At 36.8% G+C, this 96528-nt stretch carries 67 protein-coding genes, 3 tRNA genes and 4 pseudogenes; 36 read left to right on the top strand and 38 right to left on the bottom strand.

What is annotated here, in order from left to right; translation table 11 throughout:
• From ACFIKU_RS05135 to ACFIKU_RS05110, 6 genes are all read right to left on the bottom strand, one after another.
• Nucleotides 1–371 (bottom strand): lysozyme (locus ACFIKU_RS05135; protein ID WP_375656886.1); only part of this gene is annotated, 371 nt, incomplete at its 3' end.
• 1462 nt (nt 372–1833) lie between these two features.
• Nucleotides 1834–1910: transfer RNA gene (locus ACFIKU_RS05130), tRNA-Arg, on the bottom strand.
• A 39-nt stretch (nt 1911–1949) separates the two neighbouring features.
• On the bottom strand, nt 1950–2255 hold the full coding sequence (locus ACFIKU_RS05125; RefSeq protein WP_375656882.1) for an ETC complex I subunit: 306 nt from the start codon (nt 2253–2255) through the stop codon (nt 1950–1952).
• Nucleotides 2256–2344: 89 nt separating this feature from the next.
• Nucleotides 2345–2421: transfer RNA gene (locus ACFIKU_RS05120), tRNA-Pro, on the bottom strand.
• Between the two features lie 697 nt (nt 2422–3118).
• Entirely contained in the window at nt 3119–3808 is a 690-nt protein-coding gene (gene hdaA, locus ACFIKU_RS05115; RefSeq protein WP_375642444.1) for a DnaA regulatory inactivator HdaA, read from the bottom strand.
• Complete coding sequence (locus tag ACFIKU_RS05110) at nt 3805–5016, bottom strand: AI-2E family transporter (RefSeq protein WP_375656881.1); 1212 nt, start codon at nt 5014–5016, stop codon at nt 3805–3807. The genes hdaA and ACFIKU_RS05110 overlap by 4 nt, the downstream gene beginning before the upstream one ends.
• 157 nt (nt 5017–5173) lie before the next feature.
• Here ACFIKU_RS05110 and purM point away from each other — a divergent pair, with 157 nt between their 5' ends.
• Both purM and purN read left to right on the top strand, forming a co-directional pair.
• Nucleotides 5174–6265 (top strand): phosphoribosylformylglycinamidine cyclo-ligase, encoded by a 1092-nt coding sequence (purM, locus tag ACFIKU_RS05105; RefSeq protein WP_375656880.1) that lies wholly within the window; start codon nt 5174–5176, stop codon nt 6263–6265.
• Complete coding sequence (gene purN / locus ACFIKU_RS05100) at nt 6262–6873, top strand: phosphoribosylglycinamide formyltransferase (protein ID WP_375656879.1); 612 nt, start codon at nt 6262–6264, stop codon at nt 6871–6873. The genes purM and purN overlap by 4 nt, the downstream gene beginning before the upstream one ends.
• A 285-nt stretch (nt 6874–7158) precedes the next feature.
• Here purN and ACFIKU_RS05095 read toward each other — a convergent pair whose 3' ends face one another.
• A complete protein-coding gene (locus ACFIKU_RS05095; RefSeq protein WP_375656878.1) occupies nt 7159–9693 on the bottom strand; it encodes a response regulator in 2535 nt (844 codons plus the stop codon).
• 211 nt (nt 9694–9904) lie between these two features.
• Between ACFIKU_RS05095 and ACFIKU_RS05090 the strand changes: the two genes are divergently transcribed.
• Complete coding sequence (locus ACFIKU_RS05090) at nt 9905–10381, top strand: flagellar biosynthetic protein FliO (protein WP_375656877.1); 477 nt, start codon at nt 9905–9907, stop codon at nt 10379–10381.
• A gap of 52 nt (nt 10382–10433) precedes the next feature.
• On the opposite strand, the gene dksA is transcribed toward ACFIKU_RS05090, so the two are convergent.
• Both dksA and ACFIKU_RS05080 read right to left on the bottom strand, forming a co-directional pair.
• On the bottom strand, nt 10434–10850 hold the full coding sequence (dksA, locus tag ACFIKU_RS05085) for an RNA polymerase-binding protein DksA (protein WP_375642450.1): 417 nt from the start codon (nt 10848–10850) through the stop codon (nt 10434–10436).
• A 313-nt stretch (nt 10851–11163) separates the two neighbouring features.
• Nucleotides 11164–11703, bottom strand: a complete 540-nt coding sequence (locus ACFIKU_RS05080; RefSeq protein WP_375656876.1) for a flavin reductase — start codon at nt 11701–11703, stop codon at nt 11164–11166.
• A 145-nt stretch (nt 11704–11848) separates the two neighbouring features.
• On the opposite strand from ACFIKU_RS05080, the gene rpe reads away from it, so the two are divergent.
• From rpe to ACFIKU_RS05030, 10 genes are all read left to right on the top strand, one after another.
• On the top strand, nt 11849–12535 hold the full coding sequence (gene rpe / locus ACFIKU_RS05075; RefSeq protein WP_375642452.1) for a ribulose-phosphate 3-epimerase: 687 nt from the start codon (nt 11849–11851) through the stop codon (nt 12533–12535).
• On the top strand, nt 12535–13842 hold the full coding sequence (gene purB / locus ACFIKU_RS05070; protein WP_375656885.1) for an adenylosuccinate lyase: 1308 nt from the start codon (nt 12535–12537) through the stop codon (nt 13840–13842). Before rpe ends, purB begins: the two co-directional genes overlap by 1 nt.
• A gap of 68 nt (nt 13843–13910) precedes the next feature.
• Nucleotides 13911–14459 (top strand): RBBP9/YdeN family alpha/beta hydrolase, encoded by a 549-nt coding sequence (locus tag ACFIKU_RS05065; protein WP_375656875.1) that lies wholly within the window; start codon nt 13911–13913, stop codon nt 14457–14459.
• A 174-nt stretch (nt 14460–14633) separates the two neighbouring features.
• Nucleotides 14634–15398, top strand: a complete 765-nt coding sequence (purC, locus tag ACFIKU_RS05060) for a phosphoribosylaminoimidazolesuccinocarboxamide synthase (protein WP_273724109.1) — start codon at nt 14634–14636, stop codon at nt 15396–15398.
• A gap of 93 nt (nt 15399–15491) precedes the next feature.
• Entirely contained in the window at nt 15492–15731 is a 240-nt protein-coding gene (gene purS, locus ACFIKU_RS05055; RefSeq protein WP_375642454.1) for a phosphoribosylformylglycinamidine synthase subunit PurS, read from the top strand.
• 11 nt (nt 15732–15742) lie between these two features.
• Entirely contained in the window at nt 15743–16414 is a 672-nt protein-coding gene (purQ, locus tag ACFIKU_RS05050; RefSeq protein WP_375656874.1) for a phosphoribosylformylglycinamidine synthase subunit PurQ, read from the top strand.
• Between the two features lie 292 nt (nt 16415–16706).
• Nucleotides 16707–18917 carry a phosphoribosylformylglycinamidine synthase subunit PurL gene (purL, locus tag ACFIKU_RS05045; protein ID WP_375656873.1) on the top strand — a complete coding sequence of 737 codons (2211 nt, stop codon included), beginning with the start codon at nt 16707–16709 and terminating at the stop codon, nt 18915–18917.
• A 58-nt stretch (nt 18918–18975) separates the two neighbouring features.
• Nucleotides 18976–19209 (top strand): BolA/IbaG family iron-sulfur metabolism protein, encoded by a 234-nt coding sequence (locus ACFIKU_RS05040; RefSeq protein ID WP_005773427.1) that lies wholly within the window; start codon nt 18976–18978, stop codon nt 19207–19209.
• Nucleotides 19210–19307: 98 nt separating this feature from the next.
• On the top strand, nt 19308–19640 hold the full coding sequence (gene grxD / locus ACFIKU_RS05035) for a Grx4 family monothiol glutaredoxin (protein WP_375656872.1): 333 nt from the start codon (nt 19308–19310) through the stop codon (nt 19638–19640).
• A 70-nt stretch (nt 19641–19710) separates the two neighbouring features.
• A complete protein-coding gene (locus ACFIKU_RS05030) occupies nt 19711–20967 on the top strand; it encodes a multidrug effflux MFS transporter (RefSeq protein WP_375656871.1) in 1257 nt (418 codons plus the stop codon).
• 466 nt (nt 20968–21433) lie between these two features.
• Here ACFIKU_RS05030 and parC read toward each other — a convergent pair whose 3' ends face one another.
• Together parC and aspS are read right to left on the bottom strand one after the other, a co-directional pair.
• Entirely contained in the window at nt 21434–23683 is a 2250-nt protein-coding gene (gene parC, locus ACFIKU_RS05025) for a DNA topoisomerase IV subunit A (RefSeq protein WP_375656870.1), read from the bottom strand.
• Between the two features lie 771 nt (nt 23684–24454).
• Nucleotides 24455–26248: an aspartate--tRNA ligase gene (gene aspS, locus ACFIKU_RS05020; protein ID WP_375656869.1), complete on the bottom strand. Its 1794-nt coding sequence runs from the start codon at nt 26246–26248 to the stop codon at nt 24455–24457.
• A gap of 133 nt (nt 26249–26381) precedes the next feature.
• On the opposite strand from aspS, the gene rnd reads away from it, so the two are divergent.
• The 3 genes and pseudogenes from rnd to ACFIKU_RS05005 all read left to right on the top strand — a co-directional run bounded on the left by rnd (nt 26382) and on the right by ACFIKU_RS05005 (nt 29788).
• On the top strand, nt 26382–27536 hold the full coding sequence (rnd, locus tag ACFIKU_RS05015) for a ribonuclease D (RefSeq protein ID WP_375656868.1): 1155 nt from the start codon (nt 26382–26384) through the stop codon (nt 27534–27536).
• 827 nt (nt 27537–28363) lie between these two features.
• Nucleotides 28364–29382: pseudogene (locus ACFIKU_RS05010) on the top strand (tyrosine-type recombinase/integrase).
• Between the two features lie 205 nt (nt 29383–29587).
• The gene (locus ACFIKU_RS05005) at nt 29588–29788 is read left to right on the top strand and encodes a helix-turn-helix transcriptional regulator (RefSeq protein ID WP_375656867.1); all 201 of its coding nucleotides are present in this window, start codon (nt 29588–29590) and stop codon (nt 29786–29788) included.
• Nucleotides 29789–30059: 271 nt separating this feature from the next.
• Here the strand turns inward: ACFIKU_RS05005 and ppx are convergent, their stop codons facing one another.
• Together ppx and ACFIKU_RS04995 are read right to left on the bottom strand one after the other, a co-directional pair.
• Nucleotides 30060–31577, bottom strand: coding sequence for an exopolyphosphatase (gene ppx, locus ACFIKU_RS05000; RefSeq protein ID WP_375656866.1), 1518 nt, complete (start codon nt 31575–31577; stop codon nt 30060–30062).
• A gap of 6 nt (nt 31578–31583) precedes the next feature.
• Nucleotides 31584–33764 (bottom strand): RNA degradosome polyphosphate kinase, encoded by a 2181-nt coding sequence (locus ACFIKU_RS04995; protein WP_375656865.1) that lies wholly within the window; start codon nt 33762–33764, stop codon nt 31584–31586.
• A 325-nt stretch (nt 33765–34089) separates the two neighbouring features.
• Between ACFIKU_RS04995 and ACFIKU_RS04990 the strand changes: the two genes are divergently transcribed.
• Together ACFIKU_RS04990 and ACFIKU_RS04985 are read left to right on the top strand one after the other, a co-directional pair.
• A complete protein-coding gene (locus tag ACFIKU_RS04990; RefSeq protein WP_273722745.1) occupies nt 34090–34338 on the top strand; it encodes a zinc-finger domain-containing protein in 249 nt (82 codons plus the stop codon).
• A gap of 49 nt (nt 34339–34387) precedes the next feature.
• Entirely contained in the window at nt 34388–35635 is a 1248-nt protein-coding gene (locus ACFIKU_RS04985; RefSeq protein ID WP_375642428.1) for an FAD-binding protein, read from the top strand.
• A 192-nt stretch (nt 35636–35827) separates the two neighbouring features.
• Here the strand turns inward: ACFIKU_RS04985 and dnaE are convergent, their stop codons facing one another.
• Complete coding sequence (dnaE, locus tag ACFIKU_RS04980; protein ID WP_375656884.1) at nt 35828–39295, bottom strand: DNA polymerase III subunit alpha; 3468 nt, start codon at nt 39293–39295, stop codon at nt 35828–35830.
• A 401-nt stretch (nt 39296–39696) separates the two neighbouring features.
• On the opposite strand from dnaE, the gene recG reads away from it, so the two are divergent.
• The gene (recG, locus tag ACFIKU_RS04975; protein WP_375656864.1) at nt 39697–41805 is read left to right on the top strand and encodes an ATP-dependent DNA helicase RecG; all 2109 of its coding nucleotides are present in this window, start codon (nt 39697–39699) and stop codon (nt 41803–41805) included.
• A 387-nt stretch (nt 41806–42192) separates the two neighbouring features.
• Here recG and glmS read toward each other — a convergent pair whose 3' ends face one another.
• The 5 genes from glmS to ACFIKU_RS04950 form a co-directional block, all read right to left on the bottom strand.
• Nucleotides 42193–44016, bottom strand: a complete 1824-nt coding sequence (gene glmS, locus ACFIKU_RS04970; RefSeq protein ID WP_375656863.1) for a glutamine--fructose-6-phosphate transaminase (isomerizing) — start codon at nt 44014–44016, stop codon at nt 42193–42195.
• Between the two features lie 173 nt (nt 44017–44189).
• Nucleotides 44190–45539, bottom strand: coding sequence for a bifunctional UDP-N-acetylglucosamine diphosphorylase/glucosamine-1-phosphate N-acetyltransferase GlmU (gene glmU / locus ACFIKU_RS04965; protein WP_375656862.1), 1350 nt, complete (start codon nt 45537–45539; stop codon nt 44190–44192).
• Between the two features lie 14 nt (nt 45540–45553).
• Nucleotides 45554–46339 carry a cytochrome c biogenesis CcdA family protein gene (locus tag ACFIKU_RS04960; protein ID WP_375642432.1) on the bottom strand — a complete coding sequence of 262 codons (786 nt, stop codon included), beginning with the start codon at nt 46337–46339 and terminating at the stop codon, nt 45554–45556.
• A gap of 46 nt (nt 46340–46385) precedes the next feature.
• Nucleotides 46386–47375: a carboxypeptidase regulatory-like domain-containing protein gene (locus ACFIKU_RS04955; RefSeq protein WP_375656883.1), complete on the bottom strand. Its 990-nt coding sequence runs from the start codon at nt 47373–47375 to the stop codon at nt 46386–46388.
• Nucleotides 47376–47414: 39 nt separating this feature from the next.
• Nucleotides 47415–47738 carry a HesB/IscA family protein gene (locus tag ACFIKU_RS04950; protein WP_375642433.1) on the bottom strand — a complete coding sequence of 108 codons (324 nt, stop codon included), beginning with the start codon at nt 47736–47738 and terminating at the stop codon, nt 47415–47417.
• Nucleotides 47739–47846: 108 nt separating this feature from the next.
• On the opposite strand from ACFIKU_RS04950, the gene ACFIKU_RS04945 reads away from it, so the two are divergent.
• The 3 genes from ACFIKU_RS04945 to ACFIKU_RS04935 all read left to right on the top strand — a co-directional run bounded on the left by ACFIKU_RS04945 (nt 47847) and on the right by ACFIKU_RS04935 (nt 53505).
• Nucleotides 47847–49049, top strand: coding sequence for a deoxyguanosinetriphosphate triphosphohydrolase (locus ACFIKU_RS04945; protein WP_375642434.1), 1203 nt, complete (start codon nt 47847–47849; stop codon nt 49047–49049).
• Between the two features lie 30 nt (nt 49050–49079).
• A complete protein-coding gene (gene argS, locus ACFIKU_RS04940) occupies nt 49080–50837 on the top strand; it encodes an arginine--tRNA ligase (RefSeq protein ID WP_375642435.1) in 1758 nt (585 codons plus the stop codon).
• A 151-nt stretch (nt 50838–50988) separates the two neighbouring features.
• Nucleotides 50989–53505 (top strand): SPOR domain-containing protein, encoded by a 2517-nt coding sequence (locus ACFIKU_RS04935; protein ID WP_375656861.1) that lies wholly within the window; start codon nt 50989–50991, stop codon nt 53503–53505.
• Nucleotides 53506–53686: 181 nt separating this feature from the next.
• Here ACFIKU_RS04935 and ACFIKU_RS04930 read toward each other — a convergent pair whose 3' ends face one another.
• Complete coding sequence (locus tag ACFIKU_RS04930; protein ID WP_273722765.1) at nt 53687–53962, bottom strand: hypothetical protein; 276 nt, start codon at nt 53960–53962, stop codon at nt 53687–53689.
• A 333-nt stretch (nt 53963–54295) separates the two neighbouring features.
• Here ACFIKU_RS04930 and ACFIKU_RS04925 point away from each other — a divergent pair, with 333 nt between their 5' ends.
• Entirely contained in the window at nt 54296–55402 is a 1107-nt protein-coding gene (locus ACFIKU_RS04925) for a branched-chain amino acid aminotransferase (protein WP_375656860.1), read from the top strand.
• Between the two features lie 103 nt (nt 55403–55505).
• Here the strand turns inward: ACFIKU_RS04925 and glpX are convergent, their stop codons facing one another.
• Nucleotides 55506–56492, bottom strand: coding sequence for a class II fructose-bisphosphatase (glpX, locus tag ACFIKU_RS04920; protein ID WP_375642439.1), 987 nt, complete (start codon nt 56490–56492; stop codon nt 55506–55508).
• Nucleotides 56493–56635: 143 nt separating this feature from the next.
• Nucleotides 56636–57952: a homoserine dehydrogenase gene (locus ACFIKU_RS04915; RefSeq protein WP_375656859.1), complete on the bottom strand. Its 1317-nt coding sequence runs from the start codon at nt 57950–57952 to the stop codon at nt 56636–56638.
• Between the two features lie 1251 nt (nt 57953–59203).
• On the opposite strand from ACFIKU_RS04915, the gene ACFIKU_RS04910 reads away from it, so the two are divergent.
• The 3 genes from ACFIKU_RS04910 to ACFIKU_RS04900 all read left to right on the top strand — a co-directional run bounded on the left by ACFIKU_RS04910 (nt 59204) and on the right by ACFIKU_RS04900 (nt 62827).
• A tRNA-Glu gene (locus ACFIKU_RS04910) sits at nt 59204–59278 on the top strand.
• Nucleotides 59279–60065: 787 nt separating this feature from the next.
• A complete protein-coding gene (locus ACFIKU_RS04905; protein ID WP_375656858.1) occupies nt 60066–61280 on the top strand; it encodes an NADP-dependent isocitrate dehydrogenase in 1215 nt (404 codons plus the stop codon).
• Between the two features lie 119 nt (nt 61281–61399).
• Nucleotides 61400–62827 carry an MFS transporter gene (locus tag ACFIKU_RS04900; RefSeq protein ID WP_375656857.1) on the top strand — a complete coding sequence of 476 codons (1428 nt, stop codon included), beginning with the start codon at nt 61400–61402 and terminating at the stop codon, nt 62825–62827.
• Between the two features lie 40 nt (nt 62828–62867).
• On the opposite strand, the gene ACFIKU_RS04895 is transcribed toward ACFIKU_RS04900, so the two are convergent.
• Both ACFIKU_RS04895 and tgt read right to left on the bottom strand, forming a co-directional pair.
• Nucleotides 62868–64067, bottom strand: a complete 1200-nt coding sequence (locus ACFIKU_RS04895) for an MFS transporter (RefSeq protein WP_375656856.1) — start codon at nt 64065–64067, stop codon at nt 62868–62870.
• Nucleotides 64068–65368: 1301 nt separating this feature from the next.
• On the bottom strand, nt 65369–66487 hold the full coding sequence (tgt, locus tag ACFIKU_RS04890; RefSeq protein WP_375656855.1) for a tRNA guanosine(34) transglycosylase Tgt: 1119 nt from the start codon (nt 66485–66487) through the stop codon (nt 65369–65371).
• Between the two features lie 979 nt (nt 66488–67466).
• Here tgt and ACFIKU_RS04885 point away from each other — a divergent pair.
• A complete protein-coding gene (locus tag ACFIKU_RS04885; protein ID WP_375656854.1) occupies nt 67467–67613 on the top strand; it encodes a hypothetical protein in 147 nt (48 codons plus the stop codon).
• A 305-nt stretch (nt 67614–67918) separates the two neighbouring features.
• On the opposite strand, the gene ACFIKU_RS04880 is transcribed toward ACFIKU_RS04885, so the two are convergent.
• From ACFIKU_RS04880 to ssb, 5 genes and pseudogenes are all read right to left on the bottom strand, one after another.
• Complete coding sequence (locus ACFIKU_RS04880) at nt 67919–68431, bottom strand: peptidylprolyl isomerase (RefSeq protein WP_375642419.1); 513 nt, start codon at nt 68429–68431, stop codon at nt 67919–67921.
• An 18-nt stretch (nt 68432–68449) separates the two neighbouring features.
• Entirely contained in the window at nt 68450–69043 is a 594-nt protein-coding gene (locus ACFIKU_RS04875) for a peptidylprolyl isomerase (RefSeq protein WP_375656853.1), read from the bottom strand.
• Nucleotides 69033–69552: pseudogene (coaD, locus tag ACFIKU_RS04870) on the bottom strand (pantetheine-phosphate adenylyltransferase). Before coaD ends, ACFIKU_RS04875 begins: the two are co-directional and overlap by 11 nt.
• Before the next feature lie 24 nt (nt 69553–69576).
• The gene (gyrA, locus tag ACFIKU_RS04865) at nt 69577–72360 is read right to left on the bottom strand and encodes a DNA gyrase subunit A (protein WP_375656852.1); all 2784 of its coding nucleotides are present in this window, start codon (nt 72358–72360) and stop codon (nt 69577–69579) included.
• Between the two features lie 229 nt (nt 72361–72589).
• Nucleotides 72590–73096, bottom strand: a complete 507-nt coding sequence (ssb, locus tag ACFIKU_RS04860) for a single-stranded DNA-binding protein (RefSeq protein ID WP_273723946.1) — start codon at nt 73094–73096, stop codon at nt 72590–72592.
• A 330-nt stretch (nt 73097–73426) separates the two neighbouring features.
• Here ssb and uvrA point away from each other — a divergent pair, with 330 nt between their 5' ends.
• Entirely contained in the window at nt 73427–76342 is a 2916-nt protein-coding gene (uvrA, locus tag ACFIKU_RS04855; RefSeq protein WP_375656851.1) for an excinuclease ABC subunit UvrA, read from the top strand.
• Between the two features lie 412 nt (nt 76343–76754).
• Here uvrA and ACFIKU_RS04850 read toward each other — a convergent pair whose 3' ends face one another.
• Nucleotides 76755–76934 (bottom strand): hypothetical protein, encoded by a 180-nt coding sequence (locus ACFIKU_RS04850; RefSeq protein WP_375656850.1) that lies wholly within the window; start codon nt 76932–76934, stop codon nt 76755–76757.
• A 479-nt stretch (nt 76935–77413) separates the two neighbouring features.
• Here ACFIKU_RS04850 and ACFIKU_RS04845 point away from each other — a divergent pair, with 479 nt between their 5' ends.
• The 3 genes from ACFIKU_RS04845 (at nt 77414) to ACFIKU_RS04835 (ending at nt 79922) form a co-directional block, all read left to right on the top strand.
• Complete coding sequence (locus ACFIKU_RS04845) at nt 77414–77752, top strand: P-II family nitrogen regulator (protein WP_273723943.1); 339 nt, start codon at nt 77414–77416, stop codon at nt 77750–77752.
• Between the two features lie 59 nt (nt 77753–77811).
• Nucleotides 77812–79221 (top strand): type I glutamate--ammonia ligase, encoded by a 1410-nt coding sequence (glnA, locus tag ACFIKU_RS04840; RefSeq protein ID WP_375656849.1) that lies wholly within the window; start codon nt 77812–77814, stop codon nt 79219–79221.
• 155 nt (nt 79222–79376) lie between these two features.
• Nucleotides 79377–79922, top strand: a complete 546-nt coding sequence (locus ACFIKU_RS04835) for a hypothetical protein (RefSeq protein ID WP_375656848.1) — start codon at nt 79377–79379, stop codon at nt 79920–79922.
• Nucleotides 79923–79956: 34 nt separating this feature from the next.
• On the opposite strand, the gene ACFIKU_RS04830 is transcribed toward ACFIKU_RS04835, so the two are convergent.
• Nucleotides 79957–80745 carry an ATP12 family chaperone protein gene (locus tag ACFIKU_RS04830; protein ID WP_375656847.1) on the bottom strand — a complete coding sequence of 263 codons (789 nt, stop codon included), beginning with the start codon at nt 80743–80745 and terminating at the stop codon, nt 79957–79959.
• 680 nt (nt 80746–81425) lie between these two features.
• Between ACFIKU_RS04830 and ACFIKU_RS04825 the strand changes: the two genes are divergently transcribed.
• Genes ACFIKU_RS04825 through ACFIKU_RS04810 form a run of 4 tightly spaced genes read left to right on the top strand, consistent with a single transcriptional unit; the run spans nt 81426 to nt 85384 of the window.
• Nucleotides 81426–81986: a prephenate dehydratase domain-containing protein gene (locus tag ACFIKU_RS04825; RefSeq protein ID WP_375656846.1), complete on the top strand. Its 561-nt coding sequence runs from the start codon at nt 81426–81428 to the stop codon at nt 81984–81986.
• Complete coding sequence (locus tag ACFIKU_RS04820; protein WP_375656845.1) at nt 81973–83178, top strand: DUF6421 family protein; 1206 nt, start codon at nt 81973–81975, stop codon at nt 83176–83178. The genes ACFIKU_RS04825 and ACFIKU_RS04820 overlap by 14 nt, the downstream gene beginning before the upstream one ends.
• Nucleotides 83175–84122, top strand: a complete 948-nt coding sequence (locus tag ACFIKU_RS04815; RefSeq protein ID WP_375656844.1) for a DMT family transporter — start codon at nt 83175–83177, stop codon at nt 84120–84122. Before ACFIKU_RS04820 ends, ACFIKU_RS04815 begins: the two co-directional genes overlap by 4 nt.
• Nucleotides 84119–85384, top strand: a complete 1266-nt coding sequence (locus ACFIKU_RS04810) for an acetyl-CoA carboxylase biotin carboxylase subunit family protein (protein WP_375656843.1) — start codon at nt 84119–84121, stop codon at nt 85382–85384. Before ACFIKU_RS04815 ends, ACFIKU_RS04810 begins: the two co-directional genes overlap by 4 nt.
• 974 nt (nt 85385–86358) lie before the next feature.
• On the opposite strand, the gene ACFIKU_RS04805 is transcribed toward ACFIKU_RS04810, so the two are convergent.
• The 7 genes and pseudogenes from ACFIKU_RS04805 to ACFIKU_RS04775 form a co-directional block, all read right to left on the bottom strand.
• Complete coding sequence (locus ACFIKU_RS04805; protein ID WP_375656842.1) at nt 86359–89112, bottom strand: autotransporter outer membrane beta-barrel domain-containing protein; 2754 nt, start codon at nt 89110–89112, stop codon at nt 86359–86361.
• Between the two features lie 862 nt (nt 89113–89974).
• Nucleotides 89975–90424 (bottom strand): hypothetical protein, encoded by a 450-nt coding sequence (locus ACFIKU_RS04800; protein ID WP_375656841.1) that lies wholly within the window; start codon nt 90422–90424, stop codon nt 89975–89977.
• Nucleotides 90425–90580: 156 nt separating this feature from the next.
• Complete coding sequence (locus ACFIKU_RS04795; protein WP_375656840.1) at nt 90581–90982, bottom strand: hypothetical protein; 402 nt, start codon at nt 90980–90982, stop codon at nt 90581–90583.
• A gap of 363 nt (nt 90983–91345) precedes the next feature.
• Nucleotides 91346–91748, bottom strand: a pseudogene (locus tag ACFIKU_RS04790) (hypothetical protein).
• Nucleotides 91749–92095: 347 nt separating this feature from the next.
• Nucleotides 92096–92368: a hypothetical protein gene (locus tag ACFIKU_RS04785; protein ID WP_375656839.1), complete on the bottom strand. Its 273-nt coding sequence runs from the start codon at nt 92366–92368 to the stop codon at nt 92096–92098.
• A 295-nt stretch (nt 92369–92663) separates the two neighbouring features.
• Nucleotides 92664–93062 (bottom strand): hemagglutinin repeat-containing protein, encoded by a 399-nt coding sequence (locus ACFIKU_RS04780; RefSeq protein ID WP_375656838.1) that lies wholly within the window; start codon nt 93060–93062, stop codon nt 92664–92666.
• Nucleotides 93063–93755: 693 nt separating this feature from the next.
• On the bottom strand, nt 93756–95132 hold the full coding sequence (locus ACFIKU_RS04775; RefSeq protein WP_375656837.1) for an amino acid permease: 1377 nt from the start codon (nt 95130–95132) through the stop codon (nt 93756–93758).
• A gap of 613 nt (nt 95133–95745) precedes the next feature.
• Here ACFIKU_RS04775 and ACFIKU_RS04770 point away from each other — a divergent pair.
• Nucleotides 95746–96528: pseudogene (locus ACFIKU_RS04770) on the top strand (tyrosine-type recombinase/integrase); the annotation flags it as partial.

The following is a 96528-nucleotide window of genomic DNA, read 5'->3' as shown; positions in this document are numbered from 1 at the left end:
TAATTTGAAGAAACATAAGACCCTTTTACCCATAATCCCGCTTCTGCTGCTCGACGGTTGGCTAAACCCGCAAGAGGCTTCCCACCGACCTTATTCCATTTCTGTAATTCTAAGGGTACGGCTTCATAATCACCTTGATTAAGCTTCTTCAACAATGTTGACTTGCAAAAAGCAGCGGTTCCTACATTATAGCAAAACAAGACCAATGCCGCGAATTGGAAATCCGTTAATGAAACCGTAACCGATTCCTCTACTGTCTGCTCAAATTGCTTTAAGTCTTTACAAAGGATTTCTTCTGCTTGCTCTTGGCTAATACACATGCCTTTTTTGACAAGGGGGTGACCCGCATTGCTGGTGTGACCATAACCAATCGTCCAAACACATGCCGTGTCTCTGTAAGCCTATACAAGACATTGATTTATAATCATAATTCACTGTTTTCATATTGAATGAGAGTCTCAAATAACGTAGGATTCTCTCATTTCAAATCTGTTGATCTTGAATCAATCAAAATCATTCCCTTGCACGGCAAGGGCGGGATGAGCGTGTGGATAAAATTTGTATAAAAAAGGAATAAAAATGGCTTTTATGAACTGTCTTAAGTGCCAAGAACTGTCGCAACATTGGAGGCTGGCAAATAGGCAAAGTATATGATAGTGCCGATTTTCTCCTTCATAAGCATCAAGATGAAGTGCACAATGGATTTATCATTGTACCACCCACGAGCGCCAGCGTGAAGTGGGCTTTTGTGAGCTTAAAGAGACATCTCTTAAAACAAGCGCGTAAAATGGCATTCTCCTCACACTGTATTCCTATTGAAATAATGATCACCTTGAACCGTATAAGTTTAGATCTTCAGATCTCATTTGCATAACATTTTAATATAATTGTATATCCAATACTAAAATACCTCTAACATAAGGTAGAAACTATATAGAAATAAGAAAAAACATTTGAAAATGTAAATGTGAAATCTAAAAACTTAACTCTGAGATGCAATCTATCTTCATTCATAATTCAAACAAAATATGTACAAGATAGCCTATAAATACACAGTATACATCCTTAAAACCTATAAGACTAAGAAAACCTAAACATTGATGAAATCTATAGCCCTACCTGAGAAACAGTGATAATCCCGTTAAATCAAATTGGCTGCAAATGTCTCTCATTGAAAAAAACAATATCTTATCTGGACGGCACACATCACACCCTTTTATACTAAAAAACTATAAAAAGTAATTCGATATGAATCACAGCTTCCAAGACAAGAAGATATTCTCCGCTTCTTGCGTTGTCTGTAAATTTTCATCATAAACAGATATCGTTTTTATTCTTCAATATTTCATAAACGATTCTAAATCGAATCCATCATGCCTTGTATCTAATCAAAATCGATCTTACCAAAGATCATACTGAAAAACGTAATGACATTATTCATAAAAAATAAAAAAATTATAATAGATGTTTTTTTGCAATTTTACCAGCATTAGCCGTAATGTTTAAATCTAATCTAAGAAACAAAATATCATTTTCAGAAAGATGAAAAGAAACTCGTAAAAAAGAATTTTTGCAATCTGTTTCCTAAAGCATGTAATATAGTAGCAATACGTGGCAAGAAAATGCAGATGCTACAGTTTCAGAAATCGAAAGAATTTTTTTCTGAAAAAAAGATAAAACAGAATCATTTTATACTAAAACAGTCAACAGAAAACGTTTAGTAACAAAATCACCCAAAAACATCAAAAGGTTCGGAATTATACATAGAAATAAGCTAATAGAATAAAAGGAGAACTCTCAAACCCTTTATAGCCTACTAATATCATTTAAACATGGTGATCCCGACAGGATTCGAACCTGTGACCCACGGCTTAGAAGGCCGTTGCTCTATCCAGCTGAGCTACGGGACCCAATTGATTATTTTCTCAATTCAAAATAGCATCTTTAATTCAATGTGTCCAAGAATGCTGCCGATCACTACGAAAATTATCAGAATAAGAAATAGCACGTCGAATCGACATATGTTTCTTTTCTACACGGTAAGAGATAGCATTCTTACGCGCAAAAGCAATTGCTTCTTCCTTCCTATTAAATCGGATCCTTACTTGATTATTCATATCAGACGTCGCCGTGTACCCCATAAGAGGTTCAAGCATTTTTGCTTTCACCGGCTCATACTCTAAAATCCAAAAATCTGTATTCCCCTTACCTGACTGCATAGCTGTCTTAGCAGGACTGTAAATACGTGCGATCATGCTTTTTTCCTTCAGATTACACAACGCTTGAATGATAGTTTCTCACCACACGTACCCAATTGGGTCATTCTCAAACACTCAACCAAATATGGTCGGAGCGATAGGATTCGAACCTACGACCCCCTGATCCCAAATCAGGTGCGCTACCAGGCTGCGCTACGCTCCGCCATTTACATTTACTTGATGCACATTTCCTAAAATTTTCACAACAGAAGTGCAAGAGAAAAACACACTTTTTTTTAATTTTGTTGCATTTCTTTACAAAAAAGCACATTTCTGAATTTTTTTGCCTACTCAATAACAGAGTTATTGAAAAATAATAGAAAATAATCTATGTAGTAAGATTCGATCTATATTAAAAAATAATAAATTAGGATTTCATAGTTTTTATTCTGCTTTAAGCAAGCTTTCGCTGTATGAAAACGCATTCTACAGATACAATTTTAGAAAACAACGACTTAAATATCATAGGAAAACTTTCCAAAAGAGAACATAAGCCAGAAAATTCAGCTGTATTAAGCTTTTTCTATCTTCTCAATGACTCTTTATATTAAAAATTCTAGAATCTTCTACAATCCAAATCCATAAACAACAAACATTTTTTCAAAGCACAAAGATTTTATTATAAATAAAATTAAGGCGCTCTTTTAGAAACATTTTCAAATGCGAAGATGGAAAGAATTTTCAACATCATACAATAAAATCTCAAAGCTATTTAAAATAAACACATGACAAAAGTAAAAAATACTATTTTTCACTCTTAATAGATATCCAAAACGGAGAAAATTTAAATGACTTGTTTTTCCACATATTGAAACAATAATAGAAGAACAGAATAAGTAAGCCATGATAAGGAGGAGTGTTCACGGATTTCTTCCATTCAAGACTTCAGCAATAACAGCACGTGTTATTTTTCTTTTTCTTTGTAATGCCAACTGATCAACAGAATCAATAACACGCTTCAATGAAAATAAAGAACGTTCACAACGACTTACAAGATAATAAACCGTATCTGGATGTACAATAAGTTGCCTATCGGAAAAAAGCTTAAATGCAACAGCTGTTAACAATGCATCATCAGGCTGATTAATTTCAACGAACATCACCGAATTAAGACGACTTTTTAGATCATTTAACGTTAAATTCCAAGCGGAAGGAAGTGTTCGTGCCGTCATCAATAAAGTAGCTTGTCGTGCATCAAGATTTGCTTGCTTAATACTGTTAATTAAATGAAAAAGTCCTGTCTCATTGATTTCACTTGCACCAATATCCTCTATCAAAAATGATCTGCCTAAAGAAGCCATAGTAACAGCCTGATCAATTTCATTGTGCTGAATCCTGAAAGCATCTGCTTTTTGGAGCCATATATTAGAAAAGTGCGTTTTTCCAGATCCTTCTTTGCCAACCAAAACTGCAATAGGTAAGCTCCAATTTGGCCAGTGATCAATAAGCTGAAAAGCCATACGATTGCTTTCCGTTACCACTAAATCCTCAAATTGAAAAATCGGATCATAAGGAAAATTTAAAGATAATTGCGTTTCACGCCCATTCATTTTAGCGGCTCCGAATTTCCCCTTCGCGAATACATCTGAGAACTAAGATAAGTATGAAGAGCAAAACGAACTAAAACGCCAACAGCTGCTGCCGCAGGAATAGCAACAAGCATACCAGTAAAACCGAAGAGTGAAGAAAAAGCAAAAAGTGAAAACATCAACCATACGGGATGTAATCCCACTGATGAACCTACAAGCTTGGGTTGAAGAATATACCCTTCAATAAATTGACCAATTAAAAAAAGTGCCATCACAACGATGATCCCCCCCCAATTGTTGGGATAAAACTGGACCCATGCAATACCAACAGAAAGGATAAAACCACTCATTGTGCCGATATAAGGAACAAAGCTAATAAGACCAATAAACATACCAATCAAAAGACCAAAATTCAGTCCTGCAATCGTTAAACCAATAGCATAATAGCCTCCCAATATAAGACAAACAGTTCCTTGTCCACGAACAAAGCCTGCAATAGCTCTATCCATTTCATGAAAAATACTACGAACGGTTTCAAGATGATCACGCGGTATTAACGAATCAATTGCTGTTACCATACGTGGCCAATCTAATAACATATAAAATGCCACCACAGGTGCCACAACAAATAGGCTAACGATATTAACGATAGATTTTCCTGACTTTAAAAGTGAATTCAAAAGAGACGTAATAAAATCTGAACCTTCTCCCAAAAATCCTTTAATATTATTCCGTAATTCATTTGGATCACTTCCAAAATAGCGCCTTATCCAATCAAAATCATGCTCAACAAAAAAGGTTTGAATACGATTAATATAAACAGGTAAACCATCACTCATAAATTGCTGTATTTGCCAACTAATAACAGGAATCAAAATAACCAAAGAAGCAACAAAGGTAATAACAATAAATAAGGTAATGAGGACAGTCCCAAATACACGACGAATACCAAATTTTTCAAGTAATTGAACAATGGGATTGAGAAAATAAGCTAACACAATCCCTGCCACAAAAGGAAGCAAAATCGATCCAAAAACAAACATAAAAAGAATAAAAAAAATCAGCGTACCAAGCCAAAAAAAGATTTGCCTTTTCATATTATTCGGCAACGGCAATTGAGTATACGCTGGCACATAAGTCTTATAACGATCACGAGATGCATTTTCACTCGCTTTCTTTCTCATAAGCTGCCAAGAAGACTGTCCGTGATTATCTGATATCTTGCTCATAGAATATCCTAAAAATTCTTCACAAAAAATTATAAACATCTTCACAATAAGGTACAAGCAAAGTTGCTTATTTTCTTATCAATATCTCTTGCAGAGAGAACTCTATCATGGCATTGCATAATATCAAAACCTGATTTTCCATTAAAGGAAGGCTCCAATGAGCAATCAAGATCTTACAAATAATAAATCCAAAGTTGGTCTTACCTACGCAAAAGCCGGTGTAAACATCGATATGGGTAATGCCATGGTAGAAAAAATTAAACCCTTTATACGCGCGACAAAACGAACCGGAGCAGATGCAGAAATTGGCGGGTTTGGTGGCCTTTTTGATTTAAAAGCAGCTGGCTTTACGGATCCTATCCTCGTAGCAGCCAATGATGGTGTGGGAACAAAATTAAAAATTGCCATTGAAGTAGGTCACCATAACACTGTCGGTATTGATCTTGTAGCTATGTGTGTCAATGATTTACTCGTACAAGGGGCTGAACCTCTTTTTTTTCTAGATTATTTTGCAACTGGAAAACTTGACCCTGAACAAGGTGCTGTAATTGTTTCTGGTATTGCTGAAGGATGTAAACAAGCCGGTGCTGCTCTTATTGGAGGAGAAACTGCAGAAATGCCAGGAATGTATGCAGAGGGAGATTATGATCTAGCCGGTTTTGCTGTAGGAGCATGCGAACGCAGCAAGCTACTCCCTTCAAAAGATTTGACAGAAGGTGATATTATATTAGGTCTAAGCGCCTCTGGAATTCATTCCAACGGCTTTTCGCTTGTTCGACGAATCGTCCAGCAAAATTATCTCAAATGGAATGACCCTGCCCCTTTTGCCCCTGAAAACAGCCTTGGTATAGCACTTCTTACACCAACACGCATTTATGTAAAATCGCTTCTTCCGATCATGCGAAAATACGAAGGAATTAAAGCTCTTGCTCATATTACGGGTGGAGGATTTCCTGAAAATATTCCACGTGTCATTCCATCTTCTCTCTGCGCTGAAATTAATCTTTCTACCATCAATGTTCCAGCAGTATTTTCATGGATTGCCAAACAAGGTAAAATAGAAGAAATAGAGATGTTAAGAACATTCAATTGTGGTATTGGCATGATCATTATCGTAGCACAGCATGCAGCTGAAACAATTACGCAAGCTCTTGAAAGAAAAGGAGAGACTGTAACTCCCCTTGGCATCTTAACAAAACACCAAGATCAAAATAAAGGAATACTTTATAAAGGGGTACTGCATTTATGAAAAAACAAGTCATTGTTTTCATTTCTGGTAATGGATCCAATATGGTCGCCCTTGCTCAAGCTAGTCAACAAAAGGAATATCCTGCTGAAATCGTCGCAGTTATTTGCGATAATCCGCGTGCAAACGGTATTAAAAAGGCGCAAAGCCATAACTTACCTATTCATATTGTTGATCGCAAAATTTACAAAACAAAAGAAGAGCATGAAGAAAGTATTTTTACGATTTTAGATCAATATAAACCGGATTTTCTCTGCTTTGCAGGGTATATGCGCCTTATCTCACCACGTTTTGTAAAACTTTACGAAGGACGAATTTTAAACATTCATCCTTCTCTTTTGCCTTTATTTAAAGGCTTAAACACACATGAAAAAGCTTTACAAGCAGGCGTAAAAATCACGGGTTGCACTGTTCACCTTGTTACAGAAGACATGGATGCAGGAAAAATCCTTGCCCAAGCAGCCGTTCCAGTCTATCCTCATGATACTGCTGAGTGCTTAGCACAAAGAGTTCTGAAAGCAGAACATAAACTCTACCCCGAAGCCTTAAAAGCATTTATTGAAGGGAAGAGTAAAATGGTCGATACGCAACAACAGCTTTTATCTTTTTGAGTGTATTAACAATCTATTAATCAGCATTTTTCAATGTTTTATACATAGCTTGTGCTCAGTATCTATAATTGAAAATCTCTATGAAATGATGGCATAATAGAGTTTATCTCTTCATAAATTTTTGTGCAGAATGTGTGATTTTTTTGAATTTTATTTCAATTTCAAAATTCTTCTTCTTTATTCAGTTCTATGACATTATCACAAGCTCTATTCATCAAAATACGCTCGTATTTCGCCTAAAAAATCTTAAAATACACAATTTTTCTATTGCATGAATTTTTTGTCTTATGACAAAAGTGTTTCTTTAACTGTTAGAGCTAACTGTTTGAGTGTAAAAGGTTTAGATAAAAAACCAAAAACAGCATCTTGTGGAAGATTCTTAGCAAAAGCATCTTTTGCATATCCAGAAACGAAAAGAAATTTGATATCAGGATAGTGTTTACGGACTTCCTTCAATAAAGTGGGCCCATCCATTTCTGGCATCACCACATCGGAAACAATAATATCGACAGCTCCTTTTTGTTCCTCAAGAATAGAGAGTGCTTCCACCCCACTCGCTGCCTCTAAAACCGTATATCCCCTCATTTGAAGAGCTCTTACCCCCCCCATTCTGACGGCATCTTCATCTTCAACCAATAAAACAGTTGCAGATCCTGTTAAGTCTATATTTTTATCTTTCTCTTCATCTTTTTCAATCTTTTGAGAAATTTTTCCTTTTATATTGGGGATATAACGGGGAAGAAAAATATGAAATGTTGCTCCTTCACCTTCTTTACTTTCACAATGAATGTACCCACTGCTCTGCTTGATAATTCCATAAACCATTGATAAACCAAGTCCTGTTCCTTTTCCAACTTCTTTTGTTGTAAAAAATGGCTCAAACATTTTTTCTTGTATAGCAGCGGATATACCAGCCCCTGTATCTGAAATAGTCAATTGTACATACTCACCAATTGCTAAACCAAGATGATTAAATTCAGCACTTTGTTGCTTTGTAATATTGTTTGTCGCAATCGTAACAATACCTCCATCTAACATGGCATCACGCGCATTAATAACCAAATTCATAATAACACGCTGAAAAGATGCTTGATCAACTTCAACGCTCCACAAATCTCTTCCATGGATAATTTTTAACTGAATATTATTCCCCAAAAGTGGTAAAATAAGATTGCGAATATCTGATAAAAATTCAGTAAAATCAACTTCTTCAGGTCGAAGTGTTTGCTTTCTAGAAAAAGCTAATAATTGCTGTACAAGAGCAGCTGCACGATTAGCATTATTTTTTATATTGATTAGATCAGCATGTGCAGGATCAGAACTACGATGCGTATTTAAAAGAAGATCACATGACATTAAAATTGCTGTTAAAACATTATTAAAATCATGAGCAATGCCGCCAGCCAATTGTCCCACAGCTTGCATCTTCTGACTTTGCATCATTTTATCTTCAAGCGTTTTTTGTTCGGTTGTTTCAATCACAGAGATAATAAGCAAATCTTGCAATGCATCACCGTGATAGGGCGGTACAGACATAATATGAAGCCGTAAATGGCATTCTTCATTTTTTTCTAAAACAGTTTCTAGAGAAACAAAATAATTTTTATTTGATGCAATTCTCTGAAAAGAACGCTCTAACTGCACACTATCTCGATGAGAAATAACATCATAAAAATTGACAGCTTTGTCCATACATCCCGTGAGTGATGAAAAAGCTTTATTCATATGAACCAATTGCCCTGTATGATTCACAACGGCTATTGCAAAAGGACTCGCATCAAAATATTCTCCTAGTACACTAGGTAATTTTAATTGATCCTCCTCTTCTTTTTGTATTTGTTGTGGAATGATCACAATACGATAAATGGCTTCTTCTTCTAAGAGAGAAGAAACAGATATAAGACAATGGAATATTTTCTCACAAGTCGTCTGTGAATTTAAACATAAAGAAATCCCATAAGGTAAAGAGTAACCTGAACTTTGATATCTATTGGTTTGCAAACAGATATCACTCCATGAGCTCTTAGCACCAACGCTATCAAATAACGAATCAAAATTATATTGACCAATCGAGAAATTCGCTAAATCAATTGAAAACCATTCGGCAAAAACCGCATTGGCATAAAGAATAGTTCCTTGTGTATTAACTGATACAAAACCAATAGGAGCTTGATCTAAGTGATTGATAGCCTCTTGAAGGTTCGAGAAAAAAACTTCTCGCGTTTGTTGTAAATGCGAAATATCAGCAATACGCCAAAATAAAAGCTTTTTTTTCTGTTTTATGATAGGTTGAACGGAAATATTATACCAAACAGATTTTTTTGGTGTAGCATCGATAAAAATTGATTGTTCTACTCTTAACTCCTCTTGCGCTGCAAGGTTGTTACAGGCTGCAACCTTTAAGCGATACGAAAGGGCACCAGCTCCTGGAAGGTCAGCAATAACCGTATAACAAGACACTTCAGGCTTATAGGTCAGAATTTTTCGATAGTTTTGATTAGAATAATAAACAAAACCAGAAAGATCAGAGATTACAATTGCATCATCGCTCTCATTAAAGATGCTAAAATCAAAATCCTCATGCGACCATACATGGTATCTTAAAATTCCCATTCCACACAAAACGAGTGTTGCAACGCCGATAATTGCTAGAATCAAAAAAGATATCAATATCGCCTTTTGCAAATAGCTTTGTGGATAAAAAAAACCTAAAACACCCACAATGAAAAGAGAAACTAATATAAAAACAACACTAAAAATCACAACTCTTCTATGAACAAAAGACGCTGATCTTTTATTATTATCAAAACCTTTATCCATCTCTCATTGCCTTAGATTTAGCCATTTCTTATATCACAAAACTTCCTTTATATTCATTGTTATAAAGTACATACTATGATATTATCTTTCTAAGAAAGCTCACTTAAATGTTAAAAATTTTATTTCTTGTATTTAAGTGAACTTTTTAAGGGTGTATTTATAATTCGTCTCGATAAAAACGATATTTTCACACAAAAATGGGAGAAAATCTATGGTTATCTGGTTATCAGAGCAAATAGGTGTATCTGCTGCGAAGATAATAATAAGCTTTTTGTTTTTTATAATAACAATCGTGGCTATTACCGTAATTATCTTGTTTTTACGTCGTTTAAGTACGGGAAGATTCAGTAATAATAGAAAAAAAAGTCTATCACGACTAGCATTATGTGAAGTAATTTCTATAGATCGAGCACGCCGCCTTGTTTTAGTCCGATGCGATAATAAAGAACATTTGCTCCTTATTGGCGGATTAACAGATGTGGTTGTAGAATCCGATATTAGCAGTATATCGAAAATACAAAAGAGAGAAACACACACACATCCAAATTCCGCTCCTGCAGAAAGAAACGATACAACGAATAAAAGTCCCTCTCCTTTTACGAATCAAGCGGTAAAAGATTCAGCAATCACCGCCGAAATTGAGGGGCGGCAAGAACCATCTTTATTCATTCCTACTCCTCAAAAATAAAAATATACAATTTTATCACCACGAGTTTTGTTTATTTATCATTTCAATGACCTCAATCATCGCGATAAACTTTTTCACGTCGTTCGTGACGTTCTTGCGCTTCCAATGACAAAACGGCTATCGGCCGAGCCTCAAGGCGCTTGATACTAATGGGCTCGCCGGTTTCTTCACAAAAACCATATGTCCCATTATCAATGCGCTCTAAAGCAGCATCTATTTTTAAAATAAGTTTCCTCTGACGATCACGAGCACGTAATTCGATTGTACGATCAGTTTCACAAGAAGCCCTATCAGTCAAGTCGGGTTGACCAACATTCTCTTCCTGCAAATTTTCCAAAGTCTCACGAGCTTCTTTTAATATATCATTCTTCCAAGAAACCAACTTAGCACGAAAATACGCCTTTTGCCGCTCATTCATAAAAGGCTCATCTTCACTAGGGCGATATTGACCATCAATCTCTTCGCTCATGAAATAAAAAACCTCCACATATCCTATGTGCGGTCTATATATTGTGCAATATCCATCAACACAAGAGTAAAATATTTTTTCATAACAATCTACAAATATGTCTCAATGCACTGTTTAGGTTTGATCGCTTTTTATGTAGGTTGGATTCTTGATCAAATCTCATTCAGAATCATTTTGCTCGCTTATTGAGAAACTTCAAAAAGAAGGAAATCTAATATCAGATATTAGAGCCACCCCTCCCCTACTTTCTTATTGTTTAAAATCTAAATGAAGCAACAATAAATCATTTCATCAATGCAAAAAAATAAAATCTTTATAAAGGCAAAGTGTGATATTCACGTTGCAAATACATCAAAGCATCTTTTTCTTTATTACAGTTGATTGCAACCACTTCACCAATCAAAACACAATGGGTTGCGTGCTCGTGCCAACAAGTCAAGCGACAATCAAACGACGCTAAAGCATCTGAAAGACTAGGCGCCCCCGTCTGCAAAGCCCCCCATTGAGCAGCATCAAAACGCTCATTTTGTGCAGAAGTGCAACATCTCGAAAAAACATCCGCTAATGGACGATGTTTTCCTGCCAAGCTATTAACACAAAAATTTCCATTCTCCATAAACACCTGATTCTTTAAATTATGGCGCATGAGACAAACAAGAAGGGTTGGAGGATTATCAGATAAAGAACAACACGCCGAAACAGTCACCCCACGTCTTCCCTTAATACCATTTGTTGTCACAATATGCACAGCTCCTGCAAAAAGACTCATGGCATCTCGATATTCTTGGGACGAAACCGCAATAGTATGTTGATGTTGAAGTTCAGGCATCAAATATGTTCTATGATTCGACATATCTTTCACTTATAAAGCTTTAAAATTTCAAGCGATCTTTCCATAAAAAGACCTATAATACATATTTTTTCTTTTCCGTCATAACACAAAAGATATTTGTGTATACACTGCGATATGATAAAAACAGCCAATCAAGGAGATTTTAATGCCCCATTCTCATCTCATTTCGCCTTCACTCTTGGCTGCTGATTTTTCTAAACTTGGACAAGAAATGTTAGATGTTGTTGATGCTGGTGCAGATTGGCTTCATCTTGATATCATGGATGGACACTTTGTTCCTAATATCACCTTTGGTCCTGAAATCGTCAAAGCTCTGCGCCCATTAACCAAAGCAATATTTGATGTCCACCTGATGATCGCACCAGTAGACCCTTATTTGGAAGCTTTTGCAAAAGTGGGTTCAGATATTATAACCATTCATGCTGAAGCAAGTCCACATCTTCATCGTTCATTACAAACAATCAAAAAAATGGGGAAAAAAGCAGGAATTGCACTCAATCCAAGCACCCCTGAACATGTACTTGAATATTTGCTTGATCAATTAGATCTCATTCTCATCATGACGGTCAATCCCGGTTTTGGTGGACAGAGTTTTATTCCAGAAATAAAAGATAAAATTAAGCGCGTTAAAAGCATGATTGCAAACCGCCCTATTGATCTTGAAGTTGATGGTGGTATTACCGTTGATACAATTGGGATAGCTGCAAAAGCTGGTGCAAATGTATTTGTCGCAGGCTCTGCAATTTATAAAAATGGAAATAAAGAGCTTTACAAAACACGCATGAGTGCATTGCGCCAAGCTGCAATCCTCTCACAACAAGGAAAAAAATGATGATCGCACGTTATTCCCGCCCTGAAATGGTAGACATTTGGTCTCCCGAAACAAAATATCGTATTTGGTTTGAAATTGAAGCCCATGCCTGTGATGCACTCGCTCAATTAGGTGTTATTCCGAAAGAAGCCGCCAAAGTCATTTGGGAAAGAGGGAAAGCTGCGGAATTTGATGTCAATCGCATTGATGAAATTGAAGCAATTACCAAACATGATGTGATCGCATTTCTGACCCACCTAGCTGAATTCATTGGGCCCGAGGCACGTTTTATCCACCAAGGTATGACGTCATCTGATGTTCTCGATACAACGCTAAACATTCAATTGATGCGTGCTAGTGATATTTTGCTAGAGGATATAGATCAACTTCTTGAGGCATTAAAAAGACGTGCTTTTGAGCATAAAGAGACAATCACCATTGGGCGGAGTCATGGCATTCATGCTGAACCAACAACATTTGGAATCAAGTTTGCTCTTGCATATGCTGAATTTTCCCGTTGTCGCACACGTCTTCTTGCAGCACGAGAAGAAATTTCTACTTGCGCGATTTCAGGAGCTGTAGGAACTTTTGCAAATATCGATCCACGCGTTGAAGAACATGTAGCAAAAGCCTTGAGGATGCGTGCAGAACCAGTTTCCACCCAAGTAATACCAAGAGATCGTCATGCCATGTTTTTTGCAACACTTGGTGTTATTGCTTCCTCTATTGAAAGGTTAGCGATAGAAATACGCCATTTACAACGAACAGAAGTTCTTGAAGCAGAGGAACATTTCTCACCTGGGCAAAAAGGTTCATCGGCGATGCCTCATAAACGTAATCCAGTTTTAACAGAAAATTTAACTGGATTAGCCCGCATAGTACGTGCATTTGCACTCCCAGCCATGGAAAATGTTGCACTTTGGCATGAACGTGATATTTCCCATTCATCTGTTGAGCGTTATATTGCTCCAGATGCGACTATTACACTGGATTTTGCTCTTTCTCGCCTCACATCTGTCATTGAGAATCTCATTGTCTATCCAGAAAATATGCAAAAAAACCTTAATAAATTCCGCGGTCTTGTCCACTCACAACGGGTGCTTTTAGCACTCACGCAAGCAGGAATCAGTCGTGAAGATTCTTATCGGATTGTACAACGAAACGCGATGAAAGTTTGGGAACAAGGAAAAGATTTTTTAGAAGAACTCCTCAACGACAAAGATGTTACCAAAGCTTTAAGTGAAGAAGAACTTCGCGAAAAATTTGATCTTTCTTACCACACCAAACATATCAATACGATTTTTAAACGTGTTTTTGAAGGACAATAAAGCGACATAGAAACCTCAAATCTATTGCACCGATGATCAAAAATCTGTTGTAACAAAGAAAACAATTCATGAAAGCAAATCAACTCGATATTCTTATTGTTCCTGGCTACAAAGGATCTGGTCCAGATCATTGGCAAACACGCTGGGAAAAAAAATTGTCGACAGCCCGCCGCATTGAACAACTCCATTGGTCAAAACCTGTTTGTGAAGAGTGGGTTAACAAAGTTAAAACCGCTATCGCAAAAGCTCAAAGGCCTGTTATGCTTATTGCTCATTCATTAGGAGTTCCCAGCGCTATTCACGCAACTATAGAAAATACAGAAAAAATTTGTGGCGCTTTCTTTGTTGCACCTCCAGATGTCGCCAATGAGAAAATACGTCCCAAACATTTAATGACATTTGGCCCCTATCATCGCCAAAAGCTGCCTTTTCCTTCTATTGTCATAGCCAGTCGTAACGATGAGTTTTGTCAATTTTCAGTAGCAGAAAAAATTGCCAATGATTGGGGATCTCTCTTTGTTGATGCTGGGTATTCTGGCCATATTAATGCAGAATCCGGACACGGACCTTGGCCCGAAGGGCTAATGGTCCTCTCTCACTTTCTTGCAAAAATTTGATCCCAAAGAGGTAATCTTCTTTCTCATCACTTATGTATTTTCACCTTTGGGTAGACGTGTAACGACAAAAATTATATAAAGTGTCATAGTAATATCATTGAGAAATTCTATCAATTAGGATAGTATCATTTTTCAATGTTATTAAAAACCTCTCAAGATAAATAGAGAATCATGATGAATCGTCGCCACCGTATTTATGAAGGCAAGGCTAAAATTTTATATGAAGGACCTGAACCAGGAACTTATATTCAATTTTTTAAAGATGATGCAACTGCCTTTAATGCAAAAAAACATGAAATTATCGACGGAAAAGGGGTTTTAAACAACCGAATTTCGGAACATATTTTTAGCCATCTTGGACGTTTGGGCATCCCAACACATTTTATCAAACGTATAAACATGCGTGAACAGCTTATTAAAGCAGTGGAAATCATTCCGTTGGAAGTTGTTGTTCGCAATGTTGCTGCCGGCTCTCTTGCTAAGCGTTTAGGTCTAGAAGAAGGAACCCCGCTTCCGCAATCCATCATTGAGTTCTACTATAAAAATGATTCTCTCGATGACCCTATGGTAACGGAAGAACATATCACAGCGTTTGGGTGGGCTGTCCCACAAGAGATAGAAGATATCATGCAACTTTCAATTCGTATTAATGATTTTCTTTCGGGACTTTTTGCCGGTGTTAACATCCAATTAATTGATTTTAAAATGGAATTTGGTCGCCTGTGGGAAGATGAAACAATGCGCATTGTTCTTGCTGATGAAATCTCACCTGATTCTGCACGACTATGGGATATGCAAACACAAGAAAAAATGGATAAAGACCGTTTTCGTCGTGATATGGGTGGGCTTATTAATGCCTATCAAGAAGTTGCCAAACGCCTTGGTATTATGAATGAAAATGAACCAACACGACCAAGTGGTCCCGTTCTCGTAAAGTAAAAACCTCGTAAAGTAAAAACAAGGTAAAAACATCACCTTATATAAGTACCCCTCTTCAAAGGAGAGGTTTTTTTAACAAGCAGGAAGCAAAAAATGAAAGCACGCATTACAGTTACTTTAAGAGAAAGCGTTCTTGATCCACAAGGAGAAGCGATTGCCGGTGCTTTAAAAAGTTTAGCTTTCGAAGGCATTCAATCCATTCGTCAAGGAAAGGTTTTTGATATCGTTCTTGATGATCAACCTGCTGAAACCGCAAAGAAAAAACTTGAACAAATGTGTGAAGAGTTACTCGCAAATACTGTCATTGAAAATTATACAATCGAACTTCTTTAAGTGGAACGCTCATGAAAACTGCCATCATTCAACTTCCTGGATTAAATCGTGATCGAGATATGGTTGCAGCATTACATCATATAACGGGAGTTGAGCCACTAAAAATTTGGCAAACAGAAACAACAATTCCAGATGTAGATATTATTATTATTCCTGGTGGTTTTTCCTATGGCGACTACTTAAGATGTGGTGCTATTGGAGCGCGAACTCCCGTCTTAAAAGCTATTCGTGAAAAAGCACAAGAAGGTACGACAATAATAGGTATCTGTAATGGATTTCAAATTTTGTTGGAAGCAGGATTATTACCTGGGACTTTAATGCGTAATGCTTCTTTAAAATTTGTTTGTCGTGAAATTAAACTTGAAGTCGTCAACGCCAAAACAAAATTTTCTCGATATTATTCTAAAGGACAAATTATTCATTGTCCTGTTGCCCATCACGATGGAAATTATTTTGTTGATAGTGAAACATTGAAACAAATGGAAGACAATGAACAAATTGTTTTTCGCTATGCAGAAAACACAAACCCGAACGGCTCAATGAAAGATATTGCTGGTATTGTTAATAAAGCTGGTAATATTCTTGGTATGATGCCCCATCCTGAAAACTTTATTGAACCCGCCCACGGAGGTATTGACGGTCGTTTACTGTTTCAAAGTGCTTTAGAGTTAGTAAATGGATGATGCTGAAAAAATACTCGCGCTCCATAATTTTTAAAAAACAAGGATTTATACTATTTGTCGCATCGTAAATCTATGAACAAAGCTCTTCACAAACAACAATGGATATTATTTTCTAAACACATAATTATTTAAGACCATTTTTAGTCTTAAATTCCACCAAACAAACGAACAAAATCTTCAGCTTACTGTCTATAAATATATATTATGAAACAATATTATTGCTTATAATATAAGCTGCTAGATTAAAAAAATAAAAATGCTAAATTTCGATTAATTGGACGGATAAATACTCATGAAGCCTTGCAATAACATCACTATTACACCAGAGCTCATTGCACAACACGGGCTAAAAGAGGATGAATATCAACGTATCCTGACGTTAATCGGTAGAGAACCAACATTTACTGAACTAGGAATTTTTTCTGCAATGTGGAACGAACATTGTTCCTATAAATCATCTAAAAAATGGCTAAAGACTCTTCCGACAGAAGGAAAATGTGTCATCCAAGGACCTGGTGAAAATGCTGGTGTTGTCGATATTGGCGAAGGGCAATGTGTTGTTTTCAAAATGGAAAGCCATAACCACCCTTCTTATATTGAACCTTATCAAGGTGCAGCAACAGGTGTTGGTGGTATTTTACGCGATGTCTTTACAATGGGAGCCCGTCCTGTTGCTGCTATGAATGCATTACGATTTGGTGCTCCTGATCACCCACGAACACGCCATCTTGTTTCTGGTGTTGTTTCTGGAATTGGTAGTTACAGCAATGCTTTTGGCGTTCCAACTGTTGGTGGAGAAGTAAATTTTGATGAGCGTTATAATGGCAATATCCTTGTTAACGCTTTTGTCGCCGGTATTGCAAAGACAGACGCCCTTTTTTATTCTAAAGCGCAAGGTATTGGACTCCCTGTTGTTTATCTTGGTGCAAAAACAGGACGTGATGGTGTCGGTGGAGCAACAATGGCTTCTGCTGAATTTGATGATTCAATCAGTGAAAAACGCCCAACTGTTCAAGTAGGTGATCCTTTTACAGAAAAATGTCTCCTTGAAGCATGTTTAGAGCTCATGGAACTTGGAGCTGTGGTTGCTATTCAAGATATGGGAGCAGCAGGACTCACCTCTTCTGCCGTTGAAATGGGTGCAAAAGGAAATTTAGGGATACAGCTTAATCTCGATACAGTTCCTGTTCGAGAAGAAAACATGACAGCCTATGAAATGATGCTTTCTGAAAGTCAAGAGCGTATGCTCATGGTCCTTAAACCAGAACTAGAAAAGCAAGCAGAAGCAATTTTTCATAAGTGGGGGCTACATTTTTCTATCATTGGAAGAACAACCGATGATTTACGTTTTCGTGTATTTCATCAAGGGGAAGAAGTTGTCAATCTTCCCATCAAAGAGCTTGGTGATGAAGCGCCTGTTTATGATCGCCCTTGGAGTGAGCCGGCAAAAAAAACATTCTTGAAAGCAGAAGACGTCAAAAAAGTTGAAAATCTTGGTGATGCGCTTCTGTCCTTATTGAATTCTGCTGATCAAAGTTCACGGCGATGGGTTTATGAACAATATGATACCCTTATCCAAGGAAATAGTCTTATTTGTCCAGGAGGTGATGCAGGCGTTATCCGTATAGGAAACAACAGCAAACGTGCTCTTGCTTTTTCTTCTGATGTAACACCTCGCTATTGTGAAGCAGACCCTTATGAAGGAGGAAAACAAGCTGTCGCAGAATGCTGGCGAAATATTAGTACGACAGGTGCAACACCACTGGCTGCTACAGATAATCTCAATTTTGGTAACCCTGAAAAACCTGAAATTATGGGACAGCTGGTTTTTGCTATTAAAGGTATAGGAGAAGCTTGTAAAATCCTCGATTTTCCTATCGTTTCAGGCAATGTTTCTCTTTACAACGAAACAAATGGGGAAGCCATTCTTCCAACCCCTACAATTGCTGGCGTAGGCCTTCTTAATGATTGGTCTAAAATGGTAACAATAAGTGGTATGCAAAATGGAGATATTCTTGTTTTAGTAGGAAATTGCGGCTCTCATTTAGGACAATCAATCTATGCACGTAACATTTTAAATATTGATGCAGGTGCCCCCCCCCCTGTAGATTTACAACTTGAAAAAAAACATGGTCAATTTGTTCGAGATGCCATTAATAGCGGTTTTATTCATGCTGCTCATGACATTTCTGACGGAGGATTAGCGATAGCACTCGCCGAAATGGTGATTAAAGCAGGTAAAGGAATCAAAGTAACGTTAAGTAATAAATCACCCCATCATGCAGAACTTTTTGGAGAAGACCAAGGGCGTTATCTTTTAGCCGTCAAACCTCACTCTCTCAGTAGTCTTAAAGAGCGTGCACAAATCAATACAGTTTCTTTAACAGAGCTAGGTCAAGTTGAGGGAACTTCTCTCAATATAGATGGGATATTAACACTTTCAGTAGACAAACTCACAAAAGCCTATGAAAACTGGTTTCCACAATTTATGGGTGAGGAGTAAATTTTGTTTTTTCTCTTAAACAGCCTTTATAAAAAATGAATAACATAGGAGAATAATGATGGCAATGAGTGCCCATGCAATTGAAACGCTTATTCGTGAAGGCATTCCTGATGCTACTGTAACAATTCGTGATCTTGCTGGAGATGGGGAACATTATGCTGCAGAAGTTATTTCTGAAAGTTTTCGTGGTAAAACCCGTGTTCAACAACATAAAATGGTCTATGATGCCCTTAAAGGCAATATGGGAAATGACCTTCACGCCTTAATGTTGCAAACAAATATCCCAAAATAATCTAAAATTTCTTCTTGCATTCACACATTTAATACGATTAAAAACAGTATGAATGTAAATTACCCACTTATAAAAATCTGAAATATCGAGGGATAAAAATGACCACTGTTCATGATTTTATTGACAACGAGATTAAAACAAACGACGTCATTTTATTCATGAAAGGAACACCTGATGCTCCGCAATGCGGATTTTCAGGACAAGTTGTTCAAATCCTTGAATATTTAGGATTGAATTATAAAGGAATTAATATCTTAACTTCTAACGAATTGCGTCAAGGAATTAAAGATTACTCAAATTGGCCAACAATTCCACAGCTTTATATCAAAGGTGAATTTATCGGAGGCTGTGATATTGTTAAAGAGATGTTTCAAAACAATGAGTTACAGGAACTTTTGAAAGAAAAAAATATTCCTTGTAATCAATCATAGGTATCTTTCATTTTATTCAGACTCTTAAAAGAGCTGTTTTCAGACGAAATTTTTATTTCAAGGGTGCCATATGTCATATTCAGTCGATGAACAAACGCACCGTGATGCGATTAGAAACAAAATTGGCTATAAAGAATTTGTTATTCTTATTGCTTCGCTCATGGCTATTAACGCTATAGCTGTTGATATTATGCTACCAGCTATGCCCAATATTTTAGACGGCTTAAATGTTCTCAATGAAAATGATCAACATTATATCATTTCGAGTTATCTTATTAGCTATGGTATTGCTCAAATATTTTTCGGTCCAATAAGCGATAGGTACGGACGACGTAAACTTATTCTTCTCGGTCTTGCTTTTTATTCATTTACGGCGATTGGCTGTGCCTTTGTAACTGATTTTTCTCTCTTACTTATTTTACGTATCTTGCAAGGTATTGGAGGGGCTGCTATGCGGGTTCTTACAGTTTCCGTCGTACGTGATCTTTACAGTGGTCGAAAAATGGCAGAAGTTATGTCTATAGTTATGATGGTTTTTCTTGTTGCACCAATGGTTGGTCCCGCAACAGGACAGATCATTTTACTGCTCGGACATTGGCAATATATTTTTATTTTCATGGCAACGATTGGTTTAGGACTGATGATTTGGATTCAATTCCGCTTGCCTGAAACTCTTTATGCGCAACGCTCTCTTTCCTTTTCTTCAGTTAAACATAATTTATGGATTGTAATAACCAATCGCACAACACTTTGCTATACACTAGCAACTTCCATTATTTTAGGCTGTATCTTTACCGCCGTTAATACATCACAACAAACGTATGAAGGGATCTATAATCTAGGGCTTTGGTTCCCTATTGCCTTTGCAGTTGGTGCTGCATTTCAGGCTTTCGCATCATTCATGAACTCTCAACTCGTTGGACGCCTTGGAATGCGTCGTATTGCTCATACAATGCTGTTGCTCTTTTGTATCACTTCATGTGTATGGTTTATTGGCTCTATCTTAACAGATGGTATTCTGCCTTTTGCTTTTTACATGCTGTTATTCTGTATACTGATGTTTGCCTGCGGTGGTATTATGGCCAATTTCAATACACTCGCTCTCGAATCTGTGGGAGAAATTGCTGGAACAGCTTCTTCTGTATCCGGCTTTCTTCAAACATCTATCGGTGCAGGACTCAGCTTTTTTATTGCCCAACAATTTGATGAAACAACCATCCCAAACTCAGCAGGATTTTTCTTTTTGAGTCTCGCTGCCATATTTCTCGTCTTATGGGCTGAACGTGGTCATCTTTTTAGGCAATATCATAGTAATCCTAACGAATAAATATTACGACGAAAGATTAATAACATCTCTTTTGAACAATAAGGAGATAAACCTATCAGACAAATAAAACATCTCCAAATAGAACACTCTTATGTTAAACATTCACACTGTTTGTTTAAAGGTACAGCTCTCAAAATATAAAATCATTTCACGACAGCACCTATAAGCGGTATAATGTAAAAAAACAAACATACCTATTGTTGTAACAACTTCTACATGTAAAACGGTTTATAGAAAAATATTTTTATTCTTTTCCTCAATAGTGTTTATGCAAACGGCTTGGTCTCTCTCATCTCATGACAAGCAAACAAACAATTTTGATTGATTTAACCTAAACAAGATCGAAATAAGAAAAAACTCACGCTTTAGGTCTTTTTTTCAATATAAAAATAATAAATTATCCTTATAAATTAATATCTTACACAATCATAAAACCATAGGGAATTTTCTCATTTATAAAGTACATTTAATTAATAAATTTTCCTGATTTTGGAAATCCTTTTGGAACCAAACGCCCGACTCCCGCACGCATTCCCATCCATTCAATGAGATTGTCCGCCTGACGATTAAAGATTCGTTCAGCTGTATCTTGCCAACTTAAGCCTTCTGATAAATTAAAAGTCTTAGCATCAACAACACCACCTTCTTTATAACGCTGTAAACGAACACCTTTACCGCGATTCATTTCTGGTATTTGTTCAATAGAAAAAATAAGCATTTTACGGTTTTCACCAACCACCGCAACATGATCACCATTTACTTGAACACAAAGCTTTACCTTATCAGGAGCTTTCACATTCATCACTTGCTTTCCTTTTCGTGTATTGGCAATCACTTCTGCAGAAGAAACAATAAAACCATTACCGTGAGATGAAACCAAGAGCAATTTTTCCTCTGCGTGATGCACAAAAGCTGTAAGAACATCGTGCTCATCATCCATATCAACTAAAAGACGAATAGGTTCACCATGTCCCCGCCCTCCAGGTAAACTATTTGCACCAAGTGAAAAAAACTTTCCCCCCGTACTTATCAGCACAATCTTGTCGGTCGTAAACGCTGGAAATGCTAACTTTAAACTGTCTCCTTCTTTAAAAGAAAGTGCTTTATAATCGTTCAAATGTCCCTTCAAAGCACGCATCCACCCCTTTTCAGAAATAACAATAGTAATCGGTTCTTTTTCGATCATTGCTTGTTGAATATCATCAAGATCATGTCTGGGTGCCTCTTCAAATGTCGTACGTCTTTTCCCTAAGAGGGTTTCAGGACCAAAAGTATTTCGAACTTTTTTGATTTCTTCTGAAATTATTTTCCATTGTTTTATAGGAGAAGCTAACAAATTCTGTAGCTTTTCTTTTTCAGCTTTCAAACTTTCAAATTCTTTACGAATTTCAAATTCCTCAAGCTTACGCAAAGAACGCAAGCGCATATTAAGAATAGCTTCAGCTTGATTTTCTGTTAATTCAAAACGACTGATCAGCTGCTTTTTAGGTTCATCCTCTTCACGAATAATCTGAATAACCTCATCGAGATTTAAATAGGCAATAAGGTATCCATGAAGAATTTCTAATCGACAATCAATTTGATTAAGCCGATAATGAGAGCGGCGAATAAGGACTTCTTTACGATGTTCGAGCCATTGCTGTAAACTCTCGCGCAAAGAGAGAACATTGGGTATTTTTCCCAAAGACAAAACATTCAGATTAAGGGGAAATCTTACTTCAAAATCAGTCAATTTAAAAAGAGACTCCATAAGGAGCTCCGGATCAACCGACCGATTTTTAGGAACCAGCACGATTCTGATATCTTCTGCTGATTCATCTTGGATATCCTCAAGCATTGGCAATCGCCGAGCAAGCAATAACTCTGCTGTTTTTTCAATAAGACGTGACTTTTGAATCTGATAGGGAATTTCAGTCACAACAATCACATAAGAACCACGGCTGCCCGATTCCTGATGCCAACGTGAACGCAAGCGAAAGAATCCACGCCCAACACGATAGGATTCCTCAATACTTTTTTTAGGCTCAACTAAAATTCCCCCTGTCGGAAAATCAGGACCAAGAACGAATTGATTTAATGCCTCATCACTTACATCGGGATGTGCAATCAAATGGAGCGCTGCATCACAAAGCTCAGCAACATTATGGGGTGGAATAGATGTTGCCATACCAACAGCAATACCAGAAGAACCATTTGCTAAAAGATTAGGGAAAGCTCCTGGTAAAACAACAGGCTCTTCATCTTCCTCATTATAGGTTAAACGAAAATCAATAGCATTCTCATTAATTCCTTCAAGTAACAATGCAGCCACTTCAGTCATACGTGCTTCCGTATAACGCATAGCAGCAGCATTATCACCATCAATATTACCAAAATTGCCTTGCCCATCAACCAACGGATAACGAACAGCAAAACTTTGAGCCAAGCGCACCAAGGCATCATAAATAGACGCATCCCCATGAGGATGAAATTTTCCCATGACATCACCAACAATCCGCGCACATTTCGCATAAGACTGTCCAGGATTTAGTTTGAGAAGACGCATCGCATGAACAATCCGCCGGTGGACCGGCTTCAATCCATCACGTACATCAGGCAATGCACGGTGTGTAATCGTAGAAAGTGCATAAGCCAAATAACGTTCCTGTAAAGCAGAACGTAATTCTATTGGTTCAATATGTTCTTTATCAAAAGGTAAATTCATTTTATCAGACATAGTATTAAAACAACAATTCCCACAATAATAAGAAATTATTTTATAGGATTTATTTAATGAAATCTTCTATGAGTCGGCTTTTTTATTAAAAGTCAATTACATAAAAACAAACGCTGCAATTAGAACATGAACAGAAAATTATATCAATTTGAAAAATCGATACATGTCCTTCCCCCTTGTCCTAAGTGATTTATTGAAAGCTTTGTCAAATACGACGATAATTTAACTGCCCACAAAGATTTATTTTATCCTTTTTGGAATGACAAGAGCACCTTTCAAACATCATCTTTTATTATAAAGATAAATTGTATAACAACCCCATTCAGTTTTTCTATGAAAAACTAAAAAATATTCAAAGCTTATAAAATTTAAACTTTTCAGAGTAAGCCCATAGAATGGAAAACCACATTATTCTCATAAAAACGAAGAGACACAATGCTCTGCTACAACGTTGTAAAAAATTCAATAAAAAATAAATAATATATTGACTTATAAAGATAATTTATTTTTTCAACTAAAATGAGACTCCTAAATATTATAGAATTCTCTCATTTCTAATTTATTCATGATCAAGCAATCATAATCATTTCTTCACCTATCACAAAGGGAAGAGCCCCTATAGAAACAAGGAATTAAAATGCCTCATAAAGAATCAATACAATGGCGTTTTTGTCTATCTAAATTTCACAAACAGCACACAAACATGACACTCTTGAGAAGCATCAACACTTCACTCTGCATAAGAAAGATGAAAACAATCCATAATCAACTTTATGAGCTATTTTTGTGAGTAGGAGCCATACGGATTCCTAAATCACGTAATTGTGTAGGAGAAACATCAGAAGGAGCACTCATCAAAAGATCAAGCGCCTGTTGATTCATAGGAAATAAAGCAACTTCACGCAAATTTTTAACACCTTGCAACAGCATAATGATGCGGTCAATTCCCGCAGCCATCCCACCATGTGGCGGAGCCCCATAATGGAATGCACGATAAAGACCACCGAAACGATCTTTCACAACTTCCTTAGAAAGACCTACAAGTTCAAAAACTTTAAGCATCATTTCTGGTAAGTGATTACGAATTCCTCCTGATGCAATTTCATAACCATTGCAAACAAGATCATATTGAAAAGCTTTAAGAGTAAGAGGATCTTGGGTCTCAAGAGCATTTTCGCCCCCTTGAGGCATAGAAAAAGGATTATGTGCAAAATCAATCTTTTTTTCATCTTCATTCCATTCAAAAAATGGAAAATCAACAATCCACGCCAAAGAGAAACTATCTCTATCGAGAAGATCTAATTCTTCCCCTACCCTTGTGCGAGCTGCTCCGGCAAAAGATGCAAACTTTTTTGGATCGCCAGCTACAAAAAAACAGGCATCACCACTTTCAAGTCCAAGCTGTATACGGATTGCTTCAGTCCTCTGTTCACCAATATTTTTGGCGATAGGCCCTGCTCCTTCAAATTTTCCTTCTTCTTCACGCCAAAAAATATAACCGAGCCCTGGTTGCCCCTCACCTTGTGCCCATACATTCATACGATCACAAAAAGCACGACTTCCACCCGTTTTAGCTGGAATAGCCCACACTTGTGCATTCTCATCATTCGCTAAAATTTGAGCAAAGACTTTGAAACCAGAATTATAAAAATGCTGAGAAACATCTTCCATAATGATCGGATTACGCAGATCTGGCTTATCAGAACCATATTTTTGCATTGCTTCATTATAGGAAATGCGAGGAAAGCTTTGTGTCACAGTCTTTCCATCTGCAAATTCTTCAAAAATAGAACGCATAATAGGTTCCATAGTTGCTAAAACATCTTCTTGCTCAACAAAACTCATTTCAACATCTAATTGATAAAATTCACCAGGAAGACGGTCAGCCCTTGGATCTTCATCTCTAAAACATGGAGCAATCTGAAAATAACGATCAAAACCTGACATCATTAACAATTGTTTATATTGCTGTGGCGCTTGCGGTAACGCATAAAATTTTCCCTGATGAACACGACTTGGAACCAAAAAATCACGTGCTCCTTCCGGCGATGAAGCTGTCAAAAGTGGCGTCGTAAATTCCGTAAAACCATTATTTTGCATAGCCCGTCTCATAGCCGCAATAATTTCAGTCCGACGCATGATATTTTTGTGCATAGTCTCCCGACGCAAATCAAGAAAACGATATTTTAATCGAATATCTTCTGGATAATCAGGCTCACCAAAAACCGGTAAAGGAAGCTCATCAGATTTTGAAAGAATTTCTACCTCTTGTGCAAAAATTTCAATCTCACCTGTTGGAAGCGTTGCATTAATAACTTCATCGGAACGTGCACATACCTCTCCATCCACACAAATAACCCATTCAGAACGCACTTTTTCAATAACTTTAAAAGCCGGCGAAGCAGGGTCAACAACAATTTGTGTGATTCCAAAATGATCACGTAAATCCACAAAAAGAATCCCTCCATGATCACGAACACGATGAACCCACCCCGAAAGACGGACTTGTGCTCCTACATCACATTTACGAAGAGCCGCACAATGATGACTGCGATAACGGTGCATGTTTTTTTGCCTTTGATTATAATATTCATATGCGCTACAAACGCTTTTTAATAACCATTTGTCAAGATATGAGAATAAAAACTCAAAAATAAAGTCAATAAAGGACAAATTCAATTTATCGAATTATAATAAAATGCTGAATCTTATTACACAAACAACCGATCTTGAAATTGCACTTAATGCTCTACGTACCTCTGATTTTGTAACAGTCGATACTGAGTTTATCCGCGAAACAACTTTTTGGCCTCAACTGTGTTTAATCCAGCTCGCATCACCAGATGTCACAGTTTTGATTGATCCCATAGCGCCAGATATTGATTTACAACCTTTTTTTGACCTTATGATCGATAAAAAAGTTGTAAAAGTTTTTCATGCTGCACGCCAAGATATTGAAACAATTTATCATCTTGGAGGTGTTATTCCTTCCCCTCTCTTTGATACGCAAATAGCAGGATCAATTTGTGGATTTGGTGATTCTATCTCTTATGATCAAATTGTACAACGCTGCACGGGGCATCATCTTGATAAATCCTCCCGATTTACAGACTGGAGTTGCCGACCGTTGTCTGAAAAACAACTGCTCTATGCACTTGCCGATGTAACTTACTTAAGAGATGTTTATCTGTTATTGAAAAAAAGGTTAGAAAAAAATCAACGTGCTCACTGGATGGATGATGAAATAACAATCCTTTTAAATCCTAAGACCTATGATATGCCAGAAGATGAAGCATGGAAAAAAGTGAAAGGAAAAATTAAAAAGCCACGTGAACTTGCTGTATTACAAAAGATAGCAGCTTGGCGGGAACGTGAAGCACGAAAATACAATATGCCACGTCGTCATATCATAAAAGATGAGTGTCTTATAGAAATAGCAACCCAACAACCAAAAGATGAATCTGCATTAAAACGATTACGCAGTCTTAATAAGAAGTGGGATAAACTCTCAATTGCTCAATCATTAATCAAAGCTGTCCACGAAGGCTTAGAGGTGGATCTTTCTACTTTACCCCCCATTCCTAAACATAATCCACTCAACGATACGACGGCCGCTGTTATCGATCTGCTCAAAGTGTTATTAAAAATTGTTGCAAACGAAAACAGCATTGCCCCTAAAATTATTGCAACATCTAGTGATTTAGAAAAAATTGCCAATGGAGGAATAAAGAAAAATATTCCCGCTATGAATGGCTGGCGCTATGAGATATTTGGTCAAAAAGCCGAACAACTGCTAAAGGGACAGATAGGGTTTTACTTTAACGATGGAAAAATAAGCACAAAACAGCTTTAATTTACATTTCCCCCACATTCTAAGATTTTCACAAGATCTTCTTATTTTATATCAAAATGGGTGGAAAACCAAAAGAGAAAAATTTTGCAACCACTTTTATTAAATCAATTTTATTTGAAAAGTTTAGATAGAGACTTCGAGTGAATTTATAACATTCTCATTTTTAAAAATCTATTACGCTGCTTATTATCTATATCAATTGGTATGCCCTATAGGCCAATGCAAATAGGATAAATAAAGCCTACTTCTGACAAAGTTAAAAACTTAAATAGTAAACTCTTATTCAAAATGACAACTAAATCTTTACCCAGTCAATCAAATAGCAATCTTATTAAAAAAATCTGATAATAAAAGCGTAGTCGTTACAAAAATAGTAGCTAGCAATAGGAACAAACAAAGATATAATATCTTACGTCCCCATATCGTATTAAAAAACTACCGAGATTGCAATATAACAATCAAAAACCAGCCAGCATAACAACTAAAACACCAAACAAAGACAATATACTGATTTATAAAGATAATTCGTTGTTTTACCTATTGAATGAGAGTCCCAAATAACATAAGATTCTCTCATTTTAAACCTGTTTATCTTGAATCAATCAAAACCATTCTCTTGCACACCACAAGCAGGGTTAGCGTGTGGGTAAAAACTGTACAAGAAAGGACTCAAAATATCTCTTATGAAGAGTTTCAAGTGCCAAAGGCTGTCGCAAACATTGGGAGCTGGCAAATATAATGGTGGTGCCAGCTTTCTCCTTCATAAGCGTAAAGATGGGGATGCTCAATAACTTTACCGTTATACCATTCATGGTCGGTATCGCGAAATGGGCTTGGGTTCCTTAAGAAAGGTCTATTTAAAACAAGCCCGTGAATTGGCAACTGGGTAGCGCTCTATTTTACGTGAGGGTCGTGACCCCATTAAAGAACGCAATAAACAAAAGCGTGAAACAATGCGCAAACTTCATTATTAAAAAAAACATTGCCGTGGATGCCTTTTGAAAGTCGTAAGACTGAATTAAAAAGAGATGGTAAGGCTAGTGATTGGTTTTCACCTTTGCGGCTTTACATTCTCCCTAAATTAGGTTGCCTCCCCGTTTCAGAGATTACACAAACAGAGATACGCGATACGCTTTCTCCCATTTGGCATACAAAAGCTGGAACAGCTCAGATAGCACTAAATCGTCTTAATATATGTCTCAAACATGCGGATGCCTTGGGTTTGGATGTTGATTTACAAGCAACAGAAAAAGCACGCGCGCTCTTAGGTAAACAACGCTATAAAACTATTAATAGACCAGCAATGGATTGAAAAGATGTTCCTGCTTTTTATAAAACACTTTGCCAAACAGCAACCCTAACACATCTGGCTTTGCGCTTGCTTATTCTGACAGGCGTTCGTACAAATCCCTTATGTCATATTCATAAAGATCAAGTTGAGGAGGATATATGGACAATCCCTGCTGAGAATATGAAAGGCAAGCGTGATGCTACAACAGAGTTTCGTGTGCCCTTATCATCAGAGGCATTAGAAATCTTAAAACAAGCGCGTCTGCTTTCTCGCAATGATTTCTTTTTTTCTGCAACCGGTCGGGGGCCTCTTGCTGATAAATGTATGTCAAGGTATATGCAACAGGCTGGACTGAATGCCTGCCCCCATGGTTTTCGCTCTAGTTTACGCAATTGGCTCGCTGAAACAACCGATACCCCCTATGAGGTCGCTGAAACCATTCTAAGTCATACGGTAGGCGGTAAAGTAGAACGTGCCTATCGTCGTACTGATTATTTAGAACAGCGCCGTGTCTATATGGATAAATGGGCAGCATATGTCACCAGTCAATCTTAAGATATGGGGTGCAACACCCCATTATCTGTGGATAACTTTAGCTCTCTTCTCTCTCATTCTTTCTCAATAAGACTCATAAATTATCACATCAGAAATTATATGATAAAATATTGTTTTCTATGAATAAAACATCTTTCTAAATGAACCAAAATGTGGTTAATAAATAGTTATGATTTGTTCTCATTTTGATAGAAAGGATTTTAGTATGACAGAAAATGATATTCTTTTGACAGACCGTGAAAGTGCAAAATTGCTTCATATGAGTGTCTCAACATTCCGCCGTCATGTTACCAATGGATCTTTGCCAAAACCTTTAAAATTTGGCTTTTTATCGCGTTGGTTACAATCAGATCTTATCAATGTCATCAAGCAAGCGAAACAGCAACGTCAAAGTGACGCGGCATAAAAAAAAACTTGTCACGTAAGGATGAACAAAATTTTTCATTTTCACATGAAGCTTATGAAGTGCAAATCACATTCTGTGACGCAAATAACAGAATAAAAAATTATGTTTTCTTTTATGAATACTCAGGACATTACCAATGCCTTGCGTGATGTCTGGTATGAAAGTTATAGAACAAGCCCCATTGTCCAAGCTCATGATGATAGGTTACCTAGTTTATCCCTCGTCAATGGCCCTATTATAAGATATACAACCCAGATAAATTAGGAAAAAATCAAAAAATTTCAAAAGCGAGAGGTTGTTTTATTATTTTTGATAACTTCTGTAATCGTCCAAGAGGACGTTCTCCTAATAACCCAGAGTAATTCTTTGGGATCTGCAAGATGATATGATCTGCTTTTTTATGCCACAATAAATGAGGTAAAATTCCTGCAACAGAAGCACTAAAAAGATGAGCAATACGCATAGTTTCGCCAAGAATACGTGCTTTTTCAATTATATTTTGAGTTGCTAATTGAAAAATGGGTAGAGATTCTTTATCAACCAATAAACTCGTATTGCGAAAAAAAACAGCAAGCGCCGCATAAAGGCGCCCTTCATGAGAAATTCCTGGATAAGATCCTAAGGCTATTTGATTTGCTGCTTCATTACCTCGATAATCTGGATGTATACGCCAACCAATATCCGCAAGAAGACAAGCGGCTTGACGATAACGGCATTCATTTTCAGTTTCTGAAATTCCAAAAACTTCAAAAGCATTCGTCGTAAAATCAATGAGTTCTTCTGCTTGTTTTGGTGAACGTGCCCGTAAAATAGCCATTTCTGTGCATGCTGCAATGAGAGGATCTGAAAGTCGAATTGCTTGCGGCAATCGTGAATAAAGAAAACCTTCACGAACGCCAGCACCAGAAAAAATTATCTTTTCAAACTCCATACACTGAATGAGTTCAATAAGAACGATTGCCCCATAAGATAAAAGTTTCCGACGATTCTGAGAAATCGCTGCAATCCCTCTCATATTATCAATATTGCCACGTGCTACAAGACGTAAAAAGTTCTCCATTTCAACGGCTTCAACTTCATAGCCATGCATAACAGGGAGCCGATAGTGTTTCATTGCCATATGGAGTTTTGCCAAATTACGCCATGTCCCCCCTACTGCATAAAAATAACGTGCTATACCTTTACGAGTACGAACAACAGACGATTTATAAAATTGCTCATGTACAATTTTTGTAGCTACAGCACTATCATTATTTGACATATACTGTAACCTTAAACCACCCAATGGGAGAGTTATCCCTTCACCAACATCAGAATGATCAATATCAATCAGCTCAAGACTTCCACCACCAAGATCTCCAGAAATACCTTTTGGTTGATAAAAAGTAGAAACAACTCCATATGCTGAATACATAGCTTCTTCACTTCCTGTGAGAAGATATATTTTATTTTGCAAAATATCTTCAGCATGCTGAATAAATGCTACGCCATTCTTTGCATCTCGTGCTGCTGCTGTTGCTAAAGTATAGACCTCATCTGCCCCAATCTGTCGACAAAGCGTACGAAACCGTTTCAGTGTTTGCAATGCCATTTTCATCGATTGTTCTTCTAAAAATCCCGTTTTTGCCACACCATGACCGAGACCACAAAGAATCTTTTCATTAAATAAAACTGTTGGTGAGCGAACAAGCCCCTCATAAATAACCAACCGAACAGAATTTGAGCCAATGTCAATAACAGCAACAGGCTTACACCCCTTTAACCGACCTTGAGCATCTCTATATGTCATTGGATTTTAGTCTTTATGTATTTCGGCTTGTTGCCGATGCAACGCAACCAAGCGCGAAACAGAAGACTCAAAAGACTCATTTTCCCCTGCAAAACTTGTATTGGCCATAAAATACTCCTGCGCATTAAATAGACTTTCACCTATCTGCGGCGTAATACGTTTTGATGTTCCATCCTTAAGTATATCAAAGCTTTGTTGATTATCAACGATATTAGCCAACATAATCTGTAAAAGAATTTTTTGACGCACTATTTTATTAAAAACTGGAACCAATATTTCAATACGATAGTCCAGATTACGAGGCATCATATCAGCAGAGCCCAAGTAAACGAGTGCATTTTCATTAGGCAAATCTTGTCCATTCCCAAAACAAAAAATGCGACTATGTTCAAGAAAACGCCCGACAATTGATTTTACACGAATATTATCTGAAATTCCTAGAATACGAGGACGTAAACAACATATCCCCCGCACAACCAAATCAATTTGCACCCCTGCTTGACTAGCACGATATAAAGCATCAATAATTTCAGGATCAACCAATGCATTAACTTTCATCCAAATAGCAGCAAACCTTCCCTGTTGTGCATGAACAATTTCTCCCTCAATATGCTCTAAGATACGACCACGCAATGTTAAGGGTGAAAAAGCAATCTTCATTGTTTCATTTGGACGCTCATATTGCGCAATATAATTGAACAATAACGCAACATCATGAGCGATATCATCATCCGTGGAAAAAAAAGAAAGATCGGTATAAGTTTTAGCGTTAATGGGATGATAATTTCCTGTTCCAAGATGAACATAAGAGCAAAGACATTTTCCCTCACGTCTCACAACCAATGACATCTTAGCATGAGTTTTTAATGCAATAAAACCAAAAATAACTTGAACCCCAGCACATTCAAGATCCCGCGCCCAACGAATATTTGCTTCCTCATCAAAACGTGCTTTAAGTTCTACCAAAGCAGTCACAGACTTTCCCTGTTCAGCTGCTTCAATCAAAGCGCTAACAATTGGGCTATCATTTGATGTACGATAAAGTGTTTGTTTGATTTCCACAACATCAGGATCGCAAGCAGCTTGACGTAAAAATTGGACAACAACATCAAATGTCTCATAGGGGTGATGAATCACAATATCATTTTCACGAATAGCCGCAAAACAATCCCCTTTATGTTCACGAATACATTCGGGAACACGAGAAATATAAGGAATAAATTTGAGATCATCACGAGGAATAGAAACAATTTCTGATACCGTATTAAGCGCTAAAAATCCATCAAGAACATTAATACAATTATCAGGAACAGCGAGACTATTCGCTATAAATTGGCGTAAACTCTCTGGCATTTTTGCATCAAACTCAACTCGAATAACTTGCCCACGGCGCCGCCTTTTGAGAGCAGTTTCAAAAAAATGAACAAGATCCTCAGCTTCTTCTTCTACTTCAATATCACTATCTCGGATTACTCTAAATACACCAAGTCCTGTAACCTCATAGTTAGGAAATACATGTTTAATAAAAAGGCCAATAACATCTTCAGATGCAATAAAACGAAAATGATTACCCTCTTGAGGAAGAAGAATAAAACGCCTCAAAAGCATTGAAATAGACAACAACACTATGTGAGAGTTCTGATCAGTTTCTCCAGACAATTGAAGCGCAATAGAAAGCCCTAAATTAGGAATAAATGGAAAAGGATAAGTAGAATCAACAGGCAAAGGTTTTAAAACAGGCAAAATTGTCTCAAGAAAATATTTTTCAAGCCATGATTTTTCAATTTCTGAAAGATCATCAGAACAAATAATTTCAATATCATTCTTTTTTAATTCATCACGTAAAACGTTCAATTCTCGTAGTTGGTGAGCCTGCAGCTTTGAAATTTCAGCTAATACAATATCAAGTTGTTCCTGTGGAGTGTGCCCATCTGCACTGCACGTTGTAACGCGAGCACGAATTTGAGCTGCTAGCCCTGCAACACGAACCATAAAAAACTCATCAAGATTTGCAGCTGAAATAGAAAGAAATTGTAGACGTTCTAATAAAGGATGTTTTGAATTAGCCGCTTCCATCAAAACACGATTATTAAATTGTAGCCATGAAAACTCACGATTAATAAACCGTACCGGATTTTTCATTGTTATATTCGATATAGAAATTTTATCTACCACCCTCTGTTCCATATATCCTAAATAATTTTCTTTTATATTTTCTAAAATCCTTGACAAAATATCTCACATAACATTTTATAATATGTTATCATTATGATAATATATCAATGCCTAACTTTCCTCATCATTTTTCCATTTAATATTTAAAAATACTTGGAATTATTTCTATGCGCAAAGTGCTAAAAATCTGACTATTATTTTAATATAGCATAAAGGGGGAGAAATTTGTCTTAAAAAGCAGCTTGCATTATTATAAGCTTTATTACAAACTCACGCCTATAAAATAGAAGAGCCCAATTATAGCTGATGAGACAATTTATTCTGGAGTTTGTACGCCATGGCTGATCATAACATTCCCCATTTCCAAAATGACCTTGGATATAAAACAATCGAAATTGGTGTGAAAGAATTTATGTGTGTAGGTGCTACACAACCATTCGATCATCCTCATATCTTTATCGACATGGGAACAGCAGATGAGAAAATTTGCCCCTACTGCTCAACCCTTTATCGTTATGTTCCCTCGTTATCATACGATCAAACAAATCCAACAGGATGCTTATATCATCCAGAAAAGCTATTATAATTGCGTTTTTTGGCTTTCTTAATAACCGCTCTTTTAACTCTGCTTTAATATGAAATCATTTGTGGAACAATCACCCATCATTGTTGGAGGAGGAATTGCTGGTTTAAGCACCGCTTTAGCACTCGCTCATAAAGGAATTGCAAGCACCATTATCGAAAAGTGTAAGCAACTTGAAACAATAGGAGCTGGTATTCAACTGACACCAAATGCAACATCTATTCTTGCTCGCTGGGAACTTCTTAACAAACTCACTGAAGTCGCGACAATCCCGCATTTTCTTGAGTTAAAAGATGGATTATCTCTAAAAATACATCTACGGGCTCATCTTATTAATCTAACAGAAAAATATTGGAAAGCCCCTTATATGACGATTCACCGCGCGGCTTTACAAAAAATTTTATATAATGCAGTGATTGAAAATCCTTTGATCAAATACAAAGCAGGCGAAACGATTGTGTCTTCTACCCAATCTGCAAGCAACATTAAAATCACGACCATAAAAACAGATACGGTAACAGAACAGCTTCATTCAACGCCCCTCCTGATCGCATGTGATGGCGTTTGGTCAACATTAAGGCAACAATCTCCTTTTCATGAAAAAGCAAATTTTAGTGGCTTTATTGCTTGGCGTGCAACAACAACATTTGACAATCTTCCTCAAAACTTTCGTTCTTCATTGCAAAATATGAAGACAATTACGGCTTGGATGGGACCCAAAAATCATCTTGTTGTCTACCCCATTCAATCGTCAGAAAAAATTTTTAATTTTGTCGCCATCACAAATGGAGAAAATTCAAAAGAAGGATGGGCTCATAAAGGAGATAAAGAAAAACTCAAATCTCTTTTTAAAGGTTGGAATTCAAAAATCTTACAAATCTTTGACCATATTGATGAATGGAGTTATTGGCCACTCTTTCAAATGAAACAAAATCGTTTTATCGGCTTAGAGAGACAAGTATTTGTTGGCGATTGCGCACATGCTGCCTTACCTTTTGCAGCTCAAGGGGCCGCTATGGCAATCGAAGATGCTGCTACATTAGCTGAAGCACTTTCATTGAAAGATTTTTCATTAATGAAAGCACTTTCGCTTTACGAAACAACACGCACCCCCCGTATTGTAGCAGTAAAAAAACGCGGAGATTTCAACAGATTAGCCTATCACGCAACCGGTCCTATAGCAATTGCACGCAATCTCATGATGAAAATTCGGACACCAGAGAGCATTATGTCAGATCTCAATTGGCTTTATATGTATGATGCGATGAATTCCATAAAAAATAATGATAAAAACTTATAAAATTCTTCCAGTAATTTGAATATTACGAAAGAAAGAAATCTTTTTAATTTTATGACACTAAAAAAATATCATAATTTACTCAAATAAAAGCAATATTTTTCGAAACCTACAATCCGATTTTAAAAGCTCAATTTTTAACGCTCCTAAAAGCAAAAACACCACTCAAAATCAGCTCCCATCTTTAATCTTTCTTTAACTCAGTTCTACATCAACAACACCCTGAATTAATTTCATAGCATTTGCGACATGTGAATTTACCTTATATCGCTTAGGAAGCGCAATTTCGACTTCTCGCAATCCATCCTCTTGAATTAAAATAAGCCCAACCTCTCCATTCCCCCCAAGATTTAAATTTTGTTCAATTTGTGGAAGCATATCAACTGTTTTTATAAAGAGACGCATCATTTTATGCTGTTGTAATGATTCATTTTCCAAAGACTGAATTGTTTCAATTCGCAAACTAACTCCTTCAGAACGATTTTCTGCACTCACCGTAATAATAAAAGATTTTCCGGGTTCTAACATCTCTTCATAATCCGATAGTGCCTCAGAAAAGAGAACTGCTTCATATTGTCCACTTGTATCAGAAAAATGAATAATTCCCATTTTTTTACCAGATTTTGTTTTGCGCACGTTTTTTGCCACAACAGTTCCAGCAAGCCGTGCAGCCGTTGCTCCTCCTTTAACGGCATTGGCAAAATTAACCCAAGTCTGAACGCGTTTTTTGTCCAAAATAGCTTGATATTCATCTAATGGATGAGCAGAAAAGTAAAAACCTATAGCTTGAAATTCTCGATAAAGTTTCTCAGCCGGCAACCAAGGGGTTGTTTGCGATAAAATCAATGGTTCTTTTAATCCGCCTGCCATTCCAAATATATCAACCTGCCCGCTAGAATTGTCATCGAGAATACGAAGTGCACGCGCATGAAGGGTTCCAAGATTGGCTAATAAAACCTCACGTGCAATGTTAAAACAATCAAAAGCACCAGCACAAACTAAACTTTCCATCGCACGCTTATTAACAATACGAGGATCAACACGCGCACAAAAATCCTCCAGATCCTTAAAAATCTTATTTCCACGACAAGCAACAATATGATCCACAACGGTTTCTCCCACACCTTTAATGGCAGCAAGAGAATAATAAATACAGTTATCACCAACCTCAAAAACACGATGAGATGTTTGTATAGAAGGTGCAATAACTTCAATACCAAGCCTTAATGCTTCACGCCGAAAATCATTAAGTTTATCTGTATTCGTCATATCATATGTCATTGAAGCAGCTAAAAACTCAACGGGATAGTTTGCTTTCATATAAGCTGTTTGGTAAGAAACAATTGCATAAGCAGCAGCGTGCGATTTATTAAAACCATAATCGGCAAATTTTGCTAAAAGATCAAAGATAATATCAGCTTGATCTTTATCAACACCACCAGCAACAGCTCCATTGACAAAACGCGTACGCTGTTTTTGCATTTCAGCATGAATTTTTTTCCCCATAGCACGACGTAATAAATCGGCTTCTCCAAGCGAATAGCCAGCAAGCACCTGAGCAATCTGCATCACCTGTTCTTGATAGACAATAACACCTTGTGTTTCTTTAATTAGATGGTCTATTTTAGGATGAATAGAAGCAATTTCCTCTTCCCCATGTTTGCGTGCATTATAGGTTGGAATATTTTCCATTGGACCTGGACGATAAAGTGCGACCAGCGCAATGATATCTTCAATACGGTCTGGCTTCATTCCAATCAACGCCTTGCGCATACCAGAACTTTCCACCTGAAACACACCAACCGTTTCACCACGTGCCATCATAGCGTAGGTTGTTTCATCATTCAGAGGAATATTTGATAAATCTATTTTAATCCCCTTTCTGGCAACAAAATCGACTGCCATTTTCAAAACAGTAAGCGTTTTTAATCCAAGAAAATCAAATTTTACCAGTCCCGCCTGTTCAACATATTTCATATTAAATTGTGTAACAGGCATATCAGAACGAGGATCACGATACATCGGGACAAGCTCCCAAAGCGGACGATCTCCAATAACAATCCCAGCAGCATGAGTCGAAGCATGACGATAAAGTCCCTCCAACTGAAGTGCTATATCTAATGCGCGTCCAACAACCGGATCTTTTTTCTTTTCCTCTTCAAATTTAGGTTCATCCTTAATAGCATCAGCCAATTCTACTTGACTTCCTGGCGTAGCAGGAATTAATTTTGTAAGATAATCCACCTGACGATAAGGAACTTCTAAAACACGCCCCACATCACGCAAAACCGCACGTGCCTGTAACTTACCAAAGGTAATAATTTGAGCAACTTGATCACGTCCATATTTTTTTTGAACATATTGAATAACTTCTTCGCGCCGCTCTTGACAAAAATCGATATCAAAATCTGGCATCGAAACACGATCTGGGTTGAGAAAACGTTCAAAGAGAAGAGAAAAACGCAAGGGATCAACATCAGTAATCGTCAATGCATAAGCAACAAGTGAACCAGCACCAGAACCCCGTCCTGGTCCAACGGGAATATCATGAACCTTTGCCCATTTTATGAAATCTGAAACGATAAGAAAATATCCCGAAAATTGCATACGTGTAATAACTGAAATTTCATAATCAAGTCGCTGCTCATAATCTGCAATCGTATACCCTTCAGCCAATCCAATTGTTTCAAGCCGCATCTTCAAACCAGCTTTAGCCTGATTTAACAACTCACTATCTTCTACTTCCAAAGTATTTTCTGAATTAGCAGATTGTTCTATAAAACGAGGCAATATCGGTTTTCGAAGAGGTGTGGCAATATGGCAACGCAATGCAATTTCAACACTATTTTCTAAAGCTTCTGGAAGATCCGAAAACAGTGTAAGCATTTCATCTTGTGACTTCAAATAATGATCTGGCGTCACACGTTTACGATCTGGATTAGAGACTATTTGTCCTTCTGAAACAGCCATCAGCGCATCATGCGCTTCATACCCCTCTCTCTTCAGAAAAAAGGCTTCATTTGTCGCAACAAGAGGAATTTCATGTGCATAAGCCAATTCAATAAGATCAGCCTCTACTCTCCGATCATAAGAGCCATGCCGTTGTAATTCCACATAAAGACGATCAGCAAAAGATTTTTTCAAATAAATTAAGCGCTCAACAGCATGTTCTTTTTTCTCTTCCGCCAAAGAAAGATTAATAGGCCCTCCCTTGCCTCCCGTTAAAGCAATTATTCCTTCACTGTGTGCCGACAACCAATTAGCTTTAATATGAGGAGGATCAGTATCACATTTATCAAGATAAGCACGGCTGACAAGACGAACCAAATGAGCATAACCGGTTTTGCTCGCAGCCAAAAGAACAATAGAGCAAAAATTAGAAGAATTACGCCATTTAACCAAACCTGAATGATCATTTTCATCACAAAAATCAACAGCAAGCTGACAACCAATAATAGGTTGAACCCCATGAGAAAGACAATGCTGCGAAAATTCCAAAGCACCAAATAAATTATTGGTATCGGTAATAGCAACCGCTGGTGCATGATCTGAAATCGCTTGTTGAATAATTTGAGGGATTTTTAAAGCCCCTTCGAGTAAAGAATAAGCTGAATGCACTCTCAAATGAATAAAGCGAGGAAGAGAATTTTTGTTCTCTTGCATTTTATTTTTATTTTTTACCACTCTCACAATTTCCCACTACAAAATAAATGCCAAACAGCATCCCTTATAAAAGAAAAAACTCCTTTTTATCATAACTTTAAAGCTATAAGTTCATCATCCTACATAGAAGCAATATCCCAATTTTATTAATATTTATAAGAGAGTTCTATCAAGAAAAGGCTTCTATTCACAGCAAATAAATACCTAAAATAAAAAGAAAAATAATATACCTCATCTAAGCACTTTAATTTTTACACCCTTTTATTGTATTTATCTTTAAATATTAATTTTTCTTCCTAAAATTCAATGTGTAAATAAAGAAACCTCCTCTTTATGACTTTATCCCCAAAAAGCTCTTCTAAAGGTCTAGAAAAAACAAAAAGAGCAGGTTAAATTTGCTCATGCCTCCAAATCTTCTTACCCCTCTTTTTAATTCTATTCGAACTCTTTCTGGTATTACACCTAAAACCTATGGTTTACTGACCAAACTCTTAAATGTTAATCCTACACAACGCGAAGCAACCCTTATTGATCTTCTTCAATTAATGCCTCATTCCGTCATAGACCGCAGAATATGTCCCAGCATTGCTTGTGTAAAAGAAGGAGACACTGTTACGCTCGAAATTATCATCGATCAACATCAACCACCGCCCCGTGGTCACAACAAAATCCCCTATCGTGTTATTGCCCATGATCAAACAGGAAAAATAAATTTAGTCTTTTTTCACGCTCAACCTCTTTGGCTAAAAAAACAACTCCCCAAAGGAAAAAAAGTCACTGTATCAGGAAAAGTTGAATGGTTTAATGGACAATTTTCAATGGCGCATCCCGACTATATTGCTCCAAGCGAACAATCAAATCAGATTCCTCTCATCGAACCTGTCTATCCCTCTACTGCAGGACTAGCTGCAAAAACACTAAGACGCGCCATACAAAACGCTCTTGATTTTATTCCTCTCCTCCCAGAATGGATAGATGAAAATGTGAAAAAGCAGCAAAATTTTTCTTCTTTTTCTGTTGCTTTACACCGTATCCATGCGCCCATTAATCCCGATGATCTATCCTTAGAAAGTACAGCACGCAAACGTCTTGCCTATGATGAATTGCTCGCTTGTCAATTGGCGCTAGGACTCGTGCGTTTGAAAACCAAATCTCTTGTTAGCACTTCTCGACCCTCAACAGGAATTTATACTAAAAAATTGCTTAATGTCCTCCCCTTTCAACTCACAACCGGACAAAAAAAAGCAGTAGAAGATATCGCAAATGATCTTGCTTCATCAGAACCGATGCTAAGACTGCTTCAAGGTGATGTAGGCGCAGGAAAAACTGTTGTTGCATTGATGGCAATGGCACAAATTGCTGAAAATTCAGGACAATCAGCTTTAATGGCACCAACCGAAGTACTTGCTAGGCAACATTTTGCCACCATTGCTCCTCTTGCCGAAAAGGTCGGATTACAAACAACTCTTTTAACAGGACGAGAAAAAGGAAAATTGCGGACACATATCTTGAATGATATTTCATCAGGTCATGTTTCTATTGTCATCGGAACCCATGCTCTCATACAAAACAGCGTCACTTATAACAATCTTGCCTTAACTATTATTGATGAACAACACCGTTTCGGTGTCCATCAACGTATTGCTCTTACAGAAAAAGGCAATAAACCTGATATGCTGGTTATGACCGCCACGCCCATTCCGCGCACACTTGTCTTAACAGCTTTTGGTGATATGGATGTATCTAAAATTACCGAAAAACCAATGGGACGACAACCCATTACAACAGCAATGCTTTCTTTGAAACGTCTTCATGAGCTTATAGAGCGAATCGCAATTGCATTAGAAAAAGGAGAAAAGCTCTATTGGATTTGTCCTTTAGTGGAGGAATCGACAGCTCTTGATCTCACTTCAATTGAAAACCGCTTTGCATTTCTCCATGAACGCTTTGGAGCACACGTTGGTATGATCCATGGGAAAATGTCTACAACAGAAAAAGAAGCCGCTATGGCATCTTTTAAATGTGGAAATACACGTATTTTAGTTGCAACTACTGTTATTGAAGTGGGAGTAGATATTCCAGATGCTTCGATCATTATCATCGAACATGCAGAACATTTTGGCCTTTCACAACTGCACCAATTACGTGGACGTGTAGGACGAGGCGATAAAAAATCTTCCTGCATTTTGCTTTATAAAGATCCACTGACTAAAACAGCAGCAACACGCCTTAATATTATCCGCAATACAGAAGATGGTTTTGAAATCGCTGAAGAAGATTGGCGCCTACGAGGCGAAGGAGAGCTTTTAGGTACAAAACAATCCGGAGTCCCTGAATTTCATATAGCAAACCTTGCTGTTCATAGTGATCTTTTGTCAATGGCAAGAAAAGATGCACGTTTATTTTTACAACGTGATCCTCATCTTTCTTCTCAGCAAGGACAAGCTTTACGGTTGCTCCTTTACCTTTTCGGACACAACGATGCTGCTCGCCTATTGCGAGCAGGATAACAAAGACCCTCTAATAAAAAAAATACCTCTCTGTTCAAATGCGGTTTCCTCTCTTAGAGTAACCCATAAATGATCTACGCAATACCTTACCATCTTTATGTTTCATGAAAGAGTAACAAATCGACAACAGCGTCTTTTCTCTCAATCTGATTTACTCTTGCATGAAAAGAGTAGAAGCGATATTGCATCTTATTTTATCATTATATTCACATAGCTGATCCATTTTTTGACAGGTAGAAAATATTTTTTGTTTTATCGTAAAGAATTTAGAACGAAAAATCCTGTCTCCGGTATCCTCGTTCAACAGAGAAAAGTGGAAAAATAAGCTATCATTATAAATCAATTTCTTACACTTGATTGTTCTCCAAAAGATTCAGAAATATACTTTTATTCAACCGTGACTGATTTTGCTAAATTACGGGGTTGATCGACATCTGTTCCTAATAAAACAGCCGTATGATAAGCGATTAACTGAACAGGGAGTGCATAAATGATAGGAGCAATAAATTCTGGAACATCTGGCAAAGTGATCGTTGATAAAGTGTTAAGACAAGCTACTTCTGCTCCCCTTTTATCGGTTATTAAAATAATACGACCATTACGCGCACTCACTTCTTGCATATTAGAAAAAGTTTTTTCAAACCACCGATCATAAGGTGCAACAACAATAACGGGTATTGTCTCATCGACCAGAGCAATTGGTCCATGCTTCAACTCACCCGCCGCATAACCTTCAGCATGAATATAAGAAAGCTCTTTCAGTTTAAGGGCTCCCTCCAAAGCAATCGGATAAGAAGTCCCACGTCCCAGATAAAGAACACTTTTTGCATTCACCAAATTACGACAAATACATTCAATTTTGCTCTCTAATTTTAAGACCTCGTTTAAAATACGTGGAACTTCTGCCAACTGTTGAACCAACTGCTGTTCCATTTGAACCGAGAGACAACCACGTTGTTTAGCAGCACTAAGTGCTAATGAAGCAAGTGTTGCCAATTGACAGGTAAAAGCTTTTGTTGAAGCAACACCAATTTCCGGTCCGGCAAGTGTTGGAAGAATAAAATCAGCCTCCCTTGCCATTGTTGATTGCTCTACATTCACAATTGTTGCTGTTTTTACACCCCGCTCACGACAATAACGCAAAGAAGCCAATGTGTCAGCTGTCTCACCTGATTGAGAAACAAACAGCGACAACACATCAGATGTTATAGGAGGTTCACGATAACGAAACTCCGAAGCAACATCATTATCAACACTTAAAGCGGCAAATTTCTCAAACCAATAGCGCGCAACTAAGGTTGAATAATAAGCCGTTCCACAACTCGCAAAAAGGAGACGATGAATATTTTTCCAATCAATCAAACTCTTAAAAGGTCGAACGGCATAATTTCCAAGATCAAGATAATGCGCCAAATTATGAGAAATCACTTCAGGTTGTTCAAACATTTCCTTGTGCATAAAATGGCGATGATTACCCTTAGAAATCAATAAAGCCTCTTCAAGTAATGTTGTCACAGGACGTTTTACCGGTTGATTATATACATCGTAAATTGTGACGCCTTCCCGTGTGAGAACAGCCCAATCCCCATCTTCCATATAGCTAATATGATCAACGAATGGTGCCAAAGCAATCGCATCTGACCCCACAAAAAATTCATCTTTTCCATAACCAATTGCCAGAGGTGGACCAGAACGAGCCGCAATCATAAGGTTATCTTCACCTTCGAAAATAAGAACAATAGCAAAAGCCCCCTGCAGTCTTTTCCAACTGGTACGCATAGCTTCTTGCGGAGAAAGACCATCTTTTAATGCACGCGTTATTAAATGTGCAATAACTTCCGTATCCGTCTCTGTTTCAAAGATATAACCATCTTCTATGAGTTCCTTTTGCAATTCTACAAAATTTTCAATAATACCATTATGAACAATCGCAAGCTTTTCAGTCACATGGGGATGCGCATTGCGTTCAACAGCAATTCCATGCGTAGCCCAACGGGTATGACCAATCCCTAAACTTCCCTCCAGAGGTGTTTTTTTTAATTTTTCTTCTAAATGAACAAGCTTCCCTTCAGCACGTACACGATAAAGATGCCCATTATGGACCGTTGCCACCCCAGATGAATCATACCCTCTATATTCAAGACGTTTTAACCCCTCAACCAAAGAAGACGTAACACACCTCTTTCCAAGAATTCCAATAATTCCACACATTAAAAAGCTCCAACCCACATCTTTAAGATTTAAATCTTATAAAATAATCCAACAGCCTTTATTTAAAACTATAAATAATAAAATAATTTAAACATGGAGTACGGCAATCTTTAAGAATAAACATCCTATCCATCGGTAGATTAACACGAAACAAAGGAATAATCTGAAAATAATCATTTTTTCTGTTTGTTTTCTAACAAGCGCTCTCGAAATTTTGTCGCGTAGCCCTCTTTTATAACCTGTCGTGCACGCCCAAAAGCCATACTGTTCATAGGAATATTTTCAGTAATAACACTTCCTGAAGCAACATAAGAGCCATCCCCTATTACCAATGGGGACACAAGTGCCGTATTAGATCCAACAAAAGCATGATCACCAATCATGGTTTTATATTTGTTAAATCCATCATAATTGCAAGTAATCGTACCGGCTCCAATATTGGTATGTGCACCAATTTCAGCATCACCAATATAACTTAAATGATTGATTTTAGAAGATTCTCCTATCTTAGCTTGTTTGACTTCACAAAAATTTCCAATCTTTACGGACTTCGCCAACTCTGTTCCAGGACGCAACCGTGCATAGGGACCAATCTGTGCATCTCTACCAACCACAGCACCTTCGAGATAACTAAATGCATGAATAACAGCACCAGATTGTACTTTTACGCTTAACCCAAAATAAACATTTGGTTCTATCACCACCCCTGGTTCAATTTCTGTATCATAAGAAAAATAGAGTGTTTCTGGCTTTAAGAGTGTAACACCCGATAACATTAAATCGCGCGCTTTACGTTTTTGCCACAAAGAATCAGCCTCAGAAAGCTCAAGACCGTTGTTAATTCCTACAATATCTTCAAAAGGAACTTCAACAACACGCACATCTAATCCTTCGCGTGTTCCAAGAGAAGCAATGTCTGTTAAGTAATATTCTTTTTTCACATTGTTATTACCAACCTTCTCTAAAAGAGAAAGTGCATGTTTTCCACGCATAGCGAGTATTCCGCCGTTACAAAAAGAAATCTTTTTTTCTTCATCGCTAGCGTCTTTTTCTTCTACAATTGCAATCAATTGACCATTTTTTTCAAGGAGACGCCCATAACCTGTTGGATTTTGGGTATGAAAACCTGCAAAAACAACATCTGCTCCATCAGCAAGCTGTGCACGCATCTGGTGCAATGAATCTTGCTGAATGAGAGGCGTATCCCCAAAAACAATGAGAACATCATCCACTTCCTTTTGCAAAGCTGAACGAGCAGACAAAACAGCATGGGCTGTTCCTAAACGCTCTTTTTGTTCAAAAATCATCACATCTTTTACAAATGACTGAACAACGTGCGTAACCTCCTTAGCACCAAATCCCACAACGACTGCTAATTGTGAAGAGCCTGCCAATTCTATTTGTTTTAGAACATGGCATATAAGAGGCAATCCAGCAATTTTATGAAGTACCTTAGGCAGAGACGATTTCATGCGCGTCCCCTCACCTGCGGCAAGAACAATAGAAAGACAACTTCTAACCATAAAAACACATAAGACTAACGAGAAAATCCAAAAAAATTCATAATATCATGCCAACGAATATCTTCAATATAACTCAACGAAGGATAATGTTCTAAAAGCCAAAATGAAAGATCCTGCATAGAGCCTGTTAAAAACAAAATCCCTGTAAGAATAAGAAAAACACCAATAATTTTTTCAACTTTTCCTAAATGAATACGAAAAGCTCCTAAAAATCGCATAAAACTGCTCGAAAATAAAGCTGCCAACATAAAAGGAATAGCAAGACCTAATGCATAAACCGCTAATAGGATAGCTCCCTCTCCCACAGTTTCTTTTGTTCCAGCCAGCGTTATAATAGGACCTAAAATGGGCCCAATACACGGTGTCCAACCAAAGGCAAAAGCTAAACCAATAATATACGCCCCTAAAGGACCAGCAGGTGTTCTTTTGGTCTGAAAACGTGCTTCACGAAATAAAAAAGTGATCTTGAAAATCCCCAAAAAATTTAAACCAAAAATAATAATGACAATTCCAGCAGCAAGGGCAAACCAATCACGATAATAACCGATGAATTTCCCAATTGTGCTCGCACTGGCACCTAAGGCAACAAAAACAGTCGTAAATCCAAGAACAAAAGCAATAACAGAAGACAATAAAGCCCACCGTATAAAGACTTTCTCACCGTGATTTTCTGAACGAAAATCATCAATACCAATACCTGCCATATAGCATAAATAAGGAGGAACCAACGGCAAAACACAGGGCGATAAAAAAGAGAGAGCCCCAGCAAAAAACACACCAACTGTTGAAATTTCAATCAAAACTCATACCCCGTCTCTCATCATAGTTTACCCCCATGAACAACGATCAATCCATATCTTCATCAATTCGTTGCATATTTTGTTCATTCGCCACCACACTTATATCCTCATCACGACCAGAAACGACTGAAAAAACTTTTTGATAGATTTTATCTTTATTTTTAGCAATTGCAATATACTCTCCCTCTGCTAACACGAGTGAAACATAAGCACCAACTGTTTCATAAACGATATCACCAGAATCATTGGCAATAGACCAACTTGTATTTGCAAGCGCTTCCCCTCCTTCTTGTCGTACCAGCTTTAAGACGATCTGAGCGGCCTGATGTTCAAGGGTAACTTCTGTCATTTTACCAGCATCCACTTGAATATCCGAACGAGCCGTCGCATTAATAGAACCATAATGGGAAGCAACATGGTAGCGGCCAGCTTTTAAACGCACAACTGATTGGGGTTTAATATTTGATAAAATCACCCCCGTATCATCATTTTCTTTTTCATCCTCATAAATGGTAAAACGTAATTCCTTTTCATTCATTACACCATTGAGCAATGTTGCATTTAAAATGACACCACCAGCCTCAAGATTAAAGTTTTTTACAAGACTCTGTCCATTTTCTAGGCGAATATGGCGTACAGAACTCATATGACCAAATGAGACATGAACAAGATAACTTCCTGGTTCGAGATTAAAACGTGCACTTCCCCCCTTATAGATTGCCACTAATGGTAATTTATTATCAATCCCTAGAATAGGGGCATAAACCCGCCAGACAAGCCCTTTTTCAATATTCGGCTGACTATTTGTTAACCGAGCATTCAAAATGAGTTGTGTTTGAGATGCTAAATTTTCTTTTTCCTGCTCTTGAGACTTTACAATAAAACTCCTTGATTGTCCCTGCTGCTGATCTTTTCCTTCTCCTTCTTCAGAAAAAGCACAGTGGCTCCAAGTCAATAAAGTAAATACCACGCACAACCATACACATCGGTGCGTTATTTTTATAAGAATACTCATTTTTACATTGTTGACCAACATGATATTTTTTTCAAGAAACAATATCACACAGCCATCATTTTAAATTGAAAAACTTACACCACAACCACATGATGAAACAGCATTGGGATTGTGGATTTGAAAAGACTGCCCCATAAGATCATCAACAAAATCAATCTCAGCTCCTTCCATGAAAGGAAGTGATAGTAAATCAATAAACACAACTGCCCCATCTTTTTTGAGAACGCGGTCATCTTCACACATTTCAGAAACCAAGTCATATTTATAAGAAAAACCTGAACACCCACCACCTTCAACAGAAATACGTAATGCTATTTTATCGGGTTCACGCAAAAGTATCTGTGCAATTTTTTTGGCAGCAGCATCTGAAATTTTCACATTCATTTTATATATCCTTGCATTAAACCATCAAGAAAGAGTATCCCATACTCAAAGAGAAGTTTATTTTTCATAAACCACTCTTAATTTTAAGATGATAATGGGCAGCTTGCAATGGATATAGGCAATATCAACTTCAATTACCAATCTCGAGCAGTGTACAGTGCTCATCCGCAAACAAGCCGTGGTCGATTATTCTATGAAACGATGAGCACCACACGCTCACCGTTTCAACGAGATAGAGATCGTATTATCCATTCTAATGCATTTCGACGTCTTAAACATAAAACGCAAGTATTTATTGCTGACGAAAGCGACCATTATCGTACTCGCCTAACCCATTCCATAGAGGTTTCTCAAATTGCAAGAACATTAGCCCGTGCCCTGTGTCTTGATGAAGACCTTGCCGAAGCCATTGCCCTTGTTCACGACTTTGGACATACGCCCTTTGGCCATGCTGGAGAAGATGCTCTTAATGAAGCCATGGTACATTATGGCGGCTTTGATCATAATGCACAAGCATTACGCATTGTCACAAAACTAGAACAGCGCTATGCAAACTTTGATGGACTTAATCTTACATGGGAAACCCTTGAAGGACTTGTAAAGCATAATGGTCCCCTTTTAGGTCCCAACGCGAAGGATAAGGAGATTCCTATTGATATTTTACAATACAATGCAAAGCAAGACCTTGCACTCGATTGTTTTGCAGGACTAGAAGCGCAATGTGCTGCTATTGCAGATGATATCGCATACAATGCGCATGATATTGATGATGGTCTACGTTCGCAATTTTTAACACTCGATCAATTTGAACATGTTTCACTAACAGCAGCAATATTAAAAGATATAACAGATGAGCATCCCCACCTCGACCAAGCGCGTCGCGGTTACACACTTGTACGAAGACAAATAACAACCATGGTTGAAGATGTTATCAAACAATCACAAGAAAATTTAGCACGCATCAAACCAACAAGCATAAACGATATTCACCAAGCAAAACAAACTATTGTCACCTTTTCACCAACAATGACCGTTTATGAAAAAGAACTAAAAAACTTTTTATTTAAAAATCTTTACTACCATGAACAAGTTCTTAGTCGTCGCAATGCAGCAAAATGCATTGTACAAAAATTATTCAATTGTTATTATGAAAATCCAAATACAATGCCTGAAAGTTGGCAGAGCAAAACAGTGCACTTAAAAAATCAAGAGTTAGCACGTTTGATTGCTGATTTTCTTTCAGGCATGACGGATCACTACGCTCTACGTGAATATCACCGTTTATTTGACCATACAGATCATTTCGTTTAATGGCTTTTGGCATCATCATGGAAGCTAAATATGAATATCTTTAAAAACTTCGAAAAAAAAATTAAGAGATCAATTGAATTATCTGATATAAAAGGGAAAAATGGAGAAGATCTAGATTTATCAAAAATCACTGTTGATCCTCCGCGTGATTCCTCCCATGGTCATTTATCAACCAATGCTGCTATGGTGCTTGCAAAATCTATTGGAATCAATCCACGTGCACTTGCAGATAAAATCATAGAACTTCTTAAAAATGATACCTCTATCGAAAATATAGATGTTGCCGGTCCTGGTTTTATAAACATAAAGCTTACAAAATTATTTTGGCAAGATGCTATAAAATCCATGCTTGAATTAGGCACTTCTTATGGTCGTATCCCAATGGGACAAGGAAAACGCATCAATGTTGAATATGTCTCAGCAAATCCGACAGGACCAATGCATGTAGGACACTGCCGCGGAGCGGTTGTTGGGGATGTTCTCTCCAATTTGCTGCAATTTACGGGCTATAACATTACGAAAGAATATTATATCAATGATGCTGGTCAACAAATAGAAGTCCTCGCCCACTCTGTCCTATTGCGCTATCGTGAGGCTCTTGGGCAAGAAATTAATGAAATTCCAGAAGGACTCTATCCTGGAGAATACTTGATACCATTGGGTCAATCGCTTGCTCAAGAGTTTGGTGACCAACTCCTCACGATGGATAAAGACGAAGCCTTATCTCTTGTGAAAGAACGTGCAATTCATGCAATGATGTCCATGATTCGCGAAGATTTGGCTGCTCTTAATATTTATCATGATATCTTTTTCTCTGAGCGAATGCTTTATGCAGATAATGCACGCGCCATTCGTAACACCATCAACGATCTCACTTTAAATGGTTATATCTACAAAGGAAAACTCCCCCCTCCCAAGGGACAAAATACAGAAGACTGGGAACCAAGCGAACAAACTTTGTTCCGTTCAACAAATGTCGGTGATGACCAAGACCGTGTGTTAGTCAAATCTGACGGCTCTTATACTTACTTTGCTGCTGATGTTGCTTATTTTCGGGATAAATTTAATCGTCATTTTGATGAAATGATTTATATTCTAGGCGCAGACCATGCTGGCTATGTAAAGCGGCTAGAGGCAATGGCAAAAGCAGTTTCTGGGGATAAAGCTAAATTAAGTGTCTTCTTATGTCAATTGGTAAAACTTTTTCGCAACGGTCATCCTGTACGCATGTCAAAAAGAGCAGGATCTTTTGTTACTCTACGGGATGTTGTCGAAGAGGTTGGGCGTGATCCTGTGCGTTTTATGATGCTATACCGTAAGTGTGAAGCACCTCTTGATTTTGATTTTGCAAAAGTAACAGAACAATCAAAAGATAACCCCATCTTTTACGTACAATATGCAAGTGCACGTTGTCACTCAGTCTTTCGTCAAGCACAAGAAGCGCTTCATATTAAAAGCTTTTCAAATGATACATTAATCGCCCATCTTCATCGATTAACAGATGACCATGAAATATTGTTAATACGCAAACTTTCTGAATATCCACGTATCATTGAACAATCCGTCATTCATAAGGAACCGCATCGATTAGCGTTTTATCTTTATGACCTTGCCTCCAGCTTTCACACCCATTGGAATAAAGGGAGTGAAAGTCTCAATTTACGCTTTATTCAACCTGATGATAAAGAGTTATCCTTTGCAAGATTGGGGTTGATACAAGCTGTTATCAATATTTTATCATCAGGACTTACCATCATAGGAGTCGAGGCACCAATAGAAATGCGTTGAAAAAGTTCTATAAATACATACAATAGATACTCTATTGATAAACTTTTTCATGTATCCTTGCATGAGAGGGGGAAAATTTATAATTTTAATATAACAAATCAAAATCAACCATTGATTGCACCCAGATGCAAATCACCATGTGAGAAAAGCTATGAGCGATAACGATCGCAAAAATCTACACGAAACAAAACACGATCATGAACACCATGATCCTTTGGAAAGACTTACGCGCATTTTTAATCCGCATAAACAAAGCGGAAACCAAAATGAGCAATCTTCTTTACAGACAGATCGATCAACATCTCACCCCGAAACATCATCCCATGATGATAATTTTGATTTGTCCTTTCTAGAAGAGGAACTTGAAAATAATTTAGCACATGACTTACCGTTCGATGATCAAAAAAAACAATGGGACTTGCATGCAACCAGCAACGCAACAGCCTCAGATATTGCACAAACTGCTTCTTTCAACCATTCAAAACGAAATAATTTATCTGAAGAGAAATATTATTCACCTAGCAGTCATGATGAAGAACAAATTTTAGATGCGCTTTCTCCATTACCAATCCCAAAGAATCAATCCCCTCAACAGAACACAACAGCAAGCAGTACTGATCCTTTTCTTGAAAAAAGTAATCTTATGTCACAATCAGAAACAGAAAATTTCTTTTTTGATAAATCTGAAAGACACGAAAATAAGAAAGAGATTCCAGAATCTATTGAACAAACCTATCGTTTTTCACAAACAAATTCACAACAGCCTGAGACTACGAATATACAAAAAACTTATGATGACAATCAAAACCTCTATGAGACTCCCATAAACCATCCCTATAAAATTTCAGCTGATCAAGAAAATTGGATTAAAAAAGATTATCCTGATGCCTCCTCTTCTACAGAGAAAGATGAGTTTTTCTCATCTTCTAATCTTGTGTTAGAAAGACAAAACACTGCAAGAAATCAAACAACAAGTACCTTCTCTTCACCTTTGGATTCTTCACCAGTTGATAGACACTCTTATTTAAAGGGGGATTCACAAGAAGATCATACAACCAATTATCCCCATTCTTTTGAAGAAAGCCCTTCACAGCAAGAAACTTATAGCGAAAAAGTTCCAATATATAATGAGGCTCAAGCCCATTATATCAATAACACCGAAGATACCTCTAACCCAAATAGAGAAATTTCATATAATGAAACCAATTTAGATGCGTTTCTTTCCTCGTCACCCTCTTTGAATACAAAACAAACGGATGGCTTTTTTTCCCACAACTATACGCACAGAGATACTCCCCCTCCCAATGTTGATACTTATAAATTTTCAGAGGAAATCGTAGAAAAAACTGGCCCTATTATGGTTCCAGAAGTCCCGTATGAAGCGCCAGAATATGATGTGCCAACTAGTAGTGGTTTAGAAGAAGAATTTGCTGATGTACTCAATGTAGGAAATGTCCCAACGGATAATTTGTCTCAAAACCAACAGAAAAATGAGATTTTTAGTGAAGTTTTTCATCAATCTATGCAAAATTCAAAAGAAGGTGTTTACATAAACTCTAAAGAACAAAATTCCGACTATTTGTCTTCTGCCAATACGGAATATGATTTTGCCCCTTTTAGCGAGAATTCATCATACACAAGCGCAGATGAAGTTTCCACGCATCCACCAGCTCCTCCTCCCTTAAAAAGTTTTATTTTCGGTAAAACTTTCATTAGAGGTATTTTTATACTTATTTTAATAGGAATTGGGTTTGCTGGTTATTCTCACTTTTTTATGCCATCACAAAAAAATGAAGAAACGGTCATTATCCACGCTGATAATAGGCCTTTTAAATTCAAACCAGAAACAACTGAACCGAAAAAGGATGTTGCACATAATTTAGATATCTATAAACAAACAACTGAACAAAATGAGAAACAAGAAAATACACAACAATTTCTTATTGATAACTCTGAACAACCTGAAAATTTAAAAGAATTAAATCCTGGAGAATCTTCAAACATTTCCTCATCTTCTTTAAATGAATCTGATGTTGAAGATGCAGTCACAGAAGCCATAAACCATACTATTCCCACGCAAGAAGTACAAACTGTTATTGTAAATCAAGATGGTACAGTTACACTAGCCCCTGCGCATCAAACAAAGAGCAAAACTGCTGCTCAATCTGAAGAAAGCACTGATCAAGATTCTAATGAACTTCAAGATTCGCTCCTTGTTTCGTCGCATGATTCTGATATAAACGACCAAGAAAGAGATCATGATCTCAAAAATAATATTGATAAAATAATCGCAGAAAATACTTCTAGCTCAAATATTGAAGAAAAATTTATCCCTATTCCTTCTCATGCAGAAAGAAATACACAAGTTGAAACACCAGCCGCGTCTCGCTCCACATCACCAAACAGAGTCGTAGCACAAAATTCAGAAAGTTATTACGTACAACTTGCATCTCAGCCAACGCATGAGCTAGCTAGAAATTCTTTAAAAAATATGAAATCTAAATTTGGATTCCTTATCGGTGCCCGTTCTTTAAATATTCAACCCGCTTTTATACCAGGAAAAGGTACTTATTACCGTGTTCGGATTCAAACGCAAGACCGTAATGAAGCCATAATCCTTTGTGAATCCATTAAAAGCTCTGGTGGAAGCTGCTTCATCACACGCTAAACCAATCATGCAACGGTTTTAACAACCGTTGCATGATTTATTTCCATACCGTTTAATTACTTATCAAAAACTTCAGAAGTTAAAATCGTCCAATCTTTTTTATGTCTTTGTGCTAACTTTACTTTATTCTTTAATCTACGTCGATTTTCATTCTATCTAAAAGATTATATTTATGAAAAAATCACTCCGTACCCTTATACGTATAAGGTACAGAAGGAAGCGAATTTAAATCTTTTTTGGGCGTTGTTACGCTTTGGCTTGTCTCTGGAGTATTATAACGCGAACTATGTTCAGGAGATTTTGCAAAAAAAGATCCTAAAAAACCAAAAATAAACCAAATAATAACGACCGCAAGAAGAATAGCAAAAATACCCTTAGCGATTGAAACACGTTGTTCACGCTCTCTTCTTTCTGCGGCCATACGTTCTTCATATGTGTGATAATTTTTATCAATCATAGTGGATTCCTTTTCTCAATTCCCTTACCTTTTAATTTCTAGAAAATATGCATATATGAAATTATTCAGATACTTATTTTGAGAAAACGATAATTATAGACAAAAGTTCCAGCTTACTTCATAAAGTTGAGAAAAAGAGGCGAGAATAGAATTAAAATATCTACCTTACCATAGAGCCTTTGAATTCTATAATAAGCCCCTTTGTGTTCTATAATAAAACTTTGTGTGCTATAAGAAAACATTGACACAACGGTTTTGTTAATAATAGAGTTGTGATTAAAATATCTCATTATTTTTATTAATAAAAATAAAACATACTCAAAAGGTTTTTTTATGAAATCTCCCATATCATCGCTTCCCTTTAAAATAGAAAAACACCCATCTCCTCTATCAGAAGGAAAATGTGAAGAAATTTTGAAAAGTCCCGGTTTTGGTCAATTTTTTACAGACCACATGTGTACTATTCAATGGACTGAAGACAAAGGCTGGCACAATGCCATCATTTCTCAATACAAAGCTTTAGAAATTAACCCTGCAAGTACCGTTTTACATTACGGACAGGAAATTTTTGAGGGTTTAAAAGCATATCGTTCAAAAGATGGGCGCATCTTGCTCTTCCGGCCTGATGCCAATGCACAACGCTTTATAGAATCAGCTAAACGTTTAGCTATGCCAGAATTACCACAAGATATTTTTCTTGATGCCGTTCATCAATTAGTAAAAATTGATCAAAAATGGGTTTCTGATCATCCGAACGCTAGCCTCTATATCCGTCCATTTATGTTTGGCAATGAAAGCTTTTTGGGAGTCCGCCCTTCTCAAGAATATCTTTTTTGTATCATAGCCTCTCCAGTTGAATCCTATTTCAAAGGAGAAGAAAAATCTGTCAGCGTCTGGATTGAAACAGATTATAGCCGTGCTGGTCCAGGAGGCACAGGCGCTGCCAAATGTGGTGGAAACTATGCAGCAAGCTTACTGGCACAAAAAACGGCAACTGAAAACAATTGTAGCCAAGTACTCTTCCTTGATATGATTGAACATAAATGGATTGAAGAACTTGGTGGTATGAATGTCTGCTTTATTATGGACAATAATACACTTGTAACTCCCCCACTTAATGGAACTATCCTTCCAGGGATAACCCGTGATTCAATCTTAAGGTTAGCTCAACAAATGGGATTAAAAATAGAAGAGCGTCCTTATTCTTTTGCAGCGCTTCAAGAAGATGCAAAGAGTGGACACCTTAAAGAAGTTTTTGCTTGTGGTACAGCTGCCGTTGTCACATCAATTGGTCGTTTTAGATATAAAGAGGGAGAATTTATTATTGGAAATGAAACAGTTGGAGAAGTTACAAAGCAGCTTCGTACACAATTGGTTGGCCTTCAAAAAGGGAACATAGAAGATAAAAATGGCTGGGTGCATTCTGTCCAGCTTTCATAATTATAAGGTATTTTCATATCTATAAACGCTTCCATGAAAGTAAATTTATGGAAGCGTATTTCCTGAAAACTCCCTTTATTTTTAGTGACAAAAAAAGAAAACATTAATCAAATTTTGAATGATCTCGATGCTGTGCTTTAATATTACGGACTGTACCCGTATGGGAGCGCATTACGAGAGTTTCCGTTTGAATGTAACGAGATGTAAATTTAACACCAGAAAGCATATTACCATCTGTCACCCCTGTTGCTGCAAACAAAACATCACCCTTTGCCATTTCTTCCATTGTATAAGCCTTATTGGGATCACTAATCCCCATTTTAGCTGCACGAGCAATTTTCTCTTCTGTATCAAGCAGCAAACGACCTTGCATCTGTCCTCCAATGCAGCGCAAAGCAGCAGAAGCTAAAACACCTTCAGGTGCTCCACCAATTCCCATATAGATATCAATACCTGTTTCTTCTGGATCAGTTGTATCAATAACAGCAGCAACATCTCCATCCCCAATCAAGCGAATCGATGCCCCTGTCGCTCGTACTTCATTAACCAATTTTTCATGACGAGGTCTATCCATAATACAAACAACAATCTGATTAACAGCCACTCCTTTAGCCTTTGCAAGAGCATGGATATTATCGGTAGGACAAGCATCTATATCTACTACTCCCTTTGGATAACCAGGACCAATAGCAATTTTTTCCATATAAACATCAGGGGCATAAAGGAGATTACCCTTTCCAGCAATTGCAACTACTGCCAAAGAATTGGCAATATTTTTAGCACAAAGTGTTGTTCCCTCTAGTGGATCAAGTGCAATATCAATCGCCAATCCACTTTGAAGACCTACTTTTTCCCCAATATAAAGCATAGGCGCTTCATCCCGCTCACCTTCACCAATCACCACTGTACCATCAATAGGCAATTGATTAAGTTCCTGCCGCATTGCATCTACAGCAGCCTGATCCGCTGCCTTTTCATCGCCACGTCCGCGCCAGCGTGCAGCAGCAACAGCAGCACGTTCAGTAACACGTACCAATTCAAGCGTCAAAATACGATCAAGTCCATTTAAAATCTTCTGAGTTGTGGGCATATGAAAAAATCCTACCGAATGAATACCAGAAAAAATATGAGTCCTTATTAAATACTAAGAATAAAGTTTTTGGCAAAGATGAAAATTTTCCACAAGAGACAAAAGAACTCAAGCTTGCCTTTTTGTCATTATTAAGAAAGTTATCAATTCTCTGCCATAGGCTCAATACGAATAAATTGAGATTTTGCAACAAGATGTCCATCTTTTTCAATTTCTGCAAGTGCCTGTCGTACATTCACCTCTGTTGTTTCATGCGTAATTAAAATAATTGTTTTTTCAATTTGATCTTCTACAAAAGATCTTTGAACAATCGACTCCAATGAGATGTGATTATCAGCCATATGCCTTGCGACCGCAGCAAAAACACCAGTACGATCATGAACATTTAAACGAATAAAATACCCCCCTGCATGATGCGAAATACGTGCTTTTTTATGAGGAGCAAGTTCTAATGCTGGACGTCTTAAAACAGGTGCATACTGAAAACCAGAACGCGCTTTTGCTATATCAGCCAAATCACCAATAACGGCTGATGCTGTTGCCATTCCTCCGGCGCCAGGACCAGAAAACAGTAATTCACCTAATAAATCACTTTGAATAGAAAGAGCATTGGTTACGCCATTTATCTGTGCAATCATTGAGGATGTTGGTACCATTGTTGGATGAACGCGTTGCTCTATTCCAGAATCCGTTTTTAATGCAACCCCTAAAAGCTTAATCCGATACCCCAATTCATCAGCTGCTCGAATATCAATTTGCGAAATATTATGAATTCCTTCAACATAAACATCATCTAACGAAACAGCTGTTCCAAATGCCAAGCTTGTCAACAACGCTAATTTATGAGCAGTATCATTTCCCTCAATATCAAAACTTGGATCTGCTTCAGCATACCCAAGTCTCTGTGCATCTGCTAAACAATCTTTAAATGAAAGACCTTCCGTAAACATGCGTGTTAATATATAATTACAGGTTCCATTGAGAATACCATAAATTCGCGATATGCGATTACTAACAAGTGATTCTCTCATCGCTTTGATGACAGGAATTCCTCCTGCAACAGCTGCTTCAAAATGAAGAAAAACACCTTTTTTTTCTGCAATTATAGCCAGCTCTACTCCATGTCGAGCAAGAAGAGCTTTGTTGGCTGTTACAACATGATGTCCCGTCTCAAGCGCTCTCTTAACAGCGGTATACACCACATCCAATTCACCACCAATTAACTCTACAAAAACATCAATCTCATCAGAAGCAGCTAACTCCACAGGTGAATCAAACCATTTTATATCACTGAGATCAATTCCACGATTACGGCTTTTATCCCGCGCACTAACAGCAACGACTTTGATGAATCGCCCACATTGACAAGCTAAACTATTTGCTTTTTCACATAGAGTTCGAACAACTGAAGTACCAACCGCACCAAGTCCCGCAACACCAACTTTTAAAGCTTCTGCCATTATTAACCACTGATCCCTATCTTCATTGAAAAATCGTTTAAATGATGTGCCAATCAACACAAAGAATACTTACATCCATAAAAACAAAAGAAACATCCCGCTCCATTCAGTTCATTTTCTCCAATAGAATTATCCCCGCTTGTTCAATCAACATTCCTAAAATATAATATTTATTGTCTTCAAAGATTTCAGAATCTTTATAAAAGATCTAATTCAGAATGAAAATCTGTAAAACTGATAAATGCAGGTTGCCATAAAGAAAAGTTCTAAACAATAATCAATAACAAATTAAAGAATATTTAAAACTTGGTAAGAAAGAATAAAAACATCTCTTCTAAATCAACAAATATTGGACAAAAAACATTCTTTCATATGATAAATTAAGAGAATGGATAAAACAAAGTAGAGCAGTAGATAATAACACATTCCTTCCTACCATTCCATAGTTTGAACTATAAATATTTAATGCAAAAATCTCAATGCACTCATATATCAAAATAGAACCTTACATTAAAGTAAAAAACAAGACTTAATATATGCACACCATAATTCTGAAATATTATAAATATGGAGAATAAATTTGCAAAATTCGAATATTTTACCTCAACTTATTGCCATCCCTTTGAAAAACTAACGAATTGAAATGTCAAGAATCTAAAGCAGCCCTTTATCCACGCTAATTCACTTTCAAATCAAGAACCTTCTCAATATGTGAAAGAACAAATGACGCGCTTTTAATTTTAAATTTCTTACAGATATGTAAAAGTAAAGATAAGAAAAATACTTTTTAATATATTCTGTAAAATTGCTTTAATATTTTTATTTTTATCATAAATAATATTTTTATATTTTGTTAAACTGAAAGAAATCTATGGATTATGCCTAGAAAAAAATTGTATGATTGGTATTATTTATTAATTTTGTAATAAATATTTGCTTCATACTTCACAAATTATACAGTTTTTGCTTTATAATAAGATCAAATAAGGAATATTCTGTATAAAATTTCTTTCAAACAAGTTAAATAATATTCTTATGTGGTAAGCAGAGATAACAAACAATAAAATATGCAAAAAATAAATACATTTAAAAGCCGTTTTGATCATTTTTGCCTACTACTCAAACTGAAAAGAAACAATCCAAATAGGAATCGTCCAAAAATTATTCAATAAAACACACTTTTTTCAAAAAAAATGACACAGAGGGCTTGCGAAATAACAAGATCCTCTCTATAAGCCTCATCATTGGTTTGCGCCCATCGTCTAGCGGTTAGGACATCGCCCTTTCACGGCGGAAACAGGGGTTCGATTCCCCTTGGGCGTACCATCATCCTTCTTTCTATGTGTAATATATTCATTTTATTCGTGTTTTTAAAAAAGGGATGCATAAATAAAAACGGGGGAATAAGATCTTAAAAGGAATCTTTTCGTAAAAAGGATACAAGAATCATTAGCAGATTAATTTCTTTGTTGCATTTCGAGGGTAGTGTTTTGCTGCGCACAGTTAAAAACAGTAAGAATCGATAAAATATAAGAATTAGAGTATTCTAGCTCGCGATACGGTAATTTTATAAGTCATATTTTGCGTATGCTGTTAATTTTTAAATTAAAACCAGCCGCATCATTTATACGTTTTTTTCCAACCTTCAAAACTGAAATTTATCCCAAAACGCATTTTATATGAAGCATTTCTAATTACAGTGCCTTTCTTATCACATTAAACTTTTTTATAAACAAACTGTAATCTTAGAATTAAAATAGCGGTATAAAAAAAAGATGCTTATTCACCTAACACAACAAATCAAGAAACTATAATTTAGAATACGATCAACTTATTAAATGGAATCTCGGATAATAAACGTGCATAATCCCTCTTCCTCAGTGATCTAACTACCTTATTTATTAAACAAATTCTTCATCAATCATAGAATAATTATAATTTTGCAAACACATCACCTCTTTTCAAAAATTAAACTCTCCAACAAAATTTTACACTCTATTGATAATATATTATAAAAGCTCATATTTGAATGCTTTTTTCCCTTGTTTTTACTTTTCATTATAAACTTGAAAGTGCTATAAAGTAGTATCGCTTAAAAGAAAAAGGATTTCTAATGGTAAAGATCAAAGTAGAAAACCCCGTTGTTGAACTTGATGGGGATGAGATGACCCGCATCATCTGGAAATATATCAAGGATAAATTAATCCATCCCTATCTCGACATTGATCTCAAATATTATGATCTTTCCGTCGAAAATCGTGATGCAACCAATGATCAGGTAACAATCGATTCTGCCAATGCTATCAAAAAATATGGGGTAGGTATAAAATGTGCAACCATCACACCTGATGAGGCCCGCGTTAAAGAATTTAACCTAAAAAAAATGTGGAAATCACCTAATGGCACAATCCGCAATATTTTAGGAGGAGTCATTTTTCGCGAACCCATTATCTGTAAAAACGTCCCTCGCCTTGTTCCTAACTGGACAAAGCCAATTATTATCGGACGTCACGCTTTTGGTGATCAGTACAAGGCAACAGATTTTAAATTTCCAGGGAAAGGGAAATTAAGTATTAAATTTGTAGGTGACGATAATCAAGTTATTGAACATGAGGTTTTTGATGCCCCAAGTGCAGGAGTTGCTATGGCTATGTATAACCTTGATGAGTCAATTCGTGATTTTGCCCGCGCATCCTTTAATTATGGACTACAACGGAATATTCCAGTTTATCTTTCAACAAAAAATACCATTCTAAAAACGTACGATGGTCGTTTTAAAGATATCTTTCAAGAAATATTTGATACGGAATTTAAAACTGAATTTGAAAACCGTAAATTATATTACGAACACCGTCTTATTGATGATATGGTTGCTTCTGCATTAAAGTGGTCAGGTGGATACGTATGGGCATGTAAAAACTATGATGGTGATGTTCAATCTGATATTGTTGCCCAAGGCTTTGGTTCTCTTGGTCTCATGACTTCTGTTCTCATGACACCTGATGGTAAAATTGTGGAAGCAGAAGCAGCACACGGCACAGTAACGCGCCATTACCGTCAGCATCAAAGAGGCGAAGAAACATCAACAAATTCTATTGCATCTATTTTCGCATGGACACGTGGACTGGCGCACCGTGCTAAACTAGATAACAATGAGAAATTAAAAAACTTTTCCACGACATTGGAAGAAGTTTGTATCAAAACCGTCGAAGAAGGTTTTATGACCAAAGATCTCGCACTTTTGATTGGGCCTAAACAAAAATGGCTTTCTACAACAGGTTTCCTCGAAAAAATTGATGAGAATCTCAAAAAAGCAATGAGCAATTAAGTTATTACTTAAATTAAAATTCAAAGCTCTGTTTAGAGCTTTGAATTTCTCTTGGCAAATTAAAAGAAGTGCCTTATAAGTAAGAAGAGGATAAATTTTTATTAAATAGCAAAAAAACAGTGAAAAAACAAAGCTGGTCTGCGCTTTTATTAGGTAAAAATGGTCTTTGCTTTTTAACGTTTACAGGTGGTGTTGTATTACACGCCACCAACGTCTATATTGTTATTACTATTTTACCCTCCCTTATGAATCATATTGGCAGTGAGATATATTATTCTTGGGTAGCGACTGTCTTTATTACAGCTTCACTCCTTGGTACTTCACTTGCAACAAAAATATTAGGAAAATTAGGTCCTCGCAACGCTTATGTTATCTCTGGACTTATTTTTACCCTAGGCACTTTACTGTGCAGTATTTCTTCATCGATGTCATTATTTTTAATAGGACGCTTTATTCAAGGATTGGGAAGTGGTTCTTTGTTATCTCTATCCTATTCCATGGTACGTATTGTTTTCAGCCCATCTTTATGGTCACACGCATTAAGTGTTATCTCTGGAATGTGGGGAATATCAACCTTATTAGGTCCAGCAATAGGAGGAATTTCTGTATATTTTGGCCTATGGAGAGCATCCTTTTGGATCATTGGCGCATTAGCTATATTCTTCTTACTCATAGCCTTTAAAATTTTACCTAAAAAGAATGAAAACTATGTTCCAACATCCCCCCTCCCTCTTCTTCAGCTTTTCATACTCACCTTATTAATTTTTATCATTTCTGTCGGAGGAGCTATGGACACAATAATGGCAAAAATTTGCGGATTAGTTATCGGACTTAGTCTTCTCTTTGTTCTAGCAAAAATCGAATCATATAGCTTTCATCCTATGTTGCCGCGCAAATCCTTTTCTTTCTCTTCTGAAATTTTTCCCGTTTACGCATTAATACTCGTTATGACAACAGTCGTGTACAGTATGGAACTTTATTTACCACTTTTTCTTCAAGAACTTCATGGACAAGCTCCACTTATAGCCGGTTATATAGCAGCACTTATGAGCCTAGGGTGGACGTGTGGAGCTCTCTCAAGTGCTGCTGTCTCCACAAAAAAAATTCGCAACATCATTATATACTCGCCCCTATTTAAACTGTTAGGCATAGCGATTCTTTTATGGCTCATCCCAACAGAAGTTTCCACACTTGAATATATTTTTATTATTTGCTTAGCACTATTTTCTATTGGAACCAGTGCGGGCATAGCATGGCCACATTTGCTCACACGGATCTTACAATGTACAAATGATGAAGATGCTCTACGTGCCAGTGAATCCCTTACCTCCGTACAACTATTTTCAGCTGCATTGAGTGCAACTCTAGCCGGAGTTATCACCAATCTTGCCGGACTCTTTAATCCTGGAGGAACAATAGGAATGATCTTAGCAGCAAAAGCTCTTCTTATAGTGCTCATTGGTTTTTTATTTTGTTTTGCTATTCCATTAGCGCTGCGCATTTCTTACTGCATATTAAAAAATCCAACAGGACATTCCAATAATTAAATAAATATAAAATACCTTCTTCATTAAAAAATGAAAAGTATTAAGCATGCTTCTCCATATACCATGAGACGCAAAAAATCATTAATCCACACAAAGTTAGAATACTTCCTAAAACAGCTGTATATTCATAGCTATAGCCAAATTTTAAAACCAATGCTCCAGATTCTGCACCAAGAGCGTTGGCAATATTAAAAGCAGACTGCATTAATGCTCCTGCCAAAATCTGTCCCTGTAGTGCAACATCCATAATTTTTGTTTGTATAGAAGGCATAGCAGCAAAAGAAGTCCCAACAAAAAAGCATCCTATTGCTGCTGTTAACGGAGCATAGGATAAAAAGAAAAAAAGAAAAAAAACAAATACGCTCCAAAGCATAGAAAAAAATATCATCGGCGAAATACCAATTTTAACAGCTAACTTAGGCCCCAAGAGATTTCCTACCACCATTCCCAATCCAACTAACGGCATAATAAATGGTACCCACTCAAGTGAAACACCAGAAATATGCATTAATGTTGACTTGATATAAGTAAAAACAGAAAATAATCCTGACGCCCCCACCGAAACCATCAACAAAAGAAGCCACACCTGCTTTTGTTTTAATGCACCCATTTCTTGCAAAGGATTTGTTTTTAGAAAACTTAAATCACAAGGCAAAAAATTCCAAATAAGCAAACAACATAATAAAGCAATCATACCCACAAGAACAAAAGCACTCTGCCAACCAATAAGTTGCCCAATCCAAGTAGCACTGGGTGCTCCCAAAACGGTTGCAATTGTTAAGCCAAGCATAACATATCCAACAGCTTTAGAACGCTCATTCATTTCTACCATTGAAGAGGCAACCATAGCCGCAAGTCCAAAATAGATTCCATGGGGAAGTCCACTGAGAAAGCGTAATACTACTAATATGCTAAAATCAGAAACAAAGGCACTAGCAATATTTGCTAAGGCATAAAAAAGCATCAATCCTATCAACACAGTTTTGCGTGATACCTGAGCTGTTGCCACAGCTAAAAGAGGTGCTCCAATCACAACTCCTAATGCATAAGCAGAAATATATTGACCAGCGGTAGGAATATCAACATATGAACTTCGCGCCATCTCTGGCAGTAGCCCCATTGCAACAAACTCTGCAGTACCAATAGCAAAACTCCCCACTGCAAGAGCTAAAATTATTAAACGCCGTACTCTCGAATCAATACCCAATACAAGAACCTTTTGTTTATAAGAATCTCTCATATCATCACTTCTGGATAGGAGTTTTAACTGTAGATATCTGTAATACACACAAACAAAAATTCAAAACATTGTTATACACATGCCCAATAGTCCCCAATAAAGTTTCAGAAATATTTTGATATATAAAAGCATTTTATGGAATTTTAAGGTAGATTCTTTAACAGAAAATCTTTGAAATCCTAAAAGCTATAGACGTATTCACCTATTTTTATCAGAGCTGCCAAATAATAAACTTTGTCTCCTCTTTTCAGCAGTTCCAATTTTACAGTGAAACCTTTATTTTACAATGATATACTATACCTTATAAATAATTCTAAACTTTGTCGAATAATGCATTTCAAATAAGTGAACAACATCTCATCATTGTCTTGATACAAAGATAAAACTTCTCCCCAAATTATTGTTGCTTTATTTTTCTTACCTGAATGCAGATCCTCCAAATCGATAAGCTATAATTTCAACTTTACGCCATTCTTATAAATTATTATAGAATCCTTTGAAAATTCTCATAATAATAGCGCTTGGTTTCTAGATTTATTAAATATCCTTTTTGGGGCATCTTTACCCCTTCTCATCTAACAGAAGAATTGCATCAGATATCTAACTCACTATCTGTAAATTAAAATATTCACGTAAATATATTATGATTATTTTCAGATAAATTCTATAAACAGAGCATAAAATAAATATTTATAAGTTTTGTTTCAATAGATTCATCGATATTTTATAAATATGCTAATTATCATGATTAATATTTAAATTTTTTATGACATAATATCTATAGTTTTTTATTTTATGGATTAATAATAATACATAAATCTATTGTAAATAATAATTATATTAAGATATGAAAATAATAAAAACCTAAAATATAAAATTATAATATTTTAAATGTTGTAATATTATTTTATTTTAATTTTCTAAAAATTTATCTGTGCAGCTGTATATAATACATTCTTTACCTTTAGTAATAAAAAACACAAAGTAGCTCATAAAAATACAATTTTCATACTTCTTTAAGAGTTCGCTAACACCTCATTAACATTGTTGCTTTAAACAGTTATCAGAAACAGAAATAAACTGTTTTTCTCCGGATCAGGTAGCGCGTACCGGAGTAACAGTTTCTGTTTTATATAGTAATTAGAAAAAGAATATGTGCCCTATAAAACCGCACTATTATATCTTAGGATAGTGGAATTTTATAATTTTGGAAGGTGTTTCTAATTTTATATTTTTAGCTAAATTTGTAAGTGCAAGAATAAATTCAATAAAAAATGAAGCGCTATATTACGATTAATATTTTAGCGTCCTTGTGCCCATAAAGCACGCGTTTCAGCGCAAAAATCAGCATAACAGCCTTCTTCAATGGCATCACGAATTCCCTGCATCAGTTGTTGGTAATAAAAAAGATTATTCCAAGTCAACAACATGCCCCCAAGAGATTCTCCAGATTTGATCAAATGATGCAAATAAGCACAACTATAATCATGTGCTGCTGGACAAAGTGACTGTGAATCAAGAGGATGTGGATCTTCTGCATAACGCGCATTACGCAAATTAATTCTACCAAAGCGGGTAAAAGCTAAACCATGGCGTCCTGCACGTGTCGGCATAACACAATCAAACATATCAACACCACGAGCAACACTTTGTAAAATATCATCAGGTGTCCCTACTCCCATAAGATAGCGTGGTTTATCCTCTGGTAAAATCGGACAAGTCGTATCTAATACTGCTGTCATAACACTCTGCGGCTCACCAACAGCAAGCCCTCCAATAGCGTAACCTTTTAAATCCATTTCTTTTAATGCTTGAGCAGAACGTTCACGCAGTTTCATATTATCACCGCCTTGAACAATCCCAAACAATGCTTTATCGGGCTGATCTCCAAAAGCTGTTTTACAACGCTGCGCCCACCGCAATGAAAGTTCCATAGCTTCTTCCATTTCTTTTTCAGTTGCAGGTAATGCAATACATTGATCCAACTGCATCTGGATATCCGCATCAAGAAGTCCTTGAATTTCGATAGAACGCTCTGGACTCATTTCATAGTAAGCTCCATTAATGTAAGAGCGAAAAATCACACCTTGTTCAGTAATTTTACGGATTCCCGCCAATGACATAACCTGAAAGCCACCAGAATCGGTTAAAATAGGCCCGCTCCAGCGTGAAAATTCATGTAATCCTCCCAAACGCGCAACACGTTCAGCTCCTGGACGTAACATTAAATGATAAGTATTCCCCAAAATGATATCTGCACCAAGATCACGTATCTGATCCATATACATAGCCTTAACGGTTCCTGCCGTCCCAACAGGCATAAATGCGGGTGTACGAACACATCCTCGCCCCGTTATAATTTCGCCTCGACGTGCATACCCATCTTGAGCAATTTTTCTATAATGAAATGTCTTTATCATAACTCTCGTCTTTTTGATTCCATCAATGCATATCTCTATAGAAAGAAAAAAGATATCCCCTTACGAGCATTGTCATAAGCTTTATGAATTAATTTTTGATTCGCTCAATATTGTAACCAGCATAAAAAATTAAACGAGATAAAAGAACATTTTTTGTTAAGAAATCACCATAATAAAAGTGATAATCTAGCTCCGAAAAAATAGTAAAATCCTTATAATGTTATACCTCAAAATACCTACGCTTAACGCACTAAAGCCTTAATAGAATTGCAAAATTATTATCACAATAATCTCATCTTCACATACTTGCAGTAACTTTGTACGCATAGAAGAAAATTCTGAACGCATTGCACAGCTTACAATATTCTTTACTTTTAATTTTCATCTATTGGACACGGCGATCCTTACGCTTAATAAAAGCGCAAATGAGCGTAATCATTTATCCACTCACAATATTGAGATAGCTCTTGGCACTTGAGATAATTCACAAAAGAAATTAACGTGTAAATAAGAACACTTTTAAAAACTAAAAATGCTTTTTGTAAAGATTCTCAAATACCAAAAGCTCTATCGTAACATTAGAGGCTGAAAAAGCGTATGATGCTACCCTCTTTCCTTCTTCTCAAGCTTTAAAGATGGTGGAGCATAATAATACTATTTATAGCTTAAAAAACTACACACGCCATGAATATCATCGTGGAAGTAAATGTTGATATATACTGAGAAATTCTTCTTAAAAAAACACATAAATGTGCAACATAAGCATATTCCGTTTGGAGCGTTACTCTATTAAAAAACGAAAAAAATAAAAGCGTAAGGCTATGCACAAACTTCATTATTTAAACGATATTGCTTTAGATATTTAAAAAAAAGTAAAGCTGAATTAAAAAGGAAATGGCAAGACGAGCCATTTATTTCACCTCTGCGCCGTTATATTCCTCTAAGATTAAACTGTCTTCTTGTTTTAAAGATTACACCAATGATATATATACTGGTTTTCCACCTTACTAGGAAAACTGGAAAAACTCGTAAGGCTCTTATCCGTATTAATATGTGTGCCGCTGCATTAGGATTGGATATTGATTTACAAGCAGCAACAAAAGCACACGCTCTCTCAGAAAAGTAACATCTTAAAACCATTAATAGACCGGCAATGGATTGAAGAAAAATGCCGAATTTTTTATAAAAGACTTTGCCAAGCAACAATCATAACACAACAGACTTTGCGTTTTCTTATTCTGATAGGTGTTTATACAAATCCTTTGCGTTATATTCTTCAGGAAAATCCGATTGAAGGAAATACATGGACAATTTTTAGCTCGAAGTTATAAAAGATAAGCTTGATGCTACCAAAGAGTTCCGTGTGCCTTTATTGATCAGAAAAGAGTATTTTTTCTTAGAAACTTACAATTGAAATCAGTATAATTTATACTATTTTGCATCCGCAGCAATAACGGCTTTGATAATTGAATCTGGATCTGCAACAGGTTCACCACGTTTAATTTTATCAACATTTTCCATACCTTCAACAACCTGCCCCCATATGGAATATTGACGATCAAGCCACGGAGCATCTGCAAAACAAATAAAAAACTGAGAATTAGCAGAATTTGGATTCTGACTACGTGCCATAGAAACTGTACCACGCTTATGAGAAAGATTTGAAAACTCTGCTGTTAAATTTGGTTTTTCTGCCCCTCCCATACCCGCACGGGATAAATTGAATTTTTCACTATCCTTCTTTCCAAATTGCACATCCCCAGTTTGCGCCATAAAACCATCAATAACGCGATGGAAAATAACATTATCATAAGCACCTTCACGTACCAGTTCTTTAATACGTGCAACATGTTTTGGCGCTAAATCAGCCAAAAGCTCAATAACAACTCTGCCCTTTGTAGTTTCAAGAATTAAAGTATTCTCTGGATTTTTATTCTCAGCCATATGAAAAGCTCCTTTGATTTATTTCTGAACTTGTAAAGTAGCAGCATTAATAACATCAGGATCTTTTACAGATCCATTATTACTTGTCGTACCTTTTTTTATTTTATCAACAACATCCATCCCCTTTATAACCTCTCCAACAACCGTATACTGACCATTTAAAAAAGCAGCATCGTCAAAACAAATAAAGAATTGAGAATTCGCGGAATCCGGATCTTGTGACCGTGCCATCCCAACAGTACCACGCTTAAACGGTTGCTTTGAAAATTCTGCCGGTATATTGGGATAATTTGAGCCACCCATACCAACGCGTTTCAGATCAAAATCTCTACTGCCCTTTTTTCCAAACTTTACATCACCAGTTTGTGCCATGAAATTAGGAATAACGCGATGAAACACAACATTATTATAGGCCCCCTCCTCTGTTAATCTTTTGATTTGCGCAACATGTTTTGGCGCCAAATCAGGACGCAGACGAATAATGACATCACCATCTTTGAGAGATAAAATAAGAAGGCTTGCATCACTTGCTTGGCTAGAATTACCAGCGACAGCGGACAATGAAAAAAAACAAAACACACATATCAAAACAGCAAAAATTCTACGAGACACAATTATTCTCCCCTAAAAGATTGGAATTTCGAGCTCAAAGCTTGTGCAATATTGGGCGGTACAAATGGTGTCACATCACCTCCCATAGAAGCAATTTGGCGCACCAATGTAGATGTTATCGCACGTCCAGAAACGCTTGCCGGCAAAAAAACAGTTTGCAATTCAGGAGCCATAACGCCATTCATCCCTGCCATTTGCATTTCATAATCAAGATCAGTACCATCACGCAATCCACGAATGAGAAATGAAGCACCAACTTCACGCGCCTTCTCAATGAGAAGGTTGTTGAATGAAAGAACCTGCAATCGATTAGAATCTGCACCAAACAAGTCTTTCCCTACCTGCGTAATGAAATCAACACGCTCTTCAAAGCTAAAGAGTGTTTTTTTGTCAGCCTGTATCCCTATGGCGACGACCACCTTATCAGCTAACACAAAACACCCTTTCAAAACATCAAGATGACCATTTGTAAGAGGATCAAAAGAACCCGCGTAAAGAGCAATTTTCATGATTTTACTCCTTCCTCTTAAAAATTATTTTTCTTCGCTCATATCAACTGTATCAGAATGCTTCTCACCTTCATCATCTAATGAACTCGTATCATCTTCAGGTTCAGAAATACGTTCAACCGATACGACTCTTTCACCTTTGGCTGTATTAAAAATTGTAACTCCCTTAGTTGAGCGCCCAGCAGTACGAATTCCCTCAACAGGGACACGAATAAGCTGCCCCCCATCTGATACCAACATAATTTGATCTTGCGCCTTCACCGGAAAAGCCGCTACTAATTTACCAATTTCAGCTGTTTTAGATGGATCTGTTGCACGAATCCCTTTTCCGCCACGTCCCGAAATCCGGAACTCATAGGATGAAGAGCGTTTACCATAACCAAACTCACTCACCGTCAAAAGCATTTGTTCACGTGCATGAAGTTCTGCATAACGTTCATCTGTTAACTCTGTTTCAGCCCCCCCATCTTCTTCATCAAGAGTTACAATATCTTCAACATCGGCATCTGCACCAAAAGCACGCCGTTCATTCATTACACGTTTAATATAAGCAAAACGCTCAATGGACGTCGCCTCGACATGCTCTAAAATTGTCATCGAAATGACTTTATCGCCTTTAGCTAAATTGATACCACGAACTCCCACAGAATTACGCCCAGCAAAAACACGAACATCAACAACTGGGAAACGGATACATTGTCCATTGGCTGTTGTTAGAACAACATCATCATGTTCCGTACAGGTTTCAACAGAAAGAATTTCATCTTCTTCATCAAGTTTCATTGCAATTTTACCATTACGATTAACCTGAACGAAATCTGATAATTTATTACGACGCACAGTTCCACGCGTTGTCGCAAACATAACATCCAATGCACTCCAGCTCGCTTCATCTTCAGGCAAAGGCATAATCGTTGTAATACGCTCACCTTGTTGTAAGGGAAGCATATTGATCAAAGCCCGCCCACGCGATTGGGGTGTTCCCAGCGGCAGTCGCCAAACTTTTTCCTTATAAACAATCCCACGTGATGAAAAGAAAAGAACCGGAGTATGCGTATTGGCAACAAACAATCGCGTTACAAAATCCTCATCCTTCGTGGACATACCAGAACGCCCCTTACCACCACGTCGCTGTGCACGATAGGTATTAAGAGGCACACGTTTAATATAGCCACTATGGCTCACCGTTACCACCATATCCTCTGGTGCGATCAGATCTTCACTCTCCATCTCAGCGCTACCAAAACCAAAAACGGTACGTCGCGGCGTTGCAAACTCCTCACGAAGAGCACTCAACTCATCCTTAACAATACACATAATGCGTACGCGTGATGCCAAGATCTCAAGATAGTCAGCGATATCCACGCCAATTTTATTCAATTCATCAGCGATTTCATCACGCCCAAGGGCTGTCAATCGTTGCAACCGCAATTCTAAAATAGCACGCGCCTGTTCTTCAGAAAGATTATAAGTACCATCCTCATGAATAATATGACGAGGATCATCAATAAGTTTAATCAAAGGCGCGACATCCATCGCTGGCCAGCGCCGCTCCATTAACTGTGCACGTGCTGTCTGCGGATCAGGAGCTTTGCGAATAAGCGCTATAATTTCATCAATATTGGCAACAGCAAGGGCAAGACCAACCAAAACATGTGCTCGCTCACGCGCTTTACGCAAAAGATATTTTGTTCGCCGACTGACAACTTCTTCCCGAAAAGAAACAAATGCACGAAGCATATCAAGCAACGTCATCTGTTCGGGTTTTCCCCCATTCAAAGCAACCATATTACAACCAAAGGAAGTTTGTAGAGGCGTATACCGATATAATTGGTTTAAAACAACTTCCGCAACAACATCTTTCTTCAGCTCAATAACAACCCGATATCCATCACGATCGGATTCGTCACGCAAATCAGAGATTCCCTCAATGCGTTTATCACGCACCAATTCGGCCATTTTCTCAATCATCGTTGCCTTATTAACTTGATAAGGGATCTCACTCACAATAATTGCTTGTCGACCACTACGAATTTCTTCGATCTCAACTTTAGCACGCATAATGATTGAGCCACGCCCTGTTTCATAAGCTGCACGGACACCAGAATGGCCAAGGATAATGCCCCCAGTAGGAAAATCCGGACCAGGAATAATTTCAATTATTTTATCGAGTGTGATATCAGGATTATCAATCAAAGCGATACAACCATCAACGACTTCACCAAGATTATGGGGAGGAATATTGGTTGCCATTCCCACAGCAATCCCCCCTGACCCATTAACCAAAAGATTGGGAAAACGCGCTGGCAAGACAACCGGCTCACGCTCACGTCCATCGTAATTATCCTGAAAATCAACAGTATCTTTATCAATATCAGCTAAAAGTTCTTCTGAAACTTTTTCTAAACGACACTCTGTATAGCGCATGGCCGCGGGTGGATCACCATCAACGGAACCGAAATTTCCCTGACCATCAATTAATGGATTTCTTAAAGAAAAGTCCTGCGCCATACGCACTAATGCATCGTAAATTGAAGCATCACCATGGGGATGGAATTTCCCCATAACCTCACCAACCACACCAGCAGATTTACGATACGACTTATTGAAAGAAAGCCCCATCTCATTCATAGCATGAAGGATACGCCGATGAACAGGTTTAAGACCATCACGGACATCAGGGAGTGCACGTGAAACAATCACGCTCATCGCGTAATCGAGATAGGAGCGTTGCATTTCATCAATAATACTGATTGGTTCAATACCGGTTAGCACATCACGTTCTGGGTGTGGAGTAAGATCGGTCACAATTTCAAAACTTTCAAAAAAGAATCATTTCACTTTATTTATAGCGAAAAATACACCAAAATGCTAATTTCTCTTCCATGACAAAAAAGAAATTTAACAATATTTTTCAAGATGTTATTAATTTATATTTTAAATTACCAATAATAATTAACAATTTCCACTTCGCTAAAATTCAAAAATCTGAAACAAACAAATCATAAAGTGATTATAATACTGCAATTAAAGAATCTTAAAAAGGGACGTCATCATCTAATTTGTGTGAAAAACTTTCTTCCAATTGATTATTATTTTGACCAAAAGTATTTCTCTGATTTGAGTGACTATCGGCAAAGCCACCACTATAATTTCCCCCTTGACTTGCTCCTTGCTCCCCGCCTGCTGCTCCCCGCCCATCAAGCATTTGTAATTCGCCACGGTACTTTTGCAAAACAATCTCTGTTGTATAACGGTCATTTCCATTTTGGTCTTGCCATTTTCGTGTCTGTAGCTGCCCCTCAATATAAATTTTGCTGCCTTTTTTTAAATATTGCTCTGCAACTTTGACAAGGTTTTCATTAAAAATAACAATACTATGCCACTCAGTGCGTTCTTTTCGCTCATTTGTATTCCGATCACGCCAACTCTCTGAAGTAGCAATACGCAGATTTGCCACTTGATCACCAGAATTCAAACGGCGGATTTCAGGATCCGCACCAAGATTACCAATCAAAATAACTTTATTAAGGCTACCAGCCATCGCATAAACTCCAAAATTTTAATTCGTAAAATACTCTATTCTATAACAGTTATAACCATCTTGACCTTCAATTTACATGTCTGCAATTGACCATCAATATGGGTATTGCTATCCTTTCCCAATATTGTATCCGTGTAACTATAACAAAAGATGATAAAAACGCATAGTTTATTCCACCACGAGAGAATAAAAAGCTGCTCATTTGTATTTTTTTCACAAAACTTATACCTTCCTTTTGCATTAAAGCAGTTAAACACATTGTAATTCTAAAAAAACAGTTTTATTCCATTTTAGGTGCTCAATTTTTGCCACATATGCCAAGGATAAAGTATGACTCATCAAAAATATATCTCCATTCGCGGTGCACGTGAGCATAACCTTAAAAATATTGATCTCGATCTGCCTCGTGACAAACTCATTGTTATAACAGGACTTTCTGGATCAGGGAAATCATCCTTAGCTTTTGATACAATTTACGCTGAAGGACAACGCCGCTATGTCGAAAGCCTTTCAGCCTATGCACGCCAATTTTTGGAAGTCATGCAAAAACCCGATGTCGACCGCATAGACGGTCTCTCTCCAGCTATCTCCATTGAACAAAAAACAACCAGTCGCAATCCTCGTTCAACGGTAGGTACCGTTACTGAAATCCACGATTACATGCGTCTTCTCTTTGCTCGTATTGGTACTCCTCACTCTCCTGCGACAGGACTTCCTATTGAAAGCCAGACAGTAAGCCAAATGGTGGATCAAATTATGTCCTTACCAGAAGGAACACGGATTTTTATTATGGCACCCTTGGTGCGAGGACGAAAGGGAGAATATAAAAAAGAGCTAACAGAACTTTTAAAAAGAGGATTTCAACGCGCTAAAGTTGATGGAAAATTCTATGAAATCGCCGATATTCCACCTCTTGATAAAAAATATAAACACGACATCGATGTCGTGGTAGACCGCATTGTTGTACAAAAGGATATCACCTCTCGCTTGGCTGATAGTATAGAAACCTGTTTACAATTAGCAAATGGACTTGCCATAGCTGAAATGGCAGACCAGCCCTTGGCACAAAAAAAAACGACAAAGGAATCTGCTCATAAATCAAAAAATGATACACACAAACGGCTCATTTTTTCAGAAAAGTTTTCCTGCCCTATATCTGGTTTTTCTATTCCTGAAATTGAACCACGCCTTTTTTCGTTCAATAATCCTTTTGGGGCTTGTCCTCTCTGCGATGGATTGGGGATCAAAAAGGCAATGGATCCACTAAAAATTGTGCCAAATAAAAATCTTACCCTAAAGAATGGAGCCATTGCTCCTTGGGCTAAATCGGATTCACTTTATTATAGCCAAACCTTAGAAGCATTAGGAAAAGCTTACGGTTTCAAACTCACAGATCAATGGTGTGAACTCTCTAATGAAGCACAACAGGCTATCCTCTACGGTACAAAAAAAGATGAAATTTCTTTTATCTATAAAAATAATTCTGGTTCGCATAAGACAACCCAACCTTTTGAAGGAATCATCCCTAATATGGAGAGACGCTGGAAAGAAACCGATTCTGCTTGGTCTCGAGAAGAAATCGAACGTTATATGTCTTCTTCGCCCTGCCCAGCTTGTCACGGTTATCGTTTAAAACCAGAGGCACTTGCTGTAAAAATCAACGGAATGCATATTGGGCAAATATCAGATCTTTCTATTCTAAAGGCAGATGATTGGTTTGCCAATATTCATCAATATCTCACAGAAAAACAACGTAATATCGCCGTACGTATTTTAAAAGAAATTCGTGAACGCTTAGCTTTTTTAAATCATGTAGGATTGGAATATCTTACCTTGTCTCGAAATTCAGGAACGCTTTCAGGTGGAGAAAGTCAACGCATTCGGTTAGCTTCCCAAATTGGTTCTGGTCTTACAGGTGTTCTTTATATTTTAGATGAACCATCTATCGGTTTACACCAACGCGATAACGAACGTCTTTTGGAAATGCTGCGCCATTTACGCAATCTTGGCAATACAGTTATTGTCGTTGAGCATGATGAAGATGCTATTCTCACAGCAGATTATGTTGTCGATATGGGCCCTGCCGCGGGCGTTCATGGTGGAGAAATCATAGCGCAAGGGACACCACAGGAAATTATAGAAAATTCAGCCTCTCTCACAGGCCAATACCTTTCAGGAAAAATGGCTGTTAAAATGCCGACAGAGCGACGCAAAATATCAAAAACGAAAACACTTAAAGTCATCGGCGCCAAAGGCAATAACCTCAAAAATATCAATGCGAACATCCCTCTTGGAACCTTCACATGCGTAACCGGTGTTTCTGGAGGAGGAAAATCAACATTTCTTATTGAAACGCTTTTCAAAGCAGCATCACATCATATCATGGGCTCTCATCATAGCCCTGCCAGCTATGACAAAATTGAAGGATTAGAATTTCTTGATAAAGTCATCGATATCAACCAGTCCCCTATTGGGCGCACCCCACGCTCTAATCCCGCAACCTATACAGGTGCTTTTACACCGATTCGTGAGTGGTTTGCCGATCTTCCAGAATCAAAAGCCCGTGGTTACAAAGCTGGGCGTTTTTCATTTAATGTTAAAGGAGGACGTTGCGAAGCATGTCAAGGTGATGGAGTCATCAAAATTGAAATGCACTTTTTACCTGATGTCTATGTTACTTGTGATGTCTGTAAAGGACAACGCTATAATCGAGAAACACTAGAAATAAAATTCAAAGGACAGTCTATAGCCGATATTTTGGATATGACAATTGAAAAGGCAGAGGAATTTTTCCAAGCTATTCCTGCTATTCATAATAAAATGGAAACTCTCATTAAAGTAGGATTGGGTTACATAAAAGTAGGACAGCAAGCAACCACACTTTCTGGTGGGGAAGCACAACGTGTAAAACTTGCGAAAGAACTTTCACGTAAAACAACGGGACGTACACTCTATATTTTGGATGAACCGACAACAGGTTTACATTTTCACGATATTTCCAAACTTCTTGAAGTGTTGCATGAACTAGTCGAACAAGGCAACACAGTTATAGTCATTGAACATAACCTTGATGTTATAAAGACAGCCGACTGGATTATTGATTTAGGACCAGAAGGTGGAGATCGCGGTGGCGAAATTGTTGCAATTGGACGCCCTGAGGACATCATTAAGGTTCCCGCTTCCTATACGGGAAAATTTCTAAAAGATGTTTTACTGCGCCAATCTCTCTATAATGCCAATTCTTAAAAACGCTTTCCATTGTAAAATACAGCATACTAACAAAGCCTGTACTTTTATTGTTACCTGTAAACCAACACCTAATTCCAGTGGTGCAACATGTTTGAAGCAAAGACTAAAAATCATTTAGCGCTTTATAAGCTGTTTCAGTATTTTGTATTGCCAAATAGGAATGCGCGCATAATTGTGTATTTATTCTCTGTTTTGTCTTATCTGAAACGACCAGACAACCTAATTTGGGAAGAATACGAAGTTTTAAGGGTATAAATAAGCTCCTATCTTTACACCTTATTTTAATTTATCTTTATGATTTCAAAGAAAGCCGTAGCAATATCTTATAATGAAGATTGCCCATTGCTTCACGCTTTTGTTTATCGCGTTCCTTAATGGAATCACATTCCTCACGAAGAGACAAAACGCCTCAAACAAAATATATTTGCATCGCCAATTCACACACCTGTTTTAAAGAAATATTTCTCAACGCTCTCAAGCCCATTTCCCGACGGCACCTATGAATGCTATAATGATAAATCCATTGTTGTACACCACCATTTTTACGTTTATGAAAGAGCATAATCGGCATCATCACACTCTTTTCCAATATTTATCTGCCCTACCCCTAATATTGTAAAACCTTTAGTTATCGAAAGCTTTCATAAAAAGCATTTTATTTCTTTTTTTTTAATGTTTTTATCCACACACTCGTACTATTTATAATATATAAAGGTATCGGTTTGATTGATTGACGGTAAAAAGACCTAGAATGAGAAAATCTTACGCTATTAGAATTTCTCATTCCATATAGAAAAAGTCTAATTATCCTTACAAATCAACGTATTACCTAACAAAAAAGAAACAAAACTCTTTTATTATATTATTTTAATTCTTGAAAAAGAATTGTAAGATGTTTTCCAAAAAACAGTATTTGAATTTATTCTACAAAAGAAACTCTCCTAAATGAGCATAGAGTGTTATTATTTTCGACTTTTTGTGCACAAAGTATCTGTTGGACATCTTACAGTTGTCAATATAATGTGATGCAGTCTAAAAAGACAAAATAACGTTGGAGATAATTTCAGCATGAAAAAAATTGAAGCCATTATAAAACCTTTCAAACTTGATGAAGTGAAAGAAGCGCTTCAAAAAATTGGGGTACATGGTATTACAGTAACAGAAGCAAAAGGTTTTGGTCGTCAAAGGGAACATACAGAACTTTATCGTGGCACGAAATATGTTGTTGACTTTCTACCTAAAGTAAAGATTGAAATTGTTGTGTCCGATGAAAAACTGGAACAAACTGTTGATGCAATACGTAAAGCAGCTCAAACCAAACATATAGGAGATGGAAAGATATTTGTCTTTTCCATTGATGATGCCATTCGTATAGGCACCGACGAAACTGGTATCGATGCCCTTTAATAAATAATGAGAAAATTCACTTTTTTATCCACCTCAACGCCATATTAAGGAAATTGAATATGACAACCGCATCAGATATTATCAAACAGATTACAGACAATGAAATCCGTTTTGTTGATTTACGTTTTACTGATCCACGAGGAAAATTGCATCACATTACAATGGATATCGCAGAGATCAGCGAGGATACTTTTAGTGATGGTGTCATGTTTGATGGTTCTTCAATTGCTGGTTGGAAAACAATTAATGAATCTGACATGGTTTTAATGCCAGATCCAGAAACAGCACACATTGATCCTTTTTTTGCTCAATCTACTTTGGTCATATTTTGTAATGTACTTGATCCTGTCTCTGGTGAGTTTTATCGTAGAGATCCTCGTTCTATCGCCAAAAGGGCTGAGGTTTATATGAAATCTTTAGGCATTGGAGATACAATCAATGTAGGTCCAGAAGCAGAGTTTTTTATCTTTGATGATGTGCGCTATAAAACGGACCCTTACAACACAGGGTTTAAACTCGATTCAAGTGAACTTCCCTCCAATGATGATACGGAATATGAAACAGGCAATCTAGGGCATCGCCCACGAATAAAAGGAGGCTACCTTCCTGTTCCGCCGATTGATTCCTGCCAAGATATGCGTTCTGAAATGCTCACAGCACTCAAGGATATGGGCGTACAGGTCGAAAAACACCATCACGAAGTAGCAGCAGGCCAACATGAATTGGGTATTCGTTTTGATACACTCGTTCGCGAGGCTGACAAGATGCAAATTTTTAAATATGTTGTACACCAAATAGCAAACAGTTATGGGAAAACAGCAACCTTCATGCCAAAACCAGTTTTTGGTGATAACGGCTCCGGAATGCATGTCCACATCTCCATTTGGAAAGATGGCAAACCCATTTTTGCAGGAAATGAATATGCCGGATTATCAGAAACCTGTTTATTTTTTATCGGTGGTGTTATTAAGCACGCAAAAGCAGTCAATGCTTTTACCAACCCATCCACAAACTCCTATAAACGTTTGGTTCCTGGTTATGAAGCTCCTGTTCTTCTTGCCTATTCAGCACGTAATCGTTCTGCATCTTGCCGCATTCCAATGAGCTCCTCACCAACTTCAAAACGCGTAGAAGTTCGTTTTCCAGACCCAACAGCAAATCCCTATTTGGCATTTGCCGCCCTTTTAATGGCTGGTCTTGATGGCATCAAAAACAAAATTCATCCCGGACATGCTATGGATAAAGATCTTTATGATCTTCCCTTAAAAGAACTCAAAGAAATCCCTACTGTTTCAGGAAGTCTGCGTGAAGCACTTGAAGCACTTGACAAAGATCGTAGCTTTCTTAAAGCTGGCGACGTTTTTGATGATGATCAGATTAATTCCTTCATTCAAGTAAAGATGCAAGAAGTCTTGCGCTACGAAACAACACCCCATCCTGTTGAATTTGATATGTACTATTCTGTTTAAACAATCAATACGCGTTCTTTTGCTTTTAAAAATGGAGGCAAAAGCCTCCATTTTTGTGGATATTCTTCTCATGCAAAAGCGCAAGAGGCTTTTTGCTCATCCGCTTTTCCTTTATAATGTGTTGAATCTCTTCAAATGAACTAACAAGGTTTCTAATGCCGCGAATTTGTTTTCTCGTTCCCATTCTTTTATGCATTGTCTTTATCACATCAACAACTCAAGCACATACAATAACCAACCAAAAACTCACAGCCCTTGAAAAAGCGACATCTGCTTATAGTAAAGCTCTTAAAAATGCCGATGCAAATGTCATCTTAAATGCTATTCCTCCCCAAATCATCAACCGCTTAACCGCTAAAAAAAATCTTAGTCAATCACAATTTCGACAAATCATGAAAAGCCAAATAGAACGGTTGGCAGAAAGTTACAAGATTGAAACGATCAACATTAACCAAAAACAAAAACGTGAAGGTACACTTGATAATGGCACCCCTTATTTTGTTATACCCGTGGAGCTTGTAACCACAACAAATGCTGGAAAAAAATGCTCTATTCAAACTGAAATTATTGCCCTACTTCACGATAACCAATGGTATTTTATCCGTGGTAATGACGAAACGCTCTTAAACATAACCAATGAACTATTTCCTGGACTTGAAAAAGTAAAAATTAATCCCCAAAAAATCACAAAAATACTCTAAGCGAAAAGAATGCACGTAAATAAAAGATTTACCCCTATAAGCAAGTTGTAACAATTGTAGCCGCAGCCTTAAATTCAGCTTTTTTATGAGCACGACGTACCATTGTTTCTTTATCTATTCCCCATTGTTCCATCATCCAATCTTCATCTATATGGGCAATAGACCAAGCATGATCAGCATCAATATTTCCCGCAGCAACAGCAAGAGCAATGAGAGCAGATCCCGTTAAGGTTGTCATCATATGAAGTGCTGCAAGCATATAAGGAGACTCAACGCTACGTAAATAATGACTCACAGCTTGAACTGCTTCTGGTGATTGTTCCACATGCATCAGCCCTTCTGTCAAATAAAACCTTGCACCCAGTTTTTTTTCTGCCCAATCTAATAAAGGATCCCATTGTTCAGATTGTTTTTGCACCAACTCTTTAGGTGTCTGTGCACGATAAAAGATCATATCACACGCAACGAAACGCAATAAATCTTCAAAAACAACCTGCATATCATCAGCGATACCATCAATAACAGTATTAACCAAACGCGTCATCGGCATTTTTGCAGGATCAACAACGTGCTTTTGGTTCTCAAATTCCTGAGCAACGTATTCAGCAAACACTTCTGTTGGCACATGAAAATGACGCCTTGCGGGCGTTTTAACGGGACGTTCGTCCAACAAAATCGTAAAGCCGACCTCCCCACAAGCAATCTTCACTTGCTTATAAAACCGTTTTGGGTGTGATTGGCATGAAAGATTTTGAATCTTTTGAACAGAACTTGTTTTATTCTTATTCAATGGCATATCAAAATGATCCAAAATCTCACGCATATTTGTTTACCTCTGATCTTTTCAAGAAAGCAACTGTTTTATCCAAGTTTTATACACTTTAATAAGATTTAATCCGACCTTCTTAACGCTTCCAAAGAAGAAAAAAGATCTTGCCAATCCCAATCTGATTAAAGAGTTATATTTCATGTTTCTTTTACAAACAAGACAATGATAATATCCTTTCATATATTCAATTAAAGTCATGAATATAGAATAATTTGTTAAAATATTATCTTAATTAAAAAATTTAATACATTGAATATGATAGTAAAAGTGATCACGCTTCATCATTTTTTTTATTATCCACCTACAATAATGTTATCGACACGGACAGCTTCAAAAACACTTTTTGCAAAATATTAAAGCCAAAAAGTTCATCATCCAAAAAATGATAGAGCAGTGTGCTTTACGTATCATTTACCTTCGCTTAACCATTCTAATCATTCGTCTAACATGTCCAATAAATACCCCTTGCATAGAATTGTTCCTGCTCAATCACTCCCCTAAACGACGATGTTTTACGGCATGATAGAATAATGAAAAGACCAAATTATATCGTAAATTTGCTTTCACATATACATTATTTTATAAAGCACTAAATTACTTAACGCATTGTGCTTGATATACTCTACATATTACACTAATTTAAATTTAGGCACATAATTAAAAGAATAGAGATCATGCAATCTGAAAATAATACTTTTATCTATACACTTGGCCCTGCAGATACTAACTGTGCAGCTGCAGCACAGTGGTGGCTTGATAATCACAATCAAAATATTTTGTCCACTGACTCGAGATCCCGTATTATCTTATATGCAACTCTTGAAGAAGCCTTTGAGGAACTTGCTCATAAAAAGGATGGATATCTCTTAAGCTGTGCTGCTTACCCTGATTTGCATACACTCATATTTACCCGTTTAGGTGATATGCAATTATTTGACAGCTTTATCATGCCTACTCACTCTATGGTTTTAGCTAAACGCAATAACGCTGATGAAATTAAAACCGTAGCGACTCATCCTGCCCCGCAATCTCTGGTAGCTCATCAATATGACAAAGTATTTGCCAACAGCAATGCTGATGCAGCCGTTCTTTGTAAGGCTGAAAAAGCCGATGCTTGTATCACAACATCGGTTGCGGCAAATCGCTATAGGCTGAATATTGTCGAAAATTTTGGACAAGTGCCAATGGCCTTTTTGCTCCACTCGCTAAAGTCAACTCATCATGAAAAAATCTGAAGCGCTTCTTTCCATTGTTAACTTAGTTGACAAATTCCGTATGCGCCAAGAACGAGATGGGAGCATTAAGGAACCAACTTCAGCAGATCGTAATATGATCAATGAATTGATCACTCTGCTGAACCACCATGCCAATATTCTTGATGGATTATCTCCAAAACTTTTAGCAACCATTTCTGATGATCTTCATCAGTGGATGCTCAGCGGTTTAACAACCCCTCCTCAATTTGATAACACTTTGGCTGTTTTCAAAGCCCCATTACCAGATGCTCCCTTGTTTTTTTTGGCTCCAATGCGTGCAACGAATGGACCTGATCCAGAAGGATTCCGGTTGGAATTAGTTACAGGATATCGTCATGAAACAGCCTATCTGGCTGACGCCTCAAAATATACAAATAATTATGTATCACCATTTCAATGTATAAAAATGGGAATAGCGTCAAGGGGGTTTTTAGAAGGCAATTGCATTGTTCTATTTCCAGAATCTGTAGCGGCTGCTAAAAAAATTGATAAGCAAGCATTTGCTTTGTTTTTTTTCAGTAAATTCTTTGATATTTACAACAAGCAAACAATTGTGGAAGCTGAACGTTTACTCGGTCGAGATAGTAAATTCCTGTTCGGTCAATTGCATAGTCGTAACTTATCTAAAGAAGAGATTTACGATGCTCGCTGTTTGTGGGGCTATTACCATGACTATGCACATCATACTGGACCGCGGCCATTAGATAAAAATCTGTATATAAAATTAAATTGGTTTACAGGTCTTCTAGAAGAAACTAAAGTTGATTTAATGACAGTGCGTATTATGCTACAAAATCATCCAAAATTTTGGAAAGAAATAACTGAATTTATCCTATTAGAACGCATATTCCGTTATCCAAAAGGTTCTGATCAGCATATGACATTCGATGCTGGTACAGGGGTCTTGCTTTTTGAAATATTGATGCGGAACAAAGCATTGATGGAAACAAATCAAGGTTATCTTCAATTTGATTTGGAGCGTCTTGAAGAAGTAATAACGTTTATGATAGCGGATATAGAAACACTTGAAGCATTAGATGATGACGCTTATTTGGCAGGAGCTAAAGATTATATCCAAAATAATCTTGGAAAACCGGAAACCTCACAGTTACGATTTAATTTTTCAACATCATATTATGCACAGCGCGTTATTAGAGGATTAAATCATTGAGTTTCATAAAAGGACGGTTATTCTTATTTACCTTTGCCATTCTAGCGTTATTTTCCATAAGTTGGTTATTATCTAAGAATTTGGTTAGCAATATACCAGTAATGCATGCGGTTGGACTTAGGTTGTGTGCCACCGCTGCCACCTTATGGCTGATTGCAGTATTTCGTGAGAAAGCTGTTTTCAGATCCCTCCCATTACTTTCTATGATACCTTCTTTTTTAATTCTCTCAGTGTTAGGATTCTCATTATATTTTGTATGCAGCTTTGGTGCATTAAAATCGCTCAAAGCCAGTGATTTAACTATGGTTCTTGCTACTATTCCAGGTATTACTTACATATTGGGTGCACTGACGAATAGCCTTACGTTCTCATGGTTAAAACTTATCGGTATGATCATTGTCAGTGTAGCGGCTATAGCATTTAATATAAACAGTGCAGAGGGTGGATATTACAGCCTAATAGGAATAGCTCTTGCTTTAACAGCAGCCCTTTCTTACTCTGCTTATGGTTTATTGTCTAAACGTTATCTTAAAAATTTACCTTTGCTCACCTCACTGGCTTGGATCACGACAATTTCTGCAGCATCATTTATGCCATTATTTATTTTTGATCCTGCCCCACTCTTCTATCTTAAGTTAGAAGATATATTTCAAATATTGATTTTAGGAACTGTTTGCTCGGCACCAGTTTACGTATTATATCAAAAAGTTTTAGCCGAAGGAGGCGTATTATACGCCAATACTATCGGCGTATTATCCCCTTTTGCAGTGGTTGCATGTGAATGGATAATTGGCTCTAACCCTTCTCTTAATATTATCAAAATAATTGCTATGATGATAGTTGTTATAGGGATGACACTCTTATTTATAGATGCATCAAAGGTATCTACATGGCAACATAAACGCCATTCTCAAAATTCCAAATTTAATGAGGAATCAAAATGAAAAAACTCGCGTTAGTTTGCCAGCGCAATGCAAAATTACCATTTATATTTGAAGCAGCACAAGCAGCTAATATCGAATTAGTCATAATCTATGATACCGCTGAAAGTGCTCCCACTCAACACCCCGCAGCAGTCACTTCAACTTGGCAACTTCCTGTTTTTGATAATCCAGAGGCGGCTTTAGATACTTTTGCAGCAGGTGTAAAAGAACGCAATATTCGTGGGGTTATGACCCTTCGCGAAGAAGCCATTCTGTGGACAGCTTTGGCTGCAAAAAAAATCAATACTCCAAGTATTGAACCAGAAGTAGCAGCATTAACCAGAAACAAATATCTCATGCGTCAAGCTTTTGCTAAAGCAGGGTTGAGAACACCAAGATTCTTTTATATAGATAATCCAGAGGACCTATCACAAATACAAGCCTTGGGTTATCCGCTCGTTATTAAACCCGTCTCTGGATGGGCGAGCGCAGGCGTAATGTTAGCTAAAAATTCCGCCGAACTTCCTGATCTCATTAAAACCGTATGGAATGTTCAGCATAAAGACATGGCACGTTTTAATGATAAAAATAAATCTGTAGGTTTAGTTATAGAACAGTATTTGCCAGGAAAAGAGTTTGTCGTAGAATGCTTTGTTGATACAGCAGGTGTACACGTTCTGTCCGTTGGAGACAAGGGAAGCCCCGAGGGACCATGGTTTGAAGAAACAATTTATCGTCAACGCTGTGATATAGATGATCCTTTAATTATTGCTTTATGTGAGACTGCATGCTCTGGAGTTAAAGCTCTTGGCATAAACATGGGTGCTGCCCATGTGGAGCTACGCCTAGATGCTAATAATTTACCTTATATAATTGAGATCGGCGCTCGTATAGGTGGATCGGGTGTCTCCCATTTTATTGTTGAGCAAGGTACAGGGATTTCATTTGCAAAACTATGTATGAATGCCGCTTTAGCTGAAAAAAACTTAGACCTTCCCGATATACTCCCAGCTGAAAAAGTGGCAGCAAATTACATTATTCCTCTTCGTGGTCATGGACAGTTTTCTGGATTTTTAGGTCTAGATAAGGTTGCACAGCATCCTCAAACCGCCAGAACTATCATTTTCTTTGAAACCAATCATTTTTCACCACCTCCACCAGCATTTGGTGGATATCCTGGTTTTATTTTCTCTGTTCATAACTCAAACGAAGAAGCACGCAATTACCATAAATGGCTCGATGACACCTTAAGCATCATATGGAAACACCATGTTTATCAATAGTCCGATAAAGATATTTTTACTGCCCCTGAACTTTAATATAAATCTTATCGATACAAACGAAGCCACAATGCGAATGCGATTGCCTAAAACTTTGCAAACGTTTTTTCATTAAAGATGCATATTTCAAAAAACAGGAATTGAGGGAAATATGATCTACTTTTGCACCCCATTTTAATAAAAGCTCTTCAATGTTTCTGTATTTGAAACAATAATAAAAACTTATAAATGACTTTTTCAATACGACCAACCTCTTCTCCCTACGTCTCAAAAGAAGAAAAAAAGATCTTACAGCACTCACTTTGATTTAAAAGTTATATTTCATATCTATTTCACAAATAAGACATGATCTTCTTCACATATTCAATACAGCCATTAGAACAATTTTTTAAAGGATTTATCATTATTAAGAACTGAAGATGTTAAATTTGACGGTAAAAGTGTTCAAACTTTACCACTTTTCTCATTATCCACCTACAATAATGCGATCAATACAAACAGCTTCAAAAACGCTTTTTACAAAATTTAAAAGCATAAAAATGCGTGTCATCCATGAAACGATAGAGCTGTATATTTCACATCCCTCTTTCTTTGCTTAACAGCAAAAGCTCTTAAATCAGCAGTCAACACCTCCCTGCCTTCCATGATTGATATCAGCAACCTCAAACGACAGTACTTTACAGCATAATAGGATAATAAAGCTACTATTTTAAAAATCTGATGACGAATAGACCCCAAATGTCTATAGCCAAAATAACACCAATAAATTTACAGTCTCATTATCAAATTTTTTTGAAACATTTAAGCTCCCCTATCAACCAGATAAAAAATAAATCAACGTGATCCTTTCATACCTATTAAAACACATGATGCATTATTAAAAGACGCAATTAAAATTGCTTCACTATCAATGGTTTAAATCAATAAAATAAAACAAAACTTTAAAAATCACATTTATTATTTTTAAAAAAGATTTATTAAAAATGATAGCGCAAACCACCAGAAAAATGAACTCCAGAAAAACCAGCCTTGGTTAACCTATGCTGATAGCTAACATCACTGTGGAGTGTAACTTTAGAAGAAAACTGCGCATCGATACCCAAACCTGTCTCTAAGGAAGAACCAAAAGAACCCAACTGGAAAACATCTTTAAAATGAACAAATTGTTTTTTACCAAAACGATTAGAAAGATGAATATTGCCATAAAAACAAATGATACGATCCTTTTCAAATGCTTTAAATGTTTTACTTAAACGCCCACCAATACGCATCAACCATTGCCCCATTTTTTTCATCTCAACATCAAATCCATCAATATCACGAGCCTTATCAAATCGAAGACGTTGATAAATAAGCTGGAATTGCGGATCAAAAATAAGATCTTTATATCCTGTCATAAACACTTTACCAGCAGAAAATGAAACGTTCAAAGGATTTGCTTTTAATGTCGCCGTCTTACCCCAAGCATGGGTAAGCACATCCCCTTTAAACAAACCATAAGATAAAAGACCATCTACATAAAAACCAGTGTTGTATTTTACACTACCGTATGTCGTAAATGACCATTTATTAAACGTACTCTTTTGGCTTTGTTCCACGTTACGAGGTTGTAAGGAAAGCTTTCCATAGGTTCCCACAATCCCAAAAGATGTCGTACTATATGCGCTCTCTATTGTTTTAAGCAAAATGTCTGTTTTTATAGCGTTATAATCAACATGACCATCGTACCCATATTTAAGTGTAGAAAGACCTGAGACATAACGATAACGTGCACCATAACCGTGGATAGATAAAGAAAAATCCCCTTCAACTTTTAATAATTGACGAGGAATAAACCGCCTAACTTGCAATTGCTTTTGTTGATTACTGATATCCATGAGTCCAATATGAAACAAAGCATTTGGTAATAAAAGATAGGTTGGAACTTGTGGAACAACCTCTCTGACCTTTAACTCAGAATGAGGGATAATAGACGTCCTCAAAGCAGGCTGAATATACTTACTTTCAAGGCGAAAATCCCAAAAATCTCCATTTCCTTCAACCAATCTTTGAGAAGTTTGTGCATTTCCAAGAGCAGAATCTGGACCATAAGCATGCAGATAATATTGGTAAGGCAACCCCTCTAATGCAATATAAGCACGATTTAACTGAAAAGAATCCTCTGCCGCTTTTCCAGAAACCTGAATAAGTGAAATACTATGAGCATTTTCACCGGTTGCTATCTCGCCCTGATTTCCTGCAACAAATTGCACATAAACTGTCGTTTTTCCAGAAACATCACCATGTATCAAAAGTCGATCAGTTTTTTTATTATCAAGCAAACCATCACTACTGAGATGCGTATTGAGATAAATATCTGCCCTATCTTGCGCACTATAAACTTCTTTTTCGCCTTTCCCAATATAAAGTGTTTGATACTCCTGAAACATTGGAGTTTCAAAAGCAATAAAACTATCAGAAACTTTCACAAATGAAATAGACGAACTTGTACGATTTGCAACTTGCGAATCTATCTCTCTTCTTTTTGTCAAAAACCATTTTGATCCCCTTGTCAAATAAAGCTCAGCAATAGAATCATCAGCAACACGTGTCCCTCCTATCAATGAAGAAGAATCAGCCAAAATCGCTACAGTCCCTCCCTTTTCAGCTGTTAATAATAAGTCACCAAAAATTTTTGTACCTTTTGTTACTCCAATATAACTACGACTGTTATTACTATGAACAGCTGTCCCATCTGGAACTTCAAAAATCGTCCTTTTCAAAAAGACAAGCCCCTGTTCATACGCATCATTCCCCCCATCCATTTCAAAATACATACCATGTTTGTTCCCTATTGCTTTAATTGTTGAATCTTCAATATTAACCCGCGAAATTAAAATATTTCCTTCCCTGCCATTATTGGACAGCGTGTTAGAATCTTGTCCAACTGTTAAAACATGAACATCCGTAGAAATAATATTGGTATTTTTTACATAAACAGAACCCTGATGTTTTACATTGAAAACTGTATGTGCAATTTTTTCATTTGTATTTTCATTGTCTTCTGTTTTTTGATATTTTGAAGTAATGGTAACACCATCTAAAGTCGCACTCCCCCCTCTCCCCACATAAAGCGCAGCAGCATCATTCACATCAATAAATCCACCTTTCATCTGAATACCCGCATCAGCCCTAACGAAAAGAGCACTCTCTTGACTGACACCCAAACCTTCCACTTTAATTTTTGTATTCGTTAACGTAACAGATGCTCCTCGCTTCTCTGCATAAGCTGCAATCTGAGAAGCCTCAATTGTTCCACGATTAACCTCAATCATTCCACTATCAGCTTTAAGACCTATTGACACATTTTTAAAAGCTGAATCACTCAAAACAATACTTCCCCCTCGTGATACAAAAACACCATAACTATCTTCTATACCCGTAGTAGCTTCAACCTCTACGCGCATTGCCTGAATAACTGTATTTGGCTCCTGCACTACTATAGCAGCAGGCAATATGAGAGAATTACCCTCCCCATTCTTTTCTTTAACAGGAGCCGTGAATTTATATACTTTATCACTAATTGTATGTTTTGCACCATCACTGCATTTATAAGGCAATTTGTTTTCGTCACATAACGGTGATACAAATGAATGAGAATGCGCCTCAATATTTATATTTAACAAAAGAGAAAAAATAGCTGCTGTAAAAACACACGAATACAAGTGATTGTTAGATACCTTGATTATCATTGTTTTTCAAAACTTTCTTTTTTTCAACAAAAACAAAAATGCTGGCAAAAAATAAACCACGAATTAAACACAATGAGAATAAAAAAACAAAGTTATTTTATTTTTTTGATAAATTACAGTTACTCATAATACGTTTTGTGTTTTATGTCAAAGAAAGAACAAAAAGTTTAAAATACTATTTAGGGTGACAATCTCTTTAAAGAATGCATCTCCAAAACCGCTAAAAGTGCAATTTTTTAAGAGATATAATCTTCAGTTTATCTCACCACCAAAAGATAAAAATATAACAAAATGAGATACAGTATACGAAATCTATGACCGCATCATTTTTTCAACTACAACAAAAAACAAGAGATTGGCACTAATGTATAACCTAATGTACACAATTTCTGTATTAAAAATGCTAGATATCTAAAAAAATTTGAATAAATAAATGTAATACTTTAAAAGTATATCATCTCAAAAAATTATCATAAAATGAAAAGATATTATATCAAAGTTACTTGTATAATACTTTAGGTCTTTTGATAAAAATAAATACAGTAAAACACTCACTATCCTGAAATTAAAAAACACCAAAATAAAATTTCATCAAAATAAGTACTATGAAAGCTATCTGTTTATTATCGTTAAAGCAGATATTTTAGCAAAGCTATTATTTGCCATTATTTATATTGAATAAATTTCTCTAAACAACAACTCACTATCCTCCACTATCATCATCTGACAACAACACGATTGCTAATCTCGTAGCTGATGAATATAACTATATTGAAGACAAAAGAGCTGTATTTCTCTCTTCTCCTGTTTAATATTTTTATTCAATTATTGCTTTAAATAATTAACATTCTACTTTTGATGATCACTTGCGCAAAGCTTTTTTTATTTTCTGGCGCTTTTTATCATTTTCAAAACGTAACATCAAATCTCGCTCTTGTTTTGTCGAATTGGTTACACCAAAAGTATCATTATCCATAACCTGTTGATACCCTGCTACCATTAAATTGACTAAAAATGAATCACTTCGCGGCGTTGATGCAAAATAGATTCCCTTTGAATCTTGTAATTTGTACCGATACCCTGCTTTAGTCATGCACTCATAAACTGCTGCAAAATCACTTGCACGCGAATCCATATTTTCAGAAGAAGCGTAGATTGGTTTCCAGCCACATTTTGACAGTGCTTGTTGGACCACAGACTTATTGACACCGGGCTTTTCCCATAATTCCAAGGTCGATGGGGGAGGTTTGCTAATACACCCAGCAGAGCTTAACAAAATTATAGCACTCAATAATTTCAATGTCTTTTCCATTTCCCCCACCTTTAATTTACAATAGAAAGACTGATAAGTCTGCTAATATTCGCTCACATCCAAGATAACTCTTGTTAGCATATAGATATTGAAGAAACAATCCCTCTCCCAATGCAAAAAAAATATAAGGATTTTTGATTACAGCAGCCTCAATACTTAAGGTTGACATTCAGGTTGTTCTTTATGCTCTTCACAATGAGGACTATTCAAACGCCTCTCTACACTTCGCTGAGGAATAACTGCATCAGGCTGACAAATTGGAAGATTTTCATATTTCTCACACCACTTCATTCTTCCCAATTTATCTTGAAAACCTGCTTGTATCATGCATGCATTCACAGACTCCTCTGCATTGAATTTCTCATCAGTACTCGTTTCTGTATCAAGACGACCATCAAGATGCTGTATTCCACATTCTAACAGAGCTTTTTTTATTTCAAGCTGATCTGTACCGGATTTTTCCCATGCATCTACAGCTGTTCGAGAAGGCTGCTCTTCGTAACATCCAGCCATAACAAATAAGGTTATCCCGCTTAATAATTTTAAAATCTGCTTCATTTTCCTATCCTTGAGTAATTTTGATATTACGAAACAATCTATAAATTATTTTACATGCTGTTTTTTATTTCCAAAACAATGATGGACATTATCAAGCTATATTATTTTTATCTTTCCGAAGATTATGTCATTATTATTATACCAAAAATACGGTAAAATTATTACTAAAATCATATTCTATCAACGGTATGCTTATAGTTATTATCAATATTTTGATTACAACCCAAATAGGTATTTTTACATTATTGCGCCAACAGTTGTGGTACCCATAAATAAATAGCATTGAAATGGTGAATTAAGGACACCCCAGCGCACAAGCATGAAAAAAGTGAAGGTAGAAATGTTGATCATCACCAGCAAAAATTAAGGCTGGCATTCAGGTGCGGTTTTATATTTTTTACAAAACGGGCTATTCAAACGCTTCTTGACACTTCATTGTAGGATAACAGCACCAAGACAACAAATGGGGAGGTTTTCATCTTTATAAGTATAACACCAATATACTCCTCCCCATTTGTAGTGGAATTGTGCTTGAAACATGCAAGCATCAATGGAAGCCTCTGCATTAAGGCTTAACTTTTTATTTTCTGGAAAAATATCATAAGGGGTTTTCATACCACATTCTAACAGTTTTTTTCCTGCCTCAAAAAAGTCTGCTTTAGACTTCTCCCAAGAACTCAAAACTCTTTGGTGGAGGCTTGTCGATGTTACATCTAGTGATATTTAACAGAATAAGATCACTTAATAATTTTAAGATTTGTTTCATTTTTTTCATAAATAACCCAAACCTAAATTATCTAAAATCGAATAAATTGGCATAATATGAGGTATTCCATAGCGCCTTGCACACGCATAACTCGTACGACCATACCAATTCTAGGGATCATAGCCGCCTAGCGCTCTTCCTTCCTCTCGCATGGGAATTGCTTGTGGAAATAATACATAGAGGAACTCCAAGGGTACCTTATAAAAATAGGTGGATTGTAACCAAATCCTATACCAATAAGGTTAAGTAAATAATTTTGTAGGTAGACATAATCTTTTTCGTCATCGTTTACGACATATAATGGATTCTGATGGATTCACTATCGGTAGAGCCTTATCAGCCGATCCCTAAAGATAGATATCTGTTTTCTTTGCTATATTGTGGATGCCACGCTTTTTAAAGTCACTCAATCCTTTACCTACTGTTATGGCACCTTTTGGGCTATGTGCGCTAACAATCGCTGTTGTATTGCCATTTAATTCGCCAATCAAACCATTGCCGATTTCGTGTTTCACATCCCCATAACCAAAACGTTTTGCTACATCTCTTATATCTTTTATGGTACCAAGAATGCCCACATTGAGAAATCCTGTCTCATCAGCACAGGACTTTTCAGGCATCTCTTGTGTCTTAGAGATATCACAGCTTTCCGAAAGCGTGATATTATTGCCAGCATCAACGTTGACATCACGCCCTGCCGAAACATTTGTCGGCTTGCATGTTTACATCATGATCAGCAGTAATCTGCACATCTCTGCACACTTTGAAATAGGATTGATCGGAGGTATTTTCCTATTGATCGCCAGTGTCTTTCGCACTCGCAACCACAATACCAACAGAAGCATCGCTGCTGCTCTTTTCCAAACTGAAAACCAAAGCCTGTGCGCTCTTCCTATGTGCTTGAACTTATGACTATTATAACCCACAAACAACATTGACACCATGCGCTGCCGAAAGGTTAATATCCTCCACAGCAAGATCAAAGCCCACGACGCTCACATCTTTTTTCTTGGCCGTAATATTGATATTACCGTCAGCATTGAGAGAAGAGCCTTGATGTTCAAAACTTTCTTCATTTTCTGTTGTTGTTTCACTCCCGTATATCGAAACAAAATTTTTTCTTGAACACACAGCAAAACCTGTTTCATGCATCTGTGAATGGCTGCTATGATGGTCTGTCATGCCAACAATCGTCACATATTCTCCCATTACATTGATATCTTGACCGGAAATCAGATGAGAAGCAATAATCGTAGCGTCTCCTTGTAAATCCATATCAATTTTGCCCGTTGCCTCAAGGATAAAAGAAATCATTGTGGTATATGTTTCAGAGTTATTGGAAGATTTCTCGTGTAAAAATCCACTTTCTGATGATTGTTTTTGCTAATCGTAGTGTTCTTGAACGTCTTTTACAGTAATACTGAATAATTTTACACCCAAATACAGTTGCGGAGTGCATTTTGTCCGCCTCCACTTGTGATAAAAATTACTCCCGTATCAATATTATAAAAAATAAGTCTAATCCTTGCTCTTTTGATCGCAATAACAACAAAAATCGTAAAACTGTCACACGTTCATTGCTCTCTTTAATTTACTCTTTTATAAGATTTTATTGTGATATCTAGCTGCTCTTTATTAAAGTTTTTGCAAATACAATAATACAATGCCTCCAATGACTTTATTATCCACTATCTTCTAACAACGCCAATCCTCTTTGAGAAAAGATATCTGCCTATAATCTTGTATCTAGTAAAATCTATTTGCACTGTTAGGCATTTTAACATGAAAGACTTATATTGATTGCATGGCTCACCATCAAAAAACGCCTAATATTTATATGATTTGGCCGTTACCATAAGCAATGGCTTATAAAAACTTCCAAAGCGAAATAATAACGAGCAGATTTTTTTCAATCTAGATTGTTCTAACTTTTAGAGAATAGCAATCAAACAGCTATTTTCCTGATGACAGCAGCTATTTGTTTTGAGTTTTATCTCTATTCACATTTTATTGCAGTTTCTTTTGTTTAAAATTATAAAGTTTAAGTGCATAGAAACAAATAACAAGCCAAGCAATCCAACTAAAACCTATAATTAAAACCGGTCGCGTCTCATGAAAATACCATAAGAGAATAAAAATAAAAACCATAAATAAAATAGAAAAAATTGATCCTATTGGCCAAAATGGAATGGGAAATTTTAAACCATTCTGAGCTTCTTTAGACATCTTAATTCGCATAAAAATTTGCGAAAGTAGAATCATTATCCAAACAAAAACCGTCGCAAATGTTGCCATTGCTGCAATAAGAAAAAAAAGCTTTTCATGGTAAAAATAATTAAGGACAGCACCAAGAAGAAAAATACCGAAGATCATCAAAATAACAAAAATTGGTATACCATTTTTTGATAAATATTGAAACTTCTTTAAAGCATAACCTTCCTGCGATAAACCATGTATCATGCGACAAGCACCATACATTCCACTATTCATTGCTGAAATAGCCGCTGTAACAACAACAATATTCAAAATATTTGCTGCATATGAAATCCCAAGATTTTCAAAAATAGATACAAAAGGGCTATCCATAACACCAATCTCATTCCAAGGATAAAGAGACATTAAAATAGCTAACGTCATGACATAAAAAAGCAAAATACGAACTGGAGTAGAATTAATTGCCTTTGAAATTGTTTGATGAGGGTTTTGAACTTCCATGACTGCCATCCCAATGATTTCTATACCACCAAAAGCAAAGACAACAACACTAAAGCAAGCTAAAAAACCAAACCAACCATTGGGAAAAATACCACCATTTTTCCATAAATTATGAACAGTAACGGTAGAAAAATCTGCACCTTCACCCCAACCACAAAAAATAATTGCTATTCCTAAAATAATCATTGCAATGATAGCAATAATTTTAATAGAAGACAGCCAAAACTCTAGTTCACCATATACTTCTACGGCAGCTAAATTAATACCCGTGATGATTAATGTAATACTCAGTGCCCATACCCAAGGAGCAACATCAGGATACCAAAACCCCATGTAAGTCGCAAAAGCTGTAATATCAGCCAAACCAACAAGAATCATTTCAAATACATATGTCCATCCCGTTAAAAAACCTGCTAATGGCGATATGTAATTTGCCGCATAACGTGCAAAAGAACCAGGCAATGGATTATGAAGTATCATCTCTCCTAAAGCCCGCATAACCATAAAAATAGCTAAACCAGCAATACAATAGGCAATCAAAACACTGGGACCCGCAAGCTTAATTGCCTGTGCAGACCCATAAAAAAGACCTGTTCCAATAGCAGAGCCAAGAGCTAAAAAAATAACTTGGCGCTTACTCATACCTCGTTTCAGTTCATTTCGTGCCATTACTTTCCTTCTTTATTGAAATGTTGACGAAAATCCACACCACAATAACAGCTTTATGATAAATAAAATCTCACGTTTCTTTTTCGAAGATAGACTTTAAAAGCATTAAAAAATAGCCTTCCAGATGCTCTATCCTAGGCAATGAAAATACTTTTATTGCGAATGATTCAGCTTTTTATAGCCTAAGTTTTGTATCATTTATTGAAATTATGTGATAATAGAATTTTTTATAATTGTCATTTAACTCATTTTTATATTTTCTATTTTTCTGCAAAAAATGTGGGGTTGAATAAAAGATAATATAAACATTTTTATTCATAAGGATAATTTATTGTTTTATATATTGAATTGGCTCCTCAGTATCATAAGATTCTCTCTTTTCCAAACCTGTTCATGTTGAAGCAATCAAAACTTTTTGTGTACACATTATAAGCGAGATTGATGTGTGAATAGAAACACATAAAGAAAGAAATAAAAATTCCTTTTAATAAACTATCTCAAGTGCAAAAAGCTGCCATGACTCGGGAAATAGATTATCTGTTAGTATCAACCCGTATCTTAATAACATAAAAAATAATGATGCACTATTAATCTTATCTTTTCACGAGAGTTTTTAGGTTATACCATTCATGGTCGGCGCCGCGAAATGGGCTTGGGATGCCTTGAGAGATGTTTCCTTAAAACAAGCCCGTGAATTGGCAACAGGGTGGCGTTCTGTTCTTCGTGAAGGTCGTGACCCAATTAAAGAACGTGAAAAACAAAAGCGTGAGGCAATAAGCAATCTCCATTATTTAAAAGATATTGCTTTAGAGGCTTTTGAAAGTCGGAAAGGTGAATTAAAAGGTGACGGTAAAGATGGGAACTGGTTTTTACCCTTAAAACTCCATATTCTCCCCAAATTAGGTTGCCTCCCCGTTTCAGAGATTATACAAACAGAGATACGCAATACACTTGCTCCCATTTGGCATTCAAAAGCTGGAACAGCTCAGACAGCATTGATACGTCTTAATCTTTGTCTCAAACATGTGGCTGCATTAGGATTGAATGTTGATTTACAAGCAACAGAAAAAGCACGTGCTCTCTTAGGTAAACAACGCCATAAAGTCCAAAACTTACCAGCAATGGATTGGAAAGATGTTCCTGCTTTTTATAAAACACTTTGCGAAGCTTCAACCCTAACACAACTGGCTTTGCGTTTGCTTATTCTGACAGGGGTTCGTACCAATCCTTTGTGTCATATTCATAAAGATCAAGTTGATGGCGATATCTGGACAATCCCTGCTGAAAATATGAAAGGTCGACGTGATACTACAGAAGAGTTTCGCGTGCCTCTATCATCAGAAGCATTAGAAATCTTAAAACAAGCGCGCTTGCTTTCTCGCAATGATTTCTTCTT

This window comes from Bartonella sp. CM120XJJH (assembly GCF_042194715.1).
Classification (GTDB): Bacteria; Pseudomonadota; Alphaproteobacteria; order Rhizobiales; family Rhizobiaceae; genus Bartonella.
This window is presented reverse-complemented; position numbering and strand designations above follow the sequence as displayed.

Bases quoted from the DNA above. Each gene is read 5' to 3' on its own strand.
- ACFIKU_RS05125 (WP_375656882.1), bottom strand. From the start codon at position 2,255: ATGATCGCACGTATTTACAGTCCTGCTAAGACAGCTATGCAGTCAGGT.
- hdaA (WP_375642444.1), bottom strand. From the start codon at position 3,808: ATGAATGGGCGTGAAACGCAATTATCTTTAAATTTTCCTTATGATCCG.
- ACFIKU_RS05110 (WP_375656881.1), bottom strand. From the start codon at position 5,016: ATGAGCAAGATATCAGATAATCACGGACAGTCTTCTTGGCAGCTTATG.
- purM (WP_375656880.1), top strand. From the start codon at position 5,174: ATGAGCAATCAAGATCTTACAAATAATAAATCCAAAGTTGGTCTTACC.
- purN (WP_375656879.1), top strand. From the start codon at position 6,262: ATGAAAAAACAAGTCATTGTTTTCATTTCTGGTAATGGATCCAATATG.
- ACFIKU_RS05095 (WP_375656878.1), bottom strand. From the start codon at position 9,693: ATGGATAAAGGTTTTGATAATAATAAAAGATCAGCGTCTTTTGTTCAT.
- ACFIKU_RS05090 (WP_375656877.1), top strand. From the start codon at position 9,905: ATGGTTATCTGGTTATCAGAGCAAATAGGTGTATCTGCTGCGAAGATA.
- dksA (WP_375642450.1), bottom strand. From the start codon at position 10,850: ATGAGCGAAGAGATTGATGGTCAATATCGCCCTAGTGAAGATGAGCCT.
- ACFIKU_RS05080 (WP_375656876.1), bottom strand. From the start codon at position 11,703: ATGTCGAATCATAGAACATATTTGATGCCTGAACTTCAACATCAACAT.
- rpe (WP_375642452.1), top strand. From the start codon at position 11,849: ATGCCCCATTCTCATCTCATTTCGCCTTCACTCTTGGCTGCTGATTTT.
- purB (WP_375656885.1), top strand. From the start codon at position 12,535: ATGATCGCACGTTATTCCCGCCCTGAAATGGTAGACATTTGGTCTCCC.
- ACFIKU_RS05065 (WP_375656875.1), top strand. From the start codon at position 13,911: ATGAAAGCAAATCAACTCGATATTCTTATTGTTCCTGGCTACAAAGGA.
- purC (WP_273724109.1), top strand. From the start codon at position 14,634: ATGAATCGTCGCCACCGTATTTATGAAGGCAAGGCTAAAATTTTATAT.
- purS (WP_375642454.1), top strand. From the start codon at position 15,492: ATGAAAGCACGCATTACAGTTACTTTAAGAGAAAGCGTTCTTGATCCA.
- purQ (WP_375656874.1), top strand. From the start codon at position 15,743: ATGAAAACTGCCATCATTCAACTTCCTGGATTAAATCGTGATCGAGAT.
- purL (WP_375656873.1), top strand. From the start codon at position 16,707: ATGAAGCCTTGCAATAACATCACTATTACACCAGAGCTCATTGCACAA.
- ACFIKU_RS05040 (WP_005773427.1), top strand. From the start codon at position 18,976: ATGGCAATGAGTGCCCATGCAATTGAAACGCTTATTCGTGAAGGCATT.
- grxD (WP_375656872.1), top strand. From the start codon at position 19,308: ATGACCACTGTTCATGATTTTATTGACAACGAGATTAAAACAAACGAC.
- ACFIKU_RS05030 (WP_375656871.1), top strand. From the start codon at position 19,711: ATGTCATATTCAGTCGATGAACAAACGCACCGTGATGCGATTAGAAAC.
- parC (WP_375656870.1), bottom strand. From the start codon at position 23,683: ATGTCTGATAAAATGAATTTACCTTTTGATAAAGAACATATTGAACCA.
- aspS (WP_375656869.1), bottom strand. From the start codon at position 26,248: ATGCACCGTTATCGCAGTCATCATTGTGCGGCTCTTCGTAAATGTGAT.
- rnd (WP_375656868.1), top strand. From the start codon at position 26,382: ATGCTGAATCTTATTACACAAACAACCGATCTTGAAATTGCACTTAAT.
- ACFIKU_RS05005 (WP_375656867.1), top strand. From the start codon at position 29,588: ATGACAGAAAATGATATTCTTTTGACAGACCGTGAAAGTGCAAAATTG.
- ppx (WP_375656866.1), bottom strand. From the start codon at position 31,577: ATGACATATAGAGATGCTCAAGGTCGGTTAAAGGGGTGTAAGCCTGTT.
- ACFIKU_RS04995 (WP_375656865.1), bottom strand. From the start codon at position 33,764: ATGGAACAGAGGGTGGTAGATAAAATTTCTATATCGAATATAACAATG.
- ACFIKU_RS04990 (WP_273722745.1), top strand. From the start codon at position 34,090: ATGGCTGATCATAACATTCCCCATTTCCAAAATGACCTTGGATATAAA.
- ACFIKU_RS04985 (WP_375642428.1), top strand. From the start codon at position 34,388: ATGAAATCATTTGTGGAACAATCACCCATCATTGTTGGAGGAGGAATT.
- dnaE (WP_375656884.1), bottom strand. From the start codon at position 39,295: ATGCAAGAGAACAAAAATTCTCTTCCTCGCTTTATTCATTTGAGAGTG.
- recG (WP_375656864.1), top strand. From the start codon at position 39,697: ATGCCTCCAAATCTTCTTACCCCTCTTTTTAATTCTATTCGAACTCTT.
- glmS (WP_375656863.1), bottom strand. From the start codon at position 44,016: ATGTGTGGAATTATTGGAATTCTTGGAAAGAGGTGTGTTACGTCTTCT.
- glmU (WP_375656862.1), bottom strand. From the start codon at position 45,539: ATGGTTAGAAGTTGTCTTTCTATTGTTCTTGCCGCAGGTGAGGGGACG.
- ACFIKU_RS04955 (WP_375656883.1), bottom strand. From the start codon at position 47,375: ATGTTGGTCAACAATGTAAAAATGAGTATTCTTATAAAAATAACGCAC.
- ACFIKU_RS04950 (WP_375642433.1), bottom strand. From the start codon at position 47,738: ATGAATGTGAAAATTTCAGATGCTGCTGCCAAAAAAATTGCACAGATA.
- ACFIKU_RS04945 (WP_375642434.1), top strand. From the start codon at position 47,847: ATGGATATAGGCAATATCAACTTCAATTACCAATCTCGAGCAGTGTAC.
- argS (WP_375642435.1), top strand. From the start codon at position 49,080: ATGAATATCTTTAAAAACTTCGAAAAAAAAATTAAGAGATCAATTGAA.
- ACFIKU_RS04935 (WP_375656861.1), top strand. From the start codon at position 50,989: ATGAGCGATAACGATCGCAAAAATCTACACGAAACAAAACACGATCAT.
- ACFIKU_RS04930 (WP_273722765.1), bottom strand. From the start codon at position 53,962: ATGATTGATAAAAATTATCACACATATGAAGAACGTATGGCCGCAGAA.
- ACFIKU_RS04925 (WP_375656860.1), top strand. From the start codon at position 54,296: ATGAAATCTCCCATATCATCGCTTCCCTTTAAAATAGAAAAACACCCA.
- glpX (WP_375642439.1), bottom strand. From the start codon at position 56,492: ATGCCCACAACTCAGAAGATTTTAAATGGACTTGATCGTATTTTGACG.
- ACFIKU_RS04915 (WP_375656859.1), bottom strand. From the start codon at position 57,952: ATGGCAGAAGCTTTAAAAGTTGGTGTTGCGGGACTTGGTGCGGTTGGT.
- ACFIKU_RS04905 (WP_375656858.1), top strand. From the start codon at position 60,066: ATGGTAAAGATCAAAGTAGAAAACCCCGTTGTTGAACTTGATGGGGAT.
- ACFIKU_RS04895 (WP_375656856.1), bottom strand. From the start codon at position 64,067: ATGAGAGATTCTTATAAACAAAAGGTTCTTGTATTGGGTATTGATTCG.
- tgt (WP_375656855.1), bottom strand. From the start codon at position 66,487: ATGATAAAGACATTTCATTATAGAAAAATTGCTCAAGATGGGTATGCA.
- ACFIKU_RS04885 (WP_375656854.1), top strand. From the start codon at position 67,467: ATGATATATATACTGGTTTTCCACCTTACTAGGAAAACTGGAAAAACT.
- ACFIKU_RS04880 (WP_375642419.1), bottom strand. From the start codon at position 68,431: ATGGCTGAGAATAAAAATCCAGAGAATACTTTAATTCTTGAAACTACA.
- ssb (WP_273723946.1), bottom strand. From the start codon at position 73,096: ATGGCTGGTAGCCTTAATAAAGTTATTTTGATTGGTAATCTTGGTGCG.
- uvrA (WP_375656851.1), top strand. From the start codon at position 73,427: ATGACTCATCAAAAATATATCTCCATTCGCGGTGCACGTGAGCATAAC.
- ACFIKU_RS04845 (WP_273723943.1), top strand. From the start codon at position 77,414: ATGAAAAAAATTGAAGCCATTATAAAACCTTTCAAACTTGATGAAGTG.
- glnA (WP_375656849.1), top strand. From the start codon at position 77,812: ATGACAACCGCATCAGATATTATCAAACAGATTACAGACAATGAAATC.
- ACFIKU_RS04835 (WP_375656848.1), top strand. From the start codon at position 79,377: ATGCCGCGAATTTGTTTTCTCGTTCCCATTCTTTTATGCATTGTCTTT.
- ACFIKU_RS04830 (WP_375656847.1), bottom strand. From the start codon at position 80,745: ATGCGTGAGATTTTGGATCATTTTGATATGCCATTGAATAAGAATAAA.
- ACFIKU_RS04825 (WP_375656846.1), top strand. From the start codon at position 81,426: ATGCAATCTGAAAATAATACTTTTATCTATACACTTGGCCCTGCAGAT.
- ACFIKU_RS04820 (WP_375656845.1), top strand. From the start codon at position 81,973: ATGAAAAAATCTGAAGCGCTTCTTTCCATTGTTAACTTAGTTGACAAA.
- ACFIKU_RS04810 (WP_375656843.1), top strand. From the start codon at position 84,119: ATGAAAAAACTCGCGTTAGTTTGCCAGCGCAATGCAAAATTACCATTT.
- ACFIKU_RS04805 (WP_375656842.1), bottom strand. From the start codon at position 89,112: ATGATAATCAAGGTATCTAACAATCACTTGTATTCGTGTGTTTTTACA.
- ACFIKU_RS04800 (WP_375656841.1), bottom strand. From the start codon at position 90,424: ATGGAAAAGACATTGAAATTATTGAGTGCTATAATTTTGTTAAGCTCT.
- ACFIKU_RS04795 (WP_375656840.1), bottom strand. From the start codon at position 90,982: ATGAAGCAGATTTTAAAATTATTAAGCGGGATAACCTTATTTGTTATG.
- ACFIKU_RS04785 (WP_375656839.1), bottom strand. From the start codon at position 92,368: ATGCCTGAAAAGTCCTGTGCTGATGAGACAGGATTTCTCAATGTGGGC.
- ACFIKU_RS04780 (WP_375656838.1), bottom strand. From the start codon at position 93,062: ATGATTTCTTTTATCCTTGAGGCAACGGGCAAAATTGATATGGATTTA.
- ACFIKU_RS04775 (WP_375656837.1), bottom strand. From the start codon at position 95,132: ATGGCACGAAATGAACTGAAACGAGGTATGAGTAAGCGCCAAGTTATT.